Origin of the sequence: Streptomyces sp. NPDC058872 (genome assembly GCF_042743065.1) — a bacterium.
Lineage (GTDB): Bacteria > Actinomycetota > Actinomycetes > Streptomycetales > Streptomycetaceae > Streptomyces.
In genome coordinates, this window is sequence record NZ_JBHYMK010000029.1 from 1 (window position 1) to 92,451 (window position 92,451).

Genomic DNA, 92,451 nt, shown 5'->3' on the forward strand with positions numbered 1-92,451 from the left:
GCTTCCGGTCCGGCCGCATCTGCGTGCCGTCGCCCGATCAGCGGGCCAGTTCTTCCTTCAGCGCCTGGAGGAAGGCGTCCACGTCGTCCTCCGTGGTGTCGAAGGCGCACATCCAGCGGACGTCGCCGGCCCTCTCGTCCCAGAAGTAGAAGCGGAAGCGTTCCTGCAACCGTCGCGTCACCTCGTGCGGCAGCCGGGCGAAGACCGCGTTGGCCTGCACCGGGTAGAGGATCTCCACCCCGTCGAGGCCGCGCACCCCGGCGGCCAGGCGCTGGGCCATCGCATTGGCGTGGCGGGCGTTGCGCAGCCACAGGTCCTTCGCGAGGAGGGCTTCCAGCTGCACCGACACGAAGCGCATCTTCGACGCGAGCTGCATGGACAGCTTGCGCAGGTGCTTCATGTGGCTGACCGCGTCCGGGTTGAGGACGATGACGGCCTCACCGAAGAGCATGCCGTTCTTCGTCCCGCCGTACGAGATCACGTCCACGCCGACCGCGTTGGTGAACGCCCGCATCGGAACGTCCAGCGAGGCCGCGGCATTGGCTATGCGGGCACCGTCGAGGTGCACCTTCATTCCCATGGCATGGGCGTGCTCGACGATCGCGCGGATCTCGTCCACCGTGTAGACGGTGCCGAGCTCCGTGTTCTGGGTGATCGAGACGACCTGGGGCATGGCCCGGTGCTCGTCCTCCCAGCCCCAGGCCTGCTGGTCGATGAGCTCGGGGGTGAGCTTGCCGTCCGGAGTCGGGACGGTGAGCAGCTTGAGGCCGCCCATCCGCTCCGGCGCGCCGCCCTCGTCCACGTTGATGTGGGCGCTCTCGGCACAGACGACGGCACCCCAGCGGTCGGTGAGCGCCTGGAGGGCGGTCACGTTCGCCCCGGTCCCGTTGAAGACCGGAAAGGCCTCGGCGGTCGGGCCGAAGTGACTGTGCACGATCCGCTGGAGGTGCTCGGTGTACTGGTCCTCGCCGTACGCGACCTGGTGACCGTCGTTGGCGAGGGCGAGGGCGGCGAGGACCTCGGGGTGGGCGCCGGCGTAGTTGTCGCTGGCGAAGCCCCGGACCGACGGGTCGTGGTGACGACGCGCGTCGGTCCTGGGGCCGAGTGCCGTGGTCACGGCTTGGGGGTCAGCCACAGGCGCTGTCCATTCACTTCCTGGGCGGGCTTGTCCCAGAGGCCGGCGATCTCGTCGGCCAGGTCCTTGACGTCGGTGAAGCCCGCAAACTTCGCATGGGGGCGCTCGGCGCGCATGGCGTCGTGCACCAATGCCTTGATCACCAGGATCGCAGCCGCCGCCTGCGGGCCGTCGTCGCCCCCCAGCTTGCGGAAGGAGTCCGCCATGGCCAGGGTCCACGCCTCGGCCGCCGCCTTGCCGGCGTTGTACGCGGCGTTGTTGGCGAGCGGCTTGTGGGCACCGACCTGGCTGACCAGGGCGTACCGGCCGCGCCCGCCGGCGCGCAGCAGCCCGTCGTGGAAGGCGAGCGAGGTGTGCTGGACGGTGCGGATCAGGAGCTTCTCCAGGAAGTCCCAGTCCCGGAGGTCGGTCTCCGTGAAGGAGGAGCTGCCGCGCCAGCCGCCGACGAGGTGGACCAGTCCGTCGATCCGGCCGAACTCCTTCTCGGTCTTCTCGGCCCAGTCGCGCGTGGCGTCCAGGTCGAGGAGGTCGACCGTGTCACCGATGACCTTGGCCCCGCCGTGGGCGTAGCGGGCGGCGTCGACGGCCTCCGCGAGGCGCGTCGGGTCGGCGTCGGAGGCGACGACCGTCGCGCCCGCCTCGGCGAGGCGCAGCAGGGCGGCGCGGCCCGCGGGCCCGGCCGCACCGGCGACCGCGATGACGGCGCCGTCGAGCGGCCCGCCGTTTCCGTTGGCGTTCATGGGCGACGTCTCCTCCGTGTGCTCCGTGGGTGCGCTCACGCGGCGGCCTGCTCGGTCCGAGAGACGTCGGCGGCGGTGATGCCCTTGGTGTCGGCGATCACGCCCTTCATCTTCTTGGCGAGGGCCTCAAAGAACATGCTGAGCGGAAACTCGTCCGGAAGCACGTCGTCGACGAGCTTGCGCGGCGGGAGGGAGAGGTCGAGGGCGTCGGGGCCCTTGGCCCACTTCGATCCCGGGTGCGGGGCGAGGTAGGTGGAGACGAACTCGTACGCCTTGAACCAGTGGACGAGCTTCGGGCGGTCGATGCCGTCGCGGTAGAGGGTCTCGATCTCGCCGCAGAGGCGGTTGGTGACCTCGGGTGCGCGCTGCCAGTCGATGGTGAGGACGTTGTCCGTCCAGCGCACCACGTCGTTCTTGTGGAGGTACGCGAAGAGGAGCTGGCCGCCCAGGCCGTCGTAGTTGCGGTTGCGGTCACCGGTGAGCGGGAAGCGGAACATGCGGTCGAAGAGGACCGCGTACTGCACGTCACGGCCGTGCACGTTGCCCTCGGACTCCAGCTTCACGGCCTCCTTGAAGGCGGTGAGGTCGCAGCGGAGCTCCTCCAGGCCGTACATCCAGAAGGGCTGGCGCTGCTTGATCATGAAGGGGTCGAAGGGCAGGTCGCCGCGGCTGTGGGCGCGGTCGTGGACCATGTCCCACAGGACGAAGGCCTGCTCGCAGCGCTTCTGGTCGCCGACCATGGCGGCGATGTCCTCGGGCAGGTCGATGCCGAGGGTGTCGACAGCGGCCTCGGTGACCTTGCGGAAGCGCGCGGCCTCGCGGTCACAGAAGATGCCGCCCCAGGTGAAGCGCTCCGGAACCTCACGGACGGCGACGGTCTCGGGGAAGAGGACGGCCGAGTTGGTGTCGTACCCGGCGGTGAAGTCCTCGAAGGTGATGCCGCAGAAACCGGGGTTGTCGTAGCGGGTGCGCTCCAGCTCGGAGAGCCACTCCGGCCAGACCATGCGGAGCACGACGGCCTCGAAGTTGCGGTCCGGGTTGCCGTTCTGCGTGTACATCGGGAAGAGCACGAGGTGCTGGAGCCCGTCGGCCCGACCCGCGGCCGGGTGGAACTCCATCAGGGAGTCCAGGAAGTCGGGCACGAGGAATCCGCCCTCGACCCACTTGCGCAGGTCGGCAACGAGGGCGCGGTGGTAGGCACCGTCGTGCGGGACGAGCGGGGAGAGCTGCTCCACGGCCGCGACGAGGCGGTCCACGGTCAGCTCGACCAGTGCGCGGGCCGGGGCGCCCTCGGCGTCGAAGTCGATGGAACCGTCTGCGCTCTGCCAGGGACGGATCTCCTCCACGGCATTCTTGAGCTCGGTCCAAGCCGGGTGGTCGACCACCCGGGCGTCGGTGGATATCTCCCCACCGGTCACGTCCTGCACAAGAATTTCCGTCATGCCTCTTCCTCCACAGGAGAACCTTGCGTCAAAACACGGTAACCATCGACGCTTCTTTCACACAAGGGGAGCAAGAGAAATTATTCGGCAAGACCCCCCTGGCGGCAGGATTTTTTCCTGTCCACCAGGGGTGAAGCCACGCTTCCGCCACACCGGGGTCAGTTCAGCGGCTTGATCAACAGCTCGAACTCCAGGTCGTCGCGCTGGGGCAGCCCGAACCGCTCGTCACCGTAGGGGAACGGGGTCATGCGCCCGGTGCGCCGGTAGCCGCGCCGCTCGTACCAGGCGATCAGCTCCGCTCGCACCGAGATCACCGTCATGTGCATCTCGCGGACGTCCCAGAGCTCGCGCACCCGGCGCTCGGCCTCGGCGAGGACCTGCTTGCCCAGGCCCGCGCCCTGCAGCTCGGGCCGGACCGCGAACATGCCGAAGTAGGCCGCCTCCCCCCGGTGCTCCAGCTGGCAGCAGGCGATGACCTCCCCGTCCCGCTCCACCACCAGGAGTCGGCTGCCGGGAGCGGTGATGACGCCGGCGACGCCCTCGCGGTCGGTGCGCTGCCCCTGCAGGATGTCCGCCTCCGTGGTCCAACCGGCCCGGCTGGCGTCGCCCCGGTAGGCCGACTCGACGAGCGGCACGAGGGCCGGTACGTCGTCGAGGACCGCCTCGCGGTAGCTGATGCGGCCGGTCTCCCGGGACGTGACGGTGTCCATGCTGCGGGGCTCCCCTCGGGCGTTGACGATCGACGTGCGCGATCGCCCCGAGCCTAACCCGCGCGCCTTCCGCTCCCCCTCGTACATCCGTGCGCGCCCGTGCGCCCGCGTGCGACGCACGACACACGGGCATGGCTTCGGGAAGGAACGGCATCGAGGGGGAGGTGGGCCGTGCACGGACCGGCGCTGTCCGGGTGGCTCCTGGTCGCACTGTGCGCAGCCACCGGCGCGTACTGCCTGCTGCGGATGCGCGGCCGTGCGAGGGAGGAGCGACGGGCCGCGGGCAGTGAGGCGGTGATGGGGTTCGGGATGGCCTCCATGGCGCTGCCCGCCGCGGTGCTGACGCCGCCCGACTGGAGCTGGGTCGTGTACGCGGCGGTGTTCGGTGCAGCGGCGTTGCACGGCCTCTTGGCGGTTCGGCGCGGCGGTCACCACCTGCACCACCTGGTGGGTTCGCTCGCCATGGTCTACATGGCCGTGGCCATGGGAGCACCCGGCGGGACAGAGGCCCACGCGGGACATGTGGGTCACGGGGCGGGGGCGCCGGGCGGCGTCCCCCTGCTCACCGGCGGACTCCTCCTCTACTACGCGGGCTACGCGCTGCACGCGGGGGCGCGCATCGTGCCGGTGGCGGCGGCGACCGCCGGTGCTCCTGGCCCCGCCTGGACGAACCGGCCCGAGCTGGCCCTGGCCTGCCGGCTCTCGATGGCGCTCGCCATGTTCGCGATGCTGGTGACCCTGTGAGGCCGCAGCCGCCGAAGGAAACCCGGCACCGTTCGGCCGGACCCCCGCGCACTCCGGTCAACCAAACCGTAGCGTACGTCACTTGCCGTCCGAGGCCATACCCCGGTCGAGTACCGCGCTCATAGGCTGAGCCCATGTGGGTCTCCCTCGCGCTGTTCCTCCTCGGCGTCCTGACCGCCCTCGTGGCCCCCCGCCTCCTGGCCCGGGCGGACTGGGTCGAGCGGGAACCCGTGGTGGCCCTGTGGGCGTGGCAGTGCACGGTGGCCACCGTGCTGCTGAGCTTCGCGCTCTCCATGACCCTCAGCGCCTCGACGGCCTGGCAGGCCGTACGCGGCCAGGTATTCGCACCCGCACCGCGCGCAGTGGTCGACGCCTACGAACTCACCACGACCGGCCCCTGGTCCGCAGTGCTCGCCGTGGTCCTGGCGGCCGGTGGGCTCTGGTCCGGGGCCATGCTCGGCCGGGAGGTCGGGCGGGCCCGCGCCCGGCGGCGACAGCGCCGCAACGAACTGCTGGTCCGCGCCCCCCTGCTCCCCGGGGAGCAGGGGGGCGGCGAGCGGCTCGTGGTGCTGGAGGGCGAGCGGGCGGACGTCTGGTGGATGGCGGGGCCGACGCCCCGACTGGTCATCACCACGGCGGCGCTGCAACGCTTGAAGGGACGCCAGTTGGACGCGGTCCTGGCACACGAGCAGGGTCACGCCAGGGCCCGGCACGACTGGCTGCTGCACTGTTCGACGGCGCTGGCCACGGGCTTCCCGGGCATCCCGGTGTTCACGGCCTTCCGCGAAGAGATGCACCGACTGGTGGAACTGGCCGCCGACGACGTGGCCTCGCGCCGGTTCGGGCGGCTGACGGTCGCCCTCGCCCTGGTCGAACTGAACGAGGACCGCGGCGTGTTCGGTCCCGGCCACCCCCCTGAGGCCGACCTGCCGCAACGGGTGAACCGCCTGCTCACGGCGGCTCCCCGGCTCACGGCCGGGCACCGGCTGAGGCTGACGGCAGCCGCGTCCCTGGTGCCCGTGGTCCCGGTGCTCGTGGCCTTCGCGCCCGTGCTCCGCACCCTGGGGTAACGACACGTGGCGGCCTTCACCACGAAGGCCGGCCGGACGGCACCGGGCGAGGCACCGGGAACCGGCGGAACACGGGGCCCGCCGGGGCACGCGGGGCCCGCCCGGTCGGGCAGGATCGACTCATGCGCACCTCAGCCGTGGCATCCGGAGTCCTGGCCGCCCTGTTGCTCCTGCTCGTCGCCGTGCAGTGGTCACCGCTGCTCTCCTTCGACCGGTCGGTCGCGGAGGCGCTCCACCGGAGCGCCCTCGCCCACCCCGGGTTCACCCGCGTCAACCGTGCGCTCAGCGATGGGGCGTGGGACCCCTGGACGATGCGCACCCTGGGCGCCGGCGCGGCCGTGCTGCTGTGGTGGCGGCGGGAGCGCAGGGCGGCGCTCTGGGTGGTCGGCACCCTCCTGTTCGCCGTCGGGCTGGAGCAGGGGCTCAAGGCACTGGTCGGGCGGGACAGGCCCCGGTGGAGCGACCCCGTCGACTCCGCGCAGTACGCCGCCTTCCCGTCCGGACACGCCTTGACGGCGACGGTCGCCTGCGGGCTGCTGCTGTGGGTCCTCGCCCTGCACTGGCGGGCCGGGTGGCGCGGCTGGGGCACCCTGGCGGGCGCGGCCGTGGTCTCGGTGCTCGGGGTCGGTTGGACCCGGGTCTACCTGGGCGTGCACTGGCCCTCGGACGTCCTGGAGGGCTGGCTGCTCGGCTGGTGCTGCGTGGTCGCGGCGGTGCTCGGGTACCGCAGGGGCGGGCGGAGGTCCGGGAAGAGGGGCGAGGACGGCGCCGACGGCCCGGGGAGCAGCGGGAGCAGAATGGGAGAAACGAAGTGAAACCGCCTGTTCTGGACGATCCCCCGTGTCGCCCAGAACAGACGGCCTGCCCGGCGGCCTGCCACGGGGGCATGACGACGGGATGCGCCGAGTATATTGGCCGGCAGCCAGTCAACGCAGGAGTCCAGCATGTCCCCGCGTAGCCCATCGGTCAATGAAGAGCTTCGCCGTCGGTCGCGGGAGCGGATCCTCCAGGCCACCGTGGAGCTCGTGGACGCACACGGCTACGAAGCGACGACGCTCGGCGACATCGCGGAACGGGCCGGGACGGCACGGGGGCTGATCTCCTACTACTTCCCGGGCAAGCGGCAACTGCTCCAGGCCGCGGTGCACCGACTGATGCACCGCACCCTGGAGGCGGCGCTGGAGCGCGAGCCCCGCACGGAGGACGGCCACGAGCGGCTGGCCCGCGCGATCGACGCGATCCTGGGGCTCGCGGTGGAGCGGCCCACCCTGATGCGGACGCACATGGCACTGATCCTGCAGGCCGAAGGGTTCGTGCAGTGCCAGGAGCAGCAGCGCCTGGCCTTCCTGCTGCGGGACACGGTCACGCGGTACGGCTCCGCGGACGTGGACACGGACTACCCGCTCCTGCGCGCCCTGCTGATGGGCGCGGTGGTGGCGGTGCTGCTGCCGGGGGCCCCGATGCCGCTGGCGCGCCTGCGGTCGGAACTGTTCCAGCGGTACGGACTCGACTGGGAGGCGGGCGCACCGCCGGAGGGAGGTCCGCCCGACGGCGCTCCGTCACCCCGGCACCCGGCCGGCCACCCCTCCTCCGGCCAGTCGCCGCGGCCGGAGTAGCCCGACCGGGACCGGACGTTCGGGCGGCCCGTCCGGATCCGCTCCGCCGGGTCCGTCGAACCGGACGCGCCGCGCGGGCCGGAGGCGGGGGGGGTCAGTCCTCGCCCCCCTCCCGCCCCGCCTGCGCGTCGACCGAGGCCAGGACGGAGTCGAGGAGGCCGGGGAAGAGGGCGTCGAGGTCCTCCCTGCGGAGCGCGTTGAGCTTGGCCGTGCCGCGGTACACCTGCTGGATGACGCCGCTCTCGCGGAGCACCCGGAAGTGGTGCGTGGTCGTGGACTTGGTGACCGGAAGGTCGAAGTGCGAACAGCTCAGCTCGACCCCCTCGCGCGCCATGTCCCGCACGATCTGCAGGCGCACCGCGTCCGAGAACGCATGCAGCACCTCTTCGAGGCGGATCCGATCACGCGCGGGGTGCTCGAGGACGCGCGGGTTCGTGGTGGTCGTCACGCGGCGGCTCCACTTCATCCGGGGTGGGATCCATTGTACGAGAATCTTCGTAGTTTGACAGTCCCCGTACTACGATGAGTATCGTACGAGGACCTTCGAGGCATCCCGAAACGGAGTCCGTCATGAGCGTCGCCCTCTTCGAGCCCTACACCCTGCGTTCCCTGACCGTGCCCAACCGGGTCTGGATGGCGCCCATGTGCCAGTACTCGGCGGAGACCTCCGGACCGCGGACGGGCGTCGCCGGCGACTGGCACTTCGCCCACTACGCGGCCCGGGCCACCGGCGGTGCCGGACTGATCCTCGTCGAGGCGACCGCCGTCGCCCCCGAGGGCCGCATCAGCCCGGCGGACCTCGGGCTCTGGAACGACACCCAGGTGGAGGGGCTGCGCCGGATCGCCGGCTTCCTCAAGGAGCACGGCACCGTACCCGGCATCCAGCTCGGGCACGCCGGGCGCAAGGCCTCGACCAACCGGCCCTGGGAAGGTCGCGGTCCGGTCGCCCCGGGCACCGGCTGGCAGCCTGTCGGCCCCAGCCCGGTCGAATTCGCCGAGGGGTACCCGGTGCCGACCGAGCTGACCGCGGAGCGGATCCGGGAGATCACCGCGCAGTTCGCGGACGCGGCCCGGCGCGCCCTGGAGGCCGGCTTCGAGGTCGTCGAGGTGCACGGTGCGCACGGTTACCTCATCGGCGAGTTCCTCTCCCCGCACAGCAACCACCGCACGGACGCCTACGGCGGATCCTTCGAGAACCGGACCCGCTTCGCCCTGGAGGTGGTCGACGCGGTGCGGGCCGTGTGGCCGGAAGAGCTGCCCGTCTTCTTCCGCATCTCCGCCACCGACTGGCTGGACGAACAGGGGTGGACCGTCGACGAAACCGTGCGCTTCGCCGCACTCCTCCGCGAGCACGGGGTCGACCTCCTCGACGTCTCCAGCGGCGGCAACGGCGGACCGGCCGAGATCCCGGTGGGGCCCGGCTACCAGGTTCCCTTCGCCGCACGCGTCAAGGCGGAGACCGGGCTGCCGGTGGCTGCGGTCGGCCTGATCACCGAGGGCGAACAGGCCGAGAAGATCCTGGCCAATGGCGAGGCGGACGCGGTCCTGCTCGGCCGCGAACTGCTGCGCGACGCCTCCTGGCCGCGCCGCGCCGCCCGTGCGTTGGGCGGCGAGCTGTCGGCCCCGTCACCGTACGCCTGGGCGATCTGACCCGGAGGCCGACCGGGGAGTGTCTCCGAGGCGGTTGTCAGTGGCCGGGTGCAGACTGGCCGCATCAGTGACGACGGCGTCCTGGAGGTGGCCACCATGCCCGACGTACTCCTCACCGTAGGCACCCGCAAGGGCCTCTTCATCGGCCGGAGGCACGACGGACGATGGGAGTTCGACGATCCCGCCTTCCCGGCGCAAGCGGTGTACTCGGTCGCCATCGACACCCGGCGCCCCGTCCGGCGGGTGCTCGTCGGCGGGGACAGCAGCCACTGGGGTCCCTCCGTCTTCCACTCGGACGACCTCGGCAGGACGTGGACCGAACCACCGGAGCCCGCGGTGAAGTTCCCCGAGGACACCGGTGCGTCACTGGAACGGGTCTGGCAACTGCACCCCGCCCCCGCGCACTCCCCCGACGTCGTGTACGCCGGCACGGAGCCCGCGGCGCTCTTCCGGTCGACGGACGGCGGGGAGTCGTTCGCGCTCGTCCGTCCCCTGTGGGAGCATCCGACCCGCTCCCGCTGGGTGCCGGGTGGCGGCGGCGAGGCGGTGCACACCGTCGTCACCGACCGGCGCGACCCGGACGCGCTCGCGGTCGCCGTGTCAACGGCGGGGGTGTTCCGCTCCCGGGACGGCGGGGCGGCCTGGGAACCCTCCAACCGGGGCGTGTCCGCCGTGTTCCTTCCCGACCCGCACCCGGAGTTCGGGCAGTGCGTGCACAAGATCGCCCAGGACGCGGGCGACGAGGACCGGCTCTACCTCCAGAACCACTGGGGCGTGTTCCGCAGCGATGACGCGGGCGCGAGCTGGACCGACATCGGGGACGGCCTCCCCTCCGACTTCGGCTTCGCCGTCGCCGCGCACCCGCACCGCCCCGACACGGCGTACGTCTTCCCGATCGCCGCGGACTCCGACCGCGTCCCGGCCGACCACCGCTGCCGCGTCTACCGCACGACGGACGCGGGCGCCACCTGGGAGCCGTTGAGCCGGGGGCTGCCCGAGGGCGACCACTACGGCACGGTGCTGCGGGACGCCCTGTGCACCGATGACGCGGACCCGGCGGGCATCTACTTCGGCAACCGGAACGGCGAGCTGTACGCGAGCGCCGACGACGGCGACACCTGGCAGCTGCTGGCACAGCACCTGCCGGACGTGCTGTGCGTACGGGCGGCGGTGATCTGAGCGACCGTGACCGGACCTCGCCGACCGGCCGGAACTCCCCACCGCAAGGCCGCGCCCCTCCTCCCCCACCGGCCCTCGCTCCGGGGCCGACCCCGAAACGCTCAGGGCAGGCGCCAGTCCACCGGCTGGGCCCCCATGCCGAGGAGCATCTCGTTCGCCCGGCTGAAGGGACGGGAACCGAAGAATCCGCGGTCCGCCGACATCGGGGAGGGGTGCGCGGACTCGACCGCCGGAAGGTCGCCGAGGAGCGGGCGGGCATTGCGGGCGTCACGCCCCCAGAGGATCGACACCAGGGGCTTGCCCCGGGCGGCGAGCGCACGGATCGCCTGCTCCGTCACTTCCTCCCAGCCCTTGCCCCGATGGGCGGCCGGCTTGCGCGGGGCGGTGGTGAGCGCCCTGTTGAGCAACAGGACGCCCTGACGGGTCCACGGGGTCAGATCGCCGTTGGACGGTCGGGGCAGGCCGAGGTCGGTGTGGAGCTCCCGGAAGATGTTCTCCAGGCTGCCGGGCAGCGAACGCACCTCGGGTGCGACCGAGAAGCTGAGCCCCATCGCCATGCCCGGCGTCGGATACGGGTCCTGACCCACGATCAGGACCCGCACCTCTTCGAAGGGCTGCTGGAACGCCCGCAGGACGTTCTGCCCGGACGGGAGGTAGGTCCTTCCTGCGGCGATCTCCGCCCGCAGGAAGTCGCCCATCTCGGCGACACGCCCCGCGACGGGGCTCAGCGCCTCCGCCCAACCGGGCTCCACCAGTTCGTTCAACGGTCGTGCTGTCACGGTCCGTCACTCTACCGGCCTACAGTGACAACCGGGGTCGGCCCGGACCTCCGCCGCTCCCGCCCCCGATGCCGAGGATGGTGCACCGTGGTCTCCATGGGTTCCGCAGGTTCCACGAGCGACTCCTCCGGCGCCTCGGTCATCGGCGTCGACTCCGGCGGCTCCGGGCTCCGCATTGCCCTGGCCGATGCGGAGCGCGGCACCGTCCTGGAGACGGCCTCCTCGCGGGAACCGGTGCGCACGGGACCCGGCGGCATCTCCGCCGACCACTTCCTGGAACAGGTGCTGCCCGCCGTCGCCGCCCTGCGGGAGCGCACCGGCGGGCTGCCGATCGCGGCCGTCGTCGTCGGCGCCGCCGGGATGGCGACCCTCGGGGACGAGCTGCGGACCGCACTGCCGGACGCCTTCGCCGCGGCCTGGGGGGTGCGGCGCACGGCCCTCGCCGCGGACGCCGTCACCGCGTACGCCGGGGCGCTCGGACAGCGGCCGGGCGTCGTCGTCGCGGCCGGTACGGGCCTGATCGCCCTGGGCACGGACCTGGCCTCCTGGCGGCGGGTCGACGGGTGGGGGCACCTCCTCGGCGACTGCGGCGGCGGCGCCTGGATCGGCCGGGCGGGGCTGGAGGCGGCGCTGCGCTCCCATGACGGCCGGCGCGGCGGTTCGACGGCGCTCCTGGCCCGGGCCGAGGCGCTCTTCGGGCCGGTGGCCGGTCTACCGGGCGTGCTCTACCCGCGAACGGACCGGCCCGCGGTACTGGCCTCCTTCGCCCCGGAGGTGGGGGCCTGCGCCGCTGCGCGGGATCCCGTGGCGACCGAGATCCTCGCGCGGGCCGGAAGGCACATCGCCGAAGCGGCCGAGGCCGCCTGCCCGAGGGGGCCTGGGGCCGTGGTGGCGCTCACCGGAGGCCTCTTCAAGATGGGCGGGCCGCTGCTCGAACCGTTGCGCGTCGCGCTGGACGCGGTTCTCCCGCAGGCCCGGACCACGGAGGCGGCGGGTGATCCACTGGCCGGGGCGGCGGCCCTCGCGACCGCGCTCGCCGCCGATGCCCTGCGACTGCCGGAGGACCCTTCGCTCCTCCGTCTCTTCGGGGCCGAAATCCGCTAGCTCGGGACGTCCGGGCAGGTGGGAAGCGGTCTGCCGGTGCCGCCGCGGACCCATCGGTGGTGAGTTCGGGACGGCAGCGGAACGGAGGCCCGATCGAGACCCGGACATAGGGGGGCAGAAGGCGCGCGACCGCACCTCAGCCAACGGCGCGACGGGCGAAACCAGTAGCATGCGGCGCCATGAGCACCCCCACTGGGCCTGCTTCCGGCCTGCCTGTACGAATGCCTCGACCCCGCCAGTCCGGGCGGCACCGTCGCCCCGAACCCGCGGCGGCGCCCGAGGGCGCTCCCGCACTCGTTCTCGCCGTTCCCGGCGTGCCGTCGTCCGCCATACGCTCGCTGGCCGAAGAGGTCGTGAGCATCGCCCGCTCGGAGCTGCCCGGCCTGGAGGCCGCGATCGGCTTCCTGGAGGGCGACGACGCCGAGTACCCGTCCTTGACGGCCGTCCTCACGGCCACCGCCAAGCTGCGGACCGAGCGGTACGAGCTGGCCCTGGCCGCCGGTCGCGAGGCCACTGCCCCGACGGGGCCGGACGCGGTCGTCGTTCCGCTGCTCGCCGGCCCGGACAGCGCCCAGATGCGCCAGGTGCGCCAGGCCCTGATGGACGGCGGCAACACCACGGAGCTGACCGACGTCCTCGGCCCGCACCCGCTGCTCGCCGAGGCGCTGCACGTGCGCCTCTCCGAGGCGGGCCTCGCCCGCGCCGACCGCGCCCGGCTGTTCACGGTCGCGACGGCCGCCGACGGCATCATCCTGGCCACGGTCGGCGGCGAGGAGGCAGTACAGGCCGCCGGCATCACCGGCATGCTGCTCGCCGCACGCCTCGCCGTTCCGGTGATGGCCGCCGCGCTCGACCAGGAGGGCTCCATCACCTCGGTGGCCGAGCAGCTGCGCGCAGCCGGCTCGGAGCAGCTGGCCCTCGCCCCGTACCTGATCGGTCCCGAGCTGGCCGAGGGCCTCCTCGACGAGGCCGCGAAGGAAGCCGGCTGCGCCGCAGCCGAACCGCTGGGGGCCTACCCGGCCATCGGCAAGCTGGTGCTCTCGCAGTACACGGCCGCGCTCGGCCTCCCCCAGCAGCCGCAGGGCGCTCACTCGCTCTGAGACGGCGCCGCCGCGTCGCACGGAAGGGTCCGCTCCGGAAATCGTCCGGTGCGGACCCTTCGTCGTGTCCGGTCGCGGCCCGCTCCGAAGCTCAGCCGAGGACGATGCAGGAAGCGGCGGGTGCGGCGAGCGAACCGGCTGGGGACGGGATCCCGGTCGCCGGGTCGAGGGCGAACCAGGTGACGTCGCCTGAGCGCTCGTTCGCCGCGTACAGCCACCGTCCGGAGGGGTCGAGGGACAGGTCGCGCGGCCAGGAACCGCCGCAGGGGACGGTGGCCACCAGCTCCGCCACGGCACCCTCCCCGTCCAGGGCGAGCACCGCGATGGCGTCGGTCCCGCGCACCGCGGCCCACAGGAAGCGGCCGTCGGGGGCGACGACCACTTCGGACGGGTAGGCGGGCCCGGGCGTCCCCTCGGGAACGACGGCCGTCTCGCCGAGCGGTTCGAGTGCGCCCCCGGCGGCGTTCCAACGGCAGACGGTGAGGGTGGGCCGCAGTTCGTTCAGGACGTACGCGTGCCCACCCGCCGGATGGAAGGCGAGGTGACGCGGACCCGATCCGGGGCGCAGGGCGGTCTCGCCGTGGAGGCCGAGCGTCCCGGTCTCCGGATCGAGGACGTAGGTCCTCACCGAGTCGGTGCCGAGGTCCACGCTGACGATCCAGTTCCCACTGGGGTCGGGGAGGACCTGGTGGGCGTGCGGACCGGCCTGCCGGTCGACCACCGGGCCGCCGCCCTCGTGCTGCAGGACCGTCGTGGCGGGACGAACGGCGCCGTCTTCGTCGAGGGGCAGGACGGTGACGCTGCCGGAAGCGTAGTTCGCGGTCAGGAGGTGGCCGGCGGCGAGCGCCAGATGGGTGGGACCCGAGCCGTCGACGGGCACGGGCGGGCCGAGCGGTCGGGGGGCGGGCCCGGTGGCGTCGAAGGTTGCCACCGCACCCGCGTCGGTCTCGGACACGGCGTACAGCACCGACCCGGCGAGCGCGAGGAACGAGGGATCGGCGACGGCGTCGCAGGCTCCGGTGACCGTCAGCGCCCCCGTTTCCGGGTCCGCCTCGGCGGCGAGCACCCCGTGTCCGCCGGCCGTGGTGAAGGAGCCGATGAACGCCCGCGCCCGGCGCTGCTCCCGATCCGTTGCTGTGTCGCCCACGGCGTCTCCCTGTCCGCTGGCCCGGTCCCGGTCGACCGGTCTCGTCGGGCCGACGGTAGCAGGCGGTCTAGACCAAAGCGGGGGTGGGCGCCGGCAACCTCAGGAACGGACCAGCAGGGATCCCGGAGGCGTGCGCAGCGGCTCGTCCAGTGCCGCGAGGAGCTTCTCCAGGCCGCTGACGTGGCCGAGCGCACCATGGCCCGCCGCCGGGGCGACCAGCGCCTCCTCCGGTCCCCCGCGTTCGGCGCCGGCACGACCGGACCGCGGCGAGGTCAGACGCTCCACGGCCGCCTCGACGCGCCAGCAGGCCGCCGCGAGCCGGGCGTCGTGGCCCGCGGCCGGATCTGCCGCCACCGCGGTGAGCCCGCGGACCTCCTCCGCGCATTCGTCGAGCAGGGCCAGCACCTGGCGCGCCCTGGCCTTGCGGCTCCGGAAGGGGCTGAGCGGGTGGACCAGCGGAGCGAGGGAGAGGCGCACCCGCCCGAGCAGCAGCTCCAGCTCTGCGGCGTGCGGCGTCGGATCGGCGTCCGGTTCACCGGACAGGCGCCGCAGCGATGCGGACGTGGCCGCGCGCACGCCCTGCAGGGCCCGCTGGATCCAGGCGTCGTTGATCGCATGGGTGGTGACGGGGAGGATGAGGAGCACGGCGAGCGCGGCGCACACGGCGCCCACCGCGGTCTCCTCCAGGCGCAGCACGAGCAGCGCCGGGTCGAGCACGCCGAGGAGGCCGTACAGCAGTCCTGCCATGACCGTCACCGCCAGCATCATCCAGCTGTACGAGACGGGCGCCGCGTAGAAGATCCCGAAGACGCAGAGGGCGACCAGGGCGGCCGTGGGCGCCGGGGCCCCGTGGAGCGGGATGGCGACGACCATGCCGACCGCGATGCCGATCACCGTGCCGAGGACCCGGCGGAAGCCCCGCACCAGCGTCTCGCCCCGCGACACCGTGTTCACGAAGATCCACCAGGTCGTGCCGACGGCCCAGTACCAGCGGTCCTCGGAGAGGACCTGGCCGATGGCGAGCGCCACGGAGCAGGCGGCCGTGGCCTGCACGGCCTGCCGGGTGGTCACGCGGGCGAGGCCGGCTCCGGGCAAGGGGGCCGGTGCGGCCGGCGGAGGGGTGCGGCGCTCCAAGGGCCACAGGACGAAGCGCACGGCGGCGGCAGCGGCCAGGGCGATGCCGACGGCGGCGTAGAGCTCGGGGAGCTCACCGGGCACGGCGTGCAGGAACTGGGTCGTGAAGAAGTTCATGAAGGCGAAGATCCCCAGCGCATGGCCGCGGGGCCCCCAGCGCCGGGCGTAGACGCCACAGAAGACGACCGCGAGGAAGGCGAGGTCGCGCAGGAGCGTCATGTCGTGCAGGGCGGTGGCCAGGGCGAGCACCGGAAGCCCCGCAGCCGGCAGGAGCAGGGTCGTCACGGCCTGCGCGCGGACGGTGGCGTCGGTCACGGTGAACAGTGCCAGCAACGCGGCGAGCCCACCGGTGATGGAGGCCGCCAGCGAGAGCCCGGCGAGCTCCGCGAGGGCGACGGCGAGCGCGATCCCCATGACGGCCCGCAGCGAGTTCTTCAACCTGACGCGCCCCGGATCCGGCGCCACGAACATCCTCTTCACGGCGGTGAGCCGCCCCCTTGTCTTGCCTTCCGCCCTGCTGCGCACCGTCCCGGGGTGGTGGGGGTGCGCGGACACGACGAAGGGCGCCGCGGTCCGGACCGGCCTCGTCGCCGCCCCGGCGCTGCGCGGCGCCGAAAGTACCTGGATATGACAAGCAAACCATTCGGGTGCCGCTGGCTCAACTCGATGCCGACCGACTGGACCAATGGCCCAGCGAACGACTCCACCACCGGTCCAGCGGCAGGCCAACGGACCACTGGGCGGCATCGGGCCCGGCGCGCCACGGCGCACGGCTTCCGACCGGTCGCCACCGGCGCCACGGAGCGCCCCCACCGCTGCCCCGCCGGCACCCCCACCGCTGCCCGGCCGGCACCCCCACCGTGGTCGGTGCGACGGGCGGCTCCGAGCGTTTCGGTCGGCCCTCGAACCGCTGGGTACAGTCAGAAATCGGACGAGCGGGGCGAAGGAGGCCGACGCGCATGACGGTGGACGGACTCGACACCCGGATCCTGCGGCTGTTGATCGAGCAGCCGAGGACGAGCGTGCGCGAGTACGCACGGATCCTCGGGGTGGCGCGCGGCACCGTGCAGGCGAGGATCGACCGCATGGAACGCGACGGAGTGATCACGGCGACCGGGCCGGTCCTGTCCCCCGCCGCACTCGGGCACCCGGTGCTCGCCTTCGTCCACGTCGAGGTGACCCAGGGCCATCTCGACGAGGTGGGCGACGCGCTCGCGGGCGTGCCGGAGATCGTGGAGGCCTTCTCCATCACCGGTGGCGGCGACCTCCTGACCCGTGTGGTGGCCCGGGACGCCGGCCATCTGGAGGACGTCATCCAGCGGCTGATCCAGTTGCCGGGGGTGGTCCGCACCCGGACCGAAATCGCGCTGCGCGAGCGGGTGGCGCACCGGCTCCTCCCACTGGTGGAGGCGATCGGTCGACGGTCGGGGACGGGCTGAGGAGAGCCGAGGCGGTCGGGAGCGAACCGCGGGGCGCGGACAGCGGGGCGCGGACAGCGGGGCGCGGACAGCGGGGCGCCGAGGTCGTCGGGGGGAAGCCGCGGGACGCTCTCCCTGGTCGTTTCCTCCAAGTCGGCTGGCAGATGCCATGAGGAGCAGAGTCGTCCCTTGCAGATGAGAATCCGGACGGCCTAACGTGGCGGCCATGCAGTCCTACACCATCGGCCAGGCGGCGCGTCTGCTCGGCGTCAGCCCCGACACGGCACGTCGCTGGGCGGACGCCGGTCGGGTCGCGACGCACCGCGACGAGAACGGCCGGCGCCTCATCGACGGCCGCGACCTGGCCGCCTTCTCCGTGGAGGTCGGGCAGAGCACAGCCGGGGACGAGGAAGTGCCGTACACCTCGGCACGCAACGCGTTTCCCGGGATCGTGACCGCCGTCAAGCTCGGTGACGTCGCCGCCCAGGTCGAGATCCAGGCCGGTCCGCACCGGTTGGTCTCCCTCCTCACCCGCGAGGCGGTGGAGGAACTGGGCCTGGAGGTGGGCATGCGGGCCACCGCCCGGGTCAAGTCGACCAGCGTGCACATCGACAGGACCTGAGCCCTTCCGGTCGCGGACCGGCGCGGGTCGGCGCGGCAACCGGCCCGTACGGGCCCGTGGCGCCGGAGCCACCGGCCGGGGGCCCGCCCGCGCCCGGGGACGGACAGCCCCCACCCGCCTCCGCGCACTCCTGGAACGAACCATGAAACCCCTTCCCGCTCGGACCGCCGGCCGCGGGCCGCGCACTCCGCTCGTCCTCGCCGTGCCCGCACTGCTCGCCGTCGCGTTCCTGGTGCTCCCGCTCGTCGGGGTCCTGGCGCGCACCGAGTGGAGCTCGTTCGGGACGCACCTCACGAGCCCGGGCACCGTCGAGGCCCTCAAGCTGTCCCTGGTCGTCTCCTTCTGGGCGCTCGGCCTGTCCCTGCTCCTCGGCGTGCCGCTGGCCTGGCTGCTCGCCCGGGTGCCGTTCCGCGGGAAGGCAATCGTCCGATCGCTGGTGCTGCTGCCCATGGTGCTGCCGCCGACGGTCGGCGGCGTGGCCCTGCTCCTCGCGTTCGGGCGGCGCGGCATCGCCGGCCCCTGGCTGGAGCAGGCCTTCGGAGTGACCCTGCCCTTCCACACCTCGGGCGCGGTGGTGGCCGCGACGTTCGTGGCCATGCCGTTCCTGGTCATCAGCCTGGAGGGCGCGCTCGCCGGGCTGCGCCCCCGCTACGAGGAGACGGCGGCGTCCCTGGGCGCCGGGCCGGTGCGGGTCTTCTTCACCGTCACGCTGCCGATGGTCGCCCCGGGGCTGCTGGCCGGCGCCGCGCTCACCTGGGCACGGGCCCTCGGCGAGTTCGGTGCCACCATCACCTTCGCCGGCAACCTGCCCGGCACCACCCAGACCCTGCCGCTCCAGGTCTACCTCCTGTTGCAGGAGGAGCCGGAAGCCGCCACCTCCGTGTCGCTGCTGCTGCTCGCCGTCGCGATGGCGGTCCTGGTCGCGCTGCGGGGCCGCTGGACGGGCAGCCCGGGCCGGGACCGGGCCGCACCCCCCGTCCCGGCCGAAGACACCACCGCGGCCGGACCGCAGCCCACCGCGGACAGCACCGGGCGAGGGCCCGGCCCGGACGACGGGGAGGAGGGGCGATGGGCGTTGCACGCCGAGGTCACCGGCTTCACCGAGCTGGTCCTGGACGCCGCCCCCGGCACCACCGTCGCCGTGGTCGGGCCCAACGGTGCGGGCAAGACGACCCTCCTCCGCGCCCTCCTCGGCCTCACCCCCCGCGCCCGGGCGACGCTCCGGCTCGGTGAGGCCGACGTCACCGAGCAGCCGCCGCACCGGCGCCGGGTGGCCTGGGTGCCGCAGGACGGCGCCCTCTTCCCCCATCTGTCCGCGCTCTCCAACACGGCGTACGGCCTGCGGGCGCACGGCGTGCCGCGCGCCGAGGCACGACGCGCGGCACAGGACTGGCTCGACCGGCTCGCCGTCGGGCACCTCGCCCACCGTCGACCCGCCGCACTCTCCGGCGGGCAGGCCCAACGGGTCGCCCTGGCCCGTGCGCTCGCCGCCCGCCCGCGGCTGCTGCTGCTCGACGAGCCGCTCGCCGCCCTCGACCAGACCACCCGGGCACACGTCCGTCACACCCTGCGCGCCCACCTCGCGCGCTTCGGCGGAGTCTGTCTGATCGTCACCCACGATCCCGTCGAGGCCGTCTCCCTGGCCGACCGGGTCCTCGTGCTCCAGGACGGGCGCACCCTCCAGGACGCCTCTCCGGCCGAGGTGTCCCGGCACCCCCGCTCCCCCTGGGTGGCCCGGATGCTCGGGCGGAACGCCTGGCCCGGCACCGCCTCCGCCGAAGGCATCTGCCTGGACGGGGGCGGCACCCTGGTCACCGCCGAGACCCCGCCCCCCGGCACCCCGTCCCTGGCGGTCATCGCGCCCGAGGCAGTGGCGGTGCACCGGGAGAAGCCCGGCGGCAGCCCCCGCAACGTCTGGCCCGGCACCGTGCGCGAGATCACTGCGAGCGGCAGCCGGTTGCGCGTCCTGGTCACCTCGGACCGGGCGCCTGCGCTCGTCGCCGAGATCACCCCGCAGGCCGCTGCCGAACTGGGTCTGGCGGACGGGGTTGCGGTGTGGACCGGCATCAAGGCGACCGAGGTGACCGTCGTCCCCTTGTGACGGCCCTCGGCACGCTTCCGGGCGGGTCCTTCGGAGGCCCGCCCGGGCGGCAAACCCAGGGGCGGCGAGGCGCGGGGGCGTGACATCGTGTCAGCGTCCCGTCCTCGTACGACCAGGAGCCCCCATGTCCCTGCCCGAGCGGCTCGTGCCCCTCCTCGACCAGTTCGACTTCGCCCGGAAGCGGCTCGTCGACCGCATGGCGGGACCCGTGATGGACAGCGGCAACGGCACGGACGTCACGGTCGGTCCGATGACCGACGAGGAGTACGTGTGGGAGCCGGGGCCCGGTTGCTGGTCCGTCCGGCGGCACGTCGACGGTCCGGGACCGCGTGCGACCCTGCTGGTGGGGGCCGGTGCATGGGGCAGGGACACGACGCCTCCGCCGCACCCGACCCCACCGCCGTTCACGACCGTCGCCTGGCGGCTGAACCACCTTTCGGAGCTGCTCGCGCTGCGCGCCGACCACGTGAACGGCAGCCGTCGTCTGACCCGTGACGACTTCCCGGTCAGCGGGGACGTCGCCTCGGCCCTCACCGCCTTCGACGCCGGCGCCACCGCTTGGCGCGGGGTGCTGCTGTCCACCGACGACGAGGCCCTCGACACCGTCGGGCACAGCAGCTACCCGCACGGCAGCGATCCGGAGGACCCCTTCATCGAGGTCGTGTGGTGGGTGAACCAGGAGTTGCTGCACCACGGCGCGGAGATCGCCCTGCTCCGGGATCTCTACCGGCTCCGGCCGTGAGGGGGTTCAGGGGATGGTGCGGGCGATGAGCATCGCCACGTCGTCCTGTGCGGCTCCCGCGAGGAGCCGCTCGATGACCTCGTCGCACAGCGCGTCCAAGGGCCGGCCGAGGGGGCGGAGCGCTTCGGCGAGCTGCTGCATGCCCTGGTCGAGGTCCCGGTCGCGGGCTTCGATGAGGCCGTCCGTGTAGAGCACCAGGAGCCCGCCCTCGGGCAGGACGACCTCTTGGGTGCCGAAGTCGTGGACGCCGCTGCCCAGCGGGGTTCCGGGCGGCCCGTCGAGGAAGGCGATGGTGCCGTCCGGAGTGGCGACGGCGGGCGGCGGGTGCCCCGCTCGGGCGACGACCCAACTGCCCCGGGCCGGATCGTGGACGGCGTAGACGCACGTTGCCATCTCGTCCTCGCCGAGGTCCGCCACGACCGCGTCCAAGGAGCTGAGCATGCGCGTCGGTGGGATGTCGTGACGCGCCAGGGTCCGCACCGCCGTGCGCAGTTGGCCCATGACCGCGGCGGCGTGGATGCCGTGGCCCATGACGTCACCGATGACGAGTCCCGTCCTGCCGCCGGGGAGGGCGATGGCGTCGAACCAGTCGCCCCCCACGTCGTGCGAGCTCGCGGGGAGGTAGCGGCCGGTGAGTTCGAGGCCGGTGACGTCGGGGAGGGCGTTGTTGGTGAGGCTCCGCTGCAGGGTGAGGGCGGCCTGCCGCTGGGTGGTGTAGAGCCGGGCGTTGTCGATGTTGAGGGCCGCACGGGCGACGACCTCGTCGATGAGGACGCAGTCCTGTGCGTCGAAGGGTTCGCGGGTCCGCAACCGGGTGACCGTGATCGCGCCGAGCACCTGGCCCCGGGCCACCAGCGGGACGAGTCGTGCCGAGCCGATGCGGGTGGCGAAATAGGTGCGGAGGGCCTCGGTGCGCGGATCGGTGAAGAGCTCGGGGATGTCGGACACGTAGAGGTTGGTGGGCCGTCCGCGGAGAACGACCTGCTCGTACACGGAGTCCAGTGGGAGCTGGAAGGTCTGCCCGGGGGTGAGGAACGCGGTGGGGGCGGTCGGATCGGGGAAGCGGGCCGCAAGCCGGCGCAGCACCCCGCGGGTGGAGGCGGCCGAGTCGTCCGGTTCGAGCACGGATTCCAGCATCTGCACGTCGGCGGAGTCGGCGAGCTGGGGCACGAGGAACCGGACCGCCTCCTCGGCCGTCTGCTTCAGGTCCAGCGTGGTGCCGATCCGGGCCCCGGCCTCGGCGAGCAGGGCGAGGCGGTGACGGGCCCGCTCGACCTCGATGTGCGCCTCCTGGCTCTCGGTGATGTCGACCAGGGAGGCGATGATGCCGAGGGGCTGCCGCTCGGTGCGGTCGAAGAGCGGGGCGTACGAGCAGGACCAGATGTGGTCGCGGTCGGGGTCGGCGGGGGTGCGGCCGACCCGACGGGCGTCCGTGACGGCGGTGCCCGTCTCCAGCACCTGCCGCATGAGGGATTCGAGCGAGGCGGCGTTGACCCCGGGGACGACCTCGGTGAGGCGGTACCCCACGTGCCGGTCCGCCGGGACCCCGTTCATGTGGGCGAGGGTGTCGTTGACGCGGAGGAAGCGCAGATCCGGTCCGAGCAGGGCGAGCCCGATGGGCGACTGGGTGAAGAGGCTCTCCATGGCCGCCAGGTTCTCCCGCATCCGCAGGACCTCGGAGGTCTCGACGGCGATGAGCATCGCTCCCGGGCGTCCCTGCGGGTCGGCGGCCGGGACGATCCACATCTCCATGACCACCGTGTGGCCGTCGCGGTGGCGGACGGGCAGGGTGCCGACCATGGTCTCGCCCGCTTGCACCCGGTCGGTGAGCCGGTCGGCGAGTTCGCGGTTGGACTCGGGGACGAGGAGCGGGGTCGCGAGCCGCCCGAGCACGTGCTCGGGCCGGTGGCCGAGCAGGTCCTGCGCGGCGAGGGACCATTCGACGATGCGTCCCTCGGCGTCCTCGCGCCAGAGGGCGATCGGCAGCAGTTCGCGGAGCACGCCCGCGTCCCCGACGGCCGCCCGGGGCGGCTGCGGAACCCTGCTCGACGACTGGTGAGTCTCCAACGCACCGACCCTACGCATCGGCCTGGCCCCGAGGGGCGCATTCCCTACCGAATCACCCTAGCCGAGGAGGCCGCGGCGAGCGCTGCGCAGTACGGCCGATCGGTGGCGGACACGGGCGGCGAGCGGACCTCCGGACCAGCGGACCCCGGCGGGCAGCCTCGTCCGTCACGACCGGTGACGACGACGGCGTCCCGGCACGACCGTGCGTGCCCTCGGGTACGGGCACGGACCGGCGCGGGGCGCCCGCGCCGAGAACGCGCCACCGGGGCCGGTCCACCGTCCGTGAGCAGCCCCGGAGAAGGGGCGAGGACGACTGAAATTCGTTCCTGCCGCCCAAACGGACCGGATGACGCACGGGGAGGCGTCCGGCCCTGTGCACGTGACTCCCGCGCCCCGTCGCACGCCCTGTCAAAGGTGATCTTCCATCAGCACCCTGAACGCGGGGCAGGGCCGAGCGGGAGCAGGTGACCGGGTGGACACGGGCAGCGGCGTGGTCGGGAGCACCGATGTGTGCATCGTCGGGGCGGGCCCCGTGGGGCTCGCCCTCGCGATCGGACTGCGCCGCCTCTCGTTGCGCGTGCGGATCGTCGACAGGGCCCCGACGGCCCGGCACAAGGCGGGTCCCCTGGTGCTTTGGACGCGGGCCCGTCAAGCGCTCGACGTCCTGGGCGTGGGTGAACTCCTCCGACTGCGGGGGGTGGAGCTCGGCACGGTGACGCTCCACGCCCGGGACCGGGCCCTCGGCCCGCTCGGCACCGGCTGGGCCCTGCCGGCCCGCGCCCGTCCCCTCGCCGTCCAGCAGTACGACGTGGAGCGCCTCCTCCGGGAGGAACTCGCCCGGCTCGGCACCCGCGTCGAGTGGAACACCGAGGTGACCGACGTGGAGGTGCGCGAAGACCGGGCCGAGTTCACCCTTCGGCACGCGGGCGGCGCGGTCGAATCGACCGCGGCTCCGTGGATCGTCGGCTGCGACGGCACCGCCAGTGTGGTCAGGGACCGGCTCGGCATCCGGTTCGGGGGCCTTCTCCCCGCCGCCCCCCAGGTCGTCCTGGGGACCGCCCCGACCGGCCGGCCGCTCGGCTTGCGGCCCGACCTCGGGCACCTCTTCCTGGTGCCGCACCATTCCTTGCTCGTCTTCCCCCTGTCCGACGGAGGCTTCCGCTTCTTCTGCTTCCGCGACCGTCCGGAACCGGGGGCGACCGCCGCCCCGACCCAGGACGAGTTGCGGTCCCTGGTCGCGGACACCACCGGGGTGCCCGCGGTCCGGCTCGACGCGGCACGTCCCCGTCCGGACGGGGCTGCGCTCCACGGACGGATCGCCGCCGAGCTGCGCCGCGGACGGGCCCTGCTCGCGGGAGACGCGGCACACGCCTGGGCACCCGTCGGGGGCTTGGGAACGAACATCGGCATCCTCGGCGCCGTCAACCTGGCCTGGAAACTGGCCGCCGTGCAGGGGGGACAGGCCGACGAGGGGCTCCTGGACACGTACGACGCCGAGCAGCGGCTGACGGCCGTGCAGTACCTCCGGCACATGCGCTTCGACTTCATGGAACCGCCCCTGCCGCCCTTGGGCCACCGGGCGTTCGCGGCCACCGCTCCCGCCGCGTTCGTCCGAAGCGGCCTTCGCCCCGGAGCCGGCCTCCGCGCGGGCGCCCCGGGACGGAGCAGGGTGCCGGGCGATCACCGGGGCGGCCCGCTGTCCTGGCACCGCTCGGGGCGACACCGCCGCCGCGGCCCGCGGGCGGGCGACCGGATGCCGGACGTCAGGGTCCTCGTCCCCGGCGAAGGCGCACCGTCCGGCACCGGCTCTTCCCTCAGCACCGTCCCACGGACCGTTGCCCGTGGATTGCGCACGCTGCTCGGTTACGGGCGGTGGACGCTGGTCCTGTACGCCGCCCGGGCCGAGCCCGGGGTGGTCGACGGATTGCGCCGGGCGTGCGCACGGTTTCCCGTGCCGATCCGGATCCTGCCCGTCACCCCGCGGGACGACATCGAAGCCGGACGGCTCGGCCACCCCGACGTCCTGTGGCTCGTCCGGCCGGACGGGCACGTGGGCCTGGTCGCCCCCGTCACCCGCACCGCCCTGCTCCGCGCCTATCTCTCGGCGCTCGCCCCCAGCCGCGCGAGAGGGGTCCGGAAGTCCCGGTGGATGCTTCCCCTCCGCGGGCGGTGAAACGAGCGGGCCCGGATCGGTACGGCCTGCGCCGCCCTCCGACGGCAGGACCGTGGGCGCCCGGACGCGTCGGGCGCTCGCGGGCGGCACGGGGCGCAGCCGCTCGCCCGGCCCCTTCGGGGAACTCTTCTCCCCCCTCCCGCGTCATACCCCCCAAGGGTATACAGAGGAAGGGTTCCATGAACACGAGAAGACTGGCCGCACTCACTCCCGACCAAGCGCCGGGCCGCGCGGGCGACTTACTGGCAGACATCCTCGAACGGCACGGCTCCGTCGGTGAGATGGTGTCGACGATGGCCCATTCACCTGCCCTGCTCGATGGCTACCTCAGCCTGTCGCGGGCCATGAAGCGGGTGCGGATCCCCCGCGCCCTGAGCGAGAAGCTGTCGCTCGCCGTCCAGGAGTGGATCGGCTGCGGCACGTGCCGCGAGGCCCACCGGGAGGCGGGGCGGGCCGCAGGGCTGTCCGAGCTCGACATCGCCCTCGCGCGTCAGGGGACGTCGGCGGATCCGCGCGAGGCCGCCCTCATCGGGCTCGCCCTGCGGATCCTCGCCGAACCGGGTGCGCTCTCCGACGAGGACCTCGCCGACGTCCGGTCGCACGGCTGGAGCGACCGGATCATCGCCGAAGTGGTCGGCGTGGTCAGCCTCAACCTCCTGACCGGTGCCTTCAACCTCCTCGCGGGCATCCAGCCGGATCCGGCGGACTGAGGACCGGCCTCCCTGAAGGTCCCTGCCGGTCGTCGCACGGCCGTTCTTCCCCCACCGCGCGGGGGCGGAGCCGCCATGCGCGCGGAGTGCACGGGGCGTCAGGAGGTACCGGGCGCCGTGAACATGACGGCGGCCGTCGGAACGGTGGTCTCCGCATCGCTGCCGAGTGCGTACGCCGCGACGCGGGAGACCATCGCGGCCGGCACCACCCCGCTGATGCCCGGCGCGGCCGGAACGTCCTGGGTCGCATGGGCGTCGTACGGCACGACGACCCGATAGCCGCGCTCCAGGGCCGTGCGGGCCGTCGCTTGGACGCACATCTCCGACATCACCCCGCAGACGGCGACGGCCCGGACCCGCGCTCCGGCGAGCACGGCGCCCAGCTCGGTGTCCTGGAAGCCGTCGTCGTGGGGCTTGCGGATCACCTTCTCCGTGGGACCGGACCGCACCGGGTGGTGAAGCTCCCAGCCGGGCGTGTGCGGTTCGTCCTCGGCTCCGGGCGGTCCGTCGTTCTGCAGGTGGACGACAACGGATCCGGCCCGGCGTGCCCGGGCGATGAGGTCCGCCGTCCGGTCGACGAGGCGTTCGGCATCCGGCACGGCACCCCCTCCGGTGACGAAGGCGGACTGGACGTCCACGACGATCAGGGCGTCCACGGGCCGCACTCGCTGGGTCATCCCGCCATCATCACGCCCGCGCACCGGTTCGACCACGGGTTTTCGCGCTGCCGGAGACGGGCGCGCGCCGGCACCCCCACCCGGTCGGCTACGCTCACCGGCCACCGGTCAACGGTCAACAGTCAGGAAAGAGGAGTCCCATGGCGGGGTCGACGACGTCGGAGTGGTGGGAGGCCCTACCGGAGGGGCTGCGCGAGCAGGTCGACGGGTACGTCCTCCAGGACTCCCGGCTCCGGGCGACGCGCGTCGTCTGGGAGGCCTGTCGGAGCCGGGGGCTGCGGCTCCACGATGCCGAACTGGTCGTGCACGACAGGTACCTCGTGCACGGTGACCGCATCGCCCGCACCCCGTTGAGCCCGCTGGACCTGGCGTCCCTGTCCGCGCGCGCCTCCGGATGCCCGGGGCGGGTGGTCGCGATCGAAGCGGTCTGGGACGGCGACACCGTCCACGACTGGTTCGTGCTCCTCCTGGCCGTGTCGGCGGATCCTCCGGGTGATCACCACCTCGCCACCGTCCACCGCGAAACGGCCGTGCGGTACTGGGGCGATGCGTGGCGGGGTGGGAGTCGGCGCCCCGAAGCAGCAGCGGCCGACGCAGCCGGACGGGCCCTCGCCGAACACCTCGACGTCCCCTTCCACTTCGCGAGTCCGGACACCCCGGACGACGAGGTGCCGCGCTGGCAGCCGTGAGCACCGGGCAAGCCGTCCCCGGGCGCCGGCGCGAGCGACGCGGGGCCCGTGACAGCCGGCGTGCTCCCCGTACGCACGCGGAGGACCGGGCGGGTTCCGGCGTGTGCGTCGTGCCGGGCCAGGATCCGCCCCGAGGACCACGCTTCGCTCCCCATGGAATCCTGCCACCGGCATCCACACGTCAGGTGCCTTGGTCGAACGGGCCCCCGTCGGTGGGCGCAGGTGCACGGGGGAATCGGCCGCACCCGGGGCCGTCGGTGCCCCCGTGGGCCGCTGCCCGTGACGCCTCGGACACCAGCAGGCGGACCCCTCATGGGTTCGCCCCCAAGGGCCGACCACCCGCCAGCAGTGCCCCCCAGCTCACAGGGCCGTCCGCCTAGCCGCCGTCACCCCGCCGGACGGCACGGGCGAGGAGCCAGCGCCCCGAGAGGCCGGTGCCGAGCAGACCGGCGACGAGGGCGAGGAGCGACGCACCCGGACCCGAGGTCCAGTCGACCGCAGGGGCGTGGACGGCGAGGACCAGGGCGAGCGCGAGGGCGATCACCGCAACGGCACCGAGTGCGGGGCGGATGCGGTCCAGGTCGTCCTCCACGAGGGAGCCGAGGACGCCGACGCCGAGCGCCAGCGCCCACACCCCGAGGCCCTGTGCATCGGCGCGGTTCGTGGTCCACGGGAGCAACGCGCCCCAGAAGGCGGGGAAGCAGACCAGACCGGCGCCGATGCCGAGCCAACCGGAGCCCAGCACGGCGAGCAGCGGCTTCGACCAGGCGGGCAGGGGGGCGACCCGCCTCCGCTCCCCCTCGTCGACGGCCCTTCCCCGGGCGGCGGCCGGGCGACGGTACTGCGCGACCAGGCAGCCCAGGGCCGCGAGGGCGAGGGCGCCGAGGACGGCGACCCAGCCGAGGCTGAACAACGCGAGGAACAACGGCCCGCCCCGTACCGCCTGAAGGGACCCGGCATTGAGGAGGGTCACCACGAAGAGGCCGACGAGGACGATGACGAGCGGAAGCACCAGGCACCGGGCCTCCTCCCAGACGCGGGCCCGGCCGACCGTGAACAGGGCGGGCGCGACACCGACCATGGCCGCGCCGAGGAGGCCCGGGCTCAGCGCCTCGGGCGAGACCCAAGCGCCCGCCGCGTGCCCGGCCAGGCTCGCCGCGGTGAGCAGCCCGCCGACGGCGAAGCCGATGCCTCCCACCACGCCGCTCAGGAGCACGACCGCGGGGGAGACCTCCCGCCCGTCGGGGGTTCCGGCGTCCGTGGCCGTCGTCTGCGGCGTGCGGTTCATCCCCGGCCCCCTTCCGGTGCGGCGCCCGTGGCGGCCGGTGCTTCCGCCGCCTTCGGTCCCCGCCCCCGTACGGCCGGCGGTTCCGTGGCGCGCCCCGTCCGTTGGAGGGTTTCCCGGGCGTGGAGGATGCGCAGGCTGACCGTGGTGACGGCGGCGTAGGCGAGGACGCCGCAGCCGGTGCCCACCGCTGCGACGAGGGCCGTCATCCGGTCGAGCCCCAGGGTCCCTTCGAGGACCGGCGCGGTGACGGCCGAGAAGGCGGGGGCGAGGCACAGTGCGACGAGGTGCAGTGACCACTCCTCGCGCGGCCAGTGGGCCCCCCGGATGCCGGCCCGTGCCGCCCGCACGGCGAGGACGGCATAGGTCACCGCGTACGGGACGAGGTACGCGACGAGCAGGCGCCGCCCGGCGGCACCCTCGTCGAGGAACGCCGCCGTGATCCACCCGAGTCCCGCTGCGCCGGCGAGGTGGGCGGTCAGCCGCACCGGCAGCGGGCACCAGGTGCCGGTGAGGCCGGGCACGGTGGCGCGCCGGTCGAGGGCGCGGGAGGCGAGGAGCGCTCCGAAGGCGACCAGGGCTCCGAGGTGCATGATCGCGACGCGGTTGATGTCGAGGATGCCGAGCCCGGGGTAGAGGGAGGGCAGCAGACCCCATTCGAGGCGCAGCAGCGGAGCGGTCATCAGGAATCCGTAGCAGAGGAGCATCCAGCGCTGGTGGAGGTCCGGGAAGCCGCGGAGAGCGGCGAGGACGCCGAAGGTCACGCTGCCAACGGTCCCGACCAGGATCGTGGCGAGGACGATCCAGAACGCGGCTCCGCTGAAGGCCTCTTCCGGTGGGGTGCGCACGAGGTAGAGGGCCGCACCCGCCATCGAGGCGTACACGGTGACGACGAAGAGGGTCCCGGCCGCGCGGTGGAGCCGGATGCGGCGGCGGACGGCGGAGAGCAGCTGCACGGGACCGAGCAGCATCAGGAGGCCGCCCAGGACGGAGTGCACGATCAGGGGGACGAGGCTCCGCCCGTACGGTCCGATGCGGTCGCGCACGGCTTCGGCCACGAACTCCGGGGAGACGGTGCGTCCGAGGAGCCATTCACCGGGCGCCGGGGCTCCCGGTCGGGCGTACGGCCAGAGTTCGGTCATGGCGATGGGGGCGTACGTCAGGCAGACCACCGTCACCACCACGGCGGCCACTCTGCCCCCGCTCCACCTCGTGCTCGTCGTGCGTCCCACGGCACCCCCTCAACCAATGGTCCCATCTGGACTATGGAGGAAGGTAGGGCGGACGGCGGCCGGGGTCAACCGGTCGGTAACAAAGGTCCGTCGGAGGATTCAGGGCTCCCGGCCCTCCACCCACTGCCAGAAGTCGACCATCATCCGCTCGTAGCGGATGCCGAACTCCAGCGCCTCGCGCTGTCCGCGCGTCAGCAGCTCTCCGACCTCGTGGGCCAGTTCCTCGTACCCGTCGAGGGTCTTGCGGTGCTCCTCGATCTGGACCGGGGCGTGGAGGCGCGGACTGGCGCCGAACCACAGCTTGAGGATGCCCCTCTCGCGTGCCTCGACCGGCACGAAGGCGGGGTCGGCGAGCCAGCCGCGCAGGGCCGCTGCACCCTCTGCGGTGAGGCTCATCAGGCGGCGGTTCCGACCGCCCGATTGGCGCACTTCGGAGAGCAGCCCGGCCCCCAGGAGCCGGTCGCACTGCGCGTACACCTGTGCGTGCGGCATGGACCAGAACGGGGCCACGGTCCGCGCGGCCTCCACCTTCACGTCATAGGGACTCGCTTCGCCCAGCTTGTCGATGATGCCGAGGACGAGGAAGGAAGGCGTGGTCAAACGGACTTCAGACATGCGGCGACGGTATCGCGGCGGGCCCGCGGGACGTCCCGGACGCGTCCCCGTCCCGGGTGCGTCCCCGCCCCGGACGCTTCCTCGCTCAGGACGCACCCGGACCCGGCGGACACCGGCTCCTACCGGACCGGCCCCGTCGTGCCGGGTCCGGCCACCAGTCGGACGGTCGGGCCGGGCAGGGACGGCTTCCTGGCGGGGTCCGACGGATCACCGACCTCCGGAGGCTCGGCGGACCGCACCGCTCCGGCGCGATCCGGCCGGGCGGAGGCATCGGGCCGGGCGGAGGGGTCCGGCGGCCCCGCCTCCGGGCGGAGCAGTTCGCCCAACTCGGTGAGCCGGATGAGTCGCAGGATCCACGGCTGATCGCAGACGAGCCGCCAGTGCGCACTGCGCCGGCGCATGCGCCCGGCACAGTGGGCGAGGAGGCCGAGTCCGCTGGCGTCGCAGAAGGTGAGGCCGCGGATGTCGACGGTCAGGGCGTCGGACTCCCGGGCGAGGGCGTCGAGCTCGGGCCGCAGGTCTCGCACCAGGACGAGGTCGAGCTCGCCGCGGAGGGTCGCGACGGTGACGCCGCTGGTCGAGCGGACGACCAGAGAGGGGTCATGACGGGGGATCAACTGCATCGGACGCTCCACAGGGTGGCTCCATGTGTCACGTCGAGCGTGGCCGTCCCGCCGGAGGAAGGGACGTTTCGCCTCGGCCGCTGTCACCTGAACCGGTGAACCTTCGCCCTCTTTTCTCTCGTTCGGGTGCACGGTCGCCGCAATTCTGATCGAGGGGGTGACGCCGTGCGCCCGAGGACGCGACGCCCCCGGGGACGGCGAGCGGCGCGGAGGGCCGCCCCCGCACGATCGCGGGAACGGCCCTGGGAAACGACCACCGGCGTCAGCCCGAGAAGCGGGCCATCCACGCCTCGACCTCGTCCGCGGAACGCGGCAGCGCGGCGGACAGGTTCTCGTGCCCCTCGGCGGTGACGACCAGGTCGTCCTCGATGCGCACGCCGATGCCGCGCCATTCCTCGGGGACGGTCAGGTCGTCCGCCTGGAAGTACAGTCCCGGCTCGACGGTCAGCACCATGCCCGGCTCCAGAACGCCGTCGACGTAGTCCTCCGTGCGGGCGTGCGCGCAGTCGTGGACGTCCAGGCCCAGCATGTGGCCGGTGCCGGCCATCGTGAAGCGGCGCTGGAGACCGAGGTCGTACGCGCGGTCGGCGGGCCCTTCGATGAAGCCCCACTCGACCAGACGCGCTGCCAGGTGACGCTGGGAGGCCTCGTGGAAGTCGCGGTACGCGGCGCCCGGCTTCACCGCAGCCATGCCCGCTTCCTGCGCCTCGTACACCGCGTCGTACACCTGGCGTTGGACGGGGGTGAAGGTGCCGCTGATGGGGAGGGTCCGGGTGACGTCGGCGGTGTAGAGGGAGTGGGTCTCCACGCCGGCGTCGAGCAGGAGGAGCTCACCGGGGCGGACCGGGCCGTCGTTGTCCGTCCAGTGCATGATGGTGGCGTGGTCGCCGGCCGCGCAGATCGAACCGTAGCCGACGTGGTTGCCCTCCAGACGGGCCCGGCGGAAGAAGGTCCCCTCGATCCACCGCTCGGACGAGGCGACCGCCCGGGAGAGCTCGCCCACGCAGTCGACGAAGCCCCGCACGGTGGAATCCACCGCCTTGCGCATCTCGCCGAGCTCCCACGCGTCCTTGACCAGTCGGAGGTCGCTGAGCACCCCTTCCAGTTCGGTGTCCCGGTCCTCATCGGTGGAAACGGCGGCTTCGAGGACCGGGTCGATGCCGCGGACGATCCGGGTCGGCACGCCGGAGCCGGCGGCCAGGTCCCGGGCGATGGTGCGGACGTCGCGGCAGTCGAGCCCGAGGACGGTCGCGGCCTCCGCGAGGGAACGGCGACGGCCCATCCAGAGCTCGGCCGTGTAGCCGAGCCAGAACTCGTCGTCGTCGCGGCCGTCGCGGGGCAGTTGGTAGCAGTACGCGTCGTGGCCGCCGTCGGGGCGGGGTTCGAGGACGAGCGCGCCGTCGCGCGCCTGGTCCCCGGTCATGTGGACGTAACCCGAGTACGAGCGGAACGGATAGGGGTCGTCGTTGGAGCGGATCTTGAGGTTCCCCGAGGGGACGACGAGGCGCTCGCCGGGGAAACGCGCGGAGAGCGCGGCGCGGCGGCGGGCCGCGTAGGGGGCCTGCTCCGCAGGTTCGAGGTCGTGCCGTTCGGTGTCCGCCCAGCCCGTCCGCATCAGGGCGGAGAGCTCCTCGGAGACACCGTCGTAGAGGCCGTTCTTGCGACCCTTCGCCACGTCCTGCACCTTCTTTCCGGAGGGGTTGTGGACCGCCGGTCCTCGGCGGCAACCGGACGGTACCCGGCCCGGGCCCCGCCGGTTGCCGAAGAGCGTCAGTGGCACGAATCGGCCATACGCGGTCGGGGGAAGCTCCCCGGGCGGGTCGATAATGCCGTGCATGGTGAACGGGAAGCTCGGCGAGGCACTCCGACTGTTGGGGATCGGCGAAGGGGCCCGCCGGGTCTACGTCCGGCTGCTGGACCTCGGGCCGGCGCCACTGGGCGCCGTGGGTGCCGCGGCCGGCCTGGAGGGCGCCGAGCTCACGACGGCCTACGGCGAACTGGTCGACGCGGGTCTGGCGAGCGCGGCGACCGACGACCGTGACCTGGTGGCCCCCGTGCCGCCCGCCGCGGGGCTGGAGATCCTGGGCAGGCACCGGGCCGCCGAGCTGGACGAGTCGCGGATCACCGTCGGAGGCGCGTTCGAGTCGTTCCGGCGACAGCGGCTCGCCGCGTACAACGACGACCTGGTCGAAGTGGTGACCGGCGACGCGGTCGGCCCCCGCATGCGGCACGCCTGGACGAGCGCACGCGAACAGATCCGGCAGCTGGACTCGCCGCCGTACTTCCCGCTGCCCAGCGCCACCGAGGACGCGCTGTCGACCCTGGCGCGCGGGGTGACCCAGCGCGTCGTCTACTCACAGGCCTCGCTGGAGTACCCGGGGCAGCTGGAATCGGCGATCGAGCCGTGCATCGAGGCGGGCGAACAAGCACGGGTGCTGCCGGCGGTGCCGGTGAAGCTGGTGATCATCGACGAGGCCTACGCCATGGTCTCGCTCTCCATCAAGGAGGCCGACGTCCACAACAGCATGCTCGTGGTGCAGCCGTGCGGCCTGCTCTCCGCGCTCGTGGCGCTGTTCGAGCAGGCCTGGCAGGGCGCGCTCCCCCTGCACGGCCGCTCCGCGCGCCCGGCGGGCCTGTTGCCCGCCGACCGCCGGCTGCTGCGGCTCCTCGCGGGGGGCACCGGCGACGAGGTGATCGCCCGGGAGCTCGGGGTCAGCCGGCGCACGCTCTTCCGTCGGATCCAGGTCCTCATGGCGCGGCTGGGCGCCACGAGCCGCTTTCAGATGGCGCTGCAGGCGCAGCGTTCGGGATGGCTGTGACGGGGTGACCCGCGATCGGCCGGGGCCGCCGGACCAGGTGTCGGTGGAGAAAGGTATGGACCAGGGCGCTGTTGTGGGCGGCCTGTTCGTTGTCCCCGGCTCCGGCGTGACCGCCTCCGGTGTTCTCGTGGAACAGGACCGGATGACCGAGTTCGCGCAGCCGCGCCGCCGCCTTGCGGGCGTGGCCGGGATGGACGCGGTCGTCGCGGGTGGAGGTCATCAGGAGTACCGGGGGGTAGGACCGGTCGGCGGCGATGCGGTGGTAGGGAGAGAGGTCCCGCAGGTGGGCGAGGTCGGTGCCGTCGTCCGGGTCGCCGTACTCGGCGATCCAGGAGGCACCCGCGAGGAGCTTGTGGAAGCGGGTCATGTCGAGCAGCGGCACCTGCGCGACGATCGCGCCGAAGAGTTCCGGGTACCGGGTGAGCATCGCGCCCATGAGCAGGCCGCCGTTGCTGCCCCCTGCCGCGCCCAACTGCGCCGGGGTGGTGACGCCCCGGGCGACGAGGTCCTCGGCGACGGCCGCGAAGTCCTCGAAGGCCCTGGGGCGGTTCTCGCCGAGCGCGGCCTGGTGCCAGTCGGGACCGTACTCGCCGCCGCCCCGGATGTTCGCGATGACGTAGGTGCCGCCGTGCTCCAGCCAGGCCCGGCCCGTGACCGCGCCGTAGAAGGGGGTGAGGGAGACCTCGAAGCCCCCGTAGCCGTAGAGCAGGGTGGGGCCGGGCCCGGTGGTGGCGTGATCGGGGCCGATGACGAAGTACGGCACCCGGGTGCCGTCGCGGGAGGTGGCGAAGGACTGCGTCACCGAAAGGCCGGCCGTGTCGAAGCGGTGCGGGGCCTGCTTGAGGACCTCCTGGTCGGCGCCGATGCGGCCGCGGCGGAGGCTGGAGGGCTGGAGGAAGCCCGACACGTCGAGGAAGTACTCGTCGGAGGCGTCCGGATCGGTGTCCACGACGCTGACGGCGGACAGCGCGGGCACGCCGAGGAGCGGAGCGCGTGTCCAACCGGCACCGTCGGACCCCGGGGTGAGGACCTCGACGTGCGTGCTGACGTCGCGCATCGTCTCCAGGATCAGGTGGTGACGGGTCCAGGAGTGCCCGGCGAGCGCCGTGCGCTCGTCCGGCGCGAACAGCACCTCGGGGGTGCGGTCGCCCGCGAGGAAGGCCTCGAAGTCGAACGCGAGGAGGGCGCCGGTGGGCTGTCCGAGCCAGTCGGACTTGAGCGTGACGAGCAGGTGCCGTCGGTGGACGTCGATGAGGGCGTCCTCGGGGACGTCGATGCGTACGGTCGTGCCGTCGGGCCGCAGGAGACGGGTCTCGCTGCGGAAGAAGTCCAGCGAGCGGCCGACGAGGTCCCGCTCGAAGCCCGGCGTGTCGTCGTGCTGCCCCCAGGCCGACACGTCCGCGGCCTCGGCCTCGAAGACGACTTCGGACGCATCGATCGGGGTGCCGCGCCGCCAGCGGCGGACCGTTCGCGGATAACCGGAGTCGGTCAGCGAGCCCGGCCCGGTGTCGGTACCGAGGAAGACGGTGTCGGCGTCGATCCAACCGATCTGGGTCTTCGCCTCCGGCACCCGGAAGCCGTCCTCGACGAACTCCCCCGCCAGGAGGTCGAACTCACGGACGACGACGGCGTCACCGCCGTCCCGTGACAGCCGCACCAGGGCCCGCTCGTGGTCGGGGCGGCGCACCTGCGCGCCGCCCCAGATCCACTTCTCGCCCTCGGCGGCGGCCAGTGCGTCGACGTCGAGGAGGACCTCCCACTCGGGCGCGTCCGTGCGGTACCGCTCCAGGGTCGTGCGCCGCCACACCCCGCGCACGTGCTCGGCGTCGCGCCAGAAGTTGTAGAGGTGGGCGCCGCGCCGGACGGTGTAGGGAATGCGGTCCGAGGCGTCGAGCACTTCCCGCAGGCGCGCCTTGAGGGGGGCGAAGCCGGCGTCGGCACCCAGCACGTCCGCCGTCTCGGCGTTCCGCTCGGCCACCCACGCGAGGGCGGCCTCGCCGGAGATGTCTTCCAGCCACAGGTACGGGTCGTCATCGCTCACCCCCGTATTGTGCCGGCCGACCGCCGGGGGCAGGGGGGAGGTGGTTCAGTTCCGGCCTTCGCGACGGAGCCGCGCCGAGAGGTGGTGCTGGAGCGGGCGGCCGACGGCCGCGAGGTCATGGACGAAGTCGAGGGTGTCCTCGTCGGAGAGGACGTAACGGCGGCGGGTGGCCTCGACCTGCTTGGCCGTGGGCGCGAGGGCGACCTGTCCGGTGGTGAGGTCGACGGTGCCGCCGTCCGCACGGCCGACGGCGAGTTCCGCGACGCCGGTGGGCTGGGTGATCAGCGCCTCGACCCGCCCCTCTGGCTGTAGGCGCCACCAACCGCTCTCCCGGGCCGACGGCCGCAGCGGGGTGCCGTCCTCGCCGATCAGCCAGGCCCGCGCCTCGTAGTGCAGGAAGGGGCGCCCGTCATGGCTGAAGGTGACCTCCTGGGCGTACGCGAAGTCCTCGGCGAGCGTGGGGTACCCGCCGCGCCCGCGGCCGACCCAGGTGCCGAGCAGTCCGGTGACGGGGGCGAGGAGCGGGTGCGGCGCGGGCGACTCCTCCGGACGGAGCGCATCGGGGTACGGGTGCCGTCGGTCGCGGTCGTTCATGGGAGGGCTCCTGGGTCGGGGGCTGTGCCGCGTGGCAGCTTAGGCGCGTTTCGGGAGGAGCTCCGGCCGCCCGACGGGGCGGGAGGGGCTCTCGGGGCGCGCCCGGCACCGTCGGCCCGCGTGCCGCGGGAGGGGCGGTGCGGGAAGAAGCACCCCCCTGCCGCAGTTGGTGGAAGCGTGAACGATTTCGGGTTCGAAGGGGTCAGGACGGTGGACGTCGTCGTCATCGGCGCCGGGCAGGCGGGGCTCTCGGCCGCCTTCCACCTGCGGCGCGGGGGCCTGGAGCCGGACCGGGACTTCGTCGTCCTGGACCACGCACCGGCCCCTGGGGGTGCCTGGCAGTTCCGCTGGCCCTCCCTCACGTACGGCAAGGTCCACGGCATGCACGCCCTGCCCGGGATGGAACTGACCGGGGCCGATCCCACACGCCCCTCGTCGGAGGTGATCGGTGCGTACTTCGATGCCTACGAGCGGACGTTCGACCTGCGGGTGCACCGGCCCGTCGACGTGACGGCCGTCCGGGACGACGAGGGGGGTCGGCTCCGGGTCGACACCTCGGAGGGCGTCTACGCGACGCGCGCCCTGATCAACGCGACCGGCACGTGGGACCGGCCGTTCTGGCCCCGCTACCCCGGCCAGGAGACCTTCTGGGGCCGCCAACTGCACACCGCCGGGTACCCGGGGCCGGAGGAGTTCGCCGGAAAGCGGGTGCTCGTGGTCGGCGGCGGGGCTTCGGGCACCCAGCACCTCATGGAGATCGCCGAGGTGGCGGCGGGGACGACCTGGGTGACCCGGCGCGAGCCCGTCTACCGAGAGGGACCCTTCGGGGAGGCGGAGGGGCGTGCGGCCGTCGCGCTCGTGGAGGACCGGGTGCGCCGCGGGCTGCCGCCGCGGAGCGTCGTCTCCGTCACCGGACTTCCCCTCGACGAGGCGATCCGGGCGGCCAGGGCGCGCGGGGTCCTGGACCGTCTGCCGATGTTCGACCGGATCACCCCGACCGGGGTGGCCTGGGACGACGGCCGGAGCATCGACGTGGACGTCATCCTCTGGGCGACCGGGTTCCGGGCGGCGATCGACCATCTGGCGCCGCTGCGGCTGCGCGAGGCCGGCGGCGGCATCCGGGTCGAGGGCACGCGTGCGGTGAAGGACCGACGCGTCCACCTCGTCGGCTACGGTCCCTCGGCCTCGACGATCGGTGCCAATCGGGCCGGGCGCGCTGCCGCCTCCGACGTGCGCCGTCTCCTCGGTCGCGGCCTGGTCACCGCCCCGGGCGTCTGAGCGCCCGCGCTTCAGCCCCGCTCGGCGGCCCTGTTGGCGTTGAACTCGGCCACGTTCGCCCGGTGCGTCGTGTAGTCGGCGGTGAAGCGGGTGTCTCCGGGGGCCACCGTGACGAAGTAGAGCCAGTCGCCGTCCGCCGGGTTGATCACTGCGTTCAGGGCCTCGTCCCCGGGGTTGCCGATGGGCGTCGGCGGCAACCCCTTGCGGGCATAGGTGTTGTAGGGGCTCGTGGACTCGGTGTCCGCGTAGGTCGTGTCGAGGGTGCTGCGCCCGAGGCCGTAGTTGAGGGTCGAGTCCATTTGGAGCGCCATGCCCCGGGCGAGACGGTTGTGGACGACTCGGGCCACCTTCGCCATGTCCTCCGGGTTGTCGGCCTCGGCCTGGACGATGCTGGCCGCGATGACCGTCTCGTACACGCTGAGTCCGTGCGTCCGGGCCCCCTCGGTGATCCGCGCGGTCCCGAAGCGCTTGCCCGCGGTGTCCGCCATGAAGCGCAGCAGCCCCTCCGGGGTGGTGGCCGAGAGCACCGGATAGGTGGCGGGGAAGAGATAGCCCTCGGGGTTGTCGTGGGCCGCCGTGGGCAGCGGGAGGGCGCCGGGAGCGGTCGCGATCTTCCGTGCACTCCCCTCGGACAGTCCGAGGGCCCGGTCGACGGCCGCGAAGACCTGCGCGGCGCGCCAGCCCTCCGGCACGAGGAGCGTGCGGGGCTGCTCGACGGCCGGTTCGTCGTCGGAGACCAGCGGTGGAACGGTGACCGCGACGGCCACGAGCAGGACGGCACCGAGGAGCAGGGCGAGTCGACCGCGTCGGGTGAGACGGGCCCGTCGGGGAGCCTGGAGCGCGGCGGCACGGCGGGCGGGCCCGGGCAGGGAGGGGCGGCGGGGACGGCGCGGGGGTGCGTACGGTGACGGCGGCCGGTACGTCATGGCCGCACGCTAACCCGGTGCGGACCCGAATGCCGGGAGCCGCGCACGCGGCGGCGCCGCCGGCCCCCTGGGACGGGGGGTCGGCGGCGCCGGGCACTGCGATCGTCAGACGAGCCACCCCAGGAAGTGGAGGACGCCGGCGAGCAGGTTGGTGATGACGTTCATGGTGGAGCTTCTCCTCGTACAGGTACATCAGTGGGACTGCGCGATGACGTTCTGCAGCACGTCGGTCGCACAGGGCAATCTTCTGGTGCCCTCGGGGAGCGGGGTGACGATTCCCGATGCGATCACACGTTCTGGGGAACAACCGCTCCCACGTTCGCCTGTTCCCCTGCGGAGGCCGCCGCGCCGCTGCGGGCGTCCCGGCGGACCAGGTCCGCGTACCGCCCGCCCCGGGCGAGCAGCTCCTCGTGGGTACCGCGCTCCACGACCCGCCCCGCCTCCAGCACGACGATCTGGTCGGCGTCGCGGATGGTGGACAGGCGGTGCGCGATGGTGATGGTGGTGCGCCCCGCGGACAGCGCGTCGATGGCCTGCTGCACGGCGTGCTCGGTCCGGGTGTCGAGGGCACTGGTCGCCTCGTCGAGGATCAGCACCGGCGGGTCGCGCAGAATGGTCCTGGCAAGGGCGAGGCGCTGCTTCTCGCCGCCCGAGAAGCGGTAGCCGCGCTCGCCGACGAGGGTGTCGTACCCCTCGGGGAGCGAGGCGATGTGCTCATGGATCTGGGCGGCGCGAGCGGCGGCCTCGATCTCCTCGTCCGTCGCGTCCGGCTTGGCGAAGCGGAGGTTGTCGGCGACGGACGCGTGGAAGAGGTAGGTCTCCTGGGAGACGACGCCCACGGCGCGGGCGAGGCTGTCGAAGTCCAGGTCCCGCACGTCGACCCCGTCGAGGGTCACGCGGCCTCCGGTGACGTCGTACAGCCGGGGCACCAGATAGCTGAGGGTGGACTTGCCGGATCCGGTGGGGCCGACGACGGCAAGACTGCCCCCGGCGGGAACGGCGAGGTCAATGCCGTCGAGGGTGGGGCGTCCCTCCCCTTCGGGTTCGTAGCGGAACTCCACCTTTTCGAAGGCGACCTCGCCGCGGACCTTCGCGAGCCGGACCGGCTCGTCGGGCTCGGTGATGTCGACGGGCAGGTCGAGGTACTCGAAGATGCGCTGGAAGAGGGCGAGCGACGTCTGCACCTGCACACCGGTGGAGAGCAGGCTCACGGCGGGCCGGAAGAGCCCCTGCTGCAGCGAGACGAAGGCGACGAGCGTGCCGAGCGAGATCGCCGCACCACCCGCCCCCAGGGCGATGCCGGCGGCCCAGTAGATCAGGGCCGGCATGGCGGCCATCACGATGCCGATCGTGGACATCCGCCAACGGCCGGCCATCGAGGCGCGCACTTCCAGGTCGACGAGGCGCTCGGACTCCTCGGCGAAGGACCTGGTCAGTGAGTCCGCGCGGCCCATCGTGCGGCCGAGCAGGATGCCGCTGACCGACAGGGACTCCGTGACGGTCGCCGCCATGGCGGCCATCTGCTTCTGTCTCCGGGTGGTGATCTTCTTGCGCTCCCGACCGACGCGCCGACTGATCCACACGAAGACCGGCAGCAGGAGCAAGGAGACGAGGGTGAGGCGCCAGTCGAGGGCGAGCATCGCGACCACGGTCGCGACGACGGCGGTCAGGTTGGACACGAGCGAGGTCGCCGTGGAGGTCACGGTCGCCTGCATGCCGCCGATGTCGTTGGCGATGCGGGACTGCACCTCACCGGTGCGCGTGCGCGTGAAGAAGGCGAGCGGCATCCGCTGGAGCTGCTCGTAGACCCCGGTGCGCAGGTCATGCATGACCCGCTGGCCGACGGTGGTCGAGATGAGCGTCTGGAGCACGCCGAAGACGCCGGTCAAGACGGCGGTGACGATCATGCCGAGGGCGAGCAGGCTGAGCAGCCCGGTGCGCCCCTGGGGGATCGCGGTGTCCAGGATCTCCTTGAGGAGGAACGGCGAGGCGACCGAGACGAGCGAGGCGGCGCCGACCAGAAGGCCGACGAGCGCGAGGCGCGCGCGGTAGGGACGGAAGAGCCGAAGGATCCTCCGCACCTGAGCGGGCTCCTGGGGCTGGCCGGCTTCACGGGGCGGAGGCGTCCAGTCGGACTGGTCGTGGGGGCGCATGGGCTCCTTCGAGGGTGGGCGATCCATCGGAGCATAGCTCACTGTTACCTATGCTCACAATGAACCTCGTCCTGATATTGTTCCCGCATGAGCACCGCCGACCGCTCGGACGCCTCCGACCGCATGAGCACCGCCGACCGCGCGGGGCCCTCCGACCCTCCGGGCGGGACCGACGCCGACGGGCTCCTCGCCGAGCAGTTGCTTCGGCTCACCCGGCGTCTGCACCGCATCCAGAAGCGCCACCTGGAACCGGTGGGCATCACTCCCGCACAGTCCAGGCTCCTGCGGCTGGTCGCCCACTTCGGCGAACCGCCCCGGATGGCCGACCTCGCGGCCCGCCTCGAAGTCGTCCCGAGGGCCGTCACCAGTCTGGTCGACGGACTGGAGGCGAGCGACCGGGTGCGCCGGGTCCCCGACCCGAACAACCGCCGGGTGGTGCGGATCGAGCTCACCGACGCGGGCCGCGCCACGCTGCGGGAGCTCCGCAGCGCGCGCCGGGCCGCTGCAGAGGACATCCTTGCTCCATTGACCGTCGAACAGCGCGGGGTGCTCGAAGGTCTGCTGTCCGCCCTGGTCGACCCCGGTCCGGAGCGCGGCTGCTGACCCGTCGGGCGCGGGGGACGCGCCGAAGGAGAGCCGTGAGATGCCGCTGCTCGAACCGAACCCGCAGGCCCTGCGTCCGGGAACGAAGCGGACACCCGCACCGGACCGGGTGCCGGAGCTCCACGCCCGGGGCACCCCGCGGCGGCTGCGCGAGGAGCTGACCGAGCTCCTCGGCCCCGACAAGGTCCTGTCGAAGGTCTCCGACCTGGTCCGGTACGCCTCGGACGCGAGCCCCTATCGGTTCGTTCCGCAGGTCGTCGTGGTCGCCGAAGACCTCGACGACGTCTCCGCGGTCTTGTCCTACGCCCACGGAAAGGGCCGTGAGGTGGTCTTCCGGGCCGCCGGAACCAGCCTCAACGGACAGGCACAGGGCGAGGACGTCCTGGTGGACGTGCGCCGGCACTGGGCCGGCATCGAGCTCCTGGACGGCGGCGTCCGGGCCCGCGTCCGTCCCGGCACCACGGTGGTGCGGGCGAATGCCGCGCTCGCCCCGCACGGACGGGTCCTGGGCCCCGACCCGGCCAGTGCGGTCGCCTGCACGATCGGCGGGGTCGTCGCCAACAACGCCTCGGGCATGACGGCCGGCACCACCCGGAACGCGTACCGGACCGTCGCCTCCCTCACCTTCGTGCTCCCGAGCGGCACCGTGGTGGACACCGCGGACCCGGAGGCCGACGCGGAGCTGTCGCGCGCCGAGCCGAAGCTCTGTGCGGAGCTCCTCGCGCTCAAGGCGGAGATCGAGGCGGACGCCGAGCTCACCGCCCGGATCCGCGCCAAGCACACCATCAAGAACACCAACGGCTACCGACTCGACGCCTTCCTGGACGGTGACACTCCGGTCCAGATCCTGCGGGGCCTCATGGTGGGCTCCGAAGGAACCCTCGGCTTCATCTCGGAGGTCGTCTTCGAGACCCTGCCGCTGGACCGCGAGGTGTCGACGGCCCTGCTCTTCTTCCCCTCGCTGACGGCAGCCGCAGCGGCCGTGCCGCTCTTCAACGACGCCGGGGCGCTGGCCGTCGAACTGATGGACGGCAACACGCTGCGCGCCTCGGTGAGCGTGGCGGGAGTGCCCGCCGACTGGGCGGAGTTGCCGAAGGAGGCCGCGGCGCTCCTGGTCGAGTTCCGCGCCCCGGACACGGCGGCCCTGGAGGCGTACGAACGGACCGCGCGGCGCGTCCTCGACGGGCTCGACGTGGTGGCCCCGGTGCCCTCCGCAGAGAACGCGTTCACCCGGGACCCGAAGCGGATCTCCGACTACTGGAAGGCCCGCAAGGCCTTCGTGACGGCGGTCGGCGGCACCCGCCCGTCCGGCACGACCCTGATCACCGAGGACTTCGCGGTGCCGCCGGACCGGCTCGCAGAGGCCTGCGGCGCCCTCCTCGACCTCCAGGCCCGGCACGGCTTCGACGCGGCCGTGGCCGGTCACGCGGCCCACGGCAACCTCCACTTCCTGCTCGCCTTCGACGCGGCAGACCCCTCCGACGTCGAGCGGTACGCGGCCTTCATGGACGAGTTCTGCAAGCTGACCGTGGAGCGCTTCGACGGTTCCCTGAAGGCCGAGCACGCCACCGGCCGCAACATCGCCCCCTTCCTGGAACTGGAATGGGGAACGAAGGCGACCGACCTGATGTGGAGGGTCAAGGAGGCCGTCGACCCCGACGGGGTGCTCGCCCCGCGCATCGTCCTGGACCGCGATCCGCACGCCCACCTGCGCGGCCTGAAGACCATTCCGACCGTGGAACGGATCGCCGATCCGTGCATCGAGTGCGGCTTCTGCGAACCCACCTGCCCCAGCCAGGACCTGACGACCACTCCGCGCCAACGGATCGCGCTGCGCCGGGAGATGATGCGACAGCCGGACGGATCCCCCGTCGAAGCACGGCTCCTGGAGTCGTACGGCTACGACGCCGTGGACACCTGCGCCGGCGACTCGACCTGCACCTTGGCCTGTCCGGTCGGGATCGACACGGGGGCGCTGATGAAGGGCTTCCGGCACGAACGGCACTCGCCCCGCGAGGAGCGGCTCGCCGCCCTGGCGGCGAAGGACTTCCGCGCCGTGGAGGCCTCCGCACGACTGGCGGTCGCCGCCGCGGACCGGATCGGCGACCGGGTCCTGGAGTCGCTGACGGGGCTCGTCCGCAAGGCGGTCCGCCCCGACCTCGTACCGGAGTGGCTGCCGGAGATCCCCGGCGCGGCGGCCCGCCGACTGCCCCGCACCCACCGCCCCGCGGCGGTCGCCGTCTACTACCCGGCCTGCGTCAACCGGATCTTCGGCGGTCCCGAGGGCGTGCGCGGCCCCTCGCTCCCGGAGGCGGTCGTCACCGTGTCGGCACGGGCCGGACGCCCGGTGTGGATCCCGGACGACGTGGCCGGCACCTGCTGCGCGACCATCTGGCACTCCAAGGGGTACGAACGGGGCAACGAGGTGATGGCGAACCGCATCGTCGAGGCCGCCTGGGGGTGGACGGCGGGCGGAAGGCTGCCGCTGGTGGTGGACGCCTCCTCGTGCACGCTCGGGATCGCACACGAGGTGGTGCCCCACCTGACGGAGGACAACCGGGAACTGCACGCCGAACTGACCGTGCTGGACTCGCTGGTCTGGGCGGCGGACGAACTGCTCCCGCGGCTCGACGTGCGCCGTCGGGTCTCCTCGGCCGTGGTGCACCCCACCTGCTCGATGCAGCACCTGGGCGACGAGGACCGGCTCACCGCGCTCGCCGAGGCCTGCGCGGACGAGGTCGTGGTCCCCGCGGACGCGGGCTGCTGTGCGTTCGCGGGCGACCGGGGGATGCTCCACCCGGAGCTGACGGCCTCGGCAACGGCCCGCGAGGCTGCCGAGGTCACGGCCCGGCCGTTCGACGTGCACCTGTCCGCCAACCGGATGTGCGAGATCGGGATGGAGCGGGCGACGGGCCGGCCCTACGCTTCGGTGCTCCTCGCGCTGGAGCGCGCCACCCGTCCCTGACTCCCCGTCGGTTCCCGTCCGGAGGACGTACGAAGTGCCCCTGCACGGGGGCCCTTCGTACGTTCGGGTGATCATGGGCGGCCGGTGCGGCTCGACGGCGGAAGCGGAACGTACAGTCCAACCACCCGCCAGCAGGGAGGTCCCATGGACGAGCAGACACCGCGCCCCCCGAGCCGCCGCACCGTCCTGCGGGGCACCGCGGGAGCGGCCGGCGCGGCCCTCGGCATCGGCGCCCTGGGCGACCGGACCGCCGCGTCCGCCCCCACGGCCGCGCCGGGTGCGGCCACCGCGCCGGAGCGCCGCGGCACCACCATGGCGGGGGTCCCGTTCGAGGGCCGCACGACGGTCCGCGTCGGCATCGTGGGACTCGGCAACCGCGGCACCTCCATGATCGGCAACTTCCTGGCCCTCCCCCGGGTCCGGGTCGTCGCCCTCTGCGACCCGGTGCGCACCAAGGTCGAGCGGGCCTCCGCGACCGTCGTTTCCGCCGGACAGCCCGCCCCCGCCCTCTACGCCCACGGCGAGGACGACTACGAGAACCTCTGCGCCCGCACCGACGTCGACTTCGTCTACGTGGCGACCCCCTGGGAGAGCCACTTCCCGATCGCCCGGACCGCGATGCTGAACGGCAAGCACGTCGGGGTGGAGTGTCCGGTCGCCATGGAGCTGGCCGAACTGTGGGAGCTCGTCGACCTGTCGGAGCAGACCCGCCGCCACTGCATGCAGCTGGAGAACTGCTGCTACGGACGGAACGAGATGCGCGTCCTGCGGATGGCGCACGCGGGCAGGTTCGGAGAGCTCCTGCACGGCGCGGGGGCGTACAACCACGACCTGCGCGACCTGTTGTTCTCCCCGACGTACTACGAGGGCCCCTGGCGCCGCCTCTGGCACACGCGGCTGCGGGGTGACCTCTACCCGAACCACGGCTTCGGCCCCGTGGCCGGCTACATGGACCTCAACCGGGGCGACCGGGCGCTGACCATCAGCAGTTTCGCCACTCCGGCGCTGGGGCTCGCCGAGTACCGTGCGGCACGCGTGCCGTCCGGTGACCCGAGCTGGAAGGAGACCTACGTCAACGGCGACCGGACGATCAGCCTCCTCCAGACGGCCAAGGGACGGCTGATCCGGTTGGAGCACGACGTCTCCACGCCGCACCCGTACAACAGGATCAACAGCCTGGGCGGCACCCGGGGGATCTTCGAGGACTACCCGGCACGGATCTACCTGGAACCGGACCACAAGGACGACCAGTGGGGGGACTTCGGTGCCTACGCGGCCGAGTTCGACCACTGGCTCTGGAAGGAACACGCCGACCCGCCGGGTGGGCACGGAGGCATGGACTACATCATGGTGTACCGCCTGATGCAGTGCCTCCAGTTGGGGCTCCCTCCGGACTTCGACGTGTACGACGCCGCCACCTGGACGGCACCGCTGCCGCTGAGCCACGCCTCGATCAAGGCGCAGGGGGCTCCTCAGGAGATCCCCGACTTCACCCGCGGCGCATGGCTCGCGGCGCGTGCCGGCGTGGACTCGACGAAGCCCTCCTGAGCGGGCGGCGGCGCCCGCACCCAGAGGGTCACCCGCGCGGTGCGGAGGGGCGCACGGCCGCGCGTCCCGGCAGCGCGGGAACACCGCCCGGAAACCGGGAGAACCGGCGCCGCCCCGGCGGAAGAGGGGGCACCGCGGTCACCGCCGCGCGGGCCCGGGGACGACGTGCGGCGCATGGCGCGATCCGTTTCCCACCGGGAAATTCGATTGCCGCCGGGCGGGGGAAGAGCGAACCTTGCACGGCTTCCACACCGCCGTCGCACACCTCCGGCGCGCGATCCCCCTCAGACCCGGAGACCCTGGGACGCCATGCAGATTCGAGATCTTCCCTACGCCGATCCGGGCGTCCCCGACGTCCGTTCGGGCACCCGGTTCCTCCTCTGGCTCGGTCGCCAACAGCTCGCCGGGCAGGTGAAGTCCTTGCTCTGGGGACTGCTGCACCACCTGGGCATCGCCGGCCTGCCGCTCGGCGTCGGCCTGGCCGTACAGGCGGTCGTCGACCGCGACGGCGACCGGCTCGCCGCCGCCGGAGCGCTGCTGGTGGCCCTCGGAGCCGCGATCGCGACCGGGGACGTGATGCTGCACCGCACCGCCGTCACCAACTGGATCACCGCTGCCGCCCGGGTGCAGCAGCTCCTCTCCCGGAAGACCGCGGAGCTGGGCTCCGTCCTGACCCGGCGGGTGGCCGCGGGAGAGGTCGTCGCCGTCTCCACGGGTGACGTCGAGAAGATCGGCTGGTTCGTCGAGGCGCTCTCCCGGTTCGCGGCGGCTGCCGTCACCCTGGTGATCATCTGTGTCGGCCTCACGGTCTACCAACCGGCCCTGGGCGTCGTGGTGGCCGTCGGCGTCCCGGTGCTCGCCCTGGCCGCGCTTCCGCTCCTCCCCCGCGCGACCCGCCGTGCGGACGTCCAGCGCGAGAAGGCGGGGAGGGCGACCGAGCTCGCCTCCGACACGGTCGCCGGGCTGCGGGTGCTGCGCGGCATCGGGGGCGAAGAACTGTTCCTCGGCCGCTACCGCGCCGCTTCCCAGGAGGTGCGCAGGGCCGCCGTGCACAGTGCGCGGATGTGGGCGCTGATCGCCGCGATCCAGGTCGTGCTGCCGGGTCTGCTCCTCATCGTCGTGGTGGGCCACGGCACCGGCCTGGCCCTTGCCGGACGGATCGAGGTCGGCGAGCTCGTCACGGTCTACGGCGCCGTGGCCCTCACCCACCACGCGCTGCGGAACTTCGAGGAGATCGCGATGGCCTTCTCCTTCTCGCGGCCGTCCGCGAAGCGGGCCGCGCGGGTCCTCTCGCTGACCCGCGCCTCGGTCGCCGCCCCGCAGGAGGAACGCGGGGAGCACCGGGTGCAGGACGACCTGTACGACCCCTTGACCGGACTGCGCGCCCCGGCCGGCCTGTTCACCGCGGTGGTCTGCGGCGACCCGGACGTGGCCGGCCGGCTCGCCGACCGGCTCGGCGGCCATCCGGTCGAACCGGAAGCCGACCACGCCTCGGTGTTGCTCGGCGGGGTACCGCTCGACGAACTGCCGCTGGAAGCGGCGCGTGCCGTCGTCCTCGTCCAGGACAAGGACCCGGTCCTGCTCTCCGGTACCCTCCGCGAGCTGCTCGACGTGCCCGCTTCGGGGAACGTCCGCGCCGAGGCGGCGCTCTCCGCCGCCCGTTGCGACGACGTCCTCGACGCGCTGGCACAGGCCTCCGTCGACACCGGCGGAGACCCGATGCGCGCCCGCATCACCGAGCGGGGCAGGTCGCTCTCCGGCGGCCAGCGCCAGCGGTTGGCGCTGGCCCGGTCCCTGGTCACCGACCCGGAGGTGCTGGTCCTCGACGAGCCCACCTCGGCGGTGGACGCCCACACCGAGGCCCGGGTGGCCGCTGGGATCAGGGAGCTCCGGGAAGCCAGGACCACTGTGGTCCTCTCCTCCTCGCCGCTGCTCCTGGACCGTGCCGACCGGGTGGTCCTGGTCCACGAGGGCCAGGCCGTCGCCGTCGGCACCCATCGGGAACTGCTCGCCGAAGAGCCCCGCTACCGCGCGGTGGTCACCCGCGAGGCGGACGGGGAACTCGCCGCCGCGCCCCGGGGGGCGGGCGCGCCCGCCGCGGTCGCACCGGAACCACTGGAAGGAAAATCGGCATGATCGGCCTGGCGCCGCCGGAGTACGACCCGGCCGCTCCGAAGACGGCGACGACGCTGCCCGTCGCCTCGACCACCACCGTCCGCGCTTACGTCCGCGAGCTGCTCGGTCGGCACCGGAGGGCGTTCGCGCTGCTCATCGGGGTGAACGCGGTGGCCGTCATCGCCTCGATGGTCGGCCCGTACCTGCTCGGATCGGTGGTGGACGGGCTCGCCCAGGGGGCGCAGGAGCTTCATCTGGAGCGTACGGTCGCGCTGTTCGTCGGGGCGCTGCTCGTCCAGACCCTCTTCGTGCGGCTGGTCCGGTTGCGCGGCGCCGTGCTGGGCGAGGAGATGCTCGCGGACCTGCGCGAGGACTTCCTCGTCCGCGCCGTCGGCCTGCCCCCGGGCGTGCTCGAACGGGCCGGGACGGGCGACTTGCTGTCCCGGATCACCACGGACGTGGACCGGCTCGCCAACGCGATGCGCGAGGCCGTTCCCCAGCTCGCCATCGGCATCGTCTGGGCCGGGCTGTTGCTGGGCGGGCTCACGGTGACCTCGCCGCTGCTCGCGCTCGCCGCGCTGCTCGCCGTGCCGCTCCTCGTCGTGGGCTGCCGCTGGTACTTCAAGCGGGCCCCCTCCGCGTACCGCTCGGAATCCGCGGGGTACGCGGCGGTGGCCGCGGCGCTCGCCGAGACGGTCGACGCGGGCCGGACGGTGGAGGCGCACCGCCTCGGCGCACGGCGGATCGCGCTCTCGGACCGGCGGATCTCGGAGTGGGTGGCGTGGGAGCGCTACACGCTGTTCCTGCGCTCGGTGCTCTTCCCCGTCGTCAACCTCACCCATGTGACGGTGCTCTGCGCGGTGCTCCTGCTCGGTGGCGCGTTCGTGCTGCGGGGCTGGATCGACGTGGGACAGCTGACCACGGGGGCGCTGCTCGCACAGATGCTGGTGGACCCGATCGGGATCGTGCTCCGCTGGTACGACGAGCTCCAGGTCGCACAGGTGTCGCTGGCCCGGTTGGTCGGCGTGCGGGACGTCGAGCCGGACGCGGGGGACGGCGATGCGCGCCCCGAGGGCCGGGCGGTGCGCGCGGACGGGGTGCGGTTCGGCTACCGCGAGGGCGTCGACGTGCTGCACGAGGTGTCCCTGAAGGTGGAGCCCGGCACTCGGATCGCCCTGGTCGGCCCGTCCGGTGCCGGCAAGTCCACGCTGGGCCGTCTGCTCGCGGGCGTCTACGCCCCGCGGACCGGCTCGGTGACGCTCGGTTCGGCCGAGCTGGCGCGGATGCCCGCCGAGCGGGTCCGTGAGCACGTGGCCCTGGTGAACCAGGAGCACCACGTCTTCGTGGGTTCGCTCCGGGACAACCTGCTGCTCGCCAGGGTCGGAGCCACCGATCCCGAGCTGTGGGCCGCGCTCGCCGCGGTGGACGCGGAGGGGTGGGCCCGGGGCCTCGACGGAGGCCTGGACGCCGAGGTGGGCTCGGGCGGCCGGGCGCTGACCCCGGCACAGGCCCAGCAGGTCGCACTGGCCCGTCTGGTCCTCGCCGACCCGCACATCCTGGTCCTGGACGAGGCGACCTCGCTGCTCGACCCGCGAGCGGCCCGGCACCTGGAGCGGTCGCTCGCCCGGGTCCTGGACGGGCGGACGGTGGTGGCGATCGCCCACCGGCTGCACACGGCACACGACGCCGATCTGATCGCCGTGGTCGAGGGGGGCCGGATCAGCGAGCTGGGCAGCCACGAGGAGCTGGTCGAGGCAGGAGGGACGTACGCGGCGCTGTGGCGGTCCTGGCACGGGTGAGGCAGGGCCGTCTCCCGGCCGGGGTCCGGCCACCGGGGCCCCGGTGGCCGGACCGGGGGCGCGCCGGAGCTCCGTGTGGCGCGTCGGGCGCGCGCCCTAGAAGAAATTGAGCGCGGCGGCGCCGCCGATCCCGCCCAGGACCATGAAGGCGGGCATCAGGACCTTGACCTCCACCCAGCTGCCGGCCCGGAAGCGCATCCCCTTGGGCGGTCCCACCGGGTACCAGCGCTTGCGGCCGACGGGGATGGGCCAGAGGATCGGGCAGCCGGAAACGGTCAGGGCGTCGCCGATGTCGTGGACGAGGGCGCCGAGGACGATCGGCAGGCCCAGCCACAGGTACTCCTGTGCCGGGCCGGTGAAGAACCAGTCCGAACCGTTGCCCGGCTGGTCGAGGACACCGGCGAGGATCCAGGCGCTGGTGGCGCCCAGCAGCCAGACCAGGACGTCGCTGGACACCCGGGCGGCCCGCCACAGCAGGCCCTCCACCGCGAGGACCAGGTGCACGAAGAGGATCGCGAGGACGGCCCAGCGACCACCGGTGACCGCGGCGGCGGACGCCCCGGCTCCGATCAGGACCGCCCACAGCCAGGTGTGGGTGAGCGTCCGGTGCCCGCCCGACCGGCGGGGGTCGGAGGAGGAGCGGGTGGCCTTGTAGACGGCGTACGACAGTTTGTCGACGATCTCGCACAGGCCCCGGGAGACCGGACCGAAGGCGCGCGAGATGGTTGCCGACTTGTGGTCGAGGTCGGGCGCGAGCGCGGCACCCGCGCAGATGAGCGCACCGACGATGAGAACCGGCCAGGGCATCGGGTGGTCGAAGGCGGCCGAGGCCGCTCCGACACCCAGCCAGGCCGCCGCTCCGGACAGCGAGTGCGCCGGTCCCATCATGATTGGCCCGCCCCGTTTCTCCCCTGCCGACGTCCAGTTGACGACCGGTCGACGGACGAGCCTACCGTCCGTGATCAAGACGGCGGATGGCCGGTTCCCTCATCCGCTCGGAATCCAGGCAAGATGGGGACGTGACCCTTATCGATCAGCTGCCGCCGACCGCCGACCCCGACGCCCTCTTCGAGGCCTTCTCCTCCTGGGCCGAGGACCGGGGCATCACGCTCTATCCGGCCCAGGAAGAGGCGCTGATCGAGGTCGTCTCCGGGGCCAACGTGATCTTGTCCACACCCACCGGATCCGGGAAGTCGCTGGTCGCGGCCGGTGCGCACTTCACCGCGCTCGCCAACGACCAGGTCACCTTCTACACCGCGCCGATCAAGGCGCTGGTGTCGGAGAAGTTCTTCGACCTGTGCAAGCTCTTCGGCACGGAGAACGTCGGCATGCTGACCGGCGACGCCTCCGTGAACGCGGACGCACCGGTGATCTGCTGCACGGCGGAGGTGCTCGCCTCGATCGCGCTCCGGGACGGCAAGGACGCCGACATCGGCCAGGTCGTCATGGACGAGTTCCACTTCTACGCCGAGCAGGACCGCGGCTGGGCCTGGCAGATCCCGCTGCTCGAACTGCCCCAGGCCCAGTTCGTCCTCATGTCGGCGACCCTCGGCGACGTGTCGATGTTCGAGAAGGACCTGACCCGGCGGACCGGGCGGCCGACCTCGGTGGTCCGCTCCGCGACCCGCCCGGTGCCCCTCTCCTACGAGTACCGGCTGACCCCCATCACGGACACCCTGACCGAGCTCCTGGAGACCAAGCAGGCCCCGGTCTACATCGTGCACTTCACCCAGGCGCAGGCCGTCGAGCGGGCGCAGTCCCTGATGAGCATCAACATGTGCACGCGCGAGGAGAAGGACCGGATCGCCGAGCTGATCGGCAATTTCCGGTTCACCACCAAGTTCGGCCAGAACCTGTCCCGCTACGTCCGCCACGGCATCGGCGTGCACCACGCGGGCATGCTCCCGAAGTACCGGCGGCTCGTGGAGAAGCTGGCCCAGGCGGGCCTCCTGAAGGTGATCTGCGGGACCGACACGCTCGGCGTCGGCGTGAACGTGCCGATCCGCACGGTGCTCTTCACCGCGCTCACCAAGTACGACGGCAACCGGGTGCGCACGCTGCGCGCCCGTGAGTTCCACCAGATCGCGGGTCGTGCCGGTCGGGCCGGCTTCGACACCGCCGGTTTCGTGGTGGCACAGGCCCCCGAGCACGTCATCGAGAACGAGAAGGCGCTCGCGAAGGCCGGAGACGACCCGAAGAAGCGCCGCAAGGTGGTCCGCAAGAAGGCCCCGGAGGGTTTCGTGGCCTGGAGCGAGTCGACCTTCGAGAAGCTGATCGAGGCCGAGCCGGAACCGCTGACCTCACGCTTCAAGGTCACCAACATCATGTTGCTCTCGGTGATCGCCCGGCCGGGGAACGCCTTCGAAGCCATGCGCAAGCTGCTGGAGGACAACCACGAGCCGCGCAAGGCGCAGCTGCGGCACATCCGCCGGGCCATCGCGATCTACCGCTCGCTGCTCGACGGCGGCGTGGTGGAGCAGCTGGCGGAACCGGACGCCGAGGGCCGCACGATCCGGCTGACGGTCGACCTCCAACAGGACTTCGCCCTCAACCAGCCGCTGTCGACGTTCGCACTGGCCGCGTTCGACCTGCTGGACCAGGAGTCCCCCTCGTACGCCTTGGACATGGTGTCCGTCGTCGAGTCGACGCTGGACGACCCGCGGCAGATCCTCGCGGCGATGCAGAACAAGGCGCGCGGGGAGGCCGTCGGGCAGATGAAGGCGGACGGCGTCGAGTACGAGGAGCGGATGGAACGGCTCCAGGACATCTCGTACCCGAAGCCGCTGGAGGAGCTGCTCTGGCACGCCTACAACGTCTACCGGACTTCGCACCCGTGGGTCGGCGACCACCCGGTGTCGCCGAAGTCGGTCATCCGCGACATGTACGAACGGGCGCTCTCCTTCACCGAGTTCACCTCCTGGTACGAGCTGGCGCGGACCGAGGGCATCGTGCTGCGGTACCTCGCGAGCGCGTACAAGGCGCTCGACCACACCATCCCGGACGACCTGAAGACGGAGGACCTGGAGGACCTGATCGCCTGGTTGGGCGAGATGGTGCGCCAGGTCGACTCCTCGCTGCTCGACGAGTGGGAGCAGCTGGCCAACCCGGAGGTCCAGACGGCGGAGGAGGCCCAGGAGAAGGCCGACCAGGTCAAGCCGGTCACGTCGAACGCCCGGGCCTTCCGGGTCCTGGTGCGCAACGCCCTGTTCCGCCGGGTGGAACTGGCGGCCCTCGACAACGTGGACGCGCTGGGCGAGCTGGACGCCGAGTCCGGCTGGGACGCGGACGCCTGGGGCGAGGCGATGGACGCCTACTGGGACGAGTACGACGACCTCGGCACCGGTCCCGACGCGCGCGGCCCGAAGCTGATCGCGATCGAGGAGGACGCCGCGCACGGCCTCTGGCGCGTCCGGCAGACCTTCGCCGACCCCAACGGCGACCATGACTGGGGCATCAGCGCGGAGGTGGACCTCGCGGCCTCCGACGAGGAGGGCCGTGCGGTGGTGCGCGTGACGTCCGTCGGACAGCTGTAGAGGAGCGCAGTGGTGACCAATCCCGCCGAGGGGCTCGTCGACCTGCTCGACCTGGAGCAGATCGAGGTCAACATCTTCCGTGGGCGGAGCCCTCAGGAGTCGCTGCAACGGGTCTTCGGCGGGCAGGTCGCCGGGCAGGCCCTGGTGGCGGCCGGTCGCACCACGGGCCGCGACCGGCCGGTGCACTCGCTGCACGCCTACTTCCTGCGGCCGGGGCGCCCCGGGGTGCCGATCGTGTACCAGGTGGAACGGGTGCGGGACGGACGCTCCTTCACGACCCGCCGGGTCACTGCGGTGCAGGAAGGGCGGACCATCTTCAATCTGACGGCCTCCTTCCACAAGCCCGAGGAGGGCGCCTTCGCCCACCAACTGCCGCCGCGGCACCTGACCGACCCGGAGAGCCTGCCGAACCTCGCCGACGAGATCCGCCAGCACCTGGGCGCGCTGCCGGAGGCCCTGGAGCGGATGGCGCGCCGGCAGCCCTTCGACATCCGGTACGTGGACCGGCTGCGTTGGACCCCGGAGGAGGTCAAGGGAGCGGACCCCCGCTCCGCGGTCTGGATGAGGGCCGTGGGGCCGCTGGGCGACGACCCGCTGGTCCACACCTGTGCCCTGACGTACGCCTCGGACATGACGCTCCTGGACGCGGTCCGGATCCCGGTGGAACCGCTGTGGGGCCCGCGCGGCTTCGACATGGCCTCCTTGGACCACGCGATGTGGTTCCACCGCCCCTTCCGCGCGGACGAGTGGTTCCTGTACGACCAGGAGTCCCCCGTCGCCACGGGCGGCCGGGGGCTGGCGCGGGGCAGGATCTACGACCGGGAGGGCCGGCTGCTGGTGTCGGTGGTCCAGGAGGGGCTGTTCAGGAAGGTCTGACCCGCGCCGCCGGCCCGTCGTGCGCCACCGCTCCTCGCGGGGCGGGGCCGATGGCCTCCGCCGCCGTCGTCTCAAGGGGACGGGGAGGGGTCCAGGCCGGGAAGGGCGTCCTGCTCCACCTCGTGGCGGCGGGTCCGGACGTCCGGGGCCGGAGGGTGCAGTTTGGCGTTGCAGGCGGGTCCCAGGCCCGTGCGTCGGGAGTCCGCGCCGGTCAGGGGCCGGCCGCAGAGGCGGCAGCGCACCCGGCGCGGCCCTCCGTCCGGCGTGGGGTCGATCGCGATTGCCAGTGGTTCGTCTCCCATGTTGAGATCAAACCCCATTCCGACGAGGAGAAGCCATGAGCCTGTACGACATCCCGCTGAAGTCCCTGACCGGCGAAACGGTCTCGCTCGCCGACTACCGGGACCACGCGGTCCTGGTGGTGAACGTCGCCTCCCGGTGCGGTCTGACCCCCCAGTACGCGGGGCTGGAGCGACTGCAGAAGGCCTACGGGGAGCGCGGCTTCACCGTGCTCGGCGTGCCCTGCAACCAGTTCGCGGGCCAGGAGCCCGGCAGCGCCGAGGAGATCGCGACCTTCTGTTCGGCGACGTACGGCGTGTCCTTCCCGCTCCTGGAGAAGGCGGACGTCAACGGTGCCGACCGCCACCCGCTCTACTCCGAACTGGTGCAGGTCGCCGACGCCGAGGGCGAGGCCGGCGACGTGCAGTGGAACTTCGAGAAGTTCCTGATCGGCCGCGACGGCCGGATCACCCGCTTCCGTCCGCGCACCGAGCCGGAGGCGCCCGAGGTCGTGGCGGCGATCGAGGCACAGCTTGTCTGACGCCGGGAGCCGCGCAGGCGTCGTCGAGCGACTGCGGGCCGCCGGATGCGTCTTCGCCGAGGAGGAGGCGGAGATGCTCCTCTCGACCGCCACCGGGCCCGCCGAGCTGGAACTGATGGTGGAGCGGCGCTCCTCCGGCCTCCCCCTGGAACACGTCGTGGGGTGGGCGGACTTCGCCGGCCTGCGGATCGAGGTCGACGCCGGCGTCTTCGTGCCGCGGCGGCGCACGGAGTTCCTCGTCGGGCACGCGGTGGAACTGGCGCCCCCCGGCGCCGTCTGCGTGGACCTGTGCTGTGGCTCCGGCGCGGCGGCGGCGGTGCTGCTCGCCGGTGTGGAGGGGGCGGAGGTGCACGCCTCGGACATCGAGCCGGCGGCGGTGCACTGCGCCCGGCGGAACGTCGAACCGCGCGGCGGCCGGGTGTACGAGGGGGACCTCTTCGCACCGTTGCCGTCCGGGCTGCGGGGCCGGGTCGCGGTCATGGTCGCGAACGTGCCCTACGTGCCGACCGGTGAGGTGGAGCTGCTGCCGCCCGAGGCCCGCGACCACGAACCGCTCGTCACCCTGGACGGCGGGGCGGACGGGCTCGCGGTGCTGCGGCGGGTCGCCGCCGAGGCGCCGGAGTGGCTGGCCCCGGGCGGGCACCTGCTGATGGAGACGAGCGAGCGGCAGGCGGAGGCCGCCGCCGCGGTGCTGTCGGCAACGGGCCTGGCACCGCGGGTCGTCACCTCCGAGGAGTGGTGGGCCACGGTCGTCGTCGCGACGCGACCGTGATGGGGGCGCGGCCCGGTCCGCCGGGCCGGGCCACGCCCGGGTCTGAACGGCTACCCGACCCTCGGCACCAGACGGCAACGGGCCGGGCCCGTGACCTGGAGGGTGATCGCGGAACTGACGGGCACCTCGGTGTCGACGGCCTCGAAGCCGTACCTCTGGAGGATCATCGCGAGGGCGATCACCGATTCCAGCATCGAGAAGTGCTGGCCGATGCAGGCGCGGGGCCCTCCGCCGAAGGGGAACCAGGCGTACCGGGGACGGGCGGCCTCCGCTTCGGGCGTGAAGCGGTCCGGGTCGAAGCGCTCCGCGTCCTCCCAGTAGGCGGGGTGCCGGTGGGTGACCCAGGGGGCGACGATGACGTCCGCGCCGGCGGGGATGAGGACGCCGCCGACCTCCGTGGCGGCGACCGCGCGCCGGCCGATGACCGGAGCGGCGGGGAACAGGCGCATGGCCTCCTTGAGGACCCGGGTGACGTAGGGCAGCGCATCGAGGTCGGCCGCTCGGGGCGTGCGGTCGCCGAGGACCCGGTCGACCTCTTCGTGGGCCCGCTTCAACACCTCCGGATGGCGGGCGAGGAGGTGGAGGGCGAAGCCGAGGGAGGTGGCGGTGGTCTCGTGTCCGGCGAGCAGGAAGACCAGGACCTGCTCGCGCAGTTCGGTGGCGTCGAAACTGCCGTCCTCGGCGCTCTCGGCGCCGATGAGGAGGGTGAGGAGGTCGTCCCCGTCCGCGGAGGCCCGGTCGGAGTCGCGCCGTTCCGCGATGATCCGGTCGCAGACCTCGTACAGCGCCCGGTGGACGACGGCCGCCCTGCGGTTGCCGGGTGTGGGCCAGTCGCGCGGGACCTTGAGCGGGGAGTAGCCGCGGCTCAGCACATAGGCGCCGAGTTCGGGGAAGCTTCGCTCGACGATCTCGACGGCGGTGTCGACGTCCGTGCCGAAGAGGATCCGGGAGACGGCGCGCAGGGCGAGGCGGGTCATCTCCTGGTGGACGTCGACCGTCGTGGCTCCACCGTCCTGCCACTCCCCGGTGAGGGTGGCGACCTCGGTGGCGATGGCGGCGGCATAGCCGTCGACGCGGCGCTTGGTGAAGAGGGGTTGGACCAGTCTGCGCTGACGGAGGTAGTCCTCGTCCTGGCTGGTGAGCAGGCCGTTGCCGAAGGACTCCCGAACCTCCTGGTAGAAGGCGTTGTCCTTGCGGAAGTTGGCGGACTCACCGGCGAGGACCTGCTGGGCGCCCTCGGCGGAGAAGACGCCGTAGACGGTGGCGCGGAGCCCGGGCGGGCCCGCGGTGATCTTCACGACGTCGCCGTGGTCGCGCCGGGCCCGCAGGAAGGTGCCCAGCGAGTCGTTCTTCAGGTCGAGCATGGAACCGAGGAACGGAAGTCCCGTGAGTGCGGGGGCTTCGGTCCGGGTGGTGGTGGTCATGTGCGGTCACCCCTTGATCGTCATCGGCCCGGTGATTCTTCCCCGGGAGGGGGCGCACGGACAGCGGGGGCGGAACACCCGGCCTGAATAGGTGTGTTGGCTCGAATCGACCGGGTGGGTCACGTACCTTCCCCCGCCGCTGCCTTCCGCGGCTCCCGGGAGGCGCTCCGGTCGACCCTGGAGCCGGGTGCCGTCGGTGCCGCCCCTCGACGCCCTGCCGGCCGGACGCCCCGTGCCGCACCTCCGATCCGCCGCCCGCGGGCCGTACGGGCGGGCGGACCCACACGGTCCACTGCGCGGGGGCGCCCCCGACCCCGGAGGCCGGGGGCAGCCCGCCGCCGGTCGCCGACTACTTCGCGAGGGCGCGGCTGATCACCATCCGCTGGATCTCGCTCGTGCCTTCGAAGATCGTGTAGATGGCGGCGTCGCGGTGCATGCGTTCCACCGGGTACTCGCGGGTGTAGCCGTTCCCGCCGAGGATCTGAATGGCCTGGGCCGTGACCTGCTTGGCGACCTCGCTCGCGTAGAGCTTGGACATGGAGCCCTCGGCCGCGGTGAAGGGCTTGCCCGCGGTCGCCATCCAGGAGGCCCGCCACACGAGGAGACGGGCCGCGTCGATCTGGGTGGCCATGTCGGCGAGCTGGAAGGCGACGCCCTGGTTCTCGATGATCGGGCGGCCGAACTGGACGCGGGTCTTGGCGTAGTCGAGGGCGACCTCGTAGGCGGCGCGGGCGGTGCCGACGGCCATGGCGCCGACGGCCGGGCGGGAGGCTTCGAAGGTGGCCATGGCCGCGTTCTTCACCCTCTCCCCGCCGCCCGCCTTGGCCTTCTCCCGGGCCCGGGCGAGCCGCTCGTCCAGTTTCTCCTTGCCGCCGAGGAGGCAGTGGCCGGGGATCCGGACGTCCTCCAGGACGACCTCGGCGGTGTGGGAGGCCCGGATGCCGTGCTTCTGGAACTTCTGGCCCTGGGAGAGGCCGGGGGTGTTCGGCGGCACGATGAAGGAGGCGTGGCCCTTGGAGCCGAGTTCCGGTTCCACGACGGCCACGACTACGTGGACGTTGGCGATGCCGCCGTTGGTGGCCCAGGTCTTGGTTCCGTTGAGGATCCACTCGTCCTTGGCCCCGTCGTACACGGCACGGGTCCGCATGGAGGCGACGTCGGAGCCGGCGTCGGGCTCGGAGGAGCAGAAGGCGGCGACCTTGACGTCGTCGGCGTCGCCGTACATCTGCGGGACCCAGGTGCCGATCTGTTCCTCGGTGCCGTTGGCGAGGACCCCGACGGCGGCGAGGCCGGTGCCGACGATGGAGAGGGCGATGCCGGCGTCGCCCCAGAAGAGCTCCTCCATGGCCATCGGGATGCCGAGGCCGGTCGGGTCGAAGAATTGTTGGGCGTAGAAGTCGAGGGAGTAGATGCCGAGCTTGGCCGCTTCCTGGATGATCGGCCAGGGCGTCTCCTCGCGCTCGTCCCACTCGGCCGCCGCGGGGCGCATCACATCGGCGGCGAAGCCGTGGAGCCAGTCGCGGACCTGCTTCTGGTCCTCGTTGAGTTCGAGCGCGAACTCGCCCATGTTCCCTCCCAGCATGACGTTACTTGCGGTAACACCAGTCTGTTACCGGCCGGTAGAGACTGTCAACCTGCGAGGGAACGATTCTCCGAGATCGACGCAGGACCCCCACCTGGTGTTACGTTGCGACAGCCTCACGAATCGCACGGGCGGGGAGACGCACCCATGGACATCGCACACCGGACCACCGACCAGCAGACGTCCGCCGAGCAGCGGCGCCGCGAACTGCTGGAGGCGGCGGACCGGGTGGTGCTCCGGGACGGCCCCCAGGCGTCCATGAACGCGATCGCGGCCGAGGCCGGCATCACCAAGCCGATCCTCTACCGCCACTTCGGCGACAAGGGCGGCCTGTACCGCGCCCTCGCCACCCGCCACACGGACGCGCTCCTCGCCTCGCTCCGCGCCTCCCTCGACGCCCCGGCCGACCGGCGGCGCCGGGTCGAGGCCACCCTCGACACCTACCTGGCCTCCATCGAGGCGATGCCCCAGGTCTACCGCTTCCTCATGCACCCGGCGGAGGAGCCCCACCAGACCGAGCAGGGCTTCGACGTCGGCCGCCACTCGGCCCCCCTGCTCCGCAGAATGGGAGAGGAACTGGGTCAGGTCATCGCCGAACGCGTCGACCTGGGACCCGGCGGCGAGGCCCGGGCCCGGATCTGGGGCCACGGCATCGTCGGCATGATGCACGCGGCCGGTGACTGGTGGCTCGGCGAGCGCCCCTGCTCCCGCGCCGAACTCGTCAAGACCCTGGCGGACCTGCTGTGGGGCCGGCTCGCCGACGCCGATGACCTCCCCGGCGGGCCGGGGTTCTAGCAGTACCGTCCCGCGGCGGGCTCAGCCCCGCACGGACGCCGCGTCTCCCCAGGGCTGCCTGCGGATCGCGCGCAGCAGACGTGACTTGCGCCACCCGGTGACGCGGTCCGCGTAGACCCCGCCCGCCAGGTGGTCCGTCTCGTGCTGGAGGCAGCGGGCGAAGAAGCCCGTGCCCTCGATCCGCATCGGAGTGCCGTCGAGGAGCACGCCCTCCACCACCGCACGGTCGAAGCGAGGCGTCGGCGCCTCCAGGCCCGGCAGCGAGAGACAGCCCTCGGGGCCGCGGATCAGGTCGCCGTCCGCCTCCACCAGGCGCGGGTTGACCACGTGGCCCAGGTGACGGACGTCCTCGTCATCGGGGCAGTCGTACACGAAGACCCGCAGCCCCACGCCCACCTGGTTCGCCGCGAGGCCGACGCCGTGCGCCGCGTACATCGTGGCGAACATGTCCTCGACGAGTCGGGCCAGTTCGGGACCGAAGTCGGTGACGGGCTCGCAGGGGCGGTGCAGCACGGGGTCGCCGAGGAGCGTCATCGCTCGGACGAGGCCGGAACTGCCGGGGATGGGCCGGTTTCGCATGGCCGTAAGGGTACGGTCCGCCGTGACCTCGTCGTTTCACAGGACCGCAGCCCGGTGCCGCTGTTCGGGCTGCTGGCCGGATCTCGATAGGCTGAGCCCGGACCGACGCAAGGAGGAACAAGAACGATGTCAGGACACCCCGGTAATCCAGAGCCGCTGTCGCCGCGCGCCAAGCTGGCCGTGACGGCGGGCAAGGCCGCGGCCGCGGTGTCGCGCGCGGCGGGACGCGGCAGCGGATCGGTGATCGGCGGCCGGGTGGCGTTGAAGCTCGACCCGGACCTTCTCGGTCGGCTCGCGCAGCATCTGGACGTCGTCCTGGTGTCGGCGACGAACGGCAAGACCACGACGACCCGGCTGATCGCCGAAGCGCTGCGCGCCAGCGGCCCCGTCGTCTCGAACGCCCTGGGCGCCAACATGCCCGCCGGCATCACCTCGGCGCTGGCCGGCGGCTCGGACTCCAAGTACGGCGTGATCGAGGTCGACGAGAAGTACCTCGCAGGCGTCGCCCGGGACACCACGCCCAAGGCGATCGCGCTGCTCAACCTCTCCCGCGACCAGCTCGACCGCGCGGCCGAGACCCGGATGCTCGCCGAGAAGTGGCGGGAGGGCCTCAGCGGCACCAAGGCGGTGGTCATCGCCAACGCCGACGACCCGCTGATCGTGTGGGCCGCCTCCTCCTCCACCAATGTGGTGTGGGTCGCGGCCGGCCAGGAGTGGAAGGACGACGCCTGGTCCTGCCCCGCCTGCGGCGGTGTGATGCAGCGTCCGGGCGACGACTGGTTCTGCGGCGAGTGCGGATTCCGGCGTCCCGCGCCGAGCTGGGCCCTCAGCGGCGACCACGTGCTCGACCCGCACGGTTCGGCCTGGCCGATCCGCCTCCAGCTGCCCGGACGCGCCAACAAGGCGAACGCCGCCACCTCGGCCGCCGTGGCCGCCGTCTTCGGCGTGCCGCCGCAGGTCGCCCTGGAGCGGATGTACCAGGTGCAGGCCGTCGCCGGACGCTACGACGTGGTGTCCTTCCAGGGGCGCGAGCTGCGTCTGCTCCTCGCGAAGAACCCGGCCGGCTGGCTCGAAACGTTTTCCCTCATCGACGGGCCGCCCGCACCGGTGATCCTCTCGGTCAACGCACGGGGTGCCGACGGCACGGACACCTCCTGGCTGTGGGACGTGGACTACGGCCGGCTCGCCGGCCACCCGATCATGGTGATCGGCGACCGCCGGCTCGACCTGGCGGTCCGGCTGGAGGTCGCGGGCGTGGACTTCCGCGTCTGCGAGACCCTCGACGAGGCCGTCTCCATGGCCCCGCCCGGGCAGGTCGAGCTGATCGCCAACTACACCGCCTTCCAGGACGTACGCCGCCGCGTCGGCAACTGACCCGTAGAGGACTTGCAGCATGAGTGACAGCAGCCTGCGCCTGGTCTGGGTCTACCCGGACCTGCTCAGCACCTACGGCGACCAGGGCAACGTCCTCGTCGTCGAGCGCCGCGCCCACCAGCGCGGCCTCAACGTCGAGCGCGTCGACGTCCGCAGCGACCAGCCGGTCCCGACCTCGGGCGACATCTACCTGATCGGCGGCGGCGAGGACCGTCCGCAGCGGCTCGCGGCCGAGCGACTGCGGCGGGACGGCGGGCTCAGCCGCGCCGCCGCCAACGGTGCGATCATCTTCTCGGTCTGCGCCGGGTACCAGATCCTGGGCCACGAGTTCATCAACGACCTCGGCGAGCGCGAGACGGGCCTCGGCCTGATCGACGTGATCTCGACCCGCGGCGAGGGCGAGCGGTGCGTCGGCGACGTCCTCGCGGACATCGACCCGCGCCTGGGCCTCCCCCAGCTGACCGGTTTCGAGAACCACCAGGGCATCACCCACCTCGGCCCGACGGCCCGGCCCTTCGCCCGGACCGTCTTCGGCAACGGGAACGGGACCGGGGACGGCACCGAGGGCGCGTACAACGACACCGTCTTCGGCACCTACATGCACGGCCCCGTCATGGCCCGGAACCCGCAGATCGCCGATCTGCTCCTGAAGCTGGCCCTCGACGTGAACGCGCTGCCGCCGACCGACGACCGCTGGTACGAGGCGCTGCGCGCCGAGCGCATCGCGGCGGCCACGCAGCCCTCCTGAGTCAAGGCGCACACCGCCGTGGGCCCCTCGTACGAAAGTACGTTGTCCACTGTGCGGACATCTGGTTCGGCCCCGCCACCCTGCGGCGATAGGGTGGCGGGGATCCAGCCGGACGACGTGGTCCGGGAGTCGGCCCACGTTGCAAAGGTTTTTGGGCTATGCGCATTGGCGTGCTCACCTCCGGCGGAGACTGCCCCGGTCTGAACGCGGTCATCCGTTCCGTCGTCCACCGCGCCGTCGTCGATCACGGTGACGAAGTCATCGGCTTCCACGACGGGTGGAAGGGCCTTCTGGAGTGCGACTACCGGAAGCTCGACCTGGACGCGGTGGGCGGCATCCTGGCCCGGGGCGGCACCATCCTCGGCTCCTCGCGGGTCCAGCCCGCCCACCTGGTCGACGGCGTCGAGCGCGCCAAGGGCCACGTCGCCGACCTGGGCCTCGACGCCATCATCCCGATCGGCGGCGAAGGCACCCTCAAGGCGGCGAACCTGCTCTCCGAAGCGGGGCTCCCGATCGTCGGCGTGCCGAAGACGATCGACAACGACATCGCGTCCACCGACGTCACCTTCGGCTTCGACACGGCCGTCACGGTGGCCACCGAGGCCCTCGACCGGCTGAAGACCACCGCCGAGTCCCACCAGCGGGTCCTCGTCGTGGAGGTCATGGGCCGCCACACCGGTTGGATAGCGCTGCACTCCGGCATGGCCGCCGGCGCGCACGCCGTCGTGGTCCCCGAGCGCCCCTTCGACATCGACGAGCTGACCTCCCGGGTCGGCGCACGGTTCGAAGCCGGCAAGCGGTTCGCGATCGTGGTGGTGGCCGAGGGCGCGAAGCCGCGCGAGGGGTCGATGGACTTCAAGACCGCCGGCACCGACATCTACGGCCACGAGCGCTTCACCGGCATCGCCAACCAGCTCTCCGCCGAGCTGGAGCGGCGCCTCGGCAAGGAGGCCCGCCCGGTCATCCTCGGCCACGTCCAGCGCGGCGGCACCCCGACCGCGTACGACCGGGTCCTCGCCACCCGCTTCGGCTGGCACGCGGTGGAGGCGGCGCACCGCGGCGAGTTCGGCATGATGACGGCGCTGCGCGGCACGGACATCACGATGGTCCCGCTGGCGCAAGCCGTGGAGACCCTCAAGACGGTCCCGGCCGACCGGTACGCCGAGGCCGAGTGCGTGCTCTGACGACTCCCTCCCGTGACATCCGCCCCCGGTCGCAGTCGCGACCGGGGGCGGTTCTAGTCTGGTGCGGACAACAAGCACGAATCGGGCTCCAGGAGTGCACAGATGGACCACAGCGGGCACGGCATGACCACGGACCTGCCGCCGTTCACGCTGGGACGGGGCTTGGAGTACTCTCCTGACGCCTTCTTCCTGATCGGCTGCCTCGCGGCACTCGGCCTGTACGGGTGGGGCGTGGTGCGGCTCCGGCGGCGCGGGGACGCGTGGCCGGTGAGCCGGACGGTGTTCTTCGCGGTGGGCGTGCTGAGTGTCGCCCTGATGATGTGCACCAAGCTGAACGACTACGGCATGGTCATGTTTAGCGTGCACATGGTGCAGCACATGGTGATCTCCATGCTGTCGCCGATCCTGCTGTTGCTCGGGGCGCCGGTGACGCTGGCGCTGCGGGCGCTGCCGGTGGCGCGGCGGGGCTCCACCGGGCCCCGCGAACTGCTCCTGAAGCTTCTGCACAGCCGGTACATGAGGATCATCACGCACCCGGCGTTCACCATCTCCATGTTCATCGCGAGCCTCTACGCGCTGTACTTCTCGTCGCTCTTCGACTTCCTGATGGGGTCGAAGGCCGGGCACGTCGGCATGATGGTGCACTTCCTGATGGTGGGGCTGGTCTTCTTCTGGCCGATCATGGGCGTGGATCCGGGCCCGCACCGTCCCGGCTACGTCATGCGGATGCTGGAACTGTTCGCGGGAATGCCGTTCCACGCGTTCTTCGGCATCGCGATGATGATGGCCAGCGAGCCGCTGGTGGAAACGTACAAGAACCCGCCGGCCTCGCTCGGCATCGACGCCCTCTCCGACCAGAACGCGGCGGGCGGCATCGCCTGGGCCTTCAGCGAGATCCCGTCCGTGATCGTGCTGATCGCGCTGGTCTACCAGTGGTACCACTCCGAGCAGCGGCAGGCGGTCCGCAAGGACCGGGCGGCCGACCGGGACGGCGACAAGGAGCTGGAGGCCTACAACGCCTACCTGGCCTCGCTGCGGGCGCGCAGCCGCTGACGCCGCCCCGCCCTCCACGGACCGCCTGCCGGGTCCGGCGCACGCCGGAGCTTCCTGGGAGTAGCGCACGCTCCTCTCCCGGGGTCACGATGGAACCCGGCGGCTTCCACGACCTCGGTCGGGAGGAGGACGGGCTGATGTCCGGTTCCACGAAGACGATGGCGGTGCTCACCTGCGCCGCGCTGGTGCTGACGACGGCCTACACGGTGGCGCTCGGCAGCAGTGGCTGGCTCTGGTTCGGTCTGATGGTGCTGCTCGTGTCGACGGTCGGCATGGCGGCGGCGGACAGTTCCGCGCCGCCCCCGCCGCGCCCCCGCCCGCCGGACCCCACGCCCTGAGCGGGGCGACGTCCTACGTCCGCGGGGCGAGGACGATCCAGGTCTGCCCCGGGGCGAAGGGCAGCGGGGCGCCCGAGGGGGTGGTGAACGTCGTGCCGGAGGCGGCCGAGGGACGGGACCAACGGGCCTCGTAGGCACGTCCGTCGCGGAGGACGAGCGCGGTCCCGCTGCCGATGGTCTCGCTGTACGGGGAGACCGAGCCGAGCCGGTCGTGGAAGCGGGACGGCCGCACGGCCACGCGCTGGACGACGACGGTCTCCGGAGTGAGCGGGCCGGTGTCGGTGGCGCGGGCTTCCCGGCCGTCCATGGCGACCCGCCACGCGCGGTCGGCCGCGGACCAGGTGAAGGCGTAGCGGGCCGCCGGGTAGCGGACGGTGGAGGTCTCGACCGGGCGGCCACCGGCCGGGGCGGGGCCGAAGCGGAAGCCTATGTCCCGGGCGTCCTGGGTCGCCGGGACGGCGGCGAGGGCGCGTGCGGGGCGCAGATAGAGGTCGTGCGGGGCGGACCGGTCCGGTGAGCGCAGGAACGCCCGGGGAGTGGTGGTCTCGGTGACGAGGTCGAGGGGTGCGGCCCGCAGCAGCGGGTTCAGGGCCGATTGCGCGCCCGAGTAGGCGAGGACGGGGCGCCCGAAGTCGGCGAGCAGGGCGATGTCGGACTCGCGGGCGCTGCGGACGGGGCCGGTGAGCTCGGGGAGGCGGGAGGAGTAGACGGCCAGGAGCCGGGTGACGCCGCCCTCGACCTGTTCGACGTACACCAGGTCGGCCGCGCCGAGGCCGGTGTGGGGACGGGCCGCCGGCACGTTGTCCAGCTTCACGGCCAGCACGGGGGCGGGCCGGGCGGGCAGGCCCGTGAAGGGTGACCGGCCGTTGGGTGCGGGCGCTGTCGCGGCGGGCGTGGGGGTCGGCGCGGGGACCGTGGTGGCGGGCGTGGGGGTCGGCGCGGGGACCGTGGTGGCGGGCGTGGGGGTCGGCGTGGGGCTCGGCTCCGACGGGCCCGGGCCGGAGCAGCCGTACAGCCCGGCCGCCGTCAGTGCGCACAGCAGTGCGGTGAGGATGCGGCCGGGGCGCCCGGCCCCGCGCTCGTCCGTCATGTGACGCTCCTCCACCAGTGGACCACGGCCCCCGGTGGGGATACAACGGGCGTGACGGACGACGAACGGGGCCTCGGGTGTTCTACCAGTTGATGAAGCACGTACTGCTCGGACCGCTGCTCAAGCTGCTGTTCCGGCCGCGGATCGAAGGGCTCGAACACGTCCCGGACGAGGGGGCCGCCATCATCGCGGGCAACCACCTGTCCTTCTCCGACCACTTCCTGATGCCCGCCGTCCTGGACCGACGGATCACCTTCCTCGCGAAACAGGAGTACTTCACGGGCCCCGGGCTCAAGGGGCGGCTGACGGCGGCCTTCTTCCGGGCCGCCGGGCAGATCCCGGTGGACCGGTCCGGTAAGGAGGCCGGGCAGGCGGCGATCCGGGAGGGACTCGGCGTGCTCGACCGGGGTGAACTGCTCGGCATCTACCCGGAGGGGACCCGTTCGCACGACGGGCGACTGTACAAGGGCAAGGTGGGAGTGGCGGTGATGGCGCTGACCGCCGGGGTCCCGGTGGTGCCCTGCGCCATGGTGGGGACCTTCGAGATCCAGCCGCCGGGGAAGGTCGTGCCGAGGATCCGCCGGGTCACCATCCGCTTCGGCGAACCGCTGGACTTCTCCCGGTTCGCCGGCTTGGCCCGCGAGAAGGCCGTGGTCCGGGCGGTGACGGACGAGATCATGTACGAGATCCTGCGCCTGTCGGGTCAGGAGTACGTGGACGACTACGCGGCCGAGGTGAAGGCCGCGGAGGCCAACGCCGGCGGCCCCCCGCAGAAGTTCCCGCGCGGCGATCGCTGACGGCGGATCCGCGCACGGCGCAATGCGCCGGTCCGGCACCACGGCCCGTCGTAGCGTCGCTCCATGGCCAAGGGAAGCGCATTCGTGCTGGGAGCGACGGGACAAGTGGGGCGGGCGGCCGTGCGGGCGCTCGTCGGGGACGGCTGGGAGGTGACGGCCGCCTCGCGGGGCGGCCTCGGGGACGAGGGGTGGCCGGACGGGGTCCGGTCGGTCCGGTTGGACCGGAACGAGGAGGGCGCACTGGCTGCGGCACTGGGCGGGGGCACCGACGTCCTGGTGGACGTGGTCGCGTACGACGCCGGACACGCGGCCCAGCTGACCGGTCTCGCGGACCGGATCGGCTCGGCCGTGGTGGTGTCCAGCGGGGCGGTGTACGAGGACGGGGAGGGGCGCAGCTTCGACACCCAGGACGAGCCCGACGGTTTTCCGAGCTATCCGGTGCCGATACCGGAGTCCCAGGCGACGGTGGCACCGGGCAGCACGTCGTACTCCAGCCGGAAGGTCGCCCTGGAGCGGGACCTGACGGCGGTCGGAAGGCTGCTGCCGACGACGCTGCTGCGGGCGGGGGCGATCCACGGCCCGCACTGTCGGTCCCCGCGCGAGCTGTTCTTCGTGAAGCGGGCGCTCGACCGGCGACCGGTCCGGGTGTTGGCGTACGGGGGTGCGCCGCGGTTCCATCCGGCGCACGTGGACAACCTGGCCGAGCTGATCCGGCTCGCGGCGGCACGACCGGGCACGCGGGTGCTGAACGCCGCGGACCCCGAGGCGCCGACGGTCGCGGAGATCTCTGCCGCGGTGGACGCGGTCGTCGGGGTGGAGAGCGAAACGGTCCTGGTGGACGGGCCGCCGCCGGTGGGCATCGTCGGCCTGACGCCCTGGGGCGTGGACCGGCCGATCGTGTACGACATGACGGCGGCGGAGCACGCCCTGGGCTACCGGCCGGTGGTGCGGTACGCGGAGTCGCTGCCCGCGACGGTGGAGTGGCTGGCGGAGCGACTCGCGGGGCGGGGGTGGTTGGAGGCCTTCCCGAACCTCGCGAAGTACGGGCAGGACTGGTTCGACTACGCGGCCGAGGACGCCTGGCTCGCCGCGCGCTGATCGGGAACGCCGTCCCGAGGGGGCGGGCCGCCGGACGGCCCGCCCCCTCGTTCACCGGGCTCCGGGCGAAATCACGGCTGTGCAGTGGCGTGCGGGGCGCGGGTCTGGTCCGCGGTGTACCGAGCACCGCCGTGCCTCTCGCCGGGTCCTGCCCTTCAAGGACGTGACGGTCCGTCCGGGCGGTCCCTGCGTTCCCGGGACCCGGGATGAAGGAGCGACCGCGTTTCTCCGCCGAACCCATGACCGGTGGGGCGTGTACCGCTGAGCGGTGAGGAGGGTCAGAGCGGTGCGAGTTCGTCCAGGGCCGCATCGAGGAGCCTGCGCAGCGTGAGCGCGTCCATGGCGACGGCAGTGGCGAGTGCGGCCGGTCCGGCGAGGGGCGTGACCACGGCGTTTTCCCCGTACCGTCGCGCCTCGATCGGCTTCTCTGCGAACTCTGGTTCCACAACGAGGAGTTGGCCGGTCACCCGGTACCCTCCGAGCACTGCGCCGCCGTCCCAACCGCCGGGCGCGCCGGCACCGAAGGTCAACTCCTGGTCGAGCAGGGGGCGAGCGGCACGGCGGACGGTGAGGCGGGTGCTGAGGGTTCCGGGGGACTCGCCGTGTCGGCCGAGCACCTGTTCCTCGCGGAGGACGAGCCTGGCCGTGGGGGCGAGGTCGACGGTGGTCCGCATCCTCAGGTGGGAGCCGTCGACGGAGACGAGCTGTTCGGGCAGCCAGCGGAGCACCCCGCCGTCGCCGACGGTGATCCGAACGTCGTACGCGGCGGGTTCGGCGCTCCGTCCCGGCAGGGCGAGGGTGGCCGCGGCCGAGTCGACGAGCAGTCGGGCCCCGTCCCGCACCTCGGCCTCGATCGCGAGGCGGTCGCCACCGAGCGGGGCGCTCATGGCCCCGACGACGGTGACGCGGGTGTAGGGCCCGACGGCCCGGGTCCGACGCAGGGCGAGCGGCCCCTCGCTCACCAGGAGCGGCAACCCGCCGTCGGCGGAGGCGGCGATCCGTGCGGTGGCGCGCAGGCTCACGCGGTCCATGCCCCGAGCTGCGCGCGGACCCAGTCGACGACGGGGGCGACGCCGTTCTCGGCGCGCAAGGAGGTGAAGGCGACGGGGAGCGCGCCGCGCTGCTCCTTCGCGTCCCGGGCCATCCGCTCCAGGTCGGAGCCGACGTGGGGGGCGAGGTCGGTCTTGTTGATCACCAAGAGGTCGGCGGTGGTCACGCCGGGACCGCCCTTGCGCGGGATGTCGTCGCCGCCGGCCACGTCGATGACGAAGATCTGGGCGTCGACGAGCCCCTTGGAGAAGGTGGCGGTGAGGTTGTCCCCGCCGGACTCGACGAGGACGAGGTCGAGCGGGCCGACGGCGTCCTCCAGTTCTTCGACGGCTTCGAGGTTGGCGGAGATGTCGTCGCGGATGGCGGTGTGCGGACAGGCGCCGGTCTCCACGGCCCGGATGCGTTCGGGCGGCAGTACGGCGTTGCGCAGCAGGAACTCGGCGTCCTCGCGGGTGTAGATGTCATTGGTGACGACCGCGAGGGAGAGGGTGTCGCGCAGGGCCCGGCAGAGTGCGGCGACGGTGGCGGTCTTGCCGGAGCCGACCGGCCCGCCGAGCCCGATGCGCAGGGCGCGGCGGATGCCGTCGGGGCGGTGGGCGTCGGCGGAGACGGCGCCGTGGTGGGCGCGGCCGTGGTCGAGGTGCATGGGGCGGCTCCTGGCGGGTTCTGGTGCGGGGCGGTGACGGGTCTGTCGGGGGCTGTCGGAGGGCCGTGCGGCGGGTTTCGGCGGGCCCGCGCGGGGGCGGAGGGGGCTACGAGGCGAAGAGGCGGACGGGCCAGGCCGCGTGTTGTTCGGCGGCGAGGTCGAGCAGCGGTGCGGAGGCCGCGGGCAGGGCGTCGACGCCCTGCCGGGCCGCCGCGGCGGCCCGCTCGGCCACCCGGTCCATCTCGGGCGCGAGACGGGCGAGGACGGCGGTCGCCTGGTAGGGGTCGAGGCTGAGGAGGCGTACGGCAGCGGTCGCCGGGCCGCCGACCGTCTCGTACGCGATGCAGTGCGCCGCGTCTTCGGGACCGAGCCCGGCGCCCCTCGCAGCCGTGCCGAGGACGACGGGCTGATGGGCTCCGCGCGGGAACGCACCTGCCAGCAGGTCGAGTTCGTTGCTCGGCCAGGCGATGCGGGCGGCCCTCATCAACTGGCGGCCGAGCTTGCGGGCGGCGTCCCGGAGGGCCGGCGAGGGGGTACGGGCGTCGGCCGCCGCATCGAGCGCGTAGGGGTCGAGTCCGTGCGCGGCACCGGCGGCGAGCGCGGCCGAGGTGAGGCCGGTGGTGTGCAGGCGGCCCCGGCAGAAGGACTCCAGGTCGGCCGCGTCCCTGATGCGACCGGCCTTGACGGCGGCCTCGGCACCGCCGGAGTGGGCGTGCCCGCCGGCGGGGAACCGCCCGTCGGCGAGCACCAGGAGTGCGGATCGGGTCGTCATCCGGACCCCGTCAGAAGAGGAAGTAGCGCTGGGCCATGGGGAGCTCCGCGGCGGGCGCCGGTTCGACCGGATCACCGTCGATGCTCACCGAGAAGGTGTCGGCGTCCACTTCGACCCGGGGCAGGGCGTCGTTCTCGCGCATGTCCGCCTTGGTCACCCGCCGGGTGGAACCGATGGCGGCGAATTCCTTGTGCAGGCCGAGCTTCTGGGGGAGGTCGTCCTCGATCGCCGCTTCGGAGACGAAGTTGACCGAGCCTGCCGCGGCGGCCCGGCCGAGGGCACCGAACATCGGGCGCGGCAGCACCGGCTGGGGCGTGGGAATGGAGGCGTTGGCGTCCCCCATCTGCGCGTACGCGATCTGTCCGCCCTTGACGACGACGAGCGGCTTCACTCCGAAGAAGGCGGGCTCCCAGAGCACCAGGTCGGCGAGCTTGCCCGGTTCGACGGAGCCGACGAGGTGGTCCATGCCCTGGGCGACCGCCGGATTGATCGTGTACTTGGCGACGTAGCGGCGGGCCCGGTGGTTGTCGGCGCGGCCGTCGCCGGGCAGGGCACCGCGGCGCTTCTTCATGACGTGGGCGGTCTGCCAGGTCCGCATGATCACCTCTCCGATCCGTCCCATGGCCTGGGAGTCGGAGGAGATGATCGAAATGGCACCCAGGTCGTGGAGGACGTCTTCGGCGGCGATGGTGGAGGGGCGGATGCGGGACTCGGCGAAGGCGAGGTCCTCGGGGACGGTGGGGTTGAGGTGGTGGCAGACCATCAGCATGTCGAGGTGTTCCTCGATGGTGTTGACGGTGTGGGGCCGGGTCGGGTTGGTCGAGCTGGGCAGGACGTACGGTTCGGAGACGACCGTGATGATGTCGGGGGCGTGCCCGCCGCCGGCCCCCTCGGTGTGGTAGGCGTGGATGGTGCGTCCGGCGATGGCGGCGAGGGTGTCGCCGACGAAGCCCGCCTCGTTGAGGGTGTCGGTGTGGATGGCGAGTTGGACGCCCGTTTCCTCGCACACGCCCAGGCAGGCGTCGATCACGGCGGGGGTGGCGCCCCAGTCCTCGTGGATCTTGAAGCCGAGCGCACCGCCGCGCAGCTGGGAGCGCATGGCGTCCCGGGACGTCGTGTTGCCCTTGCCGAGCAGGCCGATGTTGACGGGGAAGGTGTCGAGGGCCTCGAACATCCGGGCGGTGTGCCAGGGGCCCGGCGTGATCGTGGTCGCCTTGGTGCCCTCCGCCGGTCCGGTGCCGCCGCCGACGAGGGTGGTCACGCCGGTGGCCAGGGCCTGCTCGACGACGGTCGGCGAGATGAAGTGGACGTGGGCGTCGACGGCGCCGGCGGTGAGGATCCGGCCGTTGCCGACGATGATCTCGGTTTCGGGACCGATGACGAGGTCGGGATGGACGCCGTCCATGGTGTCGGGGTTGCCGGCCTTGCCGAGGGCGGTGATCCGGCCGTCCCTGATGCCGATGTCGGCTTTGACGACGCCCCAGTGGTCGATGACGACGGCGCCGGTGATCACGGTGTCGGGGGCGCCCTCGGCCCGGGTGGTGCGGGCTTGTCCCATCGACTCGCGCACGACCTTGCCGCCGCCGAAGACGGCTTCTTCGCCGGCCCGTCCGGGACCGCCGCAGCGGTCCTCCTCGATCTCGACGAGCAGGTCGGTGTCGGCCAGCCGGATGCGGTCACCGACGGTGGGGCCGAACAGGTCGGCGTAGACGGAGCGGTGGAGGTCAGGCACGGTCGCCCTCCTGGTCCTGCCCTGGGGCGTCGAGGGGGCCGGCGGTCTCGCCGCGCAGCCCGGGTACGATCCGACGGCCGGCGATCGGCACCAGCTCGACCTCGACGGCGATGCCGGGCTCGAAGCGGACGGCGGTGCCGGCGGCGATGTGCAACCGCTTCCCGCGGGCGGCGGCGCGGTCGAAGTCCAGACCGGGGTTGACCTCGGCGAAGTGGTAGTGGGAGCCGACCTGTACGGGCCGGTCGGCGGCATTGAGGACGGTCAGGCGGGTGACGGGGCGCCCCTCGTTGAGGGTGACGGCGCCGTCCGCGTGAAGGATCTCTCCGGGGATCATGGCCGGTCGCCCGCTCACACGATCGGGTCGTGGACGGTGACGAGCTTGGTGCCGTCGGGGAAGGTGGCCTCGACCTGGACGTCGTGGATCATCTCCGGGATGCCGTCCATGACCTCGTCGCGGGTGAGGACCTTGCGTCCCGAGGCCATCAGCTCGGCCACGGTGCGGCCGTCGCGGGCGCCTTCCAGGATGTGGGAGGTGAGGAGCGCCACGGCCTCGGGATGGTTGAGCCGCACCCCGCGGGCCCGGCGCTTCTCGGCCACGTCGGCCGCCACATGGATGAGCAGGCGCTCCTGCTCGTGCGGGCTCAGTTGCACTCTTCCACCTCACAGTCGTCGACCGGGACGACACCCGGACAGCTGCGGACCCTACCGACCGTCAACACTCTGTTGAACTGCGACGACGCGTGTGCGGCCAGAGATTGCACGTTAGGGCGGAAGTTTTTCCGGCTCGTTAACTCCGGCTTGGTGATCCCATGATCATTCGATCGAACCGGTCCCTTCGGGCGGCGACGGAGGGACGGACATGGACATGATTCCGCGCAGGCCGTCCTCCAGGACCTCGGCGGTGACGCCCCCGAAGAGCGCCTGCTGGGCGATGAAGCCCTGGGCAGCGGCGATGAGGGTGCGGGCCACGTGCTCGGGCGGAACGTCGGCGGCCAGGATGCCGCTCTCCCGGTAGGCGACGACCAGCCCCGTCCACGCCTCGCGCATCCCGTGGTAGCCCTCGCCGAGGGTGTCGGCCAGCTCCTCGTTCCTCAGGGTCTCCGTCCACACCTGGACGATCAGGCGCGCGAAGGCCTGCGGGTCCGCGCCCTCGATCCGCTCCTCCAGGAAGAGCCTGAGCACCGCACCGAGGAGGACGTCGGGGGTGGGTGGCGGAGTGGCGCGGGACGCCTCTTCGAAGGCGCCCCGGATCGAGGTGAAGACCCCGGACGCGATCGCGGCGATCAGCTCGTCCTTGCTGCGGAAGTAGCGGTAGACGGCCCCGGCGGACAGCCCCACCTCGGCGAGCACGTCCTGCATGGAGGTGGCGTGGAAGCCGTTCCGGGCGAAGCAGCGCGCTGCGCCGTCGAGGATCTGACGCCGTCGGGCGTCGAGGTGTTCTTGGGAGACGCGTGCCATGGGACGAATTTAAAACGAATGTTCATTCTTGACAACTTCCCACCCTCGGAGCACAGTGGCGCTGAAATTAAAACGAACAATCCTTCTCTTTGAATCGAGGTCGTCATGGCCGCCGACACCGACCGCTCGACCACCGCGGGGCACAGAACCCTCGCGGTGCTCGTCCTGATACCGGCCGTCGCCGCGCTGGCCCTCTCGCTCTTCGCCTGGCCGGCGGCACGCATCGCCCCCCGAGACCTACCGATCGGCGTGGCCGGCCCCACTGCGGCGGTCGAGGCCGTGGAGCGGGGGCTCAACCGCCGCGAGGGGGCCTTCGAGGTCCACCGGTACGCGGACGCGGGCGAGGCCAGGGCCGCGATCGAGGCCCGCGATGTATACGGCGCCGTGGTCGTCACCCCGCAGGGAACGGAGCTCCTCACCGCCTCGGCGGCGAGCCCCGTCGTGGCCGGGCTCCTGCGCGAGGCCGTCACCGCGCAGGCACCGGCGGATGCGCCGGTGCGGGTCACCGACGTGGTCGCCGCACCGGCCGGGGACCCCCGGGGCGCCGTGCTCGGAGCGAGCCTGTTGCCCCTCGCCCTCGCCGGTGCGGCCACCGGCGCCATCACCGTCCTCCTGGGCCTGCGCGGAGTGCGGGGGGCCGCCACCCAGGTGGGTGCGGCTGCGCTCGCGGGCCTCGTGGGCGCGGCGCTCGCCGACAGTTGGCTCGGCGCCCTGGACGGTTCCTGGTGGGCGGAGGCCGGGGTGTTGGGTCTGACCGTGCTGGCGATCGGTGCGACGTTCGCCGGACTCACCGCCCTGCTCGGCCGGCCGGGCCTCGGCCTGGGCGCGGCCCTGACGATCCTGTTGGGCAATGCGTTCTCGGGAATGTCGGGCGCACCCGAACTGCTGCCCTCCGGGGTCGGCGCACTGGGTCAGTGGCTGCCGCCGGGCGCAGCGGGCTCGGCCCTGCGCTCCGTGTCCTCCTTCGAGGGCGCGGCGGCCGGCCGACCCCTGCTCGTGCTCTCCCTGTGGGCGGCGGCGGGCCTCGGGGCGACGGTGTTCGGGGCGCGGCGGCGCAGCGAGGGAGCGTCCCCCTCACCGGCGCCGGCAGCAGCGACCGTGGGCTGAGGGGCCCACTCGCCACGAGAACGGTCCCGCGCCCACGGAGCAGATCGGGCTCCAGCGGTCGCGCCGTGCCTGGGGGCCGGAACGGCACCCGACCGTACAGGTGCTTCCCGCCCCGAGGGGGAGGGGAGCACCTTGCCTTCGCACGAGGCCAGATCGGGCTCACTTCGGCCGCCGCGCATCGGGCTCGCAGGCCACTCCGTCGCACTGGCGCGTACGGTCGTTCGCCGTCCGAGGAGTCACGAAGTGACGCCCCGCCCCGATCCGTTTCCCCACCCGACGCACTGCCGCGGCCCGCGACAGCGACCGTCCGGGCCGCGTGTCGCGCGTTCCCGGCCGCTCTGGAACCGCTACGGGGCGAGGCGTTCCGGTACTACCGCCGCCTGACCGGCAGCGTCTGGGACGCCTGCCCGAGCCCGACCCGGCCGCCGCCCTCGCCCGCCGCACCGCTCCCGACCGGGGCGCACTCGACGCCCTGGCGGCGGCGTTCGCCGCCTACGACCCGGACGGGCCGGCCCGGCTCCTCGGCGAGGGAGCGATCAGCGCGCGCCGGGGTCGCGGTGGTGGGCGGCGATGCCGAAGCGGCGCTGTTCGCCGGGAGCGGAGTCGGCTGCACCGAAGCCGGAGACGGAACTGACCACCTGCTCGTCGGAAGGCTTCTCCGCAGCTTCGAGTTCTGCCAGGTCAGCCGCGGACACCAGGGCGACGAGGGGCTTCCCGTGGCGGGTGACGACGACGCGTTCACCGCCGTACACCACACGGTTGATGAGGTCGGCGAGCTCAGCCCGCGCTTGCGTCACCGGGATCTCGTAAGTCATGCTCCCCATCTTACGATCTGTACATCCTGTACATTTCTTGAGGAGAGATGGAGGTGCCCGGTCATGGATGACCGCTACGTCTTGCCCGAGTTCACGGAGCACGGCCGCTTCGGCGTGCGAACCCTCGACCCCTACGCAAAGCTCCTGGACTCGCGGATCGTCCTCCTGGGCACGCCGATCGACGACACCGCAGCCCATGACGCCGTCGCACAGCTCCTGCACCTCGACCACGCGGCCCCCGGTCGGGACATCGCCCTCTACATCAACTCGCCCGGGGGTTCGGTCAGCGCCATGACCGCGATCCACGACACCCTGCAGACCCTCTCCTGCGACGTCGAAACCACCTGTCTGGGCCGGGCCGGAACCACCGCCGCCGTCCTGCTCGCCGCCGGCACTCCGGGCAAGCGCCTGATCCTCCCCGGGGCCCGCGTCACGCTCCGCCAGCCGGCCCCGGACGGTCCCTTCCAGGGGCGGCCGGGCGAACTGGAGGTCCACGCGCACGAACTCCTGCGACAGCGCGCCCTGCTGGCCGGACTGCTCGCCGAACACACCGGGCGGGAGCGCGAGCGGATCGACGCCGACCTCGACCGCCTGACGGTCCTGGACGCAGCGGCAGCCGTCGCCTTCGGACTGGTGGACCACGTGGTCTCCAGTCGGCGCGGCACCGGCGCCACCCGGTGAGCCGGCCGTGGTGCCCGAGCTCCCTCCGCTGCCCGCGCTGACCCGCGCCGAGGGCGAGTTGGTCGATGCGTACCTCGAAGTCATCGACCTCCTCGGAAAGATCAACCCGTCCAGGGGAGCACACACCTACGGCGCCCTACGGGCGGCACAGGCCCTGGTGGGGCGCGCGGTGGCGCTGCGCGACGCCCTGACCCTCATGCACGTGCGGGGCGAGAGCGAGGTCCACGCGGACACCCTGGCCCGCGCCCTGCGGGTGTTGGACGGCGAGCGGCGCACCGACCGGGTCACCGTCCCGCGGACTCGGGCGAGTTGACATTGCGGCATGTCGTGTCGAGGTCCGGACGGCCGACGACCGGCGCAGGAACCCTCCCTCGTTCGGCGTAGCGGACAAGTCGACATGTGGAGGGGGAGAGTTGCACGGCAGGTGTACGCATCTGGCGCAATCTGGCATTCCACCGCTGGTACAGGGCTCGTCAACCACCTCTCCAAAGGTCGCTAAAGCATCTTGTCCACCCGAACGGATCAGTCGTGAGGAGCCTCACATATCGCCGTTTCAGCTCGGTTTTCGACCCGTACATGGGTCAAGATCCCTGTCGACGACAAGCCCCCGCCATCCGAGGCGGGGCGGTCCGGGCGGACGCCGAGTCCTGCCGCCGTCCGGGCGTCTGGTCGACAGGAGTGGATCGGCAGGAGTGGAGGACCCGAGCAGTACGGGACCCGAACGCTGCTTCGCGCAGCGGTCCGTCCCTTGGGGTGAAGCCGCAGCCGCGGCCGGGCATCTTCGCCTGCCCGAACCCGACAGGTCATCCTTCGCAGGCGGCTGACGAAGGGTTGCGCATGACTGCGCAGATGCACGTCCCGTCCCTGCTGTCCCGGGCCGGAGCCGTCTCGGCTCTGACCCTCGCCGCCGTCGGCGGCACGATGCTCGCACCGGGTGCGACGCCGGAGGCCCAGGCAGCGACCACCTACGCGAACAAGGCACTGAGCATCGCCGCCTCCAAGAAAGGAGCCCCGTACCGCTACGGGAGCGCCGGACCCAGCAGGTTCGACTGCTCCGGCCTGACGCTCTACGCGTACAAGAAGGCGGGCAAGTCGCTGCCCCGGACCGCGCAGCAGCAGTACAACAAGACCCGTCACGTTTCGGCCGCCAGCAGGCAGAAGGGGGACCTGGTCTTCTTCCACTCCGGCGGGAGGGTCTACCACGTGGGCATCTATGCCGGCAGCGGCAAGATCTGGCACTCGCCCAAGACGGGCTCCTGGGTGAAGCTCGACAAGATCTGGACCTCGAAGGTCCTTTACGGTCGCGTCTAGGGAGGGTACCGGGTCGTCATCAACCTGCGGGTTTTGCCTGTGCGGCGGGGCCTGGACGGGTAGGCCTTCCCGGGTGACTCGTGTGCGGCTGACGGATGCGGAGTGGGAGTTCATCGGGCCTTACCTGCCGATCGGCGAGTACGGCCCGTACCCCGGGCGGCTGCGGCAGCACTTCGAGAGTGTGGGCTGGTGGTTAAGGGGCGGCCACGACGAACAAACCGGGCAGGAAACCGAAGGTGATCCCGAGCGGGAAGAACGACGGCGCATCCGGCGCCGACGGAAACTCCGGCTGAAGGCCGCCCTCCTCGGACGCTCCAGGGGCGGACAGACCAGCAAGATCCATGTCTCCGGCGACCGGAAGTGCCGCCCGCTGGCGTTCATCCTGACCGCGGGACAAGCAGGCGGCAGCCCGCAGTTCATCCCCGTGCCGCGAAAGGTACGGGTCCGCGGGCCCGTCGGCCGGCCCCGCACCCGGCCCGACGCGGTCGCCGGGGACTCCCGGCCCGGCGCCCTGTGCACCTCCCACAGCGGCACCCGGACCCGCCTCCACGACGTCCACCGCGCCCGCACCGCCGCCCTCGCGATCACCAGCCGATCCGGTCACCGGCGCCACCGCCCCCGGCACGTGGCGGCCGGTCCCAGTGACCGGGCAGGCCGACCGGCCATCCGCCTTCTCCTCACGCCCCGTCGACGGGGCGCTCGTCGACGGGGCGCGCCACTGGCCGAACTCGCACTTGCTGGAGCACGTCCCGTGCTCGCACCCTGCCCGCGCCGCCGGATCGGGAGCCTGCGTCCACAATGCCCCGCCCGGCGGCCAGGAGCCCGTCGCCCGCGTCGAGTGCCGTGGCGGTCGTCGGTTCGCGTGGCCGTACCGGGTCCACCGCGCGGTGCCCAAGCTCCCGACGACGGTCGCGGAGGAGGCCGCGCTCGACGCCGCGAGGGACGCCCGCCAGACCTGTCCCGCCTGCCGCCACTGCTTCCACCGTGTCCCCTGCGCTCCTTGGGCTCGTGCCTGGAGCGCTACAACGGCACACCTGTCGCCCCTGCCTCCTCCATCCCTCCCCCGGCCAAGCATCTGCTCGCTGGTCAAAGCCTCGGTCCCCAGCACGTCCTTGGGGGGCGAGCGCAGTACGTCGGAAGCCGTCTTCGCCGCGGCGCCGTTCGCCGCAGTAAAGGGGCCGCCAGCAAGAAACGTCTTGCTCTGCCATTCCCCAATCGTGATCATGTGCCGAATGCGATTCTTTCCCGCTGCTGAGGACCCCACCGCCCTGGACCGTGCCGCCGCGTACCCGGCCGACGGTCCCATCACCGCCCTGACCGCTGAGAGGATCCGCGAGGAGCTCGGTGCCAACCAGTTCCGCCCGGAATGGGTCTGGCTTGCCGAGGACGCGAACGGGCACGTCTCTGCCCGTGCGCTGTGGTGGGGCCGTGCCGACAGCGAGCGGCCCATAGCGCTCGATTGCCTCCAGGTCCGCTCCACCGTCGCCCATCCGGTTGCCGTCGCCACCAGGCTCCTCGAAGCCGGGCATGCCGCCTTCGGCACCCGGCCGCTGTACAACCTCTCCCTCCCCGCGGACTGGAGCAGCCGACCGGAACTGAGCGAGGCGGTGGCCTGGCGTCGCGAGGCGGGCCTGCGTACGGGGCTGAGCCGGGAGATTCAGCGCCTGCGCTACGAGTGGACTCCGGCGGCGGGGCTGCCCGAGGCCGGCGGTCGGCTGACGTTCCGCGAGGGCAGCGACGAGGAGTTCCTGGATGCCTTCGTCCGGGTGTCGGGCGACAGCCTCGACCAGGCCACCCGTGACGAGCTGCGCGCAAAAAGCGCCAGGCAGCTGGCCGAAGAGGACATGAAGTTCTACCTCGACTGCCCGGGCGATCGCTCCTGGTGGAGGCTTGCGGAGCTGCCCGACGGCACTCTCGCCGGCCTGGCCGTCCCGTCAGCGACCCCGTACAACCGCAACGTCGGATATCTCGGTGTCGTACCCGAGCAGCGCGGCAAAGGGCTGATCGATGAGATCCTCGCCGAGATCACCCGCTTCCACGCGACCGAACGCGCCGAGCGCATCACCGCGACCACGGACACGACGAACATCCCGATGGCCGCCGCCTTCGACCGCGCCAACTACAAGGTGACGGAGATCCGCATGGTTCTGGAGGCTCCGAGGGCCGCATGACATGCCGACGGAAACGGCGTCGTACCACCACGAGCAGCAATGCGTCAGTAGCCCCACCATCTGTTCGTCGCGGCCGTCCGCTTTGACCTGGCCTTCTCCGCCTCGGCGGCAGCCTTCTCCCACACGGTGAGGATCTCCTCGTCCAGGTGCATGCCGGCCGCGTCGTGATGGGCCCGGACGGTGGTGGAGTCGATGGCGACCAGGGACAGGTCCACCTCGCCCCGCTTGGCGGCCTACCCGTCCAGGCCCCGCCGCACAGGCAAAACCCGCAGGTTGATCACGACCCAGTACCCTCCCTAGCACCCATGCCGGGCACTGGTCCAGGCAGGGGGAACGCCGCCGCACCCCCGTCGTGGAGCGGGAGTTCGGGCGGTGCGCCTCAGGCGTACGAGCCCGACACCGGTGCCGGAGCCCAGGGAAGCGTGATCCACACCGTCTTGCCGCCCTCCTCGGTCGGCGTGACCGAGAGCCGGCCGCCCGCCTCCGCCGCGAGCGAGCGGATGATGACCAGGCCCCGGCCGTTGTCCTGCTGGACCGCTGCCGGAAGACGGCGGGGCCAGCGGGGGTGGCTGTCGGTGACGCCGATGTGGAGCCGCTCCTCGCGCTCCCAGCGGACGTCGACCGTGAAGGTGGGCGACTGGCCGAAGGTGTGCAACACCGCATTGGTGGCCAGCTCCGAGACCATCAGACGGATCGCGTCCGCCAGGTCGGCGGCGCCGTCGAAACCCCACCCGTCGAGGACCTCCACGACGAACCGCCGGGCCATGGGGACCGACGCGGGATCGCTCGGCAGCGTGACGGTTGCTTCTTGGTGGTCTGCCATGGCGACGCTGTCCCTTTCCCGCCGGGGCGCATGCTCCGGATCGCGCTTCGCGTCAGAGTGCCACCGATCGTGCCGCGCCGACAGGCGTTCCTCCAAGATATGTCCCCATCTGTCGCCCGAAGCGGTGAACTCTTGCTTCCGTCAACCCCTTTGGGAGAGCCGTCGGGCCGTCAGGCCCCCGGGGCGGTCCGGAGGACCGTCTCCACCGCGAGGCGGATCTGCTGGTCCGTGAGATCGGCCCGGGCCGTGAGCCGCAGCCGTGAAATGCCGTCGGGAACCGACGGGGGGCGGAAACAGCCCACCGCCAGGCCCTGTCCGCGACAGTCCGCGGCCCAGCGCAGCGCGGCCTCCGGGGAGGGGGCACGGACCGAGACGACGGCCGCTTCGGGGCGGGCCGCGGTGAGGCCGGCCTCCGTGAGCAGGCGGTGCAGGGTGGTGGCGACGGTCCGGGCCCGCCCGGCGAGCCCCGGTTCGGCCTCGATCAGGCGCAGGCTGGCGAGCGCACCGCCCGCGGCGGCGGGGGCGAGCCCGGTGTCGAAGATGAAGGTGCGGGCCGCGTTCACCAGGTGCTCGATCACCCGGGAGGGCCCCAGGACGGCGCCGCCCTGGCTGCCGAGGGACTTGGACAGGGTGAGGGTGGCGACGACGTCCTCGTCGCCCGCGAGCCCGGCCTCGTGCAGGGCGCCCCGACCGCCGTCACCGAGGACGCCGAAGCCGTGGGCGTCATCGACGACGAGCCCGGCACCGTGGCGTCGGCACGCCTCGGCGAGGGCGGACAGCGGCGCCTTGTCGCCGTCCACGGAGAAGACCGAGTCGCTGACCACCAGGGCCCGGCGCCCGGGGTGTGCGCCCAGCGTCTTGGCGACGGCCTCGGGGTCGGCGTGCGGAACGACGGCGGTCTCGGCGCGCGCCAGACGACAGCCGTCCACGATCGAGGCGTGGTTGGCCGCGTCGGAGACGAGGAGTGCGTCCCGGTCGGTGAGCGCGGTGAGCGCGGCGAGGTTGGCGGCGTAGCCGGAGGAGAAGACGAGGGCCGCCTCGAAGCCACAGAAGTCGGCGAGTTCGCGCTCCAGCCGGGTGTGCAGCCGAGTGGTTCCGGTGACGAGCCGGGATCCGGTGGAGCCGGCGCCCCAGCGCCTGGCCGCCTCGGCCGCCGCCCCCGTCACCTCGGGACGGCGGGTGAGGCCGAGGTAGTCGTTGCTCGCCAGGTCGAGGAGGTCCGACTCGGCCGCCCGGGGCCGCAGCACACGGACGAGACCGGCCTCGGTCCGGCGGCGCGCCTCGGCGTCGGTCCAGTCGAAGGCGGTGCGGCGCGGGTCCGCGGCGGGTGCGTCGTCGGCCAGGGGCATACGGCGTTCCTTTTGTAGGCAGCGCACAGACCTTAGCCGCAGGAGGCCGGGGTCGTGATGTGGTCATCCACACACCCCGATCGGAGTCGTTTGTTCAGATCCTCCTTGGCCCGAGGGCCGGCGGTAAGCAAGGATCAGCAATTATGGACCTGCTGAACACGCTGGTGGAGAAGGGGTTGCGGCGCGAGCTGCCGACCCGTGAAGAAGCGCTCGCCGTGCTGGCGACCTCGGACGACGAACTGCTCGATGTGGTGGCGGCGGCCGGCAAGGTCCGTCGCCAGTGGTTCGGGCGCCGAGTGAAGCTCAACTACCTGGTCAACCTGAAGTCCGGGCTCTGCCCGGAAGACTGCTCGTACTGCTCCCAGCGACTCGGTTCGAAGGCCGAGATCCTCAAGTACACCTGGCTGAAGCCGGACGAGGCCTCGCAGGCTGCGGCGGCCGGCGTCGCGGGGGGCGCCAAGCGGGTCTGTCTGGTGGCCAGTGGCCGCGGTCCGACGGACCGGGACGTGGAGCGCGTCGGAAAGACCATCGAGGCCATCAAGGAACAGAACGAGGGCGTCGAGGTGTGCGCCTGCCTCGGTCTGCTTTCGGACGGGCAGGCGGAGCGGCTGCGGGACGCCGGCGCCGACGCGTACAACCACAATCTGAACACGTCCGAGGGCACGTACGGGGAGATCACCTCCACCCACACCTACGCGGACCGCGTGGACACCGTGCAGAAGGCGCACTCCGCCGGCCTGTCGGCCTGCTCGGGCCTGATCGCCGGCATGGGCGAGAAGGACGAGGACCTGGTCGACGTCGTGTACGCGCTGCGCGAGCTCGACTCGGACTCGGTGCCGGTCAACTTCCTGATCCCGTTCGAGGGCACCCCTCTCGCCAAGGAGTGGAACCTCACTCCGCAGCGCTGCCTCCGGATCCTGGCGATGGTCCGTTTCGTCTGCCCCGACGTGGAGGTGCGGATCGCCGGTGGTCGCGAGGTCCACCTGCGGACGATGCAGCCACTGGCGCTGCACATCGCGAACTCGATCTTCCTCGGCGACTATCTGACCAGCGAGGGCCAGGCCGGCCAGGCCGACCTGGACATGATCGCGGACGCGGGCTTCGAGGTGGAGGGGGCCGGGACGACCACGCTGCCGAAGCACCGTGCGGACGCCCTCGCAGCCGCCGGGGCGACCGGCGGCTGCGGTTCGAAGGCCGCCGCGGGCTGTGGCCCGGAGGCCGCGGCCGGCTGCGGCGCACACGCGGAGGAGGGCGGCGGCTGCGGTCCCTGCGGGGGGCACGCGGCCCCGGAGGCGCCCGCCGGGGCGCCGGAGACCGAGGACGCGGCGAACCACGCCCGGACCGATCTGGTGGCCGTCCGCCGCCGGGGTGCCGGCACGGACCTCGCGCCGAATGCGTAACGCCGAACTGCTCGACCTGGACCGGGCGCACGTCTGGCATCCGTACGGGCCCATGCCGGGCCGGTCGGAACCGCTGGTCGTCGCGTCCGCGTCCGGTGTGCGGCTCCGGCTCGCCGAACCCGTCGAGGGCCACGACGAGTTGGTCGACGGCATGTCCTCGTGGTGGTCGGCGGTGCACGGCTACAACCACCCCGTCCTCAACGAGGCGGTGCGCAGCCAGCTGGACCGGATGAGCCACGTCATGTTCGGCGGGCTCACCCACGAACCGGCCGTCCGGCTGGCCGCCCGGCTCGTGGAGATCACCCCGGAGCCGTTGCAACACGTCTTCCTCAGCGACTCGGGCTCCGTCTCCGTCGAGGTGGCGGCCAAGATGTGCCTGCAGTACTGGCGCTCGCTCGGTCGCCCCGGGAAGCAGCGGCTCTTCACCTGGCGCGGCGGCTACCACGGGGACACCTGGCAGCCGATGTCCGTGTGCGACCCCCAGGGCGGGATGCACGAACTGTGGTCCGGGGTGCTCCAACGACAGGTGTTCACGGACGCCCCTCCGGCCGCGTACCAGGAGTCGTACGCCACGCTGCTGCGGACCGCGATCGCGGAGCACGCGGACGAACTCGCCGCCGTGGTCGTCGAGCCGATCGTGCAGGGCGCGGGCGGGATGCGCTTCCACGACCCGAGGTACCTGCAGGTGTTGCGGGAAGCCTGCGACGCGCACGACGTGCTGCTGGTGTTCGACGAGATCGCGACCGGGTTCGGGCGGACGGGCACGCTGTTCGCCGCCGACCGGGCGGGGGTCTCCCCCGACGTGATGTGCGTGGGCAAGGCGCTCACCGGCGGCTACCTGTCGATGGCGGCGACCCTCTGCACGAGTCGCGTCGCCGACGGGATCTCGCAGGGCGAGGTCCCCGTCCTCGCGCACGGACCGACGTTCATGGGAAACCCGCTGGCGTCGGCGGTGGCGCTCGCCTCGATCGACCTGCTGCTCTCCCAGGACTGGCAGGTCAAGGTCAAGCGGATCGAGGCGGGCCTGCGGGACGGGCTCGCTCCGGCGGCCGACCTCCCGGGCGTGCGCGAGGTGCGGGTGCTCGGCGCGATCGGGGTCGTCCAGCTCGACCACGAGGTCGACATGGCGGCGGCGACGCGCGCAGCGGTCCGCGAGGGCGTGTGGTTGCGCCCGTTCCGGGACCTCATCTACACGATGCCGCCGTACGTGACCGGGGACGAGGACCTGAGCCGCATCTGCACGGCGGTGCGTGCCGCCGCGGCAGCGGGCTGACACCGGGGCCGGCGGCCGTTCCGCCGCGGCCGGGGCTCCCTCCCCCGTCCGCGGCGGGGCGGCCGGCCGCCGCCGGTGCCGCCCCGCCGCTCCCCCGCCCGAAGCACCGGGCACCGCACACCCGTGAGACAAGGACACTTCCATGACCGTCATCGTCGTCAGCGGCACCGGGACCGAGATCGGCAAGACCGTCGTCACGGCCGCCGTCGCCGCCGTGGCCACGGCCGCAGGCCGGTCCGTCGCCGTTCTGAAGCCCGCGCAGACGGGTGTCGGACCGGACGAGAGGGGTGATGCGGACGAGGCGGTGCGCCTCTCCGGCGCCGCCGCCTCGTCCGAACTGGGCCGTTTCCCGGAGCCACTGGCCCCCGGGACGGCCGCCCGACGGTCCGGACTCCCCCCGGTCGGGCCCCGGGAGGTGGCCGCGGCGGCCCGGAGGCTCGCCGCCGAACACGACCTGGTGCTCGTGGAGGGCGCGGGCGGGCTCCTCGTCCGCCTGGACGAAGGGGGCGGCACGCTCGCCGACGCCGCCTCCCTGCTCGACGCGCCGGTCCTGGTGGTGGCGCCGGCCGGCCTGGGGACGCTCAACTCGACGGCCCTGACGGCCGAGGCCCTGCGGGCCCGCGGCATCGAGCAGCTCGGCGTGGTCGTCGGCAGTTGGCCGGAGGCCCCGGACCTGGCGGCGCGCTGCAATCTGGCGGACCTACCGGTGGCAGCGGGCGCCCCGCTGCTCGGGGCCGTGCCGGAGGGTTCGGGTGCGCTCGCCCCCGCCGCCTTCCGCGCTGCGGCGAGCGGCTGGCTCGCTCCGGCGCTCGGCGGCAGGTGGGACGCGGAGGCCTTTTCGGCGGCGGAGGCGGCCCCGGTCTCCGTAAGCTGAGGACATGCGCGCACGCGTTCAGGAGATCGTCTTCGACTGCGCCGACCCGGCGGTGCTCGTCCGCTTCTGGGCCGGGCTCCTCGGCGGCGACCCCGTCGACCGGAGCCCCGACTGGTCGTACGTGGATCCGCCGGAGTTCGTGCGGATCGCCTTCCAGCGGGTGCCGGAGGGCAAGGCCGTGAAGAACCGGGTCCACCTGGACCTGGAGGTGCCGGACCCGGCGCGGGCCGCCGAGGAAGCGCTGTCGTGGGGGGCGGAACCGGTCGGGCGGCTCGTCACGGACGAGCAGGGTTCCTTCCAGGTCGTGCGGGACCCGGAGGGCAACGAGTTCTGCTTCGTGAGCGGCTGAGGAGGTCCTGGTGCACTCGTCCTCGGATCCCGGCCGGGCGCCGCGCGTCCATCACCCCGTCTTCGCGCGCTTCTACGCCCGCTTCAGCACCTCGGCCGAGGCGCGGGGCGGCGTTGCCGCGCTCCGTGCGGAACTGCTCACCGGGCTCGCCGGCCGGGTGGTCGAGATCGGTGCCGGGAACGGACTGAACTTCGCCCACTACCCGGCCGCGGTCACCGAGGTCGTCGCCGTCGAACCGGAGCCCCGGCTGCGCCGGCTCGCCGAGGAGGCCGGCCGCCGGGCCCCCGTCCCGGTGACCGTCCTGCCGGGGACGGCCGAGGCACTGCCGGCACCGGACGCCTCCTTCGACGCGGCGGTCGCCTCCCTGGTGCTGTGCACCGTACGGGACGTGCCGGGGACCCTCGCCGAGTTGCGGCGGGTGCTGCGTCCCGGCGGGGAACTGCGCTTCTTCGAACACGGGAGGGCCGGCACGCCGGGGCTCGCACGGGTGCAGCGGGCCCTCGACCGTACGGTCTGGCCGCTGCTCTTCGGAGGCTGTCACACCTCCCGCACTCCGCTCGGAGCGATCGAGGAAGCCGGTTTCGACCTCCTCGTCCACCGCTCCTTCGACCTTCCGGACCGAGGACCTCGGCTGCCCTCCTCGCCCTGCGTCCTGGGCGCGGCCCGACGCTGAGGGGCCTGCGTCCGCCCGTCGGAACCCCGTGGCGCCGCAGCCGCGCCCCGTGGTGGGATCCGGCCGTGAGCGATCTGCAGATACGTGCCGCAACACGCGCCGACGTCGAGGCCGTACTGGCCTTCTGGAAGGAGTCCGCGGAGGGGACGTCCGTCTCGGACGACGTGGACGGCGTGACCCGTCTGGTCGAACGCGACCCCGGGGCCCTGCTCCTGGCCCTCGTCGACGGAGTGGTCGTCGGCTCGGTGATCGCCGGCTGGGACGGCTGGCGCGCCTCCCTCTACCGGCTCGCCGTCCTGCCCTCGCACCGCCGCCGGGGCATCTCCAGCGCATTGCTGCGGACCGCCGAGGAACGGTTCCTCGCGCTCGGCGGACGCCGCGTGGACGCCATGGTCCTGGAGGCCAACGCGACCGGTCGGGCCTTGTGGGAGGCCGCCGGCTACCGGCGCGAGGACCACTGGCGCCGCTGGGTGAAGCCACTCGCCCGCTGACCGTCCGGGGGCGAACACCAGCCGGCTTTGCCCGTCCTTTACCATGGAGACTCATCCCGACGACCGAAAGGCGTGAGCGTCCGCCCATGGGCGAGCCTCCCAGTAGCACTGGTTCCGACATCCGACATCGCGCGATCCGCGTCCCTCTGACTGATCATGGGACGGAGGTGAACCGATGACCGAAGTGCTTCTGCTCGTGGTGGCGCTCCTCCTCGCGCTCCTGTGCGGCGTGTTCGTCGCGGCCGAGTTCTCGCTGACCACCATCGAGCGCGGCGAGCTCGAAGCCGCCGTCGAGCGCGGCGAGCGGGGAGCCGCGAGCGCCCTCAAGGCCGTCCGCTCGCTCACCTTCCAGCTCTCCGGCGCACAGCTGGGCATCACCGTGACCAACCTGGTCGTCGGCATGCTCTCCGAGCCCTCGATCGCCGCACTGCTCCGCGGCCCCGTCGAAGCGCTCGGGCTCTCGCCCACCGTGGCCTCCTCGGTCGCCCTCGTCCTGGGCACCGCCCTGTCGACCGTCGTCCTGATGGTCGTCGGCGAGCTGGTCCCCAAGAACTGGGCGATCTCCTCGCCGCTCGCGGTGGCGAAGGTGGTGGCCACTCCGCAGCGCATGTTCACGGCCGCCTTCAAGCCGCTGATCAGCCACCTCAACAACACGGCGAACCGGATCCTGCACCGTCTGGGCATGGAGCCGACCGAGGAGCTCGCTTCCGCCCGCTCCCCGCAGGAGTTGGTGGCGCTCGCCCGGCACTCCGCGAAGGAGGGCGCCCTGGAGGCGGACACGGCCGAACTGTTCGTCCGCACCCTCAACCTGGCGGAGCTCGACGCGGAGAACGTGATGACGCCCCGCGTGCAGGTGACCGCCCTGGAGGTGCACGCCACCGCCGAGGACGTCGCCAACGCCACCCGCGCGACCGGCCTGTCCCGCTTCCCCGTCTACCAGGGCAGCCTGGACAGCGTCGTCGGCATCGCGCACATCAAGGACGTCCTCGCCATACCGGCCGAGGAGCGGCCGCGTCGCCGGATCGGCGAGATGCTGCGCGAGCCGCTGCTCGTCCCCGAGACGCTGACCGTGGACCGCCTGCTCGACCGCCTGTCGGGCAAGCAGACGATGGCCGTCGTCATCGACGAGTACGGCGGCACGGCCGGAGTCGTCACCCTGGAGGACATCGTCGAGGAGGTCGTCGGCGAGGTGCGCGACGAGCACGACCCGCACGAGACCCCGGACCTGGCTCCGGCGGGCCAGGACGCGGACGGACGTGAGCTGTGGTCCGCCGACGGCGCCGCCCGTACGGACCAACTGGCCGCGATCGGTCTGCGGGTGCCGGACGGCCCGTACGAAACGCTCGCGGGCATCCTCGCGACGGAACTCGGCCGCATCCCGGCCGCCGGGGACAGCATGGAACTCGCCGGCTGGCGCCTCGACGTCGTCGACGCCTCGGGCCGACGCGCCGCGCGGGTGCTGCTGCACGCTCCCGCCCACGACATCGAGGACGAGTCCGGGGAGGATGACCGATGACCGCGATCCAACTGCTGATCGGTCTGTTGACGCTGGTCGTCAACGCCTTCTTCGTCGGCGCCGAGTTCGCCCTGATCTCGGTGCGCCGAAGCCAGATCGAACCCCTGGCGGACTCCGGGAACCGGCGGGCGCGCAGCGTCGTCTGGGGCCTGGAACACGTCTCCGCGATGCTCGCGGCGGCACAGCTCGGCATCACGCTCTGCACCCTGATCCTCGGCATCGTGGCCGAGCCGGCCATCGCGCACCTGCTGGAACCGGTCTTCGACGCGGTCGGCGTCCCGCACGGCCTGGTGCACCCGATCTCCTTCGTGATCGCGCTGTCGCTGGCGACCTACCTGCACATGCTGCTCGGCGAGATGGTGCCGAAGAACATCGCGCTCGCCGAGCCGACGCGCTCCGCACTGCTCCTCGGCCCCCCGCTGGTGGCGCTGGCGCGGGCGCTGCGACCGGTGATCTTCACGATCAACGCCTTCGCCAACACCCTGCTCAAGATGCTGCGGGTGGAGACCAAGGACGAGGTATCGGCGACCTTCTCCGACGACGAGTTGGCCCGGATGGTCACCGATGCGGGGCACGCCGGCCTCCTCGACGGCCGTGCCGCCGAGCGCTTGCACGACGCCCTCGAACTGGGCCGGCGCCCCGTACGGGACGTCGTGATGCCGGCGGAGAGGGTGGTGTACGCACGGGTCGGCACCACTCCGGAGGAGTTGGAGGCGCTGTCTGCACGCACCGGGTTCTCCCGTTTCCCGGTGCTCGACTCCGAACGCCGCATCCTCGGTTACCTGCACGTCAAGGACGCCCTGGACGTCACGCCGCGCGACCTGCCGTTCCCGGTGTCGGCGCTGCGGCCGATCGCCCGGGTCCGGGCGGTGACGCCGCTGGACGACGTCCTGACCGCGATGCGCCGCAGCAGGACGCACCTGGCGGCCGTGCTCGACGAGAACGGGAAGCCGGCCGGCCTGGTCACGATGGAGGACGTGCTGCGCGAACTGGTCGGGCGGCCGGCAGCACCGTGACCGCCGAACCGCCGAGGGCCCCGGGAGCGATCCCGGGGCCCTCGGGCGCGTCAGAGCACGGTGGCGGCCAGCCAGTCGTCGAGCAGGCCCCGGTCTCCGGTGTGCGTGAAGCGCGGATCGTCGGCCGGGTAGCGGCGGTGCAGCAGGAGCAGCAGTTCCCCGGCGGTGTCCGCCTCGACGCCGGCGGTCGGCTGCGCGCCGGCGTTCCCCCGGCTCGACCGGCCCCAGGTGAAGCCGCCCCCGCCGAGGACGAGGGTCCAGACCGCGCCGGTGTCGCGGGCCGCGAGGCGGAGGGCGGAGCCGTCGCGTCCGAGGTGGGCGAGCGGTTCGGCGATCCGGGGGACGTACGGCGCGTCCCAGAGGAACTGGTCGACGGCCGCCTCGGCCGTGGCCGGGTCGAGGGGGTCCGCCGTCCCGGAGACGGCGAGCTGTGCGTCGACGAGGTGGACCAGCGTCTCGAAGAGCACGTGCCGGGGGTAGTGGCGGACGTGCGGATCGGAGCCGGGGGACCACACCGGGGCGTCCGGGTCGGCAGCGCCGGCGGTGGCGGCGAACCGCTCGGCACCGGCGGCGAGCCAGTCGGAGTGGAGGGCCGGGTCGGCCGGCAGGTCGAGGGGGACGTCCCGTGCGAGGACCCGGGTGCCGGACCGGGTCCGCACGAGGTGCTCGGCCCAGCGGTGCACGGTGCCCAGGTGGCGGGTGAGGTCCGCGAGGCTCCAGCCGGGACAGGTGGGCACCGGGGTGGCGGGGTCGGCGTCCCGCACGGTGGCGGCGAACCGTCGCGCCCGGTCCAGAACGGCCGCGCAGGCGGCGGCATGGGCGCCCTCGGTGAGGCCGAAGCCCTCGGAGACCCCCAGGAGCTCCGTGCGCCAGGGGCCGGGCGGGCGTCGGAGCGCGACGTCGCGGAAGAGTCCGTCGAGGGTGCGCCGATCGGCGGCATCGAGCAGGTTCAGCGTGTGCGCGGTGCCCTCCAGCCACTTCAGCGCCGTGTCCGGATCGAGCACCGCCTCGTCGCAGGTCTCGACGTTCGTCACCAGCTCGGCCAGCGCCTCGGCCAGCGCGCTGAGGAGCGCGTCGCTCATCGGGTTTCCCCTCCCGGGTTCTCCACGGCAGCCCTCGCATACCGCGCGGTATGATCGCTCCGCCATGGAGATCAATGCCACGTACAACAGTCTCGTCGCCGTCGGGGACAGCTTCACCGAGGGTATGTCGGACCTGAAGCCCGACGGTTCCTACCGGGGCTGGGCCGACGTCCTCGCGGGGCGCCTCGCCGCCCGTTCCTCCGGTTTCCGCTACGCGAACCTGGCCGTGCGGGGAAAGCTCATCGGTCAGATCGTGGAGGAGCAAGTCGACCTGGCCGCAGGCATGGAGGCCGATGTGGTGACCCTGGTCGGCGGGCTCAACGACACCCTCCGACCCAAGGTCGACATGGTCCGGGTCCGGGACCTGCTCACCGAGGCAGTGGAACGCCTCACACCTTCCTGCGGTCAGCTGGTCCTGATGCGCAGCCCCGGCCGCAACGGTCCGGTGATGGAGCGGTTCCGCCCCCGGATGGAGGAGCTGTTCGCCCACCTCGACGCGCTCGCTCACCGGCACGGCGCCCTGGTCGTCGACCTGTACGGATCCCCGTCCCTCGGTGACCCCCGCCTGTGGGACGTGGACCGGCTGCATCTGACCGCGGACGGCCACCGACGGGTCGCCGAGGCCGTGTGGCAGGCACTGGGCCTGCCGGCCGAGGAGGACTGGCGCGCGCCGCTGCCCCCGGCCGTGCGGCCGGGCTGGGCGAGCCGACGGATCGCCGACGCCCGTTTCGCCAAGGAGCACCTGGGTCCGTGGATCGGCCGGCGGCTCACGGGCCGTTCCTCGGGGGACGGTCGCGCGCCGAAGCGCCCCGAGCTGCTGCCGTACGAGCCGCCGACCGGTGCGCGGGAAGGGCGGGACGCTCCCGCGTGACCTGCGTCTCGTAGCAAGCTCCACATGAGACGGTGGCGCTGGCCTGCAGAAATCGCCAGTAAACTCTGTCCACGTGACTGCTGTGACTGCGAAGCCCCGCATCCCCAACGTTCTGGCCGGCCGCTACGCCTCCGCGGAGCTCGCCGTCCTCTGGTCCCCCGAGCAGAAGGTCAAGCTGGAGCGCCAGCTGTGGCTCGCCGTGCTGCGTGCGCAGAAGGACCTCGGGATCGAGGTTCCGGAAGCCGCCCTCGCGGACTACGAGCGCGTGCTCGACCAGGTCGACCTGGGCTCCATCGCCGAGCGCGAGAAGGTCACCCGGCACGACGTCAAGGCGCGGATCGAGGAGTTCAACGCCCTCGCCGGCCACGAGCACGTCCACAAGGGCATGACCTCGCGGGACCTCACCGAGAACGTCGAACAGCTGCAGGTCCGGCTCTCCCTGGAACTGGTGCGGGACCGCACGGTCGCCGTCCTGGCCCGCCTCGGCAAGCTCTCCGCCGAGTACGCGGAGCTGGTCATGGCCGGCCGCTCGCACAACGTCGCCGCTCAGGCCACGACCCTCGGCAAGCGCTTCGCGACCGCTTCGGACGAGCTGCTCGTGGCGTACGCGCGCCTGGAGGACCTCCTGGGCCGCTACCCGCTGCGCGGCATCAAGGGCCCCGTCGGCACCGCGCAGGACATGCTGGACCTGCTCGGCGGCGACGCCGGCAAGCTCGCCGAGCTGGAGCAGCGGATCGCGGGCCACCTCGGCTTCGCGCACGCCTTCACCTCGGTCGGCCAGGTCTACCCGCGCTCGCTCGACTACGACGTGGTCACCACCCTGGTGCAGCTGGCCGCGGCCCCGTCCTCGATCGCCAAGACGATCCGGCTGATGGCGGGCCACGAGCTGGTGACCGAGGGCTTCAAGCCCGGCCAGGTCGGTTCTTCCGCGATGCCGCACAAGATGAACACCCGCTCCTGCGAGCGCGTCAACGGCCTCATGGTCATCCTGCGCGGCTACGCCTCGATGACCGGCGAGCTGGCCGGCGACCAGTGGAACGAGGGCGACGTGTCCTGCTCCGTGGTCCGTCGGGTCGCGCTGCCGGACGCCTTCTTCGCGCTGGACGGCCTGCTGGAGACCTTCCTCACCGTGCTCGACGAGTTCGGCGCCTTCCCCGCCGTGATCGCCCGCGAGCTCGACCGCTACCTGCCCTTCCTCGCGACCACCAAGGTCCTCATGGGCGCCGTGCGCGCCGGCGTGGGTCGCGAGGTCGCCCACGAGGCCATCAAGGAGAACGCGGTCGCCTCCGCGCTCGCCATGCGCGAGCGGGGCGCCGAACGGAACGAGCTCCTCGACAAGCTGGCGGCCGACGAGCGGATCCCGCTGGACCGTGCCCAGCTCGACGAACTGATGGCGGACAAGCTGTCCTTCACGGGTGCCGCCGCCGACCAGGTCGCGTCCGTGGTCTCCCGCATCGAGGAGATCCTCAAGCAGCACCCGGAGGCCGCCGCCTACGCTCCCGGAGCGATCCTCTGACCCGGTCCCCCCGGTTCACCCCTGAGGAGTGGGAGGCCGCCCGCGACCACATCGTTCCCGATGTGGT

Annotated in this window: 86 protein-coding genes, 1 pseudogene and 1 riboswitch; of the genes and pseudogenes, 50 read left to right on the forward strand and 37 right to left on the reverse strand. The window is 72.7% G+C overall.

Going from position 1 to position 92,451, the window contains the following annotated elements:
• Nucleotides 1-37 precede the first annotated feature (37 nt).
• From ACFW22_RS19530 to ACFW22_RS19545, 4 genes are all read right to left on the reverse strand, one after another.
• On the reverse strand, nucleotides 38-1,117 hold the full coding sequence (locus tag ACFW22_RS19530) for a threonine aldolase family protein (RefSeq protein ID WP_386406190.1): 1,080 nt from the start codon (nucleotides 1,115-1,117) through the stop codon (nucleotides 38-40).
• A complete protein-coding gene (locus tag ACFW22_RS19535; protein WP_386405941.1) occupies nucleotides 1,114-1,875 on the reverse strand; it encodes an SDR family NAD(P)-dependent oxidoreductase in 762 nt (253 codons plus the stop codon). The genes ACFW22_RS19530 and ACFW22_RS19535 overlap by 4 nt, the downstream gene beginning before the upstream one ends.
• Nucleotides 1,876-1,910: 35 nt before the next feature.
• The gene (locus ACFW22_RS19540; RefSeq protein WP_386405944.1) at nucleotides 1,911-3,317 is read right to left on the reverse strand and encodes a DUF6421 family protein; all 1,407 of its coding nucleotides are present in this window, start codon (nucleotides 3,315-3,317) and stop codon (nucleotides 1,911-1,913) included.
• Nucleotides 3,318-3,475: 158 nt separating this feature from the next.
• A complete protein-coding gene (locus ACFW22_RS19545) occupies nucleotides 3,476-4,027 on the reverse strand; it encodes a GNAT family N-acetyltransferase (protein ID WP_386405947.1) in 552 nt (183 codons plus the stop codon).
• Nucleotides 4,028-4,198: 171 nt separating this feature from the next.
• Here ACFW22_RS19545 and ACFW22_RS19550 point away from each other — a divergent pair, with 171 nt between their 5' ends.
• The 4 genes from ACFW22_RS19550 to ACFW22_RS19565 all read left to right on the forward strand — a co-directional run bounded on the left by ACFW22_RS19550 (nucleotide 4,199) and on the right by ACFW22_RS19565 (nucleotide 7,457).
• Nucleotides 4,199-4,771, forward strand: a complete 573-nt coding sequence (locus ACFW22_RS19550; RefSeq protein ID WP_386405950.1) for a DUF5134 domain-containing protein — start codon at nucleotides 4,199-4,201, stop codon at nucleotides 4,769-4,771.
• Between the two features lie 134 nt (nucleotides 4,772-4,905).
• Entirely contained in the window at nucleotides 4,906-5,841 is a 936-nt protein-coding gene (locus tag ACFW22_RS19555) for a M56 family metallopeptidase (RefSeq protein ID WP_386405953.1), read from the forward strand.
• Nucleotides 5,842-5,963: 122 nt separating this feature from the next.
• Nucleotides 5,964-6,656, forward strand: coding sequence for a phosphatase PAP2 family protein (locus ACFW22_RS19560; RefSeq protein WP_386405956.1), 693 nt, complete (start codon nucleotides 5,964-5,966; stop codon nucleotides 6,654-6,656).
• Nucleotides 6,657-6,785: 129 nt separating this feature from the next.
• The gene (locus ACFW22_RS19565) at nucleotides 6,786-7,457 is read left to right on the forward strand and encodes a TetR/AcrR family transcriptional regulator (protein WP_386405959.1); all 672 of its coding nucleotides are present in this window, start codon (nucleotides 6,786-6,788) and stop codon (nucleotides 7,455-7,457) included.
• Nucleotides 7,458-7,551: 94 nt separating this feature from the next.
• Here the strand turns inward: ACFW22_RS19565 and ACFW22_RS19570 are convergent, their stop codons facing one another.
• Nucleotides 7,552-7,905 carry an ArsR/SmtB family transcription factor gene (locus ACFW22_RS19570; RefSeq protein ID WP_386405962.1) on the reverse strand — a complete coding sequence of 118 codons (354 nt, stop codon included), beginning with the start codon at nucleotides 7,903-7,905 and terminating at the stop codon, nucleotides 7,552-7,554.
• A gap of 122 nt (nucleotides 7,906-8,027) precedes the next feature.
• Between ACFW22_RS19570 and ACFW22_RS19575 the strand changes: the two genes are divergently transcribed.
• A complete protein-coding gene (locus tag ACFW22_RS19575) occupies nucleotides 8,028-9,107 on the forward strand; it encodes an NADH:flavin oxidoreductase/NADH oxidase (protein WP_386405965.1) in 1,080 nt (359 codons plus the stop codon).
• A 96-nt stretch (nucleotides 9,108-9,203) separates the two neighbouring features.
• A complete protein-coding gene (locus tag ACFW22_RS19580; RefSeq protein ID WP_386405968.1) occupies nucleotides 9,204-10,286 on the forward strand; it encodes a WD40/YVTN/BNR-like repeat-containing protein in 1,083 nt (360 codons plus the stop codon).
• Nucleotides 10,287-10,387: 101 nt separating this feature from the next.
• Here the strand turns inward: ACFW22_RS19580 and ACFW22_RS19585 are convergent, their stop codons facing one another.
• Nucleotides 10,388-11,065 carry a uracil-DNA glycosylase gene (locus tag ACFW22_RS19585; protein WP_386405971.1) on the reverse strand — a complete coding sequence of 226 codons (678 nt, stop codon included), beginning with the start codon at nucleotides 11,063-11,065 and terminating at the stop codon, nucleotides 10,388-10,390.
• A 96-nt stretch (nucleotides 11,066-11,161) separates the two neighbouring features.
• Here ACFW22_RS19585 and ACFW22_RS19590 point away from each other — a divergent pair, with 96 nt between their 5' ends.
• Nucleotides 11,162-12,169, forward strand: a complete 1,008-nt coding sequence (locus ACFW22_RS19590; protein WP_386405974.1) for an N-acetylglucosamine kinase — start codon at nucleotides 11,162-11,164, stop codon at nucleotides 12,167-12,169.
• A gap of 179 nt (nucleotides 12,170-12,348) precedes the next feature.
• Nucleotides 12,349-13,269, forward strand: coding sequence for a sirohydrochlorin chelatase (locus ACFW22_RS19595; RefSeq protein ID WP_386405977.1), 921 nt, complete (start codon nucleotides 12,349-12,351; stop codon nucleotides 13,267-13,269).
• A gap of 91 nt (nucleotides 13,270-13,360) precedes the next feature.
• Here ACFW22_RS19595 and ACFW22_RS19600 read toward each other — a convergent pair whose 3' ends face one another.
• Nucleotides 13,361-14,416 carry a lactonase family protein gene (locus ACFW22_RS19600; RefSeq protein WP_386405980.1) on the reverse strand — a complete coding sequence of 352 codons (1,056 nt, stop codon included), beginning with the start codon at nucleotides 14,414-14,416 and terminating at the stop codon, nucleotides 13,361-13,363.
• Between the two features lie 99 nt (nucleotides 14,417-14,515).
• Entirely contained in the window at nucleotides 14,516-16,021 is a 1,506-nt protein-coding gene (locus tag ACFW22_RS19605) for an FUSC family protein (protein WP_386406193.1), read from the reverse strand.
• A gap of 488 nt (nucleotides 16,022-16,509) precedes the next feature.
• Here ACFW22_RS19605 and ACFW22_RS19610 point away from each other — a divergent pair, with 488 nt between their 5' ends.
• The 4 genes from ACFW22_RS19610 (at nucleotide 16,510) to ACFW22_RS19625 (ending at nucleotide 20,433) form a co-directional block, all read left to right on the forward strand.
• Entirely contained in the window at nucleotides 16,510-16,989 is a 480-nt protein-coding gene (locus ACFW22_RS19610; RefSeq protein WP_386405983.1) for an Lrp/AsnC family transcriptional regulator, read from the forward strand.
• A gap of 205 nt (nucleotides 16,990-17,194) precedes the next feature.
• Nucleotides 17,195-17,590 carry a molybdopterin-binding protein gene (locus ACFW22_RS19615; protein ID WP_386405986.1) on the forward strand — a complete coding sequence of 132 codons (396 nt, stop codon included), beginning with the start codon at nucleotides 17,195-17,197 and terminating at the stop codon, nucleotides 17,588-17,590.
• 142 nt (nucleotides 17,591-17,732) lie between these two features.
• Nucleotides 17,733-19,691 carry an ABC transporter permease gene (locus tag ACFW22_RS19620; RefSeq protein ID WP_386405989.1) on the forward strand — a complete coding sequence of 653 codons (1,959 nt, stop codon included), beginning with the start codon at nucleotides 17,733-17,735 and terminating at the stop codon, nucleotides 19,689-19,691.
• A 124-nt stretch (nucleotides 19,692-19,815) separates the two neighbouring features.
• Nucleotides 19,816-20,433 carry a DinB family protein gene (locus tag ACFW22_RS19625; RefSeq protein WP_386405992.1) on the forward strand — a complete coding sequence of 206 codons (618 nt, stop codon included), beginning with the start codon at nucleotides 19,816-19,818 and terminating at the stop codon, nucleotides 20,431-20,433.
• 6 nt (nucleotides 20,434-20,439) lie between these two features.
• On the opposite strand, the gene ACFW22_RS19630 is transcribed toward ACFW22_RS19625, so the two are convergent.
• Nucleotides 20,440-22,500 (reverse strand): SpoIIE family protein phosphatase, encoded by a 2,061-nt coding sequence (locus ACFW22_RS19630; RefSeq protein WP_386405995.1) that lies wholly within the window; start codon nucleotides 22,498-22,500, stop codon nucleotides 20,440-20,442.
• 472 nt (nucleotides 22,501-22,972) lie between these two features.
• On the opposite strand from ACFW22_RS19630, the gene ACFW22_RS19635 reads away from it, so the two are divergent.
• Together ACFW22_RS19635 and ACFW22_RS19640 are read left to right on the forward strand one after the other, a co-directional pair.
• Complete coding sequence (locus ACFW22_RS19635) at nucleotides 22,973-24,673, forward strand: FAD-dependent monooxygenase (RefSeq protein ID WP_386405998.1); 1,701 nt, start codon at nucleotides 22,973-22,975, stop codon at nucleotides 24,671-24,673.
• Nucleotides 24,674-24,852: 179 nt separating this feature from the next.
• Complete coding sequence (locus ACFW22_RS19640) at nucleotides 24,853-25,383, forward strand: carboxymuconolactone decarboxylase family protein (protein WP_386406001.1); 531 nt, start codon at nucleotides 24,853-24,855, stop codon at nucleotides 25,381-25,383.
• Between the two features lie 98 nt (nucleotides 25,384-25,481).
• Here ACFW22_RS19640 and ACFW22_RS19645 read toward each other — a convergent pair whose 3' ends face one another.
• The gene (locus ACFW22_RS19645; RefSeq protein ID WP_386406004.1) at nucleotides 25,482-26,060 is read right to left on the reverse strand and encodes an isochorismatase family protein; all 579 of its coding nucleotides are present in this window, start codon (nucleotides 26,058-26,060) and stop codon (nucleotides 25,482-25,484) included.
• 140 nt (nucleotides 26,061-26,200) lie between these two features.
• On the opposite strand from ACFW22_RS19645, the gene ACFW22_RS19650 reads away from it, so the two are divergent.
• Entirely contained in the window at nucleotides 26,201-26,749 is a 549-nt protein-coding gene (locus tag ACFW22_RS19650) for a hypothetical protein (RefSeq protein WP_386406007.1), read from the forward strand.
• Between the two features lie 376 nt (nucleotides 26,750-27,125).
• On the opposite strand, the gene ACFW22_RS19655 is transcribed toward ACFW22_RS19650, so the two are convergent.
• The 5 genes from ACFW22_RS19655 to ACFW22_RS19675 all read right to left on the reverse strand — a co-directional run bounded on the left by ACFW22_RS19655 (nucleotide 27,126) and on the right by ACFW22_RS19675 (nucleotide 32,179).
• Entirely contained in the window at nucleotides 27,126-28,037 is a 912-nt protein-coding gene (locus tag ACFW22_RS19655; RefSeq protein WP_386406010.1) for a hypothetical protein, read from the reverse strand.
• Nucleotides 28,034-29,218: a DUF2306 domain-containing protein gene (locus ACFW22_RS19660; RefSeq protein WP_386406013.1), complete on the reverse strand. Its 1,185-nt coding sequence runs from the start codon at nucleotides 29,216-29,218 to the stop codon at nucleotides 28,034-28,036. The genes ACFW22_RS19655 and ACFW22_RS19660 overlap by 4 nt, the downstream gene beginning before the upstream one ends.
• A gap of 147 nt (nucleotides 29,219-29,365) precedes the next feature.
• Entirely contained in the window at nucleotides 29,366-29,881 is a 516-nt protein-coding gene (locus ACFW22_RS19665; protein ID WP_386406016.1) for a PadR family transcriptional regulator, read from the reverse strand.
• A gap of 119 nt (nucleotides 29,882-30,000) precedes the next feature.
• Nucleotides 30,001-30,504, reverse strand: a complete 504-nt coding sequence (locus ACFW22_RS19670) for an STAS domain-containing protein (protein WP_386406019.1) — start codon at nucleotides 30,502-30,504, stop codon at nucleotides 30,001-30,003.
• A 262-nt stretch (nucleotides 30,505-30,766) separates the two neighbouring features.
• A complete protein-coding gene (locus ACFW22_RS19675) occupies nucleotides 30,767-32,179 on the reverse strand; it encodes an aminopeptidase P family protein (protein WP_386406022.1) in 1,413 nt (470 codons plus the stop codon).
• Between the two features lie 160 nt (nucleotides 32,180-32,339).
• On the opposite strand from ACFW22_RS19675, the gene ACFW22_RS19680 reads away from it, so the two are divergent.
• Nucleotides 32,340-33,323 (forward strand): LuxR family transcriptional regulator, encoded by a 984-nt coding sequence (locus ACFW22_RS19680; protein WP_386406025.1) that lies wholly within the window; start codon nucleotides 32,340-32,342, stop codon nucleotides 33,321-33,323.
• On the opposite strand, the gene ACFW22_RS19685 is transcribed toward ACFW22_RS19680, so the two are convergent.
• Nucleotides 33,253-35,364 carry a prolyl oligopeptidase family protein gene (locus tag ACFW22_RS19685; RefSeq protein WP_386406028.1) on the reverse strand — a complete coding sequence of 704 codons (2,112 nt, stop codon included), beginning with the start codon at nucleotides 35,362-35,364 and terminating at the stop codon, nucleotides 33,253-33,255. The genes ACFW22_RS19680 and ACFW22_RS19685 overlap by 71 nt on opposite strands.
• Nucleotides 35,365-35,409: 45 nt before the next feature.
• A complete protein-coding gene (locus ACFW22_RS19690; RefSeq protein WP_386406031.1) occupies nucleotides 35,410-35,958 on the reverse strand; it encodes an FABP family protein in 549 nt (182 codons plus the stop codon).
• Between the two features lie 177 nt (nucleotides 35,959-36,135).
• On the opposite strand from ACFW22_RS19690, the gene ACFW22_RS19695 reads away from it, so the two are divergent.
• On the forward strand, nucleotides 36,136-37,236 hold the full coding sequence (locus tag ACFW22_RS19695; RefSeq protein ID WP_386406034.1) for an NAD(P)-binding domain-containing protein: 1,101 nt from the start codon (nucleotides 36,136-36,138) through the stop codon (nucleotides 37,234-37,236).
• Between the two features lie 11 nt (nucleotides 37,237-37,247).
• Here ACFW22_RS19695 and mltG read toward each other — a convergent pair whose 3' ends face one another.
• Both mltG and ACFW22_RS19705 read right to left on the reverse strand, forming a co-directional pair.
• Entirely contained in the window at nucleotides 37,248-38,162 is a 915-nt protein-coding gene (gene mltG / locus ACFW22_RS19700; RefSeq protein WP_386406037.1) for an endolytic transglycosylase MltG, read from the reverse strand.
• A 287-nt stretch (nucleotides 38,163-38,449) separates the two neighbouring features.
• Nucleotides 38,450-40,315: an ABC transporter ATP-binding protein gene (locus ACFW22_RS19705; RefSeq protein ID WP_386406040.1), complete on the reverse strand. Its 1,866-nt coding sequence runs from the start codon at nucleotides 40,313-40,315 to the stop codon at nucleotides 38,450-38,452.
• Nucleotides 40,316-40,438: 123 nt separating this feature from the next.
• On the opposite strand from ACFW22_RS19705, the gene ACFW22_RS19710 reads away from it, so the two are divergent.
• The 5 genes from ACFW22_RS19710 to ACFW22_RS19730 all read left to right on the forward strand — a co-directional run bounded on the left by ACFW22_RS19710 (nucleotide 40,439) and on the right by ACFW22_RS19730 (nucleotide 49,345).
• Entirely contained in the window at nucleotides 40,439-40,918 is a 480-nt protein-coding gene (locus ACFW22_RS19710; RefSeq protein WP_386406196.1) for a MarR family winged helix-turn-helix transcriptional regulator, read from the forward strand.
• Nucleotides 40,919-40,958: 40 nt separating this feature from the next.
• Nucleotides 40,959-43,883, forward strand: coding sequence for an FAD-binding and (Fe-S)-binding domain-containing protein (locus ACFW22_RS19715; protein WP_386406043.1), 2,925 nt, complete (start codon nucleotides 40,959-40,961; stop codon nucleotides 43,881-43,883).
• 144 nt (nucleotides 43,884-44,027) lie between these two features.
• Nucleotides 44,028-45,431: a Gfo/Idh/MocA family protein gene (locus ACFW22_RS19720; protein WP_386406046.1), complete on the forward strand. Its 1,404-nt coding sequence runs from the start codon at nucleotides 44,028-44,030 to the stop codon at nucleotides 45,429-45,431.
• Nucleotides 45,432-45,740: 309 nt separating this feature from the next.
• Nucleotides 45,741-47,567, forward strand: coding sequence for an ABC transporter transmembrane domain-containing protein (locus ACFW22_RS19725; RefSeq protein WP_386406049.1), 1,827 nt, complete (start codon nucleotides 45,741-45,743; stop codon nucleotides 47,565-47,567).
• Nucleotides 47,564-49,345, forward strand: coding sequence for an ABC transporter ATP-binding protein (locus tag ACFW22_RS19730; RefSeq protein WP_386406068.1), 1,782 nt, complete (start codon nucleotides 47,564-47,566; stop codon nucleotides 49,343-49,345). The genes ACFW22_RS19725 and ACFW22_RS19730 overlap by 4 nt, the downstream gene beginning before the upstream one ends.
• Before the next feature lie 96 nt (nucleotides 49,346-49,441).
• On the opposite strand, the gene ACFW22_RS19735 is transcribed toward ACFW22_RS19730, so the two are convergent.
• Nucleotides 49,442-50,233, reverse strand: a complete 792-nt coding sequence (locus tag ACFW22_RS19735; protein WP_386406071.1) for a metal-dependent hydrolase — start codon at nucleotides 50,231-50,233, stop codon at nucleotides 49,442-49,444.
• Nucleotides 50,234-50,319: 86 nt separating this feature from the next.
• On the opposite strand from ACFW22_RS19735, the gene ACFW22_RS19740 reads away from it, so the two are divergent.
• Both ACFW22_RS19740 and ACFW22_RS19745 read left to right on the forward strand, forming a co-directional pair.
• Nucleotides 50,320-52,878, forward strand: a complete 2,559-nt coding sequence (locus ACFW22_RS19740; protein ID WP_386406074.1) for a DEAD/DEAH box helicase — start codon at nucleotides 50,320-50,322, stop codon at nucleotides 52,876-52,878.
• Between the two features lie 12 nt (nucleotides 52,879-52,890).
• On the forward strand, nucleotides 52,891-53,754 hold the full coding sequence (locus tag ACFW22_RS19745; RefSeq protein ID WP_386406077.1) for an acyl-CoA thioesterase: 864 nt from the start codon (nucleotides 52,891-52,893) through the stop codon (nucleotides 53,752-53,754).
• A gap of 71 nt (nucleotides 53,755-53,825) precedes the next feature.
• On the opposite strand, the gene ACFW22_RS19750 is transcribed toward ACFW22_RS19745, so the two are convergent.
• Nucleotides 53,826-54,056 carry a DUF6011 domain-containing protein gene (locus ACFW22_RS19750; RefSeq protein WP_386406080.1) on the reverse strand — a complete coding sequence of 77 codons (231 nt, stop codon included), beginning with the start codon at nucleotides 54,054-54,056 and terminating at the stop codon, nucleotides 53,826-53,828.
• Between the two features lie 35 nt (nucleotides 54,057-54,091).
• Here ACFW22_RS19750 and ACFW22_RS19755 point away from each other — a divergent pair, with 35 nt between their 5' ends.
• On the forward strand, nucleotides 54,092-54,574 hold the full coding sequence (locus ACFW22_RS19755) for a glutathione peroxidase (protein WP_386406083.1): 483 nt from the start codon (nucleotides 54,092-54,094) through the stop codon (nucleotides 54,572-54,574).
• Nucleotides 54,567-55,346, forward strand: coding sequence for a putative protein N(5)-glutamine methyltransferase (locus ACFW22_RS19760; RefSeq protein ID WP_386406086.1), 780 nt, complete (start codon nucleotides 54,567-54,569; stop codon nucleotides 55,344-55,346). The genes ACFW22_RS19755 and ACFW22_RS19760 overlap by 8 nt, the downstream gene beginning before the upstream one ends.
• 50 nt (nucleotides 55,347-55,396) lie before the next feature.
• On the opposite strand, the gene ACFW22_RS19765 is transcribed toward ACFW22_RS19760, so the two are convergent.
• Both ACFW22_RS19765 and ACFW22_RS19770 read right to left on the reverse strand, forming a co-directional pair.
• Entirely contained in the window at nucleotides 55,397-56,770 is a 1,374-nt protein-coding gene (locus tag ACFW22_RS19765) for a cytochrome P450 (RefSeq protein WP_386406089.1), read from the reverse strand.
• A 349-nt stretch (nucleotides 56,771-57,119) separates the two neighbouring features.
• Complete coding sequence (locus tag ACFW22_RS19770) at nucleotides 57,120-58,337, reverse strand: acyl-CoA dehydrogenase family protein (RefSeq protein WP_386406092.1); 1,218 nt, start codon at nucleotides 58,335-58,337, stop codon at nucleotides 57,120-57,122.
• Nucleotides 58,338-58,499: 162 nt separating this feature from the next.
• Between ACFW22_RS19770 and ACFW22_RS19775 the strand changes: the two genes are divergently transcribed.
• Nucleotides 58,500-59,147, forward strand: a complete 648-nt coding sequence (locus tag ACFW22_RS19775) for a TetR family transcriptional regulator (protein ID WP_384878938.1) — start codon at nucleotides 58,500-58,502, stop codon at nucleotides 59,145-59,147.
• Between the two features lie 21 nt (nucleotides 59,148-59,168).
• Here ACFW22_RS19775 and def read toward each other — a convergent pair whose 3' ends face one another.
• Nucleotides 59,169-59,726 carry a peptide deformylase gene (def, locus tag ACFW22_RS19780; protein WP_386406095.1) on the reverse strand — a complete coding sequence of 186 codons (558 nt, stop codon included), beginning with the start codon at nucleotides 59,724-59,726 and terminating at the stop codon, nucleotides 59,169-59,171.
• A gap of 126 nt (nucleotides 59,727-59,852) precedes the next feature.
• Between def and ACFW22_RS19785 the strand changes: the two genes are divergently transcribed.
• The 5 genes from ACFW22_RS19785 to ACFW22_RS19805 all read left to right on the forward strand — a co-directional run bounded on the left by ACFW22_RS19785 (nucleotide 59,853) and on the right by ACFW22_RS19805 (nucleotide 64,423).
• Nucleotides 59,853-61,100: a MurT ligase domain-containing protein gene (locus ACFW22_RS19785; RefSeq protein WP_386406098.1), complete on the forward strand. Its 1,248-nt coding sequence runs from the start codon at nucleotides 59,853-59,855 to the stop codon at nucleotides 61,098-61,100.
• A gap of 19 nt (nucleotides 61,101-61,119) precedes the next feature.
• Nucleotides 61,120-61,848, forward strand: a complete 729-nt coding sequence (locus ACFW22_RS19790) for a type 1 glutamine amidotransferase (RefSeq protein ID WP_386406101.1) — start codon at nucleotides 61,120-61,122, stop codon at nucleotides 61,846-61,848.
• 158 nt (nucleotides 61,849-62,006) lie between these two features.
• Complete coding sequence (locus ACFW22_RS19795; RefSeq protein WP_386406104.1) at nucleotides 62,007-63,032, forward strand: 6-phosphofructokinase; 1,026 nt, start codon at nucleotides 62,007-62,009, stop codon at nucleotides 63,030-63,032.
• A 102-nt stretch (nucleotides 63,033-63,134) separates the two neighbouring features.
• Nucleotides 63,135-64,085, forward strand: a complete 951-nt coding sequence (locus ACFW22_RS19800) for a cytochrome c oxidase assembly protein (RefSeq protein ID WP_386406107.1) — start codon at nucleotides 63,135-63,137, stop codon at nucleotides 64,083-64,085.
• A 137-nt stretch (nucleotides 64,086-64,222) separates the two neighbouring features.
• Entirely contained in the window at nucleotides 64,223-64,423 is a 201-nt protein-coding gene (locus tag ACFW22_RS19805; RefSeq protein WP_384878922.1) for a hypothetical protein, read from the forward strand.
• Nucleotides 64,424-64,436: 13 nt separating this feature from the next.
• Here the strand turns inward: ACFW22_RS19805 and ACFW22_RS19810 are convergent, their stop codons facing one another.
• Nucleotides 64,437-65,513 (reverse strand): DUF3048 domain-containing protein, encoded by a 1,077-nt coding sequence (locus ACFW22_RS19810; RefSeq protein WP_386406110.1) that lies wholly within the window; start codon nucleotides 65,511-65,513, stop codon nucleotides 64,437-64,439.
• A 92-nt stretch (nucleotides 65,514-65,605) separates the two neighbouring features.
• Between ACFW22_RS19810 and ACFW22_RS19815 the strand changes: the two genes are divergently transcribed.
• Nucleotides 65,606-66,310 carry a lysophospholipid acyltransferase family protein gene (locus tag ACFW22_RS19815; RefSeq protein WP_386406113.1) on the forward strand — a complete coding sequence of 235 codons (705 nt, stop codon included), beginning with the start codon at nucleotides 65,606-65,608 and terminating at the stop codon, nucleotides 66,308-66,310.
• 63 nt (nucleotides 66,311-66,373) lie between these two features.
• Complete coding sequence (locus ACFW22_RS19820) at nucleotides 66,374-67,408, forward strand: NAD-dependent epimerase/dehydratase family protein (RefSeq protein WP_386406116.1); 1,035 nt, start codon at nucleotides 66,374-66,376, stop codon at nucleotides 67,406-67,408.
• 278 nt (nucleotides 67,409-67,686) lie between these two features.
• On the opposite strand, the gene ACFW22_RS19825 is transcribed toward ACFW22_RS19820, so the two are convergent.
• From ACFW22_RS19825 to ACFW22_RS19855, 7 genes are all read right to left on the reverse strand, one after another.
• On the reverse strand, nucleotides 67,687-68,430 hold the full coding sequence (locus ACFW22_RS19825; RefSeq protein WP_386406199.1) for an urease accessory protein UreD: 744 nt from the start codon (nucleotides 68,428-68,430) through the stop codon (nucleotides 67,687-67,689).
• Entirely contained in the window at nucleotides 68,427-69,104 is a 678-nt protein-coding gene (gene ureG, locus ACFW22_RS19830; RefSeq protein WP_386406119.1) for an urease accessory protein UreG, read from the reverse strand. Before ureG ends, ACFW22_RS19825 begins: the two co-directional genes overlap by 4 nt.
• A 106-nt stretch (nucleotides 69,105-69,210) precedes the next feature.
• The gene (locus ACFW22_RS19835) at nucleotides 69,211-69,876 is read right to left on the reverse strand and encodes an urease accessory protein UreF (protein ID WP_386406122.1); all 666 of its coding nucleotides are present in this window, start codon (nucleotides 69,874-69,876) and stop codon (nucleotides 69,211-69,213) included.
• Nucleotides 69,877-69,886: 10 nt separating this feature from the next.
• Nucleotides 69,887-71,608 (reverse strand): urease subunit alpha, encoded by a 1,722-nt coding sequence (locus tag ACFW22_RS19840; RefSeq protein WP_386406124.1) that lies wholly within the window; start codon nucleotides 71,606-71,608, stop codon nucleotides 69,887-69,889.
• Nucleotides 71,601-71,942 carry an urease subunit beta gene (locus ACFW22_RS19845; RefSeq protein ID WP_386406127.1) on the reverse strand — a complete coding sequence of 114 codons (342 nt, stop codon included), beginning with the start codon at nucleotides 71,940-71,942 and terminating at the stop codon, nucleotides 71,601-71,603. Before ACFW22_RS19845 ends, ACFW22_RS19840 begins: the two co-directional genes overlap by 8 nt.
• A 14-nt stretch (nucleotides 71,943-71,956) precedes the next feature.
• The gene (locus ACFW22_RS19850) at nucleotides 71,957-72,259 is read right to left on the reverse strand and encodes an urease subunit gamma (RefSeq protein ID WP_033201785.1); all 303 of its coding nucleotides are present in this window, start codon (nucleotides 72,257-72,259) and stop codon (nucleotides 71,957-71,959) included.
• Between the two features lie 162 nt (nucleotides 72,260-72,421).
• The gene (locus tag ACFW22_RS19855) at nucleotides 72,422-73,066 is read right to left on the reverse strand and encodes a TetR/AcrR family transcriptional regulator (RefSeq protein WP_386406132.1); all 645 of its coding nucleotides are present in this window, start codon (nucleotides 73,064-73,066) and stop codon (nucleotides 72,422-72,424) included.
• 105 nt (nucleotides 73,067-73,171) lie between these two features.
• On the opposite strand from ACFW22_RS19855, the gene ACFW22_RS19860 reads away from it, so the two are divergent.
• Nucleotides 73,172-74,173, forward strand: coding sequence for an ABC transporter permease (locus ACFW22_RS19860; RefSeq protein ID WP_386406135.1), 1,002 nt, complete (start codon nucleotides 73,172-73,174; stop codon nucleotides 74,171-74,173).
• 536 nt (nucleotides 74,174-74,709) lie between these two features.
• On the opposite strand, the gene ACFW22_RS19865 is transcribed toward ACFW22_RS19860, so the two are convergent.
• Nucleotides 74,710-74,988 carry a type II toxin-antitoxin system Phd/YefM family antitoxin gene (locus tag ACFW22_RS19865; protein WP_386406138.1) on the reverse strand — a complete coding sequence of 93 codons (279 nt, stop codon included), beginning with the start codon at nucleotides 74,986-74,988 and terminating at the stop codon, nucleotides 74,710-74,712.
• A 63-nt stretch (nucleotides 74,989-75,051) separates the two neighbouring features.
• Between ACFW22_RS19865 and ACFW22_RS19870 the strand changes: the two genes are divergently transcribed.
• The 5 genes and pseudogenes from ACFW22_RS19870 to ACFW22_RS19890 all read left to right on the forward strand — a co-directional run bounded on the left by ACFW22_RS19870 (nucleotide 75,052) and on the right by ACFW22_RS19890 (nucleotide 79,151).
• Complete coding sequence (locus tag ACFW22_RS19870; RefSeq protein WP_386406141.1) at nucleotides 75,052-75,669, forward strand: ATP-dependent Clp protease proteolytic subunit; 618 nt, start codon at nucleotides 75,052-75,054, stop codon at nucleotides 75,667-75,669.
• Between the two features lie 7 nt (nucleotides 75,670-75,676).
• A complete protein-coding gene (locus ACFW22_RS19875; protein WP_386406144.1) occupies nucleotides 75,677-75,982 on the forward strand; it encodes a hypothetical protein in 306 nt (101 codons plus the stop codon).
• Nucleotides 75,983-76,297: 315 nt separating this feature from the next.
• A riboswitch (cyclic di-AMP (ydaO/yuaA leader) is annotated at nucleotides 76,298-76,503 on the forward strand.
• Nucleotides 76,504-76,506: 3 nt separating this feature from the next.
• Nucleotides 76,507-76,980: a C40 family peptidase gene (locus ACFW22_RS19880; RefSeq protein WP_384884699.1), complete on the forward strand. Its 474-nt coding sequence runs from the start codon at nucleotides 76,507-76,509 to the stop codon at nucleotides 76,978-76,980.
• Nucleotides 76,981-77,053: 73 nt separating this feature from the next.
• Nucleotides 77,054-77,641: pseudogene (locus ACFW22_RS19885) on the forward strand (hypothetical protein); the annotation flags it as partial.
• Nucleotides 77,642-78,212: 571 nt separating this feature from the next.
• Nucleotides 78,213-79,151, forward strand: coding sequence for a GNAT family N-acetyltransferase (locus tag ACFW22_RS19890; RefSeq protein WP_386406147.1), 939 nt, complete (start codon nucleotides 78,213-78,215; stop codon nucleotides 79,149-79,151).
• Nucleotides 79,152-79,195: 44 nt separating this feature from the next.
• On the opposite strand, the gene ACFW22_RS19895 is transcribed toward ACFW22_RS19890, so the two are convergent.
• The 3 genes from ACFW22_RS19895 to ACFW22_RS19905 all read right to left on the reverse strand — a co-directional run bounded on the left by ACFW22_RS19895 (nucleotide 79,196) and on the right by ACFW22_RS19905 (nucleotide 81,323).
• A complete protein-coding gene (locus ACFW22_RS19895; RefSeq protein ID WP_386406149.1) occupies nucleotides 79,196-79,366 on the reverse strand; it encodes a hypothetical protein in 171 nt (56 codons plus the stop codon).
• 164 nt (nucleotides 79,367-79,530) lie between these two features.
• Nucleotides 79,531-79,974, reverse strand: a complete 444-nt coding sequence (locus tag ACFW22_RS19900) for an ATP-binding protein (protein WP_386406152.1) — start codon at nucleotides 79,972-79,974, stop codon at nucleotides 79,531-79,533.
• A 170-nt stretch (nucleotides 79,975-80,144) separates the two neighbouring features.
• Nucleotides 80,145-81,323: an 8-amino-7-oxononanoate synthase gene (locus ACFW22_RS19905; protein ID WP_386406155.1), complete on the reverse strand. Its 1,179-nt coding sequence runs from the start codon at nucleotides 81,321-81,323 to the stop codon at nucleotides 80,145-80,147.
• A gap of 143 nt (nucleotides 81,324-81,466) precedes the next feature.
• Between ACFW22_RS19905 and bioB the strand changes: the two genes are divergently transcribed.
• The 8 genes from bioB to ACFW22_RS19945 all read left to right on the forward strand — a co-directional run bounded on the left by bioB (nucleotide 81,467) and on the right by ACFW22_RS19945 (nucleotide 88,915).
• Nucleotides 81,467-82,723, forward strand: coding sequence for a biotin synthase BioB (bioB, locus tag ACFW22_RS19910; protein WP_386406158.1), 1,257 nt, complete (start codon nucleotides 81,467-81,469; stop codon nucleotides 82,721-82,723).
• Nucleotides 82,716-83,996: an adenosylmethionine--8-amino-7-oxononanoate transaminase gene (locus ACFW22_RS19915; RefSeq protein ID WP_386406160.1), complete on the forward strand. Its 1,281-nt coding sequence runs from the start codon at nucleotides 82,716-82,718 to the stop codon at nucleotides 83,994-83,996. The genes bioB and ACFW22_RS19915 overlap by 8 nt, the downstream gene beginning before the upstream one ends.
• 142 nt (nucleotides 83,997-84,138) lie before the next feature.
• The gene (gene bioD, locus ACFW22_RS19920) at nucleotides 84,139-84,870 is read left to right on the forward strand and encodes a dethiobiotin synthase (protein ID WP_386406163.1); all 732 of its coding nucleotides are present in this window, start codon (nucleotides 84,139-84,141) and stop codon (nucleotides 84,868-84,870) included.
• A gap of 4 nt (nucleotides 84,871-84,874) precedes the next feature.
• A complete protein-coding gene (locus ACFW22_RS19925; RefSeq protein WP_386406166.1) occupies nucleotides 84,875-85,219 on the forward strand; it encodes a VOC family protein in 345 nt (114 codons plus the stop codon).
• 10 nt (nucleotides 85,220-85,229) lie between these two features.
• Nucleotides 85,230-85,892: a class I SAM-dependent methyltransferase gene (locus tag ACFW22_RS19930; RefSeq protein ID WP_386406169.1), complete on the forward strand. Its 663-nt coding sequence runs from the start codon at nucleotides 85,230-85,232 to the stop codon at nucleotides 85,890-85,892.
• Between the two features lie 65 nt (nucleotides 85,893-85,957).
• A complete protein-coding gene (locus ACFW22_RS19935; protein ID WP_386406172.1) occupies nucleotides 85,958-86,383 on the forward strand; it encodes a GNAT family N-acetyltransferase in 426 nt (141 codons plus the stop codon).
• A 175-nt stretch (nucleotides 86,384-86,558) separates the two neighbouring features.
• Nucleotides 86,559-87,899 (forward strand): hemolysin family protein, encoded by a 1,341-nt coding sequence (locus ACFW22_RS19940; protein WP_386406175.1) that lies wholly within the window; start codon nucleotides 86,559-86,561, stop codon nucleotides 87,897-87,899.
• Nucleotides 87,896-88,915 carry a hemolysin family protein gene (locus tag ACFW22_RS19945; protein ID WP_386406178.1) on the forward strand — a complete coding sequence of 340 codons (1,020 nt, stop codon included), beginning with the start codon at nucleotides 87,896-87,898 and terminating at the stop codon, nucleotides 88,913-88,915. Before ACFW22_RS19940 ends, ACFW22_RS19945 begins: the two co-directional genes overlap by 4 nt.
• 50 nt (nucleotides 88,916-88,965) lie before the next feature.
• On the opposite strand, the gene ACFW22_RS19950 is transcribed toward ACFW22_RS19945, so the two are convergent.
• Complete coding sequence (locus ACFW22_RS19950; protein WP_386406181.1) at nucleotides 88,966-89,997, reverse strand: maleylpyruvate isomerase N-terminal domain-containing protein; 1,032 nt, start codon at nucleotides 89,995-89,997, stop codon at nucleotides 88,966-88,968.
• A gap of 64 nt (nucleotides 89,998-90,061) precedes the next feature.
• Here ACFW22_RS19950 and ACFW22_RS19955 point away from each other — a divergent pair, with 64 nt between their 5' ends.
• Entirely contained in the window at nucleotides 90,062-90,868 is an 807-nt protein-coding gene (locus ACFW22_RS19955; protein ID WP_386406184.1) for an SGNH/GDSL hydrolase family protein, read from the forward strand.
• Nucleotides 90,869-90,941: 73 nt separating this feature from the next.
• Nucleotides 90,942-92,384 (forward strand): adenylosuccinate lyase, encoded by a 1,443-nt coding sequence (gene purB, locus ACFW22_RS19960; protein WP_386406187.1) that lies wholly within the window; start codon nucleotides 90,942-90,944, stop codon nucleotides 92,382-92,384.
• The last annotated feature ends 67 nt before the right edge of the window (nucleotides 92,385-92,451 follow it).

What these genes read in the sequence shown, in the direction of transcription:
- ACFW22_RS19535 (WP_386405941.1), bottom strand. Translation starts at nt 1,875, where the DNA reads ATGAACGCCAACGGAAACGGCGGGCCGCTCGACGGCGCCGTCATCGCG.
- ACFW22_RS19610 (WP_386405983.1), top strand. Translation starts at nt 16,510, where the DNA reads ATGACGGTGGACGGACTCGACACCCGGATCCTGCGGCTGTTGATCGAG.
- ACFW22_RS19690 (WP_386406031.1), bottom strand. Translation starts at nt 35,958, where the DNA reads ATGAACGACCGCGACCGACGGCACCCGTACCCCGATGCGCTCCGTCCG.
- ACFW22_RS19900 (WP_386406152.1), bottom strand. Translation starts at nt 79,974, where the DNA reads ATGGCAGACCACCAAGAAGCAACCGTCACGCTGCCGAGCGATCCCGCG.
- ACFW22_RS19645 (WP_386406004.1), bottom strand. Translation starts at nt 26,060, where the DNA reads ATGACCCAGCGAGTGCGGCCCGTGGACGCCCTGATCGTCGTGGACGTC.
- ACFW22_RS19785 (WP_386406098.1), top strand. Translation starts at nt 59,853, where the DNA reads ATGTCAGGACACCCCGGTAATCCAGAGCCGCTGTCGCCGCGCGCCAAG.
- ACFW22_RS19565 (WP_386405959.1), top strand. Translation starts at nt 6,786, where the DNA reads ATGTCCCCGCGTAGCCCATCGGTCAATGAAGAGCTTCGCCGTCGGTCG.
- ACFW22_RS19845 (WP_386406127.1), bottom strand. Translation starts at nt 71,942, where the DNA reads ATGATCCCCGGAGAGATCCTTCACGCGGACGGCGCCGTCACCCTCAAC.
- ACFW22_RS19855 (WP_386406132.1), bottom strand. Translation starts at nt 73,066, where the DNA reads ATGGCACGCGTCTCCCAAGAACACCTCGACGCCCGACGGCGTCAGATC.
- ACFW22_RS19580 (WP_386405968.1), top strand. Translation starts at nt 9,204, where the DNA reads ATGCCCGACGTACTCCTCACCGTAGGCACCCGCAAGGGCCTCTTCATC.
- ACFW22_RS19650 (WP_386406007.1), top strand. Translation starts at nt 26,201, where the DNA reads ATGGCGGGGTCGACGACGTCGGAGTGGTGGGAGGCCCTACCGGAGGGG.
- ACFW22_RS19915 (WP_386406160.1), top strand. Translation starts at nt 82,716, where the DNA reads ATGCGTAACGCCGAACTGCTCGACCTGGACCGGGCGCACGTCTGGCAT.
- mltG (WP_386406037.1), bottom strand. Translation starts at nt 38,162, where the DNA reads ATGACGTACCGGCCGCCGTCACCGTACGCACCCCCGCGCCGTCCCCGC.
- ACFW22_RS19730 (WP_386406068.1), top strand. Translation starts at nt 47,564, where the DNA reads ATGATCGGCCTGGCGCCGCCGGAGTACGACCCGGCCGCTCCGAAGACG.
- ACFW22_RS19665 (WP_386406016.1), bottom strand. Translation starts at nt 29,881, where the DNA reads ATGTCTGAAGTCCGTTTGACCACGCCTTCCTTCCTCGTCCTCGGCATC.
- ACFW22_RS19625 (WP_386405992.1), top strand. Translation starts at nt 19,816, where the DNA reads ATGTCCCTGCCCGAGCGGCTCGTGCCCCTCCTCGACCAGTTCGACTTC.
- ACFW22_RS19555 (WP_386405953.1), top strand. Translation starts at nt 4,906, where the DNA reads ATGTGGGTCTCCCTCGCGCTGTTCCTCCTCGGCGTCCTGACCGCCCTC.
- ACFW22_RS19545 (WP_386405947.1), bottom strand. Translation starts at nt 4,027, where the DNA reads ATGGACACCGTCACGTCCCGGGAGACCGGCCGCATCAGCTACCGCGAG.
- ACFW22_RS19890 (WP_386406147.1), top strand. Translation starts at nt 78,213, where the DNA reads ATGCGATTCTTTCCCGCTGCTGAGGACCCCACCGCCCTGGACCGTGCC.
- ACFW22_RS19735 (WP_386406071.1), bottom strand. Translation starts at nt 50,233, where the DNA reads ATGATGGGACCGGCGCACTCGCTGTCCGGAGCGGCGGCCTGGCTGGGT.
- ACFW22_RS19790 (WP_386406101.1), top strand. Translation starts at nt 61,120, where the DNA reads ATGAGTGACAGCAGCCTGCGCCTGGTCTGGGTCTACCCGGACCTGCTC.
- ACFW22_RS19560 (WP_386405956.1), top strand. Translation starts at nt 5,964, where the DNA reads ATGCGCACCTCAGCCGTGGCATCCGGAGTCCTGGCCGCCCTGTTGCTC.
- ACFW22_RS19805 (WP_384878922.1), top strand. Translation starts at nt 64,223, where the DNA reads ATGTCCGGTTCCACGAAGACGATGGCGGTGCTCACCTGCGCCGCGCTG.
- ACFW22_RS19740 (WP_386406074.1), top strand. Translation starts at nt 50,320, where the DNA reads ATGGCCGGTTCCCTCATCCGCTCGGAATCCAGGCAAGATGGGGACGTG.
- ACFW22_RS19810 (WP_386406110.1), bottom strand. Translation starts at nt 65,513, where the DNA reads ATGACGGACGAGCGCGGGGCCGGGCGCCCCGGCCGCATCCTCACCGCA.
- ureG (WP_386406119.1), bottom strand. Translation starts at nt 69,104, where the DNA reads ATGCACCTCGACCACGGCCGCGCCCACCACGGCGCCGTCTCCGCCGAC.
- ACFW22_RS19775 (WP_384878938.1), top strand. Translation starts at nt 58,500, where the DNA reads ATGGACATCGCACACCGGACCACCGACCAGCAGACGTCCGCCGAGCAG.
- ACFW22_RS19590 (WP_386405974.1), top strand. Translation starts at nt 11,162, where the DNA reads ATGGGTTCCGCAGGTTCCACGAGCGACTCCTCCGGCGCCTCGGTCATC.
- ACFW22_RS19940 (WP_386406175.1), top strand. Translation starts at nt 86,559, where the DNA reads ATGACCGAAGTGCTTCTGCTCGTGGTGGCGCTCCTCCTCGCGCTCCTG.
- ACFW22_RS19715 (WP_386406043.1), top strand. Translation starts at nt 40,959, where the DNA reads ATGCCGCTGCTCGAACCGAACCCGCAGGCCCTGCGTCCGGGAACGAAG.
- ACFW22_RS19880 (WP_384884699.1), top strand. Translation starts at nt 76,507, where the DNA reads ATGACTGCGCAGATGCACGTCCCGTCCCTGCTGTCCCGGGCCGGAGCC.
- ACFW22_RS19835 (WP_386406122.1), bottom strand. Translation starts at nt 69,876, where the DNA reads ATGACGACCCGATCCGCACTCCTGGTGCTCGCCGACGGGCGGTTCCCC.
- ACFW22_RS19705 (WP_386406040.1), bottom strand. Translation starts at nt 40,315, where the DNA reads ATGCGCCCCCACGACCAGTCCGACTGGACGCCTCCGCCCCGTGAAGCC.
- ACFW22_RS19605 (WP_386406193.1), bottom strand. Translation starts at nt 16,021, where the DNA reads ATGTTCGTGGCGCCGGATCCGGGGCGCGTCAGGTTGAAGAACTCGCTG.
- ACFW22_RS19815 (WP_386406113.1), top strand. Translation starts at nt 65,606, where the DNA reads ATGAAGCACGTACTGCTCGGACCGCTGCTCAAGCTGCTGTTCCGGCCG.
- bioB (WP_386406158.1), top strand. Translation starts at nt 81,467, where the DNA reads ATGGACCTGCTGAACACGCTGGTGGAGAAGGGGTTGCGGCGCGAGCTG.
- ACFW22_RS19765 (WP_386406089.1), bottom strand. Translation starts at nt 56,770, where the DNA reads ATGACCACCACCACCCGGACCGAAGCCCCCGCACTCACGGGACTTCCG.
- ACFW22_RS19795 (WP_386406104.1), top strand. Translation starts at nt 62,007, where the DNA reads ATGCGCATTGGCGTGCTCACCTCCGGCGGAGACTGCCCCGGTCTGAAC.
- ACFW22_RS19725 (WP_386406049.1), top strand. Translation starts at nt 45,741, where the DNA reads ATGCAGATTCGAGATCTTCCCTACGCCGATCCGGGCGTCCCCGACGTC.
- ACFW22_RS19820 (WP_386406116.1), top strand. Translation starts at nt 66,374, where the DNA reads ATGGCCAAGGGAAGCGCATTCGTGCTGGGAGCGACGGGACAAGTGGGG.
- ACFW22_RS19770 (WP_386406092.1), bottom strand. Translation starts at nt 58,337, where the DNA reads ATGGGCGAGTTCGCGCTCGAACTCAACGAGGACCAGAAGCAGGTCCGC.
- ACFW22_RS19710 (WP_386406196.1), top strand. Translation starts at nt 40,439, where the DNA reads ATGAGCACCGCCGACCGCGCGGGGCCCTCCGACCCTCCGGGCGGGACC.
- ACFW22_RS19720 (WP_386406046.1), top strand. Translation starts at nt 44,028, where the DNA reads ATGGACGAGCAGACACCGCGCCCCCCGAGCCGCCGCACCGTCCTGCGG.
- ACFW22_RS19950 (WP_386406181.1), bottom strand. Translation starts at nt 89,997, where the DNA reads ATGAGCGACGCGCTCCTCAGCGCGCTGGCCGAGGCGCTGGCCGAGCTG.
- ACFW22_RS19755 (WP_386406083.1), top strand. Translation starts at nt 54,092, where the DNA reads ATGAGCCTGTACGACATCCCGCTGAAGTCCCTGACCGGCGAAACGGTC.
- bioD (WP_386406163.1), top strand. Translation starts at nt 84,139, where the DNA reads ATGACCGTCATCGTCGTCAGCGGCACCGGGACCGAGATCGGCAAGACC.
- def (WP_386406095.1), bottom strand. Translation starts at nt 59,726, where the DNA reads ATGCGAAACCGGCCCATCCCCGGCAGTTCCGGCCTCGTCCGAGCGATG.
- ACFW22_RS19575 (WP_386405965.1), top strand. Translation starts at nt 8,028, where the DNA reads ATGAGCGTCGCCCTCTTCGAGCCCTACACCCTGCGTTCCCTGACCGTG.
- ACFW22_RS19595 (WP_386405977.1), top strand. Translation starts at nt 12,349, where the DNA reads ATGAGCACCCCCACTGGGCCTGCTTCCGGCCTGCCTGTACGAATGCCT.
- ACFW22_RS19865 (WP_386406138.1), bottom strand. Translation starts at nt 74,988, where the DNA reads ATGACTTACGAGATCCCGGTGACGCAAGCGCGGGCTGAGCTCGCCGAC.
- ACFW22_RS19620 (WP_386405989.1), top strand. Translation starts at nt 17,733, where the DNA reads ATGAAACCCCTTCCCGCTCGGACCGCCGGCCGCGGGCCGCGCACTCCG.
- ACFW22_RS19860 (WP_386406135.1), top strand. Translation starts at nt 73,172, where the DNA reads ATGGCCGCCGACACCGACCGCTCGACCACCGCGGGGCACAGAACCCTC.
- ACFW22_RS19540 (WP_386405944.1), bottom strand. Translation starts at nt 3,317, where the DNA reads ATGACGGAAATTCTTGTGCAGGACGTGACCGGTGGGGAGATATCCACC.
- ACFW22_RS19945 (WP_386406178.1), top strand. Translation starts at nt 87,896, where the DNA reads ATGACCGCGATCCAACTGCTGATCGGTCTGTTGACGCTGGTCGTCAAC.
- ACFW22_RS19870 (WP_386406141.1), top strand. Translation starts at nt 75,052, where the DNA reads ATGGATGACCGCTACGTCTTGCCCGAGTTCACGGAGCACGGCCGCTTC.
- ACFW22_RS19680 (WP_386406025.1), top strand. Translation starts at nt 32,340, where the DNA reads ATGGTGAACGGGAAGCTCGGCGAGGCACTCCGACTGTTGGGGATCGGC.
- ACFW22_RS19905 (WP_386406155.1), bottom strand. Translation starts at nt 81,323, where the DNA reads ATGCCCCTGGCCGACGACGCACCCGCCGCGGACCCGCGCCGCACCGCC.
- ACFW22_RS19800 (WP_386406107.1), top strand. Translation starts at nt 63,135, where the DNA reads ATGGACCACAGCGGGCACGGCATGACCACGGACCTGCCGCCGTTCACG.
- ACFW22_RS19925 (WP_386406166.1), top strand. Translation starts at nt 84,875, where the DNA reads ATGCGCGCACGCGTTCAGGAGATCGTCTTCGACTGCGCCGACCCGGCG.
- ACFW22_RS19670 (WP_386406019.1), bottom strand. Translation starts at nt 30,504, where the DNA reads ATGCAGTTGATCCCCCGTCATGACCCCTCTCTGGTCGTCCGCTCGACC.
- ACFW22_RS19955 (WP_386406184.1), top strand. Translation starts at nt 90,062, where the DNA reads ATGGAGATCAATGCCACGTACAACAGTCTCGTCGCCGTCGGGGACAGC.
- ACFW22_RS19750 (WP_386406080.1), bottom strand. Translation starts at nt 54,056, where the DNA reads ATGGGAGACGAACCACTGGCAATCGCGATCGACCCCACGCCGGACGGA.
- ACFW22_RS19615 (WP_386405986.1), top strand. Translation starts at nt 17,195, where the DNA reads ATGCAGTCCTACACCATCGGCCAGGCGGCGCGTCTGCTCGGCGTCAGC.
- ACFW22_RS19655 (WP_386406010.1), bottom strand. Translation starts at nt 28,037, where the DNA reads ATGAACCGCACGCCGCAGACGACGGCCACGGACGCCGGAACCCCCGAC.
- ACFW22_RS19640 (WP_386406001.1), top strand. Translation starts at nt 24,853, where the DNA reads ATGAACACGAGAAGACTGGCCGCACTCACTCCCGACCAAGCGCCGGGC.